The sequence below is a fragment of the Arcicella lustrica genome, from assembly GCF_034930985.1.
Classification (GTDB): Bacteria; Bacteroidota; Bacteroidia; order Cytophagales; family Spirosomataceae; genus Arcicella; species Arcicella lustrica.
In genome coordinates this window covers 115343-230685 of the sequence record NZ_JAYGIM010000006.1, presented here as the reverse complement: position 1 = coordinate 230685, position 115343 = coordinate 115343, and the positions used below count along the sequence as shown (strand labels likewise).

Annotated in this window: 74 protein-coding genes (2 of these 74 running past the window's edge); 49 read left to right on the top strand and 25 right to left on the bottom strand. The window is 35.2% G+C overall.

Going from position 1 to position 115343, the window contains the following annotated elements; genetic code table 11:
- Both VB798_RS08750 and VB798_RS08745 read left to right on the top strand, forming a co-directional pair.
- Nucleotides 1–3581, top strand: partial view of a T9SS type A sorting domain-containing protein gene (locus tag VB798_RS08750; protein ID WP_323258012.1) — the 3' portion only. 727 nt of this gene lie to the left of the window's left edge; only the last 3581 of its 4308 coding nucleotides appear in the window; the start codon falls outside the window, past its left edge; it ends in the stop codon at nucleotides 3579–3581.
- Between the two features lie 170 nt (nucleotides 3582–3751).
- Nucleotides 3752–5524, top strand: coding sequence for a hypothetical protein (locus VB798_RS08745; RefSeq protein WP_323258010.1), 1773 nt, complete (start codon nucleotides 3752–3754; stop codon nucleotides 5522–5524).
- Nucleotides 5525–5594: 70 nt separating this feature from the next.
- Here the strand turns inward: VB798_RS08745 and VB798_RS08740 are convergent, their stop codons facing one another.
- Nucleotides 5595–7421: a sugar phosphate isomerase/epimerase and 4-hydroxyphenylpyruvate domain-containing protein gene (locus VB798_RS08740; protein WP_323258008.1), complete on the bottom strand. Its 1827-nt coding sequence runs from the start codon at nucleotides 7419–7421 to the stop codon at nucleotides 5595–5597.
- Nucleotides 7418–8431, bottom strand: coding sequence for a zinc-dependent alcohol dehydrogenase (locus tag VB798_RS08735; RefSeq protein ID WP_323258005.1), 1014 nt, complete (start codon nucleotides 8429–8431; stop codon nucleotides 7418–7420). Before VB798_RS08735 ends, VB798_RS08740 begins: the two co-directional genes overlap by 4 nt.
- 315 nt (nucleotides 8432–8746) lie before the next feature.
- On the opposite strand from VB798_RS08735, the gene VB798_RS08730 reads away from it, so the two are divergent.
- From VB798_RS08730 to VB798_RS08710, 5 genes are all read left to right on the top strand, one after another.
- The gene (locus VB798_RS08730; RefSeq protein ID WP_323258004.1) at nucleotides 8747–9652 is read left to right on the top strand and encodes an AraC family transcriptional regulator; all 906 of its coding nucleotides are present in this window, start codon (nucleotides 8747–8749) and stop codon (nucleotides 9650–9652) included.
- Nucleotides 9653–9676: 24 nt separating this feature from the next.
- Nucleotides 9677–10972, top strand: coding sequence for an MFS transporter (locus VB798_RS08725; RefSeq protein WP_323258002.1), 1296 nt, complete (start codon nucleotides 9677–9679; stop codon nucleotides 10970–10972).
- 118 nt (nucleotides 10973–11090) lie between these two features.
- The gene (locus VB798_RS08720; protein WP_323258000.1) at nucleotides 11091–11297 is read left to right on the top strand and encodes a helix-turn-helix transcriptional regulator; all 207 of its coding nucleotides are present in this window, start codon (nucleotides 11091–11093) and stop codon (nucleotides 11295–11297) included.
- The gene (locus VB798_RS08715) at nucleotides 11290–11625 is read left to right on the top strand and encodes a HipA N-terminal domain-containing protein (protein ID WP_323257998.1); all 336 of its coding nucleotides are present in this window, start codon (nucleotides 11290–11292) and stop codon (nucleotides 11623–11625) included. Before VB798_RS08720 ends, VB798_RS08715 begins: the two co-directional genes overlap by 8 nt.
- A complete protein-coding gene (locus tag VB798_RS08710) occupies nucleotides 11615–12568 on the top strand; it encodes a HipA domain-containing protein (RefSeq protein WP_323257997.1) in 954 nt (317 codons plus the stop codon). Before VB798_RS08715 ends, VB798_RS08710 begins: the two co-directional genes overlap by 11 nt.
- A gap of 29 nt (nucleotides 12569–12597) precedes the next feature.
- Here the strand turns inward: VB798_RS08710 and VB798_RS08705 are convergent, their stop codons facing one another.
- Nucleotides 12598–16746: a two-component regulator propeller domain-containing protein gene (locus tag VB798_RS08705; protein ID WP_323257995.1), complete on the bottom strand. Its 4149-nt coding sequence runs from the start codon at nucleotides 16744–16746 to the stop codon at nucleotides 12598–12600.
- A gap of 287 nt (nucleotides 16747–17033) precedes the next feature.
- On the opposite strand from VB798_RS08705, the gene VB798_RS08700 reads away from it, so the two are divergent.
- From VB798_RS08700 to galA, 5 genes are all read left to right on the top strand, one after another.
- Nucleotides 17034–20021 (top strand): SusC/RagA family TonB-linked outer membrane protein, encoded by a 2988-nt coding sequence (locus tag VB798_RS08700; protein ID WP_323257993.1) that lies wholly within the window; start codon nucleotides 17034–17036, stop codon nucleotides 20019–20021.
- Between the two features lie 19 nt (nucleotides 20022–20040).
- Nucleotides 20041–21648, top strand: coding sequence for a RagB/SusD family nutrient uptake outer membrane protein (locus VB798_RS08695; protein ID WP_323257991.1), 1608 nt, complete (start codon nucleotides 20041–20043; stop codon nucleotides 21646–21648).
- A gap of 109 nt (nucleotides 21649–21757) precedes the next feature.
- Nucleotides 21758–22813, top strand: coding sequence for a SusE domain-containing protein (locus VB798_RS08690; RefSeq protein WP_323257989.1), 1056 nt, complete (start codon nucleotides 21758–21760; stop codon nucleotides 22811–22813).
- Nucleotides 22814–22815: 2 nt separating this feature from the next.
- Nucleotides 22816–23856, top strand: a complete 1041-nt coding sequence (locus VB798_RS08685; RefSeq protein WP_323257987.1) for a glycoside hydrolase family 53 protein — start codon at nucleotides 22816–22818, stop codon at nucleotides 23854–23856.
- Nucleotides 23857–23986: 130 nt separating this feature from the next.
- Nucleotides 23987–27397: a beta-galactosidase GalA gene (galA, locus tag VB798_RS08680; RefSeq protein ID WP_323257985.1), complete on the top strand. Its 3411-nt coding sequence runs from the start codon at nucleotides 23987–23989 to the stop codon at nucleotides 27395–27397.
- Nucleotides 27398–27490: 93 nt separating this feature from the next.
- Here the strand turns inward: galA and VB798_RS08675 are convergent, their stop codons facing one another.
- The 5 genes from VB798_RS08675 to VB798_RS08655 form a co-directional block, all read right to left on the bottom strand.
- A complete protein-coding gene (locus VB798_RS08675; RefSeq protein ID WP_323257983.1) occupies nucleotides 27491–28189 on the bottom strand; it encodes a DUF2490 domain-containing protein in 699 nt (232 codons plus the stop codon).
- A 7-nt stretch (nucleotides 28190–28196) separates the two neighbouring features.
- Nucleotides 28197–28829 (bottom strand): DUF4956 domain-containing protein, encoded by a 633-nt coding sequence (locus tag VB798_RS08670; RefSeq protein WP_323258204.1) that lies wholly within the window; start codon nucleotides 28827–28829, stop codon nucleotides 28197–28199.
- Nucleotides 28807–29604, bottom strand: coding sequence for a polyphosphate polymerase domain-containing protein (locus VB798_RS08665; RefSeq protein ID WP_323257981.1), 798 nt, complete (start codon nucleotides 29602–29604; stop codon nucleotides 28807–28809). Before VB798_RS08665 ends, VB798_RS08670 begins: the two co-directional genes overlap by 23 nt.
- Nucleotides 29594–30076, bottom strand: coding sequence for a hypothetical protein (locus tag VB798_RS08660; protein WP_323257979.1), 483 nt, complete (start codon nucleotides 30074–30076; stop codon nucleotides 29594–29596). Before VB798_RS08660 ends, VB798_RS08665 begins: the two co-directional genes overlap by 11 nt.
- A 279-nt stretch (nucleotides 30077–30355) precedes the next feature.
- Nucleotides 30356–31180, bottom strand: coding sequence for an SGNH/GDSL hydrolase family protein (locus tag VB798_RS08655; protein WP_323257977.1), 825 nt, complete (start codon nucleotides 31178–31180; stop codon nucleotides 30356–30358).
- Between the two features lie 184 nt (nucleotides 31181–31364).
- On the opposite strand from VB798_RS08655, the gene VB798_RS08650 reads away from it, so the two are divergent.
- The 15 genes from VB798_RS08650 to VB798_RS08580 all read left to right on the top strand — a co-directional run bounded on the left by VB798_RS08650 (nucleotide 31365) and on the right by VB798_RS08580 (nucleotide 57551).
- The gene (locus tag VB798_RS08650) at nucleotides 31365–31868 is read left to right on the top strand and encodes a heme-binding domain-containing protein (protein ID WP_323257975.1); all 504 of its coding nucleotides are present in this window, start codon (nucleotides 31365–31367) and stop codon (nucleotides 31866–31868) included.
- 103 nt (nucleotides 31869–31971) lie between these two features.
- Nucleotides 31972–34017 carry a M48 family metallopeptidase gene (locus tag VB798_RS08645; RefSeq protein WP_323257973.1) on the top strand — a complete coding sequence of 682 codons (2046 nt, stop codon included), beginning with the start codon at nucleotides 31972–31974 and terminating at the stop codon, nucleotides 34015–34017.
- 150 nt (nucleotides 34018–34167) lie between these two features.
- Complete coding sequence (locus tag VB798_RS08640) at nucleotides 34168–36396, top strand: heavy metal translocating P-type ATPase (RefSeq protein ID WP_323257971.1); 2229 nt, start codon at nucleotides 34168–34170, stop codon at nucleotides 36394–36396.
- Nucleotides 36397–36478: 82 nt separating this feature from the next.
- Nucleotides 36479–36691, top strand: coding sequence for a heavy-metal-associated domain-containing protein (locus VB798_RS08635; RefSeq protein ID WP_323257969.1), 213 nt, complete (start codon nucleotides 36479–36481; stop codon nucleotides 36689–36691).
- A gap of 260 nt (nucleotides 36692–36951) precedes the next feature.
- On the top strand, nucleotides 36952–37548 hold the full coding sequence (locus tag VB798_RS08630; RefSeq protein ID WP_323257967.1) for an RNA polymerase sigma factor: 597 nt from the start codon (nucleotides 36952–36954) through the stop codon (nucleotides 37546–37548).
- Nucleotides 37549–37690: 142 nt separating this feature from the next.
- Nucleotides 37691–38896, top strand: a complete 1206-nt coding sequence (locus tag VB798_RS08625; RefSeq protein ID WP_323257965.1) for a FecR family protein — start codon at nucleotides 37691–37693, stop codon at nucleotides 38894–38896.
- 387 nt (nucleotides 38897–39283) lie between these two features.
- Nucleotides 39284–42553, top strand: coding sequence for a TonB-dependent receptor (locus tag VB798_RS08620; RefSeq protein ID WP_323257963.1), 3270 nt, complete (start codon nucleotides 39284–39286; stop codon nucleotides 42551–42553).
- Between the two features lie 19 nt (nucleotides 42554–42572).
- Nucleotides 42573–44189, top strand: coding sequence for a RagB/SusD family nutrient uptake outer membrane protein (locus VB798_RS08615; RefSeq protein ID WP_323257961.1), 1617 nt, complete (start codon nucleotides 42573–42575; stop codon nucleotides 44187–44189).
- A 189-nt stretch (nucleotides 44190–44378) separates the two neighbouring features.
- A complete protein-coding gene (locus VB798_RS08610; protein ID WP_323257959.1) occupies nucleotides 44379–46577 on the top strand; it encodes an alpha-N-acetylglucosaminidase in 2199 nt (732 codons plus the stop codon).
- 183 nt (nucleotides 46578–46760) lie between these two features.
- Nucleotides 46761–47894, top strand: a complete 1134-nt coding sequence (locus VB798_RS08605) for an acyltransferase family protein (protein WP_323257957.1) — start codon at nucleotides 46761–46763, stop codon at nucleotides 47892–47894.
- Between the two features lie 578 nt (nucleotides 47895–48472).
- Nucleotides 48473–49159: an RNA polymerase sigma-70 factor gene (locus tag VB798_RS08600; protein WP_323257956.1), complete on the top strand. Its 687-nt coding sequence runs from the start codon at nucleotides 48473–48475 to the stop codon at nucleotides 49157–49159.
- Nucleotides 49160–49369: 210 nt separating this feature from the next.
- On the top strand, nucleotides 49370–50377 hold the full coding sequence (locus tag VB798_RS08595) for a FecR family protein (RefSeq protein WP_323257954.1): 1008 nt from the start codon (nucleotides 49370–49372) through the stop codon (nucleotides 50375–50377).
- Between the two features lie 71 nt (nucleotides 50378–50448).
- On the top strand, nucleotides 50449–53793 hold the full coding sequence (locus VB798_RS08590; RefSeq protein WP_323257952.1) for a SusC/RagA family TonB-linked outer membrane protein: 3345 nt from the start codon (nucleotides 50449–50451) through the stop codon (nucleotides 53791–53793).
- Nucleotides 53794–53819: 26 nt separating this feature from the next.
- Nucleotides 53820–55499, top strand: a complete 1680-nt coding sequence (locus tag VB798_RS08585; RefSeq protein WP_323257950.1) for a RagB/SusD family nutrient uptake outer membrane protein — start codon at nucleotides 53820–53822, stop codon at nucleotides 55497–55499.
- A 162-nt stretch (nucleotides 55500–55661) separates the two neighbouring features.
- A complete protein-coding gene (locus VB798_RS08580; protein WP_323257948.1) occupies nucleotides 55662–57551 on the top strand; it encodes a pectinesterase family protein in 1890 nt (629 codons plus the stop codon).
- Between the two features lie 90 nt (nucleotides 57552–57641).
- Here VB798_RS08580 and VB798_RS08575 read toward each other — a convergent pair whose 3' ends face one another.
- From VB798_RS08575 to VB798_RS24360, 6 genes are all read right to left on the bottom strand, one after another.
- Complete coding sequence (locus VB798_RS08575; protein ID WP_323257947.1) at nucleotides 57642–58022, bottom strand: hypothetical protein; 381 nt, start codon at nucleotides 58020–58022, stop codon at nucleotides 57642–57644.
- Between the two features lie 84 nt (nucleotides 58023–58106).
- The gene (locus VB798_RS08570) at nucleotides 58107–58862 is read right to left on the bottom strand and encodes a hypothetical protein (protein ID WP_323257945.1); all 756 of its coding nucleotides are present in this window, start codon (nucleotides 58860–58862) and stop codon (nucleotides 58107–58109) included.
- 116 nt (nucleotides 58863–58978) lie between these two features.
- Complete coding sequence (locus VB798_RS08565; RefSeq protein WP_323257943.1) at nucleotides 58979–59566, bottom strand: DUF3347 domain-containing protein; 588 nt, start codon at nucleotides 59564–59566, stop codon at nucleotides 58979–58981.
- A 21-nt stretch (nucleotides 59567–59587) separates the two neighbouring features.
- Nucleotides 59588–61903, bottom strand: a complete 2316-nt coding sequence (locus tag VB798_RS08560) for a multicopper oxidase domain-containing protein (protein ID WP_323257941.1) — start codon at nucleotides 61901–61903, stop codon at nucleotides 59588–59590.
- 77 nt (nucleotides 61904–61980) lie between these two features.
- The gene (locus VB798_RS08555; protein ID WP_323257938.1) at nucleotides 61981–63048 is read right to left on the bottom strand and encodes a YncE family protein; all 1068 of its coding nucleotides are present in this window, start codon (nucleotides 63046–63048) and stop codon (nucleotides 61981–61983) included.
- 134 nt (nucleotides 63049–63182) lie between these two features.
- Nucleotides 63183–63605 carry an HYC_CC_PP family protein gene (locus VB798_RS24360; RefSeq protein ID WP_407654139.1) on the bottom strand — a complete coding sequence of 141 codons (423 nt, stop codon included), beginning with the start codon at nucleotides 63603–63605 and terminating at the stop codon, nucleotides 63183–63185.
- Between the two features lie 182 nt (nucleotides 63606–63787).
- Here VB798_RS24360 and VB798_RS08550 point away from each other — a divergent pair, with 182 nt between their 5' ends.
- Nucleotides 63788–65728: a heavy metal translocating P-type ATPase gene (locus tag VB798_RS08550; protein ID WP_323257936.1), complete on the top strand. Its 1941-nt coding sequence runs from the start codon at nucleotides 63788–63790 to the stop codon at nucleotides 65726–65728.
- A gap of 17 nt (nucleotides 65729–65745) precedes the next feature.
- Here the strand turns inward: VB798_RS08550 and VB798_RS08545 are convergent, their stop codons facing one another.
- The 11 genes from VB798_RS08545 to VB798_RS08495 all read right to left on the bottom strand — a co-directional run bounded on the left by VB798_RS08545 (nucleotide 65746) and on the right by VB798_RS08495 (nucleotide 80776).
- Nucleotides 65746–67392, bottom strand: a complete 1647-nt coding sequence (locus VB798_RS08545) for a hypothetical protein (RefSeq protein WP_323257934.1) — start codon at nucleotides 67390–67392, stop codon at nucleotides 65746–65748.
- 84 nt (nucleotides 67393–67476) lie between these two features.
- Nucleotides 67477–69693: a hypothetical protein gene (locus tag VB798_RS08540; protein ID WP_323257932.1), complete on the bottom strand. Its 2217-nt coding sequence runs from the start codon at nucleotides 69691–69693 to the stop codon at nucleotides 67477–67479.
- Nucleotides 69690–70886: a BatA domain-containing protein gene (locus tag VB798_RS08535; protein WP_323257930.1), complete on the bottom strand. Its 1197-nt coding sequence runs from the start codon at nucleotides 70884–70886 to the stop codon at nucleotides 69690–69692. The genes VB798_RS08540 and VB798_RS08535 overlap by 4 nt, the downstream gene beginning before the upstream one ends.
- A 127-nt stretch (nucleotides 70887–71013) precedes the next feature.
- Entirely contained in the window at nucleotides 71014–71880 is an 867-nt protein-coding gene (locus tag VB798_RS08530; protein WP_323257928.1) for a DUF58 domain-containing protein, read from the bottom strand.
- A 256-nt stretch (nucleotides 71881–72136) separates the two neighbouring features.
- Nucleotides 72137–72598 (bottom strand): IS200/IS605 family transposase, encoded by a 462-nt coding sequence (tnpA, locus tag VB798_RS08525; protein WP_323257926.1) that lies wholly within the window; start codon nucleotides 72596–72598, stop codon nucleotides 72137–72139.
- A 35-nt stretch (nucleotides 72599–72633) separates the two neighbouring features.
- Nucleotides 72634–73608 (bottom strand): AAA family ATPase, encoded by a 975-nt coding sequence (locus tag VB798_RS08520; RefSeq protein ID WP_323257924.1) that lies wholly within the window; start codon nucleotides 73606–73608, stop codon nucleotides 72634–72636.
- Between the two features lie 3 nt (nucleotides 73609–73611).
- Nucleotides 73612–74226: a DUF4159 domain-containing protein gene (locus tag VB798_RS08515; protein WP_323257923.1), complete on the bottom strand. Its 615-nt coding sequence runs from the start codon at nucleotides 74224–74226 to the stop codon at nucleotides 73612–73614.
- 135 nt (nucleotides 74227–74361) lie between these two features.
- Nucleotides 74362–75699, bottom strand: coding sequence for a TldD/PmbA family protein (locus tag VB798_RS08510; RefSeq protein ID WP_323257921.1), 1338 nt, complete (start codon nucleotides 75697–75699; stop codon nucleotides 74362–74364).
- A gap of 119 nt (nucleotides 75700–75818) precedes the next feature.
- A complete protein-coding gene (locus VB798_RS08505) occupies nucleotides 75819–77459 on the bottom strand; it encodes a TldD/PmbA family protein (protein ID WP_323257918.1) in 1641 nt (546 codons plus the stop codon).
- A gap of 254 nt (nucleotides 77460–77713) precedes the next feature.
- Nucleotides 77714–79033: a TldD/PmbA family protein gene (locus tag VB798_RS08500; protein WP_323257916.1), complete on the bottom strand. Its 1320-nt coding sequence runs from the start codon at nucleotides 79031–79033 to the stop codon at nucleotides 77714–77716.
- 99 nt (nucleotides 79034–79132) lie between these two features.
- Nucleotides 79133–80776, bottom strand: a complete 1644-nt coding sequence (locus VB798_RS08495) for a TldD/PmbA family protein (RefSeq protein WP_323257914.1) — start codon at nucleotides 80774–80776, stop codon at nucleotides 79133–79135.
- 284 nt (nucleotides 80777–81060) lie between these two features.
- Between VB798_RS08495 and VB798_RS08490 the strand changes: the two genes are divergently transcribed.
- The 21 genes from VB798_RS08490 to VB798_RS08390 all read left to right on the top strand — a co-directional run.
- On the top strand, nucleotides 81061–81498 hold the full coding sequence (locus tag VB798_RS08490) for an EVE domain-containing protein (protein WP_323257912.1): 438 nt from the start codon (nucleotides 81061–81063) through the stop codon (nucleotides 81496–81498).
- Nucleotides 81491–81946 (top strand): MarR family winged helix-turn-helix transcriptional regulator, encoded by a 456-nt coding sequence (locus VB798_RS08485; protein ID WP_323257910.1) that lies wholly within the window; start codon nucleotides 81491–81493, stop codon nucleotides 81944–81946. Before VB798_RS08490 ends, VB798_RS08485 begins: the two co-directional genes overlap by 8 nt.
- Before the next feature lie 406 nt (nucleotides 81947–82352).
- Complete coding sequence (locus tag VB798_RS08480) at nucleotides 82353–83957, top strand: arylsulfatase (protein ID WP_323257908.1); 1605 nt, start codon at nucleotides 82353–82355, stop codon at nucleotides 83955–83957.
- 66 nt (nucleotides 83958–84023) lie between these two features.
- Nucleotides 84024–85652: an arylsulfatase gene (locus VB798_RS08475; protein ID WP_323257906.1), complete on the top strand. Its 1629-nt coding sequence runs from the start codon at nucleotides 84024–84026 to the stop codon at nucleotides 85650–85652.
- 355 nt (nucleotides 85653–86007) lie between these two features.
- Complete coding sequence (locus tag VB798_RS08470; RefSeq protein ID WP_323258203.1) at nucleotides 86008–86892, top strand: formylglycine-generating enzyme family protein; 885 nt, start codon at nucleotides 86008–86010, stop codon at nucleotides 86890–86892.
- Between the two features lie 419 nt (nucleotides 86893–87311).
- On the top strand, nucleotides 87312–88226 hold the full coding sequence (locus VB798_RS08465; protein ID WP_323257904.1) for a hypothetical protein: 915 nt from the start codon (nucleotides 87312–87314) through the stop codon (nucleotides 88224–88226).
- Between the two features lie 344 nt (nucleotides 88227–88570).
- A complete protein-coding gene (locus VB798_RS08460; protein ID WP_323257902.1) occupies nucleotides 88571–88744 on the top strand; it encodes a hypothetical protein in 174 nt (57 codons plus the stop codon).
- Nucleotides 88745–88897: 153 nt separating this feature from the next.
- The gene (locus tag VB798_RS08455; protein WP_323257900.1) at nucleotides 88898–89803 is read left to right on the top strand and encodes a sterol desaturase family protein; all 906 of its coding nucleotides are present in this window, start codon (nucleotides 88898–88900) and stop codon (nucleotides 89801–89803) included.
- A 29-nt stretch (nucleotides 89804–89832) separates the two neighbouring features.
- Nucleotides 89833–90543 (top strand): thioredoxin domain-containing protein, encoded by a 711-nt coding sequence (locus VB798_RS08450; RefSeq protein ID WP_323257899.1) that lies wholly within the window; start codon nucleotides 89833–89835, stop codon nucleotides 90541–90543.
- 144 nt (nucleotides 90544–90687) lie between these two features.
- Nucleotides 90688–93744, top strand: coding sequence for a SusC/RagA family TonB-linked outer membrane protein (locus VB798_RS08445; RefSeq protein ID WP_323257897.1), 3057 nt, complete (start codon nucleotides 90688–90690; stop codon nucleotides 93742–93744).
- A 94-nt stretch (nucleotides 93745–93838) separates the two neighbouring features.
- On the top strand, nucleotides 93839–95407 hold the full coding sequence (locus VB798_RS08440) for a RagB/SusD family nutrient uptake outer membrane protein (RefSeq protein ID WP_323257895.1): 1569 nt from the start codon (nucleotides 93839–93841) through the stop codon (nucleotides 95405–95407).
- A 169-nt stretch (nucleotides 95408–95576) separates the two neighbouring features.
- The gene (locus VB798_RS08435) at nucleotides 95577–97874 is read left to right on the top strand and encodes a sulfatase-like hydrolase/transferase (RefSeq protein ID WP_323257893.1); all 2298 of its coding nucleotides are present in this window, start codon (nucleotides 95577–95579) and stop codon (nucleotides 97872–97874) included.
- Between the two features lie 242 nt (nucleotides 97875–98116).
- Nucleotides 98117–100552, top strand: coding sequence for a TonB-dependent receptor (locus tag VB798_RS08430; RefSeq protein WP_323257891.1), 2436 nt, complete (start codon nucleotides 98117–98119; stop codon nucleotides 100550–100552).
- 61 nt (nucleotides 100553–100613) lie between these two features.
- Complete coding sequence (locus tag VB798_RS08425; protein WP_323257889.1) at nucleotides 100614–102929, top strand: arylsulfatase; 2316 nt, start codon at nucleotides 100614–100616, stop codon at nucleotides 102927–102929.
- 94 nt (nucleotides 102930–103023) lie between these two features.
- Nucleotides 103024–103188 (top strand): hypothetical protein, encoded by a 165-nt coding sequence (locus VB798_RS08420; protein ID WP_323257888.1) that lies wholly within the window; start codon nucleotides 103024–103026, stop codon nucleotides 103186–103188.
- 36 nt (nucleotides 103189–103224) lie between these two features.
- The gene (locus tag VB798_RS08415) at nucleotides 103225–105084 is read left to right on the top strand and encodes a sulfatase-like hydrolase/transferase (protein ID WP_323257886.1); all 1860 of its coding nucleotides are present in this window, start codon (nucleotides 103225–103227) and stop codon (nucleotides 105082–105084) included.
- A gap of 463 nt (nucleotides 105085–105547) precedes the next feature.
- On the top strand, nucleotides 105548–108115 hold the full coding sequence (locus tag VB798_RS08410; RefSeq protein ID WP_323257884.1) for a TonB-dependent receptor: 2568 nt from the start codon (nucleotides 105548–105550) through the stop codon (nucleotides 108113–108115).
- Between the two features lie 218 nt (nucleotides 108116–108333).
- Complete coding sequence (locus VB798_RS08405) at nucleotides 108334–108753, top strand: rhodanese-like domain-containing protein (protein ID WP_323257882.1); 420 nt, start codon at nucleotides 108334–108336, stop codon at nucleotides 108751–108753.
- A 1-nt stretch (nucleotide 108754) separates the two neighbouring features.
- On the top strand, nucleotides 108755–110326 hold the full coding sequence (locus tag VB798_RS08400) for an arylsulfatase (protein WP_323257880.1): 1572 nt from the start codon (nucleotides 108755–108757) through the stop codon (nucleotides 110324–110326).
- A gap of 626 nt (nucleotides 110327–110952) precedes the next feature.
- Nucleotides 110953–114150 carry a SusC/RagA family TonB-linked outer membrane protein gene (locus VB798_RS08395; protein WP_323257878.1) on the top strand — a complete coding sequence of 1066 codons (3198 nt, stop codon included), beginning with the start codon at nucleotides 110953–110955 and terminating at the stop codon, nucleotides 114148–114150.
- Between the two features lie 24 nt (nucleotides 114151–114174).
- Nucleotides 114175–115343 carry the 5' portion of a RagB/SusD family nutrient uptake outer membrane protein gene (locus tag VB798_RS08390; RefSeq protein WP_323257876.1) on the top strand. Its footprint extends 313 nt past the window's final position, so only the first 1169 of its 1482 coding nucleotides appear in the window; its start codon is at nucleotides 114175–114177; the stop codon falls past the right edge of the window.

Below are 115343 nucleotides of genomic sequence, written 5' to 3'. Positions count from 1 at the left end.
CAGGAAATAACTTTAGAATAAGATTAGTAAAAGAAGACGAACGCTCTAAATTTTATGAATTAGATGCAACTGAGAAAGATGATATTATCACTGCAACAATTGGGACAGATGTATTAAAAGGAAATTATATTATAAAAGTAATAAGCGATAATGGTATTGAATCAGACTATTTTATTAAGCCACTAGCAATTCATGACGAAACAAATGTAGAATTAGTGACAGAAAGCACATCTATGAATTATGGAGAAACACAAATGCTATCAGTTATCGCAAAAGGATATGGTATCCGATCAATAGAATTGAGTGATGGGCAGATTTATGATACTTATTTTTCTAATGATGATAGTCAGACTATCAATTTCTATGTTTCTCCTTCAGTTTCGACGCAGTATTTCATCAAATCATATACTTCTTTATGTGGAAATAGTACGGGTAAGAACAAAATGATTGTAACTATTAAAGAAGGAATTAAGACTGGAACATTGAAATATGGGCAGTATTGTGAAGGGTCTAGTTGTGAAGTAACATTTTCTACTAATGTTTTAATACCAGTAGGAAATACTGTTAAGGTCAGATTGAGAAATAGTTTTTTTGAATACAAAGATGTTGAAGGTAAAGTAGTACGAGAAAATGTTGCATCTTTTATAGTACCTTCAAATTTTGTTGTGAATACAATGACTAATAATGAAGTTTATGCAAGTGTTTCAACCGAAAATTTAACAAGTACAAATTTCAGTCCTAATTATATCAGTATAATACTTATCCCTTCAGCTAGTATTGTTGATGCTTTTAGTAGTTTAAACATCAATATAGAACAGCCTCAAGCTTTGTACCTTCATTCAACATTGACAGGCGGAGCTCCTTATGAAATAGTCTTTAATGATAGTTTAGTGCATCGATTTGAGAGCTTCTCAAATGAAATGGTATCTTACGCAACCTTAGAACCCTTTGTATTGAAATCGGGTAAAGTTTTTATTACTTCTGTGAAAAATATGTGTGGAACAAGTTATCCACCGACATCAGAATATAAAAACATAAAAATGCTAAGTGATGAATATGCTATTCGGATTGATTCAAAAAAACAATTAGCTGTTGAAGTTTGTGCAGGAGCGAAGATAGATTTGTCAGTTTTGATTAAAGGAAAATATAAAGACGATAATCAGTTTTTAGTAGAAATATTTGGAAGAACCGTAAATGGTTATAGTGAATTAGGAACAATTGCAGTAGGTGAAAGGCAAGTCGTAATCCCTGAAAATCTACCAAGTGGTGTATATAATCTTAGAGTTTCGTCAAGTAATCCTGTAACTAAAAGTAATTTATTGATTCTAACTGTTAATGCTTTGCCAACGGCTAAATTATATACTTATAAAACTACTCCAGTGAATTCTGGTGAAACAGTTACGATTATGTTGGAATCTAGCGGTGATGGAACGCAGATAATTACTTACAATGATGGAACCGTAGAAACATCTTATGGAACAAGTTCTGTTAAGTGGAAAAAACTTTTCAACACAACTACGTTCGGTATAAAATCAATTAGTAATGGTTGTGGCGTTGGTACGGTTTTAAGTAAAGATTTTACTATTCAAGTAATGCCGTATGCAATCAATAATAAAATTGCCATCAATAGTGTTGAAAACATTCAATGTTTGACTGATAAAATATTTGTTCCTTTTGAATTAAAAGGCAAAGTACCATTTGGAGAGACATTTTCTGTACAAATATCAAAGAGTATTGATACTGTTTATACAACGTTACAATCGGGTATTACCGTAAGTCCAGCACATGTAAGTTTGCCAAGTAATTTTTCATCTGGGAAATATAATATTCGGATTGTGAACAATGATAAATCTATCAAATCTGAAGAAAGCACGATAAGCTATCATACAGTTCCTAGTATGACTTTGCAGCTATCAGATGGAAAATCAGAGATTGAGATGTCTGAAGGTAAGCCAATCCTTTTGACATCAAAAACTGGTCGAGATTATACCAATACAATGTCAGGGGAATATACAATTGTGGATGATAACAATATAAGAACGTTAGGTTCTTTTTATTATAACTATTTTGAAGAATATAAATACCCTACAGAATCGACGACTTATAGATTGAACTCAGTTGTAAATGATTGTGGGATAGGAACTGCTTCCGGAAGTGTAAAGGTTTTGATTAAACCTATCTTATCAATGAATATTAAGGGCTTTATATATGGAAATAATATTAGTACTTGCATAGGCACTTCAATGGATGTTGACTTAAATTCTAAAGGTACTTTTGGCAATAACAACATTTTTAAGGTGTTTGCAATTGATAAAAATAATACTAAGATAGAATTGCTAAGTGTTCCAAAGAACGATATATACAAAATAACTTTTGGGAATGAATTCAAAAAAGGAGTTTACAGATTACAGTTGGAAAGTACTAATCCTGTCTTGAGTAAAGAAATTTCAATCATTAGCTTAACCACTAAATTAGACATTACTTTAACAGGTTCTGCAACAATTAATCCTGAATTTCAAGGATTATTATTCTTGAGAAAAAATAATGATACTTATTTACCAGAGAATACTTCTTACAACGAAGTTATCAATTATGAAATGACAAATGGACAAATGGGAAGTGTAGAGGTTAATTATGCAAATCCTCTACCTTTAATTTACGTAAAGCCCAATAAAACAGAGATATACACACTAAAGTCTGTTAGTAATGCTTGTGGAGTTGGTAAAGCGAGCGGTTCAGCTACGATTACAGTAAATCCTTATTCAGAGAAACAAGTATATACTTTTAATGTGACAAATTCTACACTTTGTGCAGGTACTGACTTTTATGTTTCCTTCAGTATCCAAGGAACATTTTCTGCTAGTAATAAATTTACAATTCAACTGTCTGACGATATAGGTAATAATTTCAAAAATCTTGAAACAACTGGAACTTTAAGCCCTCTAAAAGCTAAATTACCTGCTGATTTAGTACCAAATATAGGTTATAAAATTAGGGTAGTAGCTAGTGATCCTAATACAACAAATACAACTACAACATTCCCAATAAGAATCTTAGAAGGTATTACCGCACGTTTTGATAGCAGTTCATATTATTTCTCTGAGAGTAAACCTGTTTCAATTGGTATTAAGTTTACAGGAACGCCACCTTTTAATTTTACATTAGGTAGTGATGAAGTAAATGCAAAACTAATTACTTCCACTGTAAATGATTATACGCTAACAATCAATCCAACAGCTAATACTGTTTATCGTCTATTTTCTGTGAATAACAATGTCTGTGGAACAGGAACAGTTTTAAGTCCTTCAACCGTAAGAATTGAACTGATTACTGGAACGGATGAATTGGGTAAAATGGGTATCAATATTTTCCCGAATCCAGCTTCTGATGTATTAAATATTGAATGTAGTGATAAAGAATTGGATGTTCAATTAATAGATTTTGTTGGGAAAGTCATCCAAGAGCAGACATTAAGAGGAGTACAAAAACAAGTAGATTTATCGAAAATACCATCTGGGACATACTTTTTACATATTCAAAAAGATGGCAGAAGGGCTACTTTTAAAGTGCTGAAACAATAATTTTCGTTTAAATACTTTATTCTTATTAATTCTGAGGTCGGTAGAAATACCGACCTCTTTTTTGTTGAAAAGGCTTCTGTCCTGATTCAACCTAACTGTAATCAGTATATATCAAGCTGTCTTCTCTTTTGTAAAAAAGACTAATAAATCATTCATTTTACTTCATAACAATGGGAAATATTACAAGAAAATCCTTTTTACAACAATGCTTTGGTTTGGGTACTTTGGCACTTTTATCGCCAATGATTAGCCATGCTCAATACATAAATATTGCTGAAGAAAACTTTTATCAACAAATCGTTCAAGCTAATAATAAAGAAGTTGCAAGATTATTAACTGTATTTTCAACAGATATTACAGAAATTAAAAGACGTTTAGGCTTTGATTTAGCCAATTTAGCCGCCGCTTATTGTGAAGCAAAATCGGATTATTATCAAAAAGAGGAGTTGGTTGGAGCAATGACAAAAATTATCTGTTTCCTCAAGAAAGCACAGCAAGAAGATGGTACGCTCAACTTGGGGAATTTAGCGTCTCCTCCTGATACAGCTTTTATTTTAGACCCTCTTTGCGTTGCAACTACGCTACTAAAACATAACGCTTCGCCTGTTTTAACAGAATTACTTTCTTTGTTGAAAGAGTTTATTTTAAAAGCAGGAGAATCTTTGAGATTGGGTGGAATTCACACACCAAACCACCGTTGGGTAGTGTCTGCTGCTTTGGCTCAGATTAATGCTTTGTATCCTAATAAAGCCTACGTGGCTCGTATTGATGAATGGCTTTCTGAAAATATTTATATCGATAGCGACGGACATTTCTTGGAAAGAAGTATGATTTATTCGGAAGTAACAGATAGATGTTTGATTACGATGGCTCGTTTACTGAAACGTCCGAAATTATTGGAACCAGTTCGTAAAAATCTTAATTTAACCTATTTTTACATGGAACCGAATGGCGATTTAGTGACGACAGATTCAAGGCGACAAGACCAATTCATGACGATTAATGCCTTGCCTTTTTATCATGACTATCGTTACTTGGCAATTCATGATAATAATGCAGAGTATGCAGCGATTACCAAGTTTATCGAAAAAGTAAAAGGCTTCGATGAAAAAATCATGGTTGATTTACTCCCTTTTTTCTTGGAAGAACCGCTGTATTTAAAGCCACTCCCTGCAATTCAAAATCCTTCTGTGCATTTTGAGAAATTCTTTAAAACAACCAATCTGGTGAGAATTCGCCGAAATGATATGACAAGTACAATTTCTGGTGGAGCAGATTTTCCGATAGTCATTGCTTCTGGAAGATCAACCAATCCGAATTTATTTACTTTTAGAAAAGGTGAAGCCATTCTAAAATATATGCGTTTTTCAACGGATTTTTTCAGTACAGGCTATTTCAGAAGTAATGGAATTACGCATAAAGATGGCAAGTATATTTTGCATCAAAGCATTGAAGCACCTTATTATCAGCCTTTACCGAAGCAATTCAAAAAAGCGAATGGTGATTATAAACATGCGCCAAGTACCGATGGTAGATTTTGGAATAAAATGGATTTTGCACATCGACCTCAAAGTAATGTTAAAACCATTGATACTTCTATCAGCATTGAAGAAAAAAATGGCGTTCATGAATTAACATTTAGTTCAAAAGGAAGTGAAGGCGTATCGGTAACGATTGAATTATGTTTCAAAGAAGGTGGAAAATTGTCTGGTGTAAAAGAAATTGAAAATTCGCCCAATAATTACTTTTTTGAAGGAGAAACAGCAAGCTATGATTTCGGAAAAGACAGTATTCATTTTGACAGTGGAATCAAAAAACATTCAAAAATTAAAGGATTAGAAGGCGAAATGTACAGTTCGCATTTTGGTAGTTTAAAAATGGATGGAATGTTTGTGTATTTAACGGGCATCACGCCATTTGAACATAAAATGACGATTCGTTAAGTTGAAAATCCTACTTACTTTGAAGGGTTTTCCCTTCAAAGTAAGTATTAAAGATGACTAGAATATTGAATTAAATTTTTACTCTATCTCTTTCCTGTGCTGCTAATCTGATTTGAGCATTGATTTCTCCATATCTTTCATACATTCCTTTTCTTTGCACGACTTCAAAAAATAAACCGTTCAATTCTTTAAAGTAAAAATGGAAAAATTCACCGTCGGCTTGTCGGTCATAAAGAATATTGTATTCTTCCATTTGCTTTAGAAGTTCATCGGATAATTGTGTTTTGGCTTTTAAATCTTCATAATAATTGCTTGGAATCGGAAGTATTAACGATTTATCAAGAATTGATTGAGCCGTTTTGAAAATATCGTTACTTTCAAATGCAATTTGTTGAATACCAGCACCTTTTTGTCGAGTGAATTGCTGTGTTGAAGTTCCTTGACTCAGCGTAGAACTCAATGGTATTCTGATATTCCCAGTCTCATTTTTAGCGACACGACTGTAAACAATTCCACGTGGGTCAAGAATTTCGATAGATTCTTCTACTTTTAAACCAAGAAATGCACGATAAAAAAGTGTATTCGATTGATAATATTCTGCTCCAACCGAATGACCTAAATGGTCAATTTTAAGAATACCGTTAGACGCTATACTTTGTTTTTTAATCTCAAATTCTTCCGATAAAAAATCATCATTCCCTTCAATAAAATCATAATTCAAATCACCAATTCCTTTGACAGAAAGTAACGATTTATTTGGCTCTTGCTGATTTCCCCATTGCCATTTGTATCGCAATTCTTCAGCCCATTTTTGAAATAAAGTATTATTACTTGTCTGAAAACCAATAGACCAAATTGAATTAGGAGAAAATTGTTGAACGCTTTCTGTTCGATTAACGATGATATTCACTTTCCCCAATTGATATAAATTAGCATCTTTACTTGTATGTTTTCCAGTTTCAACAAAACCAATTGCTTCAAGAATATGAATCAAAGCTGTCTGTTTTTCAGCAGAAGTAGCAAATTCAATCCATTCTAATTTTTGTAATTGTTGCCTTGACACACTTTCATTTAGCGTATTATTGCTGTTACTTGTCATTTTTTCTAACCAAATCAAAGACCTTTTTCCATCCAAAGCCACTGGCTCGATAAGTGAAGACCGAAATTCATCACTAAAGATTTCGTGTGATAAATAACTATCATAGCCCGTCGCTTTAACGGCATTTAGAAATTCAACAACTGGATACGAACCTTGTCCGGGAAAACAACGATAATGCCTGCCCAAGTGCATAGCACCCATATCGTATTTTGGGGCATCTGCTACTTGTACCATCGTAAATTTCTCTTTGGGAATGGTATAAATATCTTCAAAAGTTGAACCCAAAACTGAGATATGAAAATTATCTAAAATATTACCAAGGTTTGGATGATTAGCCCGACGAACAATTTCTACCGATTGATGATAAGTATTGACAAATCTGCCCCACGAAAGTGCTTCGTAACCAATTTCAAAATCGTGTTGTTTGGCTAATTCTGCAATATCAAAAAGGTCTTCAGCAGCTTTATCAAGATGATTGATAGTATGAATGGAAGTATTAGAACAAATAAATAATTTTTTAGTCCCCAAGCGGTGCATCAACTCAAATTTATGCTTGGCTCTCTCCAAATTCCTCGACTTAAATGGTTCTGGCATGGCTTCATAATCTCTAAAAGGTTGAAGCCCGACAAGTTCTAAGTTCAAGTCTTTCAGCATTTTTCTTAATTCTTCTGGTTTTACATTCGAAGCCAGAAGGTCATTTTCAAAAAGTTCGACGCCGTCATATTGTGCTTTGGCGATAGCTTTTATTTTTTCTGGAAGTGTGCCAGAAAGAGAAACTGTTGCGATGGAATGTTTCATACAGTTATTACAATTTTACTTTCATTTCCCTGTGCTGCTCTTTCCAAAGCTGCACTAATATTTGAAAGTGGCTCATAACTTGAAATAATCATACTCGGTTGAATAATTTTTGAGGCAATCAATTGAATGACTCTTTTAAAATCAAAAGGATGATCGTAAATAATAGAAGGAACAATTGTGATGCCTTCACGGGCAATTTTTAAAGGACGAAAAGTAGCATTTTTTTCAGACAAACCGACCAATACAATCTCAGAACCACGAGGAGCCGCATCCGTTGCCAGAGATGCTGTAAAGGGAGAACCTGCACATTCAAATACAGCACAAACATCATTTTCTAACCAAATTTTTTCTAAAACCTGACTTTGTTCTTCCAGATTACCAGTTGCTACCGCAGGAATAGCACCCATTTCAACTGCTTTATTCAGTTTTTCTTGATTGATTTCTGTAACAAATACTTTATAGCCTAATCTTAATGCCAAATGTGTTAGAAGTAAACCGATAGCCCCTGAACCAAGAATGGCGATAGTATCGCCAGGTTTAGCTTTTGAAGTCATTAAGGCATGATAGGCTACCGCTGTGGGTTCAATGGTTACAGCATCAGCATCTGAAATTTCTGATGGTATTTCCCAACCAAAATTAGCTGGAATCACTACATATTCAGCAAAACAACCCGCTTCATTGATGCCAAGAATTCTTTTATTTATGCAAATATTTCCATGTCCTGACATACAGTGCTTGCATTTAAAACATGGAAAATTAGGTTCAATCACTACTTTTTCTCCGATATTTCTACCTTCAACACCTTCTCCAATTTTATCAATAATACCAACGCCTTCATGACCGATAATGGTTGCTTTGTCTAATTTTCTATGTCCTAAAAAAAGATGAACATCAGAGCCACAAATACCTATTTGATTTAACTTAATGCGTATTTCACCGTATTTTGGTTCTGGAACTTCTTGTTCTAAAAGCCTTATATCATTGGGGTTAACTAAAAAAGCGCCTTTCATGGTCTGTGTTTTTAATGTTTATAAAGAATGTACAAAGCTGAAAATTTTAAAGAATACTCATGATAAAATGGGTGGAAAATGCCATACTATTTCAAAAAAGTACCAATGATATTGTTCGCAAAAAATGCTCAAATCAACCAATGTGATAGTTTTTGTGGTTTTTATAGTACTTTCGAAACTTTTAATGGTACATTCGAACCATTTATTATTATTTTGTCACTCCTCATTTAGCTTTGTGAAGTCCAATAAAATATTCGTAATTTACTATATTTATTTTAAGACAATCAATAAGTTTATTCATGATTGAATACAGCGATGAAATCTGAAATCAAAAATTTTGGCATATATGGCAAAGATGCAGACACTATTTCTGAGGATTTAATCCATTTGGTTTCGATAGATTCAAGTTGTCGAAAACATAATTGGATGATTAATCCGCATTTTCATAGCCAATTATATCAGTTTTTCTTCATAGAATCTGGTTCAGGAGTGTGTTTGTTGAATGATAAATCGAAGACTTTTGAAGGTGTTCATTTGATTATTGTTCCAGAAAATACCTTGCATGGTTTTCAATTCAAAGAAGACATCAAAGGCTATACTTTATCGGTTTCTTCTCGTATCATCGAAAAAATTACTGATAGCGATAAAGAGTTGTTTTTTGAAGTGAACAAAGCTCGGATGATTAACATGAATAATCATTTTGAAGAATTTAATGATGCGATGGATTCTATCAGAAGGATGAATCAAGAGCTTTCGATGAATGCAGCGAAAACACACCTCTTTTTAGAAACTATTCTGCTTTTACTTTTTGTGAAAATTTTTAGGTTCAGAATTGATAAAAGTAAAGACTATTTAGCCGCAACCAAAGAATTGGTGTATTACAGGAATTTCATGAAAATGATAAAATCTGAAATCCCAACCAACAAAAGTATAGAACATTATACCAAAGCGATTGGCATCAGTAAAACGCATTTGAATCGGGTTTGCCAAGCCATTACAGGAAAACCAACGAAGCAAGTCATTTGTGATTTTTTACTCTCAGAATCAATGGTTTTGATGACGCATACTGATAAAACGGTTTCGGAAATTGCTTATCAATTAGAGTTTAAAGATGTAAGTTATTTTTGCCGTTTTTTCAAAAAACAAACTGGTTATACGCCTGCTCAGTTCAGGATTGATAGCCGAAATAATATCAATCAAAAAATACTTTATAACTATTAAGTAGCCCTAAATATCTGTAAAACAATGAATGAAATTAAAAAAGCGATTAATACGAGTGAAATGACAGCCTTTCAAATATTAATGGTTGCTATTTGTTTTATCCTTAATATGAATGACGGAATTGATGTATTAGTCGTATCGTTTTCAGGTTCAGAAATTACCAAAGAATGGGATTTAAGTAAAACCCAAATGGGCTATATTTTTAGTAGCGGATTGGCTGGAATGACTTTAGGGGCATTTTTATTAGCCCCTTTTGCTGATAAAATTGGTAGAAGAAAAGTATTTATTATTTCAATGCTACTGATTACCAGCGGGATGCTATTGGTTTTTATGAGTAAAGAATATTGGCAAATTTTATCTTTGAGATTACTTACAGGCATCGGCATAGGTGGAATTTTACCAACAATGGCTGCAACGGCTTCTGAATTTTCGAATAATAAACACAGAGATTTTAATGTAGGTTTGGTACAAGCTGGTTGGCCGATTGGGGCAATTCTTACGGGTTTCTTTTGTGCTTGGGCAATTCCACAATTTGGTTGGCGATTTGCCTTTCTTTTTGCAGGAATTATTTCTTTTCTGATGTTGATTGGCGTGGTTGTGTTTATGAAAGACAGTCTCGATTTTCTCTTGAATAAACAACCGAAAAATGCTTTAAAAAAAGTGAATATTTTATTGGAAAACATGAATCAATCCACGATTGATTCATTGCCTACAGTAGCAAAAACTAGTTCAAAAGGTTCTGTAATGTCACTTTTTGAACCAGAATATAAACGAGATACTTTTTTACTTTGGCTGGCTATTTCTTTTGGATTTTTAACATTATATACTTTAATGAGCTGGGTTCCACAGATTGCGAAAGATGCTGGATTAGCTTTTCAAATGGCAACGAATGTAGGAATTGCCTTGAATGTTGGTGCAGCTTTAGGAACTGTTTCGATGGGATTTGTCGCCAAGAAATTGGGTTTACAAAAAACAATTTTACTATTTATGATTACTGCTTTTGTAGTGATGGTAATCTACGGAAACTTTAAATTATCAACTTTGCTGATTTTTACCTTTATTTTTCTGATTGGAGTATTCGTACAAGGCGGTTTTAATGGAATGTATCCGACTATTTCAAGAGTGTATCCAGCAGCAGTACGCACGACGGGCGTAGGGTTTGCCATTGGTGTCGGTAGAATTGGAGCGATTTTAGGACCAACCATTTTTGGGATTTTATCGGATGCAGGTTTTTCAAAGTCATCACTCTTTATCATTTTCTCTGTGCCACTTTTAGTTACGGGCTTTGCAGTTTGGAGTTTAAAATCTAAGAATTTATAAATTTTACAAGTATTTTATACCTTTTAGGGTATAATGTCAGGATTAATCGTATTTTTATACCCTAAAAGGTATAATTGTCAAAATTAAATGATAATTATACCTTTTAGGGTATAATTTTATGAAGATAGCGCCATATATTAAAGAAAAACGTAAGCGATTAGGCTTAACGCAAACTGATCTTGCAGAAAAAGCAGGTGTTGGACTTCGTTTTGTGCGAGATTTAGAACAAGGCAAAGCGACTTTGCGACTCGATAAAGTGAATCAAATCTTAGAACTTTTTGGGAGTGAAGTTGGTGTGATTAGAAAGGAGGTAGTCGATGAATAGGACTGGAAATGTTTTTTATCAAGATGATTTAGCAGGAATTATTACTGAAAATGAAGAAGGTTATTACTTTCAGTATGATGATTTGTATCTAAAAAAAGAGAATCCACAAGCTATTTCCTTGACGATGCCAATAAGACAGGAAATCTATTTCAGTAAGACGCTATTCCCTTTTTTTGATGGGCTTATTCCAGAAGGTTGGCTGTTAAACATTGCCGTTGAAAACTGGAAATTGAACCAAAGAGACCGAATGGGTTTACTGTTATCTGTTTGTGGCGATTGCATCGGTGCAGTAAGTGTTAAAGCGCTAAATCTGGGAAATGATGAATAAATGTTTGTATTGCTATCAACCTTTATTGGAGGGAGAAATTGATTTTCATACAAAATGCTCAAAGAAGTTTTTTGGCGTAAATAATCCTCCGACATTGTCTTTTGGTAAAAAAGATTTGAAAGTAATGGCACAGCAAATCATCGTTAAAAGCATTGCTGTGACAGGCGTACAAGCGAAACTTTCTTTAGACATTGAGAAAATCGACAGTAAACACAGTAGATTGACTGTCGTTGGTTTGTGGGGAAATTATATTTTAAAGCCCCCAACAGAAGCTTACGAACAATTGCCAGAAAATGAAGATTTAACCATGAAATTGGCACGTTTATGTGGCATCAAAACCGCAGAACATTCATTAATTCGTTTGGAATCAGGAGAATTGGCGTACTTGACCAAAAGATTTGACAGAACTAAAAAAGAAAAAAGACACGTAGAAGACCTTTGTCAGCTTACAGAAACCCTTACAGAACATAAGTACAGGTCTTCAATGGAAAAAGTTGGTAAGACCATCAAAAAATTTAGTTCAAATGCAGGGTTTGATATTATATCATTTTTTGAATTGAGTATTTTCTGTTTTTTAACAGGTAATGCAGATATGCACTTGAAGAACTTTTCTTTACTTCATACTCAATCAGGAGAAATACAATTTGCCCCAGTTTATGATTTAGTTTCAACAAAATTGGTGATGCCACAAGATTTAGAAGAAATGGCTTTAACAGTAAATGGAAGAAAGAATCGCTTAAAAAGAGAAGATTTTGATGTTTTAGCTTCAACATTAGGAATCAACGAAAAAGTAAAAAACAATGTCTATAAAAGATTTTCCGATAAGATTATACCAATGCAAACACTCATTGATGAAAGTTTCTTGGGCGAAGAAATGAAAGAAACATATAAAACATTGATACAAACCAAAGGCGAACGATTGGATTTCCTAACAAAAGAATAGGGCGATAATCCAATCGTTTTACATTTAAATCACTTCTTCAAATCCTTCAAAAACTGCATCGGGGTTTTGCCAAATTCATTTTTAAAGGCTTTTGTAAAGTACGATTGCGTTTGGATTCCCACATTATACATTACTTCTGCAATCGGCATATTTTCTTGCGTCATTAATTGAACGGCTTTTTTCAAACGAATGGTTCGGATAAAATCACCGATGGCTTGTCCTGTCAATTCTTTTACTTTGGTATATAATTTTGTGCGGCTCATTCCCATTTGCGAACAAATATAATCTATGTTCATTTCAGGGTTACTTAAATGGGCTTCAATCATGCCAATTAATTCCATCAAAAAAGCTTTATCTTTTTGTGAATGAGCTAATTCTACCACTTCGGTCAACTGGTCGTTTCCGTACTTTTCTTTCAGTTTTTGCTTTTGAACGAAGATATTTTTAATCGTCAATTCCAATAATTCTATGCTAATTGGTTTTGAAAAATAGAAATCTGCGCCAGATTCCACGCCCTCAATTTTCGATTCTGTCCCATCTTTCGCCGTTAGCATCAAAAAAGGAATATGACTAATTTCATCATTTTCTTTTACTTTTTGACAAAAAACGTTGCCATTCATCACGGGCATCATTACATCGCTAATAATCAAATCTGGGAAAGTTTCTTTGGCAATGTCATAACCCAATTGCCCGTTAATAGCTTCCAAGATTTTATAGTTTTTACGTAAAGTTTCTTTTAAAAATATTCTTAATTCATCATTGTCATCTACCAGTAAAATCGTTGGTTTGGTTAATTCTTCCGATACTTTTGCTTTTACAGGAATTTCTTCGTCAAGACTTAAAGCCACATCATATTTGGTAGAAATACTTTCAAGTTTTACTAACACTTCTTTGTTTTTAATCCATAATTCTTTTTCGGCATAATCTTCTTTTTTACAAGGAATGCCAATGATGATTTCCGTTCCTTTATCTTTTTCGCTATAGACCCAAATACTGCCTTTATGAAGATTTGTAAGGCTTTTTACAAATGCCAAACCAATGCCCGAACCCAAATGTGTTTCGGTAGTTTTGTAATATCGCTCAAATAAATTGCTGATTGATTCTTTAGAAATCCCGATGCCATCGTCTGCAACTCTGATGTACAAATAATTTGAGCTTTTATGTTCATTCAAAATTTTTAATTCATTGCTAAATTGTGCTTTATAATTTTCGAGTGAATCCAATACTTGTAAAGTGACGTGTTTGCCGTTATCAATGTACTTGAAAGCGTTGCTCAATAAATTGATGATGATTTTCTCTAAAATCTGGCGGTCGAACCAAGTTTCTGTCAATTGATTATCTTGCAATACTTCAAAAGTAATTTTCTTTTCTTGTGCCAAATCTGCAAATTCATCCGAAATTTCTTTCAAGAAAGTATTGATATTTCCTTGCATCACATTCAGTTTCAACACGCCCGATTCTACTTTTCTAAAATCCATTAATTCGTTGATAAGACTTATCAAACGATTAGCATTTCGGTACATCAAATCATAATAAGGATGTGCTGGCGAATTAGGAAATTCCTTTTTGAGTTTTTCTAAAGGCCCTAAGATTAGCGATAATGGCGTGCGGAATTCATGTGAAATATTGGTAAAAAACTGCAATTGTTCTTGATGAATTTCTTCTTTTTTCTGCTCTTCTAATTGCTGAATTTCCAACCTTCTTTTGAAATTATAGAAAGCCACAATGCCACTTACAATAGCGATAACCGTTAAAGCCCTAAACCACCAAGTTGCCCAAAACGGGGGCGTAATATTGATTTCAACCGAATAGGCATTTTCGTTCCAAACGCCATCATTATTGGTTGCTTTTACTAAAAAAGTATAGTTGCCCGGACTCACATTCGTATAAGAAGCCTTTTTTTCTTTGCTCACGTAAACCCAATCTTTATCCCAATTTTCTAATTTATAGGCATATTGATTGTTTTCAGAAGCTGTATAATTCAATGCCGCAAAACCAAAAGAAAAAGTAGATTGCTTGTAAGAAAGGTCGATAGATTTAGCAAAACTAATGTCTTCATCTAAAGGGGAATCTTCTCCGAGATTTACTTTTTTATTGAAAATCTGAAAATCAGTAATATAAACAGGCGGAACAAAAGTATTTGTCGTGATTTTTTGCGGATAAAAAGTATTAAAACCATTTACACCGCCAAAAAATACTTGTCCATCTTTGGTCATCAAAAAAGCATTTGCCTCAAATTCAAGTCCTTGTAAACCATCAACAGTATTGTATTTTTTTACATTTTGCGTTTCAGGATTTAGTTTTGTAATACCGTTTGAAGTAGAAATCCAGAAATTCCCTTCGGCATCTTCTACCATGCCTTTGATAAATTCGGTATCAAGATTTGCCTTTTGATTGAAAATTTTAAAAGTATTTTCGACTTCATCAAACAAGTATAATCCTTTTTGCCCAATCCAAACCCTGCCTTTTTTGTCAATAAAAATGACTCTTAAATCGGGCTTTTTACTGTCGTTATTGAAGTAATGCGTAAAAGTTTTCGAAGCAGTATTATAACGATTCAAACCGCCATCGTCCGTGCCAATCCAGATATTCCCTTTTTTGTCTTCGTTGATAGAAATAATATTATTTCCCAATAATTGAGAACGATTATTTTTTCCATAAATAATACGAGTAAATTGCTTTTTTTCAGCATTCAGAAGATTCAAACCTCCAAAATAGGTAGCCACCCAAAGGTTGTTTTTGCTATCTTCAAATACTTTCTGAATGTAATTTGAGCTAACGCTATTTTTATCGGCAGGATTATTCAAGAAACGAGTAAAAGTATTGTTTGAACGATTGTACAAACTCAATCCACCACCCCAAGTAGCTACCCATAAATTTCCTTTTTTGTCTTCGTTGATGTCTAATACTTCGTTTGAACCAATCGTATTTTTATGGAAAGGACTGTTTTTAAAATGTTTGAAGGAATTGTTTTTTCGGTTGAATAAATTCAAACCGCCACCATCTGTGCCAATCCAAATATTGCCAAAACTGTCTTCACAAAAAGCTTTTACGTCGTTATAGCTTAGACTATTTAAAGTAGGTTCTTGTCGAAATAAAGTAAATTTTTCCGTTTGGGGCATGTATAAATTGATTCCGCCACGGTGCGTTCCTACCCAAAGGTTTCCTTGATTATCTTCAAACAAAGCGGAAACCGTTCTTTGTGAAAGACTTTTTGGTTCTTCAGGACGATACTGATAATTGAAAAAACTCCCAGAAACTGGGTCGAAAAGATTGAGACCGCCATTAATGCAACCCACCCAAATATTCTTTTTATTATCCACCAAAATGGCTTTTACCAAATTATTGCCAAGCGATTTCGCTACTGTTTCTTGGTGACTGTATTGTTTAATAGTGTTGAGTTGATGATTGTAAATGATTAAACCATTTCCGTTTGTTCCGATTAAAAGATTGCCCTGTTTGTCTTCATTAATACAATTTACGGCATAGCCTTTCAGCGAAAAAGGGAGATTTTTCAATACTTCTATTGCTCTGAAAGTACGAGTTGATACTTCAAAAAGTTGAACACCGCTTTCTGTTCCTACCCAAAAATTATGCTCGCTATCTTCAAAAAAACAATTGACACGATTGTTGGCAAGCGTAATATCTGTATTTGATTTTTTCTGAAAAGCAGTAAAAGTATTTTCAGACGGTTCCAAAAGATTAAGTCCACCACGAGTACAAATCCAAAGCCTGTCTTTGCTATCGTTTTTAATACCATTAATATAATTATCACTGATACTTTTCGGATTTTTAGCTTCGTGTTTGAAGCGAATAAAGGAGTTTTTTCGTTCATCAAAACGATTCAATCCGTTAATCGTTCCTACCCACAAAGTTTTGTTTTTGTCTTCCTGAATATGAGTGATATAATTATCGCTAATACTCTTTTCGTCGTTGGGGTCATTCTTAAAAACTACAATTTCATTGCCGTCGTAACGGTTCAATCCATCCCTTGTGCCAAACCAAATAAAACCACGACTATCCTGATAAATATTTTCGATGGTGCTGTTAGAAAGCCCCTGTTCGTTGGTGATATGTTTAAATTTTAAGTTCGGAATTTGTGCAAAAGCACTTACACCTAAGCAAAAGTATAGGAAAGTAAAACGAAGAAGAAAAGTAATTGGCTTTATTGGGAACATTAAATAAGAGTGCTGAAATGTGAATATTGAGCTTTGAAATTTAAAGAAAAAATGATTGACTATAAGTAAGGAATTGTCTTAGGATTACAAATTCACAACCCGCAATTCACAATTCATTACTATTACTTCATCTAAAATAAATCATTTTTTGTGTTGAACCGTTCATTTCCCAAAATTAGAACAATAGCACCAAAATTATGATTGCTGAGATAAAAGTATCCATAATATCCTCTCTAATTTTGATTTTTAAAATAATTAATAGCATTTTATTTATAAACAGAATTGAGATGAGAAAAAAATTACTGTACTATGTCTTGATAGTCATTAGTATTTTAACCCATGTAAATGCCATTGCACAAGACAGAATGATAACAGGAAGAGTCGTAGATTCGGCAGAATCAAGCATTCCTGGGGTAAGTATCACGGTGAAAAATAAGAAGACGGCAGCGATTACAGATGCCAAAGGAGAATTCAAAATAAAGGCTGCTACAGGCGATGTTTTAGTGTTTAGTTCTATCGGTTATACTAAATTAGAAATGCCCGTAAGTACTGCTACAACAATGAATATTGTAATGGCGGTAAACAATACAGCTTTAGATGAAGTAGTGGTAGTTGGTTATGGAACGTCTCGTAAAAAAGACTTGACGGGAGCTGTTACTACAATTACAGCAAAGGATTTTCAGACGGGAGCAATCACTACGCCAGAGCAATTAATTGCTGGAAAAGTACCTGGTGTTTCTATCATTTCAAACAGCGGTCAGCCGGGTGCGGGAAGTACCATTCGTATTCGTGGTGGTTCTTCATTAAGTGCCAGTAACAATCCATTGTTTGTGATTGATGGCGTGCCTTTGGAAGGCGAAGGCGGTATTGCTGGGGCGTCGAATCCATTGAGTTTTATCAATCCAAACGATATTGAAACTTTTACGGTGTTGAAAGATGCGTCTGCATCGGCGATTTATGGAACAAGAGCTTCCAACGGAGTAATTATCATCACGACCAAAAAAGGAAAAAGTGGAGCAATGCGAGTGAATTTTTCTTCGACAAATTCTACTTCTAGTATTACTAAACAAGTAGGTGTTTTGAGTGCTGACGAATTCCGTGCTATTGTGAACGAAAAAGGAACGGCAGCTCAAAAAATGATGCTTGGAAAAGCGAATACAAACTGGCAAGATGCGATTTATCAAACGGCATTTATGACCGACAACAACTTAAGTGTTGGGGGTGAAGTCGCAAAATTACCGTATCGAATTTCATTAGGATTTCAGAATCAAACTGGTGTTTTGAAAACGGATAAATTGCAAAGAACTTCTTTAGCCATTGCTTTGAATCCTACTTTTTTTGAAAATCATTTAAAAGTAGATATTAGCTTGAAAGGAAGTATGCAAAAAGCAAGATTTGCTTCTTTGGGTGCAATTGGTGCAGCAATTAGTTTCGACCCGACTCAACCCGTTTATGCCACAGAAAATCCACAAAGGTTTGGCGGTTACTTCGAATGGTTGGACAAAGCAAGTGCAACGGGCTTGGTAAATTTAGCAGGCAGAAATCCATTAGGACAATTAGAACAACGTTTTGATGAAAGTACACCACAAAGAAGTATCGGTAATATTCAGTTTGATTATAAATTCCATTTTTTGCCAGAATTAAGAGCTAATTTGAACATTGGTTATGATGTTGCAAAAGGGGCAGGAACAGTTTATGTTTCAGACAGCGCAGCCATTGGTTATGTAGCTGGTGGCGTTGGCGGAACGAACAATACTTACAAACAAACTAAACAAAATACCCTTTTAGAGTTTTACCTGAATTATGCTAAAGAATTGAAAGACATCAAAAGTAAATTTGATGTAATGGCGGGTTACTCTTTCAATAATTACAAAACCACTAATTATAATTACGCAAGCTACAATGCAGCTGGTACGAAGTATCCAAATACCGACCCAGCTTTCCCTTTCGATAAGCCAGAAAATACGTTGATTTCCTTCTTCGGTCGTGTGAATTACTCTTTGAATGACCGCTACTTTTTAACAGCAACGCTTCGCCGTGATGGTTCTTCTCGTTTTGCTCCTGCCAACAGATGGGGACTTTTCCCTTCTATCGCTTTGGCTTGGAACATCAAAGACGAAACTTTCTTAGCAAGCAGTAAAGTAATTTCTGCCCTTAAACTTCGTACAAGTTATGGTGTTACAGGTCAGCAAGATGGTATTGGGAACTATGACTATTACTCATATTTTGCTTTGAGTTCAGCCAATGCTTCTTACCAATTTGGAGATACTTTCTATCAGGGTTATCGTCCGGGTGGTTTTTACAGCAATCGTAAATGGGAAGAAACAGCTTCAAAAAACATTGCTTTAGACTATGGTTTCTTTGATAACCGAGTAAAAGGTAGCATTGATTTTTACGTAAAAAACACCAAAGATTTATTGAACAACATTCCACAACCTGCGGGAGCAAACTTTACTGCATTTATCGTTGCAAACGTTGGTTCGATGGAAAACAAAGGCGTTGAATTTAATATCGGAACACAAATTATCAGAACCAATAATTTGACTTGGAATTTAGATTTCAACGCTACTTATAATAAAAATACGATTACCAACTTAACGGTAATTCCTCAAGATAAAAATTATCCTGGCTTCCCTTCTGGCGGCATTGCAGGCGGTGTAGGCGGACAGTTTGCCTTTATCAATGCCGTAGGATTCAGTAGAAATACTTTCAATTTATACAATCAAGTATATAACGAAGCTGGAAAACCAGTGGAAGGCGTTTTTGTTGACCAAAACAGCGATGGCATTATCAACCAAGATGACCTTTACAAAGGAAAAAGCTCTGTACCAAAAGTATTCTTGGGCTTGAGTAGCTCGGTGAATTACAAGAAATGGAATTTAGGTTTTGTGATGCGTGCTTCTTTTGACAATTATGTGTACAACAACAACTTTAGTCAAAGTGGTGTGTTGAATCAAATACTTGGAAACAATGTACTTTATAATACTTCAACCAATTATTTAGAAACGCAATTTAAAGGAAGTAGCCAACAATTATTGAGCGATTATTATATTCAAAATGCTTCGTTTGTAAGAATGGATAATGCAAACCTTAGCTATGATTTGGGCAAATTCTTGAAAAATAGTAATGCCAATTTACGCATCAATGCAAGCGTTCAGAATGTTTTTGTGATTACAAAATACAAAGGTTTAGACCCAGAAGTAGCTTCGGGAATTGATAATAATTTGTATCCACGTCCACGTACAATTGCTTTAGGATTGAATCTTGATTTTTAATAAAAATTCAACAGGAAAAATGAAATTAAACTATATAAAAATAGCCATAGCAAGTGTAATCGTCTTGATGACGAACGCTTGTACAGATAAATTAGATTTATTGCCAACCAACGATATTACTGCCGAAACGGTTTATAAAACGCCACTGGGCTACAAACAAGCTTTAGCAAAAGTATATTCAGCTTTTGCATTGACAGGTAATACAGGCGGAACGGGAAGTCCAGATATTCCTTCACAAATTATTTCAGATGAAGGAAACTCTGATTTCTTGAGATTATACTGGAATTTACAAGAATTAACTACCGACGAAGCGTCTTGGACTTGGCAAAATGATGCGGGCGTAAAAGGCTTAAAAGAAATGAGTTGGTCGGCAATAAATCCAATTATAAACGGAATTTATTATCGTGCTTTCTTCCAAATTACACTTTGTAACGATTTCATTCGTCAATCTTCTGACGAAAATTTAAGCAAAAGAGGTATTTCAGGAACGGATGCCGAAAACATCAGAAAGTACCGAGCAGAAGCAAGATTTATCCGTGCGTACCAATATTGGGTTTTGATGGATTTATTTGGAAACCCGCCTTTTGTTACTGAAAACGATGCCATCGGAGCAACTTTACCAAAACAAATTCAGCGAAAAGAATTGTTTACTTATATCGAAACTGAATTAAAAGCAATTGAAAACGATTTAATTGCACAAGGACAAAACGAATATCCACGTGCTGAAAAACCAGCAGCTTGGGCATTGTTGGCTCGTTTGTATCTGAACGCTGAGGTTTATACGGGAACGGCAAAATATACAGATGCCATTACCTATGCCAACAAAATAAAATCGGCTTCCTTTTCATTGCACCCAAATTATCGTGAATTGACTTTGGCAGATAATCATTTGAATAAAACTGAAAATATTTTCATGATTGCCTACGATGCTACACACACGCAAAACTGGGGCGGAACTACATATTTAACGCATGGACCAGCGGCAGTTCCGGGAGATATTTCAGGAACAAGTGGAAACTGGGGAGGATTGCGCCACACCAATAATTTTGTGGATTTGTTCAGTGATGCTTCTGGTAATACTGACCAAAGAGCGCAGTTTTATACCGTAGGTCAAAACCGTTTGATGGCAGAATTATACACAGGAACAGACGGTTATTCGTCAACTAAGTACAGAAACAAAACTCGTACAGGAGCAAAAGCACCAAATGCTGACCCATCAGGCAACTGGACCGATATTGATTTTCCATTATTTAGATTGGGGGAAATCAATTTGATTTATGCCGAAGCAGTGCTAAGAGGTGGAACTGGTGGCGATTTAGCAACGGCTCTTACTTATATCAACCAATTGCGCACAAGAGCTTATGGTGGCAAAACCACAGGAAATATCACAGCATCGCAATTAACACTTGATTTTATCTTGGATGAAAGAGGTAGAGAATTATACTATGAAGCTCATCGCAGAACAGATTTAATTCGCTACAAAAAATTCACAACCAATGCTTATTTGTGGGTTTGGAAAGGTGGTATCGCCAACGGTAGAGCCGTAGAAGACAAGTACAATCTTTTCCCGATACCTTCCAATGATTTATCGTCGAATCCAAATTTGGTACAAAATCAAGGGTATTAGTTTTATTAATTTGAAAATTTGAGAATTTGAAAATGTTAAAGTTTGGATTTAAGAATTTGGTGAATTATCCCTCATTTTCAAATTACCAAATTCTCCCAAACATACTATCATGAAAAATATATTTAAAATACTTTTATTGTGCCTCGTAAGCATTGGTATTTTTTCTTGTGAAAACGATGAAATAAAAACCGTGATGAGTAGCAAAGGCGAAGCTCCAGCATTGACGGCTTCTAAAACAAGTTATGTACTTACGGCAACCACAGCCAACGATACCACAGTCGCATTTACTTGGAATCGTTCAAATTATGGGTTTCAAGCTGCTGTAAGATATACTTTGCAAATCGCCAAAGCTGGAACTAGCTTTGCAGCACCCAAAGAAATCAGTTTGGGGAATACTGTCCAGTTTAAATATACCACTGCTGATTTTAACCAATTGGCAATTATTTTAGGATTAAAACCCAATGCTGTTGGTCAGTTAGAAGTAAGAGTAAAATCTAACATTGCTGATGCAGTAGCAGATATTTATTCTAATGTTTTATCCGTTTCAGTTACGCCATATATTGTTGTCATAAATTATCCTTCGCTTTGGGTAGCGGGCGATTTTCAAGGTTGGAATCCAGCAACAGCCCCAAAAATTTCTTCAAGAAATTCCAATGGAATTTATGAAGGCTATGTAAATATTGTAGGCGGAACACGTCAGTTTAAATATACTAGTCAGCCAGATTGGAATGGAACAAGCTATGGCTGGGCAAGTAGCACCACCACAGGAAGCGATGTAATTGGTACTTTTAGTAGTTCAGGCGGGAATTTATTTGTGCCAGAAGATGGCTATTATTTATTAAAAGGAAATACCAACAGTAATACTTGGAGTGCTACCAAAACTACTTGGGGAATCATCGGAGATGCAACCGCAAATGGGTGGAATGGAGATGTACCAATGGTTTATGATGCCACCAAAAATGTTTGGAAAGTAATAACAACCTTGAAAGCTGGTGCATTAAAATTCAGAGCTAATGGTGCTTGGACACTTAATTTGGGAGATACTGGTGCAGATTTATCTTTAGAATACGACGGTGATAACATTACAATTCCAGCTAATTTAGCAGGAACACATACCATTACTTTAGATTTAAAAGCAGGAAATTATACTTACACAATTGAATAAATATGAACAAAATCATCAATTTTATTGCCTTTTCGCTTTTGTTATTGTCTTGTAGCAATACTCCAGAAGTAGTTGAACCAGTGATTGAACCACCTGTTTCAAAATTTGCCAAAGGAGCTGATATCAGTTGGATAACAGAAATGGAAGCTGCTGGACGAAAATTCTATGATAAATCGGGCAAAGAAACAGAATGTTTTGCCTTAATGAAAGCTTTAGGCATGAACTCAATTCGTTTAAGAGTTTGGGTAAATCCTTCGCCAGCTTATAATAATACAGCCGATGTGGTGGTGAAAGCACTACGTGCTAAAAGCTTAGGGTTCAGAATCATGATTGATTTTCATTATAGCGATAATTGGGCTGACCCAGGCAAGCAAACTAAGCCTGCTGCTTGGAATAGCTTGGATTTAGCAGGATTAAAATCAGCGATTGGAACGCATACAAGCGAAGTTTTAGCGGAACTCAAGAAAAATGGTGTCACGCCTGAATGGGTTCAAGTTGGCAACGAAACCAACGATGGAATGCTTTGGCCAACAGGGAGAGCGTCAACGAGTATGAGCAATTTTGCCCAAATGATTAACGCTGGCTATGATGCCGTAAAAGCTGTTTTCCCAACAGCAAAAGTAATTGTTCATATTTCTAATGGCTATGATAATCAGTTATTTAGATGGATGTTCGATGGACTAAAAGCTAACGGAGCGAAATATGATGTAATCGGAATGTCATTGTATCCAACTTACGCTCCAGATTTTGCCACTGGCGGTTGGGCGAAAGTAAATCAACAATGTTTGACGAATATGAATGACATGGTGACTCGCTACAACAAAGAAGTAATGATTGTAGAAGTAGGTATGCCGTGGGACAGTGCAGCAGATTGTAAATTGTTTATCAGTGACATTATCACTAAAACCAAATCAATCAGCAATGAAAAAGGTTTGGGTGTATTGTACTGGGAACCTCAGGCTTATAATTGGGTTGGCTATACTTTGGGAGCATTCGATAATTCAGGGAAACCGACCGTAGCGATGGATGCTTTCTTGCCCTAATTGAAAATGTTTTTTTGGTTGAAAATCATTTTTGAAAATCGTAAACGTGTATGCCGAATACTTGTTTGCTTAAATTTCCTCTGAGTATTCAGAGGAAATTTTTTTAACGATTTCTTACTTTTAAATAATTATGCAAAAACATAAATGTACTTTTTTAACAGGATTCTTCCTGTTATGCTTGTCCTCCTTTTTATCGTTTTCACAAGTAGCCCAAAGGCAAAGAATTAATTTTGATAAGGATTGGAAATTTCATTTTGGACATACTTCCAATCCTGAAAAAGATTTTAATTATAGTATTACAAAGGCTTTTGTAAAGTCGGGCATTGCTGAAAATTCTGCCATTGAGCCAAAGTTTAAAGATACTCAATGGGGAAAAATAAATCTTCCACACGATTGGGTAGCTGATTTACCTTTCGCAAAATCAGAAGATTTGAACGTTGAGGCACATGGTTTTAAACCTGTGGGAGGTTTATTTCCAGAAACTTCGGTGGGTTGGTATAGAAAACATTTCAAAGTAGCTCCGTCAGATTCTGGCAGTCGTTTCCAAATTCAATTTGATGGTATTTTCAGAGATGCCAACATTTGGATAAATGGTTTTTACTTAGGAAATAACAAAAGTGGTTATTTGGGCGTCGCTTATGATATTACTGATTTTATCAATTTCAAACGTGAAAATGTCATTGTCGTTCGTGCGGATGCTTCACAATATGAAGGTTGGTTTTATGAAGGTGCGGGTATTTATCGTCACGTTTGGTTGAATAAATATTCAAATCTTCACATCAATACAGATGGAATTTTTGCTCATGCGAAAATTCAAGACAATAAAGCGATAATCAATATTGAAACTTCTGTCAGTAACGAAAATTTTGCCTCAGCCAATTATACACTTACTTCGTACTTAGTTGACAGGTCGGGTAAAATCGTTGGAAAATCTACAGAACAAGCTTTAAGTCAAAATTCATTAGAAGAAAAAACCACAAAGCAGAGCTTTACAATCAACAATCCAAGACTTTGGAATTTGGACGACCCATACTTGTATAACGTTTTGGTTGAATTGAAATCAAATGGTCAGGTTATTGATAAACAGCGTTTTAAATTTGGAATCAGAACGATTGAAGTAAAAAGTAACGGCGTTTTCTTGAATGGAAAATATGTAAAAATTCTGGGTACCAATAATCACCAAGACCATGCGGGCTTGGGAAGTGCTTTGCCTGATTATTTACAATATTACAGAATCAGTTTATTGAAAAACATGGGTTCAAATGCTTATAGAACCAGTCACAATGCACCAACGCCAGAATTATTAGCTGCTTGCGACAGTTTGGGAATGTTGGTAATGGACGAGCAACGTTTACTCAATAGCGGAACTGAATACATGAATCAGTTTGAACGCCTTATCAAACGTGACCGAAACCATGCTTCAATTTTTATGTGGAGTATCGGAAATGAAGAAGGAGGCATACAGACGAATACTTTCGGAAAAAGAATCGCTTTGACACTCATTGAAAAACAAAAGCAATTAGACCCTACTCGTAATTGTACTTATGCCGCCGATTTAGCCAATGTATTTCATGGCGTAAATGAAGTAATTCCTGTAAGAGGTTTTAATTATCGCCAATTTGCCGTGGCGGATTATCATAAAGAACATCCGAATCAGCCAATTATCGGTACAGAAATGGGAAGTACTTTAACGACCAGAGGAATTTATGAAAAAGATAGCATCAGAGCTTATGTGCCAGACCAAGATATTACGGCTCCGTGGTGGGCAAGTACAGCAGAAGAGTGGTGGAAATTAGCAGCGACAAATGATTTTTGGTTAGGCGGTTTTATTTGGACAGGCTTCGATTATCGTGGTGAACCAACGCCTTATCGTTGGCCCAATATCAATTCACATTTTGGCGTAATGGACGTCTGTGGTTTTCCTAAAAACATTTATTACTATTATCAAAGTTGGTGGACTGACAAAGATGTACTTCACATCAGTCCGCATTGGAACTGGCAAGGAAAAGAAGGTCAGCCAATTGATGTTTGGGTAAATAGCAATGCTGATGACGTAGAGTTATTCTTGAATGGTAAAAGTTTAGGCAAAAAAGAAATGCCAAGAAACGGACACTTACAATGGTCAGTAAATTATAAAGCTGGGAAATTGGAAGCCATCGCTTATAAAAAAGGTAGAAAACTAACGGCAAAAGTAGAGACGACTTCAAACCCCATAGAAGTAGTAGTTACGCCATACAAAACCACTACTTTGGCGGATGGAAATGATGTAAGTATTATCAATATCAGCGTGATAGATAAAGATGGGAGGGAAGTACCCAATGCGGATAATTTGATTAAATTTTCAATCAAAGGAGATGCAAAAATTATTGGTGTTGGCAATGGCGATCCAAGTAGCCACGAACCTGATAAATGTGTGGACGGTGCTTGGCAAAGAACTTTATTCAATGGGAAATGTCAGGTAATTATACAGGCAGGAACAAATCCAGATTTGATAAAATTTGAAGCAACAGCCGCAGGACTTTACGCTGGTTCAACGGATATTATTACGGTTTCACCAGAAAATGCGGCTAAAATTACGATTGATAAAACCTACGAATTGAAAGGTGAAGCCGCAAAAGCTCGTCCAGTCGATAAAATGATGGGAGCAGACATTTCATTTTTACCAGCATTAGAAGCTAAAAATATTAAGTTTTCTGATAAAGGAATTGAGAAAGATGCCATTCAGATTTTGAAAGAACATGGGTTTAATTATATCCGTTTGCGTATTTTCCACAATCCTGCTGATGCCGATGGATACTCTCCACAAAAAGGTTTCTGTGATTTGGAACAAACCAAAAAAATGGCAAAAAGAGTAAAAGATGCAGGTTTGAAACTATTGCTCGATTTCCATTATAGCGATACTTGGGCAGATCCGGGCAAGCAATACAAACCAAAAGCTTGGTCTGGTTTAGCCTTTACTGATTTGAAAAAATCTTTGTTTGATTATACTCAGCAAATAATGCAAGCATTGAAAAACCAAGGCACTACGCCAGATATGGTGCAGATTGGCAACGAAATCAATCATGGCATCGTTTGGCCAGATGGCAATGTGAAAAACCCTGACGAATTAGCTCAATTATTAAATGCAGGAACTGCCGCAGTAAAATCTGTTGACCCAACAGTAACGATGATGTTGCATGTAGCTTTGGGCGGACAAAATCATGAATCTGTAAATTTTATTGATGCAATGTTGGCAAGAGGTGTACATTTTGATGTGATTGGCGAATCTTATTATCCAAAATGGCACGGAACAACGGACGATTTAAGAGATAATTTGAGTAATCTTATTCAGCGTTATAACAAAGATGTAATCGTAGTAGAATACTCTCAGTTAAAAGAAGACGTGAATGCTATTGCTTTCAATTTACCAAATGGCAAAGGAAAAGGCACTTGTATTTGGGAACCTCTCAGTACTTGGGAAGCATTCTTTGAAAAAGATGGAAAATCAAACCAATTACTCGGTATTTACGATGAACTCTCTAAGCAGTTTTTAGTGAAATAAGCTTAAAACCTAACCACCAATTATAATTTGAAATTAAAAGCTCCTTGAATGTTTTGGGAATCAATCCTAAAACATTCAAAGAGCTTTTTGTATTTATTCTGAATAATTCCCTCGCTTTTTCTTTTTCCAAGGTTTCAAGGTGAATTCTAAATCTAGTCCAGCCACATGATTGGTTCTTAGCTGTTTATGTGAATAATCTGGTTGCCACAAATAGTACAAATTTACTTTAAAGCCTTTTCTTACTTCATATTTAAAGCCCGCTGAATTTCTAAATCTATCGAAAGCCAAACTATTATCAAGCTCAACAAAAGGTTCTGTAAAAGCATAAACATCCAATTTTCTAGTAAGTTTATACTTTCCATAAAACCTTGTTCTTAAAAAGGCATCCGTATCCGATTGCTCGTCGTCGTCAACAAAATATTGTTGCTGATATTGCACCATTGGTCTTACAGCAAACTTAAATCTGCCTATCTCTTTTTGCGCTTCGATGCCTAAAGCATAACGATGATAAGTGCCTTTATCGACCATAGCAAGGCGATAACTACTCTGAATTTCGAAAGTATTGCTAATGCGTTTGTCAATTTCGCCAAACAAATACGAACCTTGAAAATTACTGGCATCTTGATTATAGCGAAGACGATACTTTCCTGTAATTGACCAATTATGAGTTAAATAAAGCTTAAGTGAAGCACTGTACCAAGCTTGAAAATCATTATAATCTTTTGTGCTTTGTGCCTTTGCTATTGAAGTTATCAAGTAAAAGCAAAGGATATAAATATGTATTTTTTTCATGGATTGTTTAGTCAAAATAGTAAATAATCATACGTGTAGCATCTCTTAAAAAATCAATAGATTCAATCTCTACTCTTTGTACTTTTAGCCCTGTACGATTTTGTAAATCTTTCAAAAGCTCTTGACGTTTGTCGATATGAATCAGTTCGATGCGCTCGTAAATGATAGCCTTTGAATGCTCTTTTTTAACTAGCCATTTACTTTCTAAAATACTGGTCATGATTAACAGAATGGCGTTCAAAGCCGTCAGTTCATCCCAACCGCCTTTGCTCACCGCCGAAAGTAAACCAATGGCAATTACCAAAAAAAGGTAAGTCATATCACGAGTAGAAATACTTTCTGTTCGGTAACGGAGCATCGAAAATACTGCAAACAAACCAAAGGCTGCACCCATCGACATTTCTACATTATTCAACAAATTGGTAATGAGAAAAATGGTGATATTAAAGCTGAAAAAAGTAAAAAATTGCTCTGTTTTATGATAGGTTCTGTAATAAATAAAACGGACTAAAACAGTAGTAGCTATCAAATCAATACATAATCGTAGAAAAAATTTAGGCGATAATTTATCTAATAATTGAAAACCAGATTCTTGAATATTTTGTAAAGTATCGATACTAGATATGTCTTGCAAAAGCATCATGTTGTCTTATTAATTTAGTGATTTTTAGTAAATGTGGTTTGAAATGATTGTACTTTACGCCCTCGAATAAACTGATAATTCCGAAGCAATATTTGCTAATTGAGCCTTTCCGAATATGGTATTTTTTCATAATATCAATGAAATTGGAAGCGCACATTTTTTCTTGTTTTACTTCAGCAATAACAATTTGCGGATAGCCTTTTTCTTTATCAGAACTCTTAAAATTGAGTTCCAAATCTATCGTGAGGCGTTCTAAATTATGTTTGCTTACTAAAGTAATTCGCTTGTAAAAAACCCAAAGTACTCCTTTCAAATCGTCAGGAAGAAAAGGGCTATGTTGTTCCAGAAAATCTCTTTCGTCGGCTTTGATAAATGGCTTATCGAACTCGTGTGTTTTAATTCTTTTCTTGAGTGTTCTGCCTTTATTGTTCTTAAATTTCACTTCAAAGAATTGCAAATCCGATCCAACGTAGTTTCGAGTACGTACTTTGTAGCGATTTAAAAATCCAGCCTGATGTTGATGATAGAGGCTAAGTTGGGTATCATCATCAAAATACTGTGTTTCATAAGGACAAATCCGCTCTTTGTTTATTTCAACAACTTTGTAATGCTGACGAGCTTCATTTAAAACGATTGGGAATAACCAAAGAGGAATCAGAAATTTAACATCTACTCTGTCCATGAGTTTTACTTTGTCCATTTCAGCCAAAGAAATGGCGTCGAACGTCTGTATTTCCTTCGAGATAGTTTCCAGAAAACGACTAATTTCCATAGATGTATTTCTTGATTTGGATGGTTTTTCCTTGTGCGTCTAGGGTTTTTCTTTCAGTTCTGAAACCTTTACCATCAATGGTGTAGATGTACTTACTTTCTAATACATTCAAATCATTGTATTTCCATTCTTCTTTTTTCTCGCCATTTACATCGTATTTATAAACCTCTCGGCTAAGTTGTTTGCCGTTGGCATCTTGCAGAATTTCTTCTACTTTATCTTTTTCTGAATTGTACTTACTGAAGATTTTGTTCTGAATATTCCCCTTTTTATCAAAATTTACTTCTTCAATTACATTACCATTATCGTCTAATTTCTTTTGAACATCATAACGTTTAGTTTCCTTACCTCCGTTGAAGTCAGTAATAATTTCGGTGATAGATTTTACTCTGTATTTTTTTAAGTCTTTTTTGTTTTGTCCTAATAGCTGAAAACTAAAAAAAATACATAAAAATGCCATTGTGTTTTTCATATTGGTATAATTATTTAGTGGGTAAAAAATTAATGTAATAGAAATTCTTTAACATAGACCTTGTATTTGGCATAATAGGTTGCATCAGTTGCGAAATATCTCACTGAATAATCTGTGTTGTGTAGAGGGATTGGATATGATTTGAGGTTCTGTTTAACATAAGCATAATTATACCATAAAACATATGCTAAACTTTTGCGTATAGATTTTATCAAAAAAAATCCTGTCCCCGAATATTTTGAATTCAGCGACAGGATAAAAAATTAGTGTATTTAAAAATTAAAACCTCTTCATCACTTTTACTAATTGCTTAGTAATTACTTCATAACCTTTGTCGGATGGATGCAAGCCATCATAAGTCATATTGATGGATTCTAATGGATATGGATATTCATCAGTGGTTGCATTGAAAGGAACATCAACGAAAGCTGGATAAGTATAATTTTTGTATTCGCTAGTGAGGGTGTCTTTTAAACGTTTAAAATAGACAAGTTTTTCAACTTTCAGTTTTTTCTGATTGTATAAATCAACCACTTTGATATTTTCGTACTTGCCGATGGCTTTAATCGCTTCTGCAAACTGTGATAAAAGTTGACCCTTTTTCTCTCTGTAAGAACCATAAGCATTGTTTTTAGGATTGGCGATATAAACAAAATCAGCTCTTTGCATCGGCGTAATCAAAACAATTTTTGCTTCCGGATTCAACGCCCTAATTTTATTAATAATGATGCGAAAAGCACCATGAGCTGTCGTGCTTCCTGTATTATTTTGATAGTCAGCAAAAGTGCCTAGAGGTTTTCCACCCCACCAATCATTCGTGCCCAAAAAAATAGAATACACATCTGCTTTAACAAGTCCTAGATTTTCAATTTGTTCGGCAATTCGTACGGAAGTCCAACCATTATGTCCTTGATTAATGTATTCAAATTGAGGTAATTTTTCAACAACACCCGTCATATAACCTTTTGTAATTCTATTGCCAGTTTCTTTAGGATGGTCGTTCAGATAAGTAATAGAATCCCCTATTGCTACCCAAGTGATTTTCTTTGGAGCAAAAGAAGTTAATAGTCCAATCAAGACTAAGAGTAATATTTTTTGTTTCATCGTTAATAGTGTTTTTGTGCTACAGATGGTAAAAGAATCTTTGCTTGAAATTATACTTGACATAATAATTTTCCAAATAGAAACATTTTTCAATGATTTATATCGTTGGCGATTTAGTGATTTTTAATTACTATTACATTTTAAATATTCTTTAAAAAACATTACCATTATAAACTTAATTAACATGAAAAATAAAATCTTATTAGGAATTGTCATTTTATTGGGATTAATCCAATTTATTCGCCCAGAAAGAAATCTTTCAGACGATCAAACCTACGATATTTCCACTAAATATGTGGTAACGGGCGAAGTAAAAGAAATTTTGAAAGTAGCTTGTAACGATTGCCACAGTAACAAAACCGAATATCCTTGGTACGCCAATGTTCAGCCTGTGGCTTCGTGGTTGGCACATCATGTAGAAGAAGGAAAAGATGAATTGAATTTATCTACTTTTACAAAATTACCGATTGCCGTTCAAAACCATAAATTAGAAGAGACCATCGAAATGGTAAAAGAAGGTGAAATGCCTTTAGCTTCTTACACCTATTTGGGTTTACACAAAGAAGCAAACTTGACCGAAAATCAAAAGAAAGTATTAATCGACTGGGCAAAAGCTCAAATGGATACTTTAAAAGCCAATTATCCTGCAGATAGTTTGGTTTTGAAAAGAAGAAAAAAACCTGAATGAACAGTAACACGAGTTTCCAACTCGTGAAAATTCGTTTTCGTTGATATTACAAAGCTTTACATTGAAATTAATAAATCTACTTATACATTCCCTCAAATATTCTATGCAACACATCACCGTTTCTGAATCATTCAAAAAAATGACTGTTAAGGCAATTTTGTCCATTTGCCTATTTATTGTTACTTATCTAGCCTTGATGATTTTGGCTCTAATCTTTACTTTTATTAGTGCTTATGCAGGAATTGCTATAATCGTTTATAAACCTACCTTTTTTACGCTTTTGGTAGGAGTCGGTTTGGTTGCGATGGGAATTTTGATTCTCTTCTTCTTGGCAAAATTTATTTTTAAAAAGAACATTGTTGACCGCTCTCATCTTATTGAAATCACAGCTGAACAAGAGCCTAAACTTTTTGCTTTTATTCAAAAAATAGTGGATGAAGTAAAGACAGATTTCCCTAAAAAAAATTATTTATCTTCTGATGTCAATGCTTCAGTATTCTATGATTCAAGTTTCTTGAGCATGTTTTTACCGATTAAGAAAAACTTGCAAATTGGAGTCGGTTTAGTTAACTCAGTTTCTGTAAGTGAATTTGAGGCGATTTTAGCGCATGAGTTTGGGCATTTTTCGCAAAGGTCTATGAAAGTTGGAAGCTATGTGTATAATGTAAATCAAATCATTTATAATCTACTTTACGAGAACGATTCTTTTGAATCTAAAGCGAGCAGTATCGCAAATGTACATAGTTACTTGGCTTTTTTTGTAGCCATTGCTTTAAGAATTATCAAAGGAATTCAATGGATACTTCAAAAGATTTATGACATTGTGAATTTGAGTTACATGAGCTTATCAAGAGAAATGGAATTTCATGCGGATGAAGTAGCGGCAAATGTGGCAGGTTCTGAGCCTTTAATTACTTCGTTGTTACGATTAGATTTAGCAGACCAATCCTATAATGCTGTTATCAATTATTATAGTGAAAAAATTGGGGAAGCGATAAAACCTTCAAATATTTATCCTCAGCATCAATTTGTCATGAATTTCTTGGCGAAAGAGAATAAGCTTCCTAATGAAAATAACCTTCCACAAGTAGATATTTCAAATTTTAACCGCTACAATAAAACCAAATTGGTGATAACAAATCAGTGGGCTTCTCACCCAAATACTGAAGATAGAGTAGCGGCTCTTCAAAAATTGAATATTGGTGTTAAGAATAATAAACCCGAAAAAGCAATAGTGTTATTCAACAATATTGATGTTGTACAAGAGAAAATAACGGATAATTTATTTTCAAGGATTGATTACACGACAGAAATAAAAGATGAAAAGACGGAAGAATTTATCGAAGCTTATACCAAAGATTATCGAGCCAATACTTTCGACTCCATTTTCAACTGTTATTACGACAATAAAAATCCAGTCTATTTCGAGAAAGATTCATTAGAAAGTGCTAAAAATTTAAGTTTCAACGACTTATACAGTGATAATGCAATTGACACCGTTTATACTTCAATAGCCGTAGAAAGAGATATTCAAACCATTACACAGATAAAAAGTGGAGATTTAGTGATAAAATCTTTTGACTACGACGGCGTAAAATACTCTCCAAAACAATGTGATGAATTAATTCCTATTTTAGAAACAGAATTGGCACGTTTGAAGGAAGAAATCGACATAAATGATAAAGCTATTTTTCAATATTTTTTACAATTAGCACAAACTCAAAGTTTGGAAACGGAGTACCTTAATCAATACCAAGCTTATGATGAAATAGATAAAAGCTACGATGAGCAATTTGAAATTTATGCAAAAATGATGAATGCTACGGCATTTATTAATTACAATACTCCTTTTGAGGTAATCGAACAAAATATCAATACTATTTATGAATTAGAAAAATCTTTTAAAGAACAAATAGGTAAACTCTTGAGCGACGAGAGGTATCAGTCGGTCATTACAGATGAAATCAGAGAGAATTTGAACAAATACTTATCAGAAGTATTTGTCTATTTTTCAAGACCAACCTACGACGATAATGCACTCAATATTATGATGATGAGTATTCAACAGTATCAATATATTATCGGGCGAAAATTCTTTGAAAGCAAAAAAGAACTTTTAAATTTTATGGTGAAACTTACAAAACAATAGCACGAGTCTCCAACTCGTAAAAAAAAGCGAAGCTTCATTCACAAAATTGAAACTTCGCTTTCCCAAATTATGTAAACTTTCCCAATAATTATGTAAGCCATTAGCCAATCTTGCAAGCTAATTTTGTGTTATCAAAATATGACACAAAAGATGGAAAGCGAATTAGATAATCAACCCAAAATCAAAACATTGATTGTTCCTGTTACGGGAATGACTTGTGCGGCTTGTGCGAGTAGTGTTGAGAATATTCTTCATAAACAAAATGGAGTATTGGACTCTGCCGTCAATTTTGCGAATGAATCTGCTAAAATTCAATTTGATACCAGTCTTACTTCTCCAGAATTTTTACAAGAAAAATTACAACAAATTGGCTACGGTCTTATTTTAGGAACACCCGAAAAAGCCAAAGAACAGCAGGCAATTCTAAAAGAAAATCAATATCAAAAACTCAAACAAAACCTTATTTGGGCAAGTATTTTAACGATTCCTGTAGTAATTATTGGCATGTTTTTGATGGAAATGCCCTACGCCAATTGGATAGAATTAGCGCTAACCACGCCAGTTTTACTTTGGTTCGGGCGACAATTCTTTGTGAATGCTCTCAAACAAACTCGTGCAGGTACTGCCAATATGGATACTTTGGTGGCTTTGAGTACTGGAATTGCCTTTATATTTAGTTTATACAATACACTTTTCCCTGAATTTTGGCATCACCGAGGTTTACACGCTCATGTGTATTATGAAGCCGCCGCCGTGGTAATTGTTTTTATCATTTTGGGAAAACTGTTAGAAGAGAATGCAAAATCTAATACTTCAACAGCCATCAAAAAATTGATGGGTTTACAACCTAAAACTGTTTGGGTGATTGAAAATGGTGAAGAAAAGGAAATACCCATTGCCGAAGTACAAGTAAGCGACAGAATTCTGATTCGTCCGGGAGATAAAATACCCGTTGATGGTAAAGTTTTATCAGGAAATTCCTTTGTGGATGAAAGTATGATGAGTGGCGAACCGCTTCCTGTGGAGAAAAGTAAAGGTTCAAAAGTGTTTTCTGGTACAGTTAATCAGCAAGGAAGTTTTAAATTTATTGCTGAAAAAGTAGGCGATGAAACTTTTCTGGCTCAGATTATCCAATTGGTTCAAGAAGCGCAAGGAAGTAAAGCACCTGTACAAAAATTAGTCGATAAAATTGCCAGTATTTTTGTGCCAATCGTAATCATCATTGCCGTGTTGACTTTTGTTATTTGGATGATTTTCGGAGGTGAAAATGCTTTGACTCATGCTTTATTAACTTCTGTTTCGGTTTTGGTCATTGCTTGTCCTTGTGCTTTGGGCTTAGCTACGCCTACTGCAATTATGGTTGGAGTCGGTAAAGGAGCTGAAAATGGGATTTTGATAAAAGACGCAGAAAGCTTAGAAATTGCTCATAACGTAAACGCCATTATTTTAGACAAAACGGGTACGATTACCGAAGGGAAACCATCTGTGAGTGATTTTATTTGGATAAGTGAATCGAAGAATGAGACAAACAAAAGTATTTTATTGTCTTTAGAAAGCCTTTCAAGTCATTCTTTGGCAGAAGCTGTTACACAACATTTAAAAGCTGAAGGCGTAAAACCTTTGACCATCAATACTTTTGAAAATGTAGTTGGGAAAGGTATTAGAGCAAATTTTGAAGGTCTGAACTATTTTGTCGGCAGTCCAAAATGGATTGAAAGTATCGTTTTAGGCATTGAAAATCAGTCGATTATTTCGTTAGAAAAACAAGGAAAAACTGTTGTAGTTTTTGCCAATGAAAAAGAAATATTAGCGATAATAGCCATCACGGATAAAATCAAAAGTACTTCTAACATTGCCATTCGAGAATTGCAAGAAGTAGGAATTGAAGTATTTATGCTAACAGGCGATAATATTTTGACCGCTCAAAAAGTAGCAGATGAAGTCGGTATCAAAAATGTAAAAGCGAGTTTGATGCCCAATGATAAAGCTGAATTTATCAAGCAATTACAAAAAGAAGGAAAAGTAGTAGCGATGGTGGGCGACGGCATCAACGATTCACAAGCTTTGGCACAAGCCGACATCAGTATTGCGATGGGAAAAGGTTCGGATATTGCGATGGACGTAGCCAAAATGACTTTAATTTCTTCGGATTTATTAAAAATTCCTCAAGCCTTGAAGCTTTCTCGACAGACGGTTTCTACCATACGTCAGAATTTGTTTTGGGCATTTATCTATAATCTTATCGGAATTCCTTTGGCAGCAGGTTTGTTATTTCCTTTCAATGGCTTTTTGTTAAATCCAATGATTGCAGGGGCTGCGATGGCACTCAGCTCAGTTTCAGTAGTAAGTAATAGTATTCGTTTAAAATATAGAAATTAATCAATTGCGAATTAGTGAGTTGTGAATTATCGAATAAAACATTCCCTTCACAACTCACGAATTCACTCAATCACAATTAAAAATGGAAAAGTTATCATTCAAAACCAATATCAATTGCAACAATTGCATTGCAAAAGTAAAACCATTCTTGAACCAAGTAGAAAATATCGAAAACTGGCAAGTGGACATTAATAATGCTGATAAAATTCTCAGCGTTTCTGGAGAAGAAAAACTTAATGCAGAAGAAGTAATCGAAGCCGTACAGAAGGCTGGATTTAGCATTGAGAAACAGTAGTAGATTTTTTCATCTCATCAGAATAAAGTTTTATCCTTAATATTCAACTATTGAGGATAAAGCTTCTTTGTAAACTCAATTTCAGAGAATATTTAAAAACATAAAATAGACTTTTCAGAGAGTCTATTTTTACTTGATAAATATTCTAAAATTCACTTTTTTTAGAAATCTAGTTTAAAAATCAGCACATTTTGACAAAAAAATAAGTATATTTAAAAATTGAGTTTCTTTATTTATAGAAAATATACTTTTTTGACTAAATGATTACAAAGCTTTTATATGATGAAAATGAACTGCTAGAACTTGCTTCGTCTGGAAACGAACAGGCTTTTGCTACCCTATTTCATACGTACAAAAAGAAGTTATACGGATATTTGTTTCGTTTAACGGAGTCAAATGAGATTACAGAAGATATTATCCAAGAGATTTTTTTGAAGCTTTGGAAAGATAAAAGTGAACTGGTGAATATTGTTAAATTTGATGCTTACTTGTTTAGAATGGCAAAAAATCAAGCGATTAATGCGTTTAAAAATGTTGCTAGACAAACAATGTTGTATGCTGAATATTTTGACACACAAGATATTGAAGTAAATTCCACCGATAACATGATTCAATTTGATGAAACACAAAAACTGTTGAAGCAAATTATCGAAAACCTCCCTCCCCAACAAAAACTTATCTTTAAGCTTAGTCGTGAACAATACTTAAAACACGATGAAATTGCTGAAATGTTAAACCTCTCCCCTTCTACGGTTAAAAATCACATCATTCAAGCCATCAATACCATCAAACACAAACTTAAATATCAGGCAGCCATGTATATTTTTTACATGTTTTGGATTATGCTCAAAAAATAATTTAAAAATAATTTCTTCTTAACTAGTCCTATCCTTTCCGAGAAATGTCTTCTATTTAGTTAAGCACAAAAAACGATACTTTTCGATTGTTTTTGCTTACATAAATTTTATAGTCTTAAAGGTTTAAAAGCCATTGATTAATATGCCTTCAGAAAGAATCAACTTTTTGGTTGGAAAATATTTCAGTAATGATTGTACTGAAGAGGAAAAGTATGAGTTGATGAAATGGGCGAATTCTGCATCGGAAAGCGAGTTAGAAGTAATTTTACATAGTTCGTGGAAAAAGCATGAATCTACACTTGAGATGCCAGAAGAAATGTCGCAAAGAATTTTGTCTTCAATTTTTTCTCAAGAACAAGAAGTAACGGAAGAAGAAAACTTTGAGCAAGAAGTAAAACCTATTTTTGGTAAAATAAGCTATAGCATAGCTGCCTCTGTTGCTTTAATTATATCGCTTGGATTATTCGCTTGGTTTCAATACAATACTGTTGACAAAAGAACAGAAAATAGAATTGTACAAGTAAAAGAATTTGAAAAAAATGATATTTTACCGGGAAGCGATAAAGCGATTTTAACATTTGATGATGGCTCAGAAGTAATATTGGATAATTCCAAAAATGGTACACTCAGCAAACAAGGTGAAACCAGTATTCTAAAGCCAGAAAATGGACAATTGGTTTATGAATCTAAGCAATCGGCTATTGCCCAACCTAGGTATAATACCATTACTACGCCCAAAGGTGGGCAATATCAAGTGGTATTATCGGATGGTACGAAAGTATGGTTGAATGCCGCTTCAAGTTTAAGATTCCCACTGGTTTTTTCTGGCAATGAGCGTAAAGTGGAAATGACTGGGGAAATATATTTTGAAGTTGCCAAAAATGCTAAGAAGCCATTTAAGGTAATTAGCGATGGACAGGTAATTGAAGTATTGGGAACACATTTCAATGTAATGGCTTATCCAAATGAAAAAGCGACGAAAACTACTTTGTTGGAAGGTTCTGTAAAAGTGAGTAAAAACGAACGTTCTACCATTCTTCAACCCGGTCAGCAAGCGAAAGTTGGCTTTAATAATGGTATTTTTAGAACCATTAACGATGTGAGTTTGGACGAAGAATTAGCTTGGAAAAATGGATATTTTCAATTTAATAACGCCAGTTTAGAACTGATTATGCGACAAATTGAAAGATGGTATGATGTTGATATTCAATATATTGGTAAAATTCCTGACGAGCATTTTACGGGTAAACTTCAAAGAAATACAAATCTTTCAAATGTATTGAAAATTCTGTCAATGAGTGAAGTACAATTTAAAATTGAAGGCAAAAAAATTATTATAACGCCTTGAGAAATTGTGAGTTAGTGAATTGTGATTGAGTGATTTTTAATCCTAAAATCTCAAATCCACAGCCTGAAATTGAATTAGTGATTTTAGTTCCGAAATCCCAAATCCACAATCCGAAATAAAAATTACTGAGTATAAAAAACATTTAACATTTTTCAGTGAAAGTGGCACTCATTCCACTAGAAGACATTGAATAACGAAAAAAGCGAAAACGCAGCCACGTTTTCGCCCAAAGTCGGAGTTCGATTAAAATAAATTTTCCAAGTATCTTATTTAAAACCCCAAAACAAAAGTATGAATCGCAATCCTATTTTCCAAATTAGGCTGGGCTTGCCGTGTATTTCGGCTTCCTGTCGTGGACAAAAACTATCCACTAAATTTTTCAGGGTCATGAAACTAACCTTTATTTTATCATTGACGATATATTTACAGGTAAGCGCTGTAGGGTTTTCGCAGAGGTTTAATTTAAACCTTAAAAATACCGCTATCAATAAAGTATTTAAAGAGATAGAAAAGCAAAGCGATTATACTTTTTGGTATAAAACAGATTTGTTATTGAATGCCGACAAGGTATCTATCAATCTAAAAAATGCTAATATTGAAAAAGTACTTGAAGAATGTTTTGCCAATCAACCACTAGATTATTTAATGGTTGATAAAACAATTGTTGTAAAACCTAAAAAAGTAATCCCTAAACTAGAAGCTCCTGTTGAAATAATTGTACAAACTGTTAAAGGAAAAGTAATTTCTTCTACCGATACCAAACCATTGGTAGGTGTAAATATTGCCATTAAAGGCACAAGCAAAGGAACAACAACCGATGCTAATGGTGAATTCTCTTTGAATGCTTCAAAAGATGAAACACTTGTTTTTTCATATATTGGCTATAAATCCAAAGAAGTATTGGTTGGTAGCCAAACATTTATTGCGGTTAGCTTGCAAGAAGTAGCAACTTCTTTGGCAGAAATTGCGGTAGTAGGTTATGGAAAACAATCACGTAAAAATCTTTCGAGTGCAGTAAGTACTGTAAAAACAGAAGAACTTAATAGAGGTGCGATTACAGATGTTGGTCAGCTTTTGCAAGGTAAAGTACCGGGCTTGAATATCACAGCCAGTGGTGACCCGAACAAACCTGCAGCCGTAATTATGCGTGGTGCTTCAACGATTAATAGTGCGCAGAATCCATTTTATGTAATTGATGGCGTGCCTGGTGCTGATATTTCAACGATTGCGCCTGATGATATTGCCTCTATTGATGTGTTGAAAGATGCCGCAGCCACTGCAATCTATGGAAACCGTGCCGCAAATGGCGTAATCATGGTAACAACAAAAAAAGGAAAGCAAGGACAAATGCAGGTTTCTTACAGTTCATTTGTTGGGATGGAAAAAGTATCTAACAAATTAGATATGATGACGGCTGACCAATTGAGAGCATTTTTAACAAAAATCAATGTTGGTTTTTCTCCAAAAGATGATAAAGGAGCTAATACCGATTGGCAATCTGCTATCCAAAAAAGTTCGGCTATTTCTACGAATCATAACTTATCTTTCAACGGCGGTGGCGAACATACTACTTATAGTGCTAGTTTGAACTACGTAAAGAAAGAAGGTATATTATTGAATAGCTCATTAGAAAGAGTAATCGCTCGTTTATCAATTGAACAATTGGCTTTAAAAGATAAATTGAAATTTGGTTTTTCAATCACGAATTCAAGCAGTGATGCTCAGGATATTCCTTACAGAAATACCGTTTTATTACAATCTACGTCGTATTTACCAGTTTCGCCTATCACCAATGAAAATGGTACGTATTTTGAAAATCCAGAAAATTCTGGCTATTACAATCCAGTAGCCATGATTAATAACAGTCAGATGAATACTAAATACAGTAACCTCATCGGAAGTTTTAAAACACAATTAGAATTACCTTTTGGCTTGACGTATAATTTAGATTTATCGTATATGAACTCAAATTCATTACAAGGTTCATATTACAACAAATATTATACAACTACTTATAATAACATGTATGATAATCCAGATCCGGGTTTGGGTTTTCACTACCAACAAGCATTTGGAAAGAATGGACAAGCAACTAGAAGCTCTTACCAAAATACCAATAAAATTTTAGAAACATACTTAACTTGGAACAAGGAATTTGGTGATCATTCAATTAATGCAGTAATTGGATATTCTTGGCAAAACAATAAAATTGGTGAAGGTTTCCAAGTAACAACAAGTAATTTACCTGTAGATAATATTGGTTACAATAACTTAGCCTTGAGTAACCCTTATGGTACTTCTGGTTTTCAAATTAGTTTCGGACCAGATGGCGTATATCAAGAAACACAATTGATTTCTGATTTTGCTAGATTTAACTATAACTTCAAAAGTAAATACTTGTTGCAAGGTTCAATCAGAAGAGATGGTTCGTCGGTATTTGGTGCTAATAATCAATGGGGTTACTTCCCTTCAATTGGTGGAGCTTGGAGAATCAGCCAAGAAGATTTCATGGAAAACCAAACAATATTGAGCGATTTGAAACTAAGAGCAAGTTATGGTGTAACAGGTAATGCTTCGGGTTTCAATGCTTACACAGCACAGTTTATTTCTGGAAGTCTTGGAACATATTATTATAATGGCTCATTAACAGGAGCTTATGGCCCAACAAAAGCTGCTAATCCAAATTTACAATGGGAAAAAACATCGACAACCAACATTGGTTTAGACTTTACTACGGCGAATAACAAAGTAAGTGGTTCATTAGAATTGTATGATAAAACAACAACTGGAATGATTTACTCTTATAGCGTTGACCCGATTCTAGTACCAAATGGAAGCATTGTTGCCAATGGTGGAAGTATTAATAACAAAGGGATTGAATTGAGCTTAAGTGCTAAATTAATTACGAAAAGTAATTTTACTTGGACAAGTAATATGAACCTTGCTCATAATACCAACTTGATTACAAGCTTATCAAATCCATTATTTGCAGGTGGTGACTCTGTATTGTTATCACGCCCAGAAGGTGGTGGACAGTCGGGTAGATCTTTACAAATCTTGAAAGCTGGACGACCACTTGGACAATTCTTTGCATTAGAGTATGCTGGAAAAAATGCAAATGGTGTTTCTCAATTTGTTGGAGCCGACGGTAAATTAACAACAGCGCCACGAGAAGGAACTGATTATCATTACTTAGGTAGCGCACAACCAAAATTATTGTTAGGCTGGAGTAACACATTCAAATATCAAAATTTTGATTTCAATCTTTTCATCAGAGGAGTATTTGGCAACAAAATTTTCAATGCTACACGTGCTGATTTATTCAGACCAAACACAGCGCAATATTCCAATATTTTAGCAGATGCAGCTAATGAATCGGCTTCTGATATCAACGCTTACTTCTATTCTTCACGCTTTATTGAAGATGGAAGCTTTATTAGATTCGATAATGCTACTTTGGGCTATAACTTCAAAAAGTTAGGTTCAGTGATTAAAAACCTAAGAATTTATACTTCTGTCAACAACCTTTTTGTCATAACAAAATATACAGGTGTTGATCCAGAAGTGAATCAGGGCGGTATTGCTCCGGGTGTAGATTATAATAACTTCTACCCTAAAACTCGTACTTTCTTGTTAGGTGTTAATGTATCATTCTAATTTTTAAAATTTTGAAATCATGAAAAAATCATATTTAAATATATTATTTTCAGTGTTACTTTCAAGCATGCTGGTTTCCTGCCACGATTTGTATGTTCCTGTAACAACTGAATTAACAACGGATGTTTTTCCGACTAATACAGAGCAATTTATTTCAGCTTCTGGTCCTGTTTATGTAGCACTAAGAGGGAATTATGCTGTTGAGCATTTCTTCCAACAATCATTTAGTACCGACGAAGGAATTATGCCTGCAAGAGGTGGTAACTGGTTTGATGGCGGACAAAACCAAACGATGCACTACCATACTTGGACTCCCGATAATAGTTATATTAACGGTAACTGGACTTGGTTATCAACTACCATTGGTGTTGCCAATCAATCATTGTCGATTTTGTCAACTACAATGCCCGAAGGAGCAATCAAGAAAACCAATTTGGCTGAAATCAAAATGGTAAGAGCATTCGCTTATTTTATGATGATGGATAACTTCGGAAATGTACCAATTGATACATTATACGGTGATTTTAATCCAAAAACGAATGTTCCAAGAGCAGAAGTTTTCAATTTTATTGAAAAAGAAATTAATGCTGCTTTGCCTTATCTTAGTGATGTATCTGGCGTAAGTACTTATGGAAGAGCCAATAAATGGACTGCTTATGCTTTATTAGCCAAAATGTATTTGAATGCTGAACAATACACAGGCACAAAAAGATATGATGATTGTATTGCGGCTTGTGATAAAATAATGAATTCAGGATTATATGCACTTGAGCCAAAGAATTCATATCTGAACATGTTTTATCCAGCAAATGGACCACAAATGAAGGAATTTATTTTCGCTGTTCCTTACGACCCAGCTGCTGCAAACAGTTTCCCGTTTAGATCTGTAAATATTCATGCTCGTTTTGATGTACCAAGAAGCGAACGTCAAAAGTTTAGTTTGCCATTTACGCCAGCGGGTGCGGCAAGTACTTTACCTGAATACTATGCTTATTTTAATGATGCGAACGATATTCGTAATAAGCAATGGCTTACAGGTTTACAATATATGAATGACGGTGTTACGCCTGTAACGGTTACCACAACCAATATTGGTTATGATCAGTACTATAAAGGAAGTAACCCATCGGCTTCGGTAACTTATCATGTAAACTTAACGCCAGAAGTTACTTTGCGTCAAGATGTTGCTTCATTTGATGTGGGTAACGATGAAATCGCTTGGAATATGGGCTACCGCAATATCAAATTTTATCCTGATGCTACTTCTTTAAACAGAAATCAAAATAACGATAAACCTGTTTTCCGTTATTCAGACATCGTTTTAATGAAAGCAGAAGCTATTTTAAGAGGTGGTGCAGCCACTTTAGGACATACTCCACTTGCTTTGGTAAATCAATTAAGAGCATTAAGAACTACTTCTGCTGCTTTAACAAGTGTTGATTTAGAATTTATTTATGCAGAAAGAACTCGTGAATTTGCTTGGGAAGGCTGGCGCAGAAATGACATGATTCGCTTTGGAAAATACGAAAACAAATGGGGCTATAAAACAAATGCTGAAGCCTATCGTAGAATTTTCCCAATTCCAAGAGTGGCTTTACAGTTAAATCCTGCTTTGAAACAGAATCCTGGCTATTAAAATCTAGTGTTAACCACAGGTTTTGGTAAAATCATTACCTGTGGTTAATGTACACGTATATTGATTGTCGTTCGTATTTTAATCAGTTTTTTTATCAAAAATTTAGAGTAATCATACCCAATTTTTTTTAAAGTTATAAGCTAAACCTTCCGCTAAAGGTTTAGCTTTATAACCCAAACTATACTCCACATGACTAAACTATCTCAGCCCATTGGCTTTCTCGTGGTCATCTTTGTGCTTTTGAGTTGTCATCTGACAAATGCACAGCTTAATAAGCAAGAAGCCCAAGCACTCATTGGCAGGGTGATTCCTCAGAAAGCACAATTTTTTGTGGTCGAATCATTAGAAAGTACTGCACCCAAAGACCTTTTTGAAATAGAAAGCAAGAACCAAAAAATCATTTTAAGAGGAAACAATGGCGTGGCTGTTGCTTCTGCTTTATATTATTACTTAACAGAATATTGCCATTGCCAAATTACTTGGAATGGTGTAAATCTTGATTTACCAGTAAAACTGCCACAAATTCCGACAAAAATTGCTAAAAAAACACCCTATCAATATCGCTACTATTTGAATTACTGTACTTTCAATTACAGTATGTCGTGGTGGAATTGGGAAAGATGGCAAAAAGAAATCGACTGGATGGCGATGCACGGAATCAATATGCCTTTGGCGATTACGGGGGAAGAATATACTTGGCGAGAAGTATATAATGAAATGGGTTTTTCGGATAATGATTTGAAAGATTTTTTCAGTGGACCAGCATATTTTTCTTGGTTTTGGATGGGAAATCTTGATGGTTGGGGCGGTCCATTACCTGTGAGTTGGATGAAATCACATAAAGATTTACAAGTAAAAATTGTGCAAAGAGAACGTGCTTTAGGCATGAAACCTGTTTTGCCTGCTTTTACTGGACACGTGCCTGCGGCGTTCAAAAAGAAATATCCAAATGCAAAATTAAAAGCCACTAACTGGACAAACGGCTTTGGCGATACTTATATTTTGGATTCAGAAGACCCGCTTTTTGCAGAATTAGGCAAAAAGTTTATCAATAAACAAACAAAACTTTTCGGTTCAGACCATTTGTATTCGGCTGATACTTTCAATGAAAATGAACCGCCAACCGACGAACCAGCTTATTTATCGAAACTGAGTGCCAGAATTTATGAAGGAATGCGTCAAGCAGACCCTGATGCCGTTTGGGTGATGCAAGGTTGGTTATTTTACAGTGATAGAAAATTCTGGAAAGCACCACAAATCGAAGCTTTATTAAGTGCTGTTCCTAATGATAAAATGTTATTATTAGATTTAGCAACAGAAATCGAACCCGTTTGGAAACGTACTCATGCTTTTTATGGCAAACCGTGGATTTGGAATATGTTGAATAATTTTGGAGGAAATGTCAATCTTTTTGGTAGAATGGATGGCGTAGCCAGCGGTCCAGCTTTGGCATTGAACGACCCAAATTCTAAAAATTTACAAGGAATAGGTTTAACGATGGAAGCCATCGAACAAAATCCTGTGATTTACGAATTGATGATGCAACATACATGGCAAACTACACCAGTAGATTTGAATGAATGGTTAGTAAAGTACGCAAAGAATCGTTACAAAACGGATGATAAATCTTTAGTGGAAGCTTGGCAAGTACTTCGTCAAACAGTTTATAATGGCAAAGATATTCGTGATGGTGCGGAATCAATTATTACAGGTCGCCCAACTTTTGATTCTACGACGGTTTGGACAAAAACTAAGCTGAATTATAAACCTAAAGACTTGCTCCCTGCTTGGGATTTGTTTGTAGAAGCTTCAAAAAAAGGTATTGATTCTGATGGTTTTCAGTACGATTTGGTAGATATTACTCGACAAGTATTGGCAAATCATGCCCTTGTTTTGCAGAAAAAATGGAAGAATGCTTACAAAGAAAAAAATGAAGTGCAATTCAAAAAAGACGCTCAAGCTTTTATTGATTTGATTGCTGATATGGACGAATTATTAGCAACTCGTAAAGATTTTATGCTTGGTCCGTGGATAAGTTCTGCAAGAAGTTGGGGTAGTACTCCTGCCGAAAAAGCACTTTATGAACAAAATGCTCGTGACCTGATTACACTTTGGGGCGATGCCAACAATCCTTTGCACGAATATTCTAACCGTCAATGGAGTGGATTATTAAATGATTTTTATAAACCAAGATGGCAACAATTTTTTGTAGAACTCAACAAATCTTTGGCAGAAAACCGTGAGCCAAATTTAAAAACATTTGATGCCAACATCCGCACTTGGGAATGGAATTGGGTGAAAACACAAAAGAATTTTCCTACTACAACTAAAGGCAATAGCCATCAAGTAGCCTTGAAAATGTACAAAAAGTACAGAAATGAGTTGTGATTGAGTGAATTGTGAATGAGTGAGTTAGTGATTGTTAAATAAGTTGTGTTTTATTATAAATGTATAATCAGCTCATTAATAAACTCTTATATAAGTATTAATAAGTAACTGAAAAATAATCACTAATTCACAACTCACTAACTCACAATTCACTCAATAAAGAACTCAATAAACAAACACTCTATGAAAGATACAAGACTTATTTCTTTAGATGCTCTGCGTGGCTTCGATATGTTTTGGATAATGAGTGGCGAACACATTATTCACGCTTTGGCAGAAACAACCCATATTCCTTTACTTGAATGGATGTCTGAACAATTGCATCATACCGCTTGGAATGGAATTACTTTTTATGACATGATTTTTCCGCTTTTTCTTTTTATTGCGGGAATGTCAATGCCTTTTTCAATGCAAAAGAAAGTAGCAGAGGCATCTGTTGATAGTCCCAACGAATTGCCAAATGTCATTAAAAAGCCATTGTACTTGGCGATGATAAGACGAACAGTAATTTTAATTTTCCTTGGAGTAGTAGTAAACGGACTTTTCAAATGGAATGCTTATGAACAAACACGTATCGCCAGTGTTTTGGGCAGAATCGGTTTGGCTTGGTTTTTTGCAGGAATCATTTATTTGAATTTCAATACTCAAAAACAGATTTTCTGCTTTGCATTTATTTTGTTAGGTTATTGGCTTATCATGAAATATGTTCCAGTTCCGGGTTTTGGTGCGGGAGTATTAACCAAGGAAGGTTCACTTGAGTCTTACATCGACCGCATTTTATTACCGGGCAGATTACACAGCATCGTTCATGACCCCGAAGGAATTTTATCAACCATTCCAGCCATCGGTACGGCAATGTTGGGTGTATTTACAGCTACTTTTTTAAAAGCTGAGTCTGCATTTTCAGCCTATAAAAAAGTACTCTTAATGACAATCGCAGCTTTTGTACTCATTGGCTTGGGTTTACTTTGGGATATTTCATTTCCCATCAACAAACGCCTTTGGTCGAGCTCATTTGTTTGCTTTGTCGGGGGATGTTGTATCTTGTTTTTTGCTTTATTTCATTTAGTGATAGACTTGTGGAAATTTCAAAAATGGGCATTGCCATTTGTTTGGATTGGCGCAAATTCAATTTTGATTTACATGGCATCCGAAGGCATTGTAAATTTTGGATATACCGCTAATTTTTTCTTTGGCGGACTTATTTCGCATACTCCTGTACTTTGGCAACCTGTTTTTACTGCTTGTTCAGTTACGCTTACGCAGATTATTTTATTGTACATATTTTACAAGAAAAAAGTCTTTTTGAAGATATAAGCATTAGGGCAGAATTAAGAGTAAAAAATATTAATATATCTAAATGTAAGTTTTAAAATAATTTCTTTAGATGATTGAAATTCCTTTTAAAGGAAATTTGTAGTGGCAATCCCTTGCGGTTGCCTTATCCGAAATGGCAACCGCAAGGGATTACCACTACAAAAAATTGGTTTAAGTAACATTTTGAGTGCCTGTTGAATCTTTCCTACGCAAATTAGGAATCTAAAATACCAAACACCAACCACTACTCAGATTTTAAAAACGAAAAATAGACTCCATAAATAGTTCTATACTTATATTTCTTATCAAAAACCTCAAGGCACAAAACTCATCAAGACTCAAATACTTCTTCTAAATCTGAGGTTTTAATACTCAATACTTCTTTTTAAAGCATCCTTCAGTTCTAAAGTCTGGTATCTCACGTCCTGCTTCTTGAATCTAATCTCTTGCTTCTAATATCCCCCAAAAAGTTTTTCAAAAAAAAATCCTCTAACTACTAAGGGGCTTTTTGATAGATTGTGTCTTACCTTTATATACTATAGAATAATTCAAAGAATTTATTGTTAAAATCATAGCTTATGAATACGCTGAAAACGCATGAATCCATTGACGAGTTGAGTGATTCCGCCATTCCTGAAATTAAGGCATTGGTGGAAGAGCAAGAAATGATACTCGAAGAAAAAACGGCTTTCAATGATTCAGAGCTTTTTATTCGTAAAGCTTTTGAAGAATCGCCACAAAAGGGCTGCGAAATGCTGTTTAGGCGTTATCATAAAATTCTTTGTAGCCATGCGGTACGTTTTGTGTATTCAAAAGAACTTGCCGAAGATATTGTGAGTGAAGTATTTTGTAGGTTTTGGAAAACGAAAGCTTATCTGACCGTCACTTCCTCCTATCGGTTTTACTTGTTTAGATGTGTTCGGAATGAAGCTTATAATCATATTCGGTCGGAATTTAAACAATTAGATGAATTGGATTCAGCCATCAATTTTGAATCCTCTTCTGGACAAAGACCCGACAGTATCACACAATTTGAAGAAGTATTTCATCAGGTAGAAGAATTAGTAGAATCGCTTTCACCACAATGTAGAAAAGCATTTTTATTGAATCGTTTTGAAGGAAAAAAATATCAAGAAGTCGCCAACGAATTGAATATTTCTATCAAAACGGTTGAAGTACACATCGGAAAAGCATTGTCAATTATAAGAAAAGGTTTGAAAGAACATTGGTTGATTGGGATTATTTATTTGTTGATTAAAAATTAAGAATCAACAAAAAACAGTAAATATTAAGCGTATTAGTGAAATCAACGATTTTGTTTTGTTATTAAAAACCACAACGGCTGACACAATTCAAAATTCAAAACTCACAATTCATATTTACTAAGGGGTTTTTCAAAAAAATGTGTCTTAATTATATAGACCAAAACCTTTTCCTCAACTATTATCCGATTCTATTAAAAGACTTTAGACACAATGAAATTAGCAATAACATACGAATTAATATTTGACCATTTCGCTCGGAAGACTTCACCTTTGCAACGTAATCTCATTGAAGAATGGTTGAAAGATGAAGCCAATGAAGAATTATATTACCAATGGCTGGAAGAATGGGAGAAAAAACATCCTCAGTATTTAGCCGAAAGCCATGAGGCTTTAGATAATTTCAATGCCTTTATCAAAGGAAATCCTCATGACGAATTACCCGAAGAAGAAGAAGTAATTGAACCATTATCTGAAAATAATAATCGCCGTAAAATGAATTGGCTAATTGCCGCCTCAATTGTATTGCTAATGGGTTTAACGGCATTTATTTTTCAGGATAAAATCATTTACCAAAATTACCAAACTACTTTTGGCGAAACGCAATCCTTGGTGTTGCCCGATGGAAGTAAAGTAACGCTTAATTCAAATTCATCGCTTCGTTTGCTTCGTTGGGGTTTTGGCCAAACTAACAGAGAAGTATTTTTAAGTGGAGAAGCCAATTTTTCTGTAAAACATACTGTTGATAATCAGCAATTTATCGTAAAATCTGCGAACAATTTTGAAGTAGTAGTTTTAGGAACAGAATTTACTGTTTATGCCAGAAAGAGAGGCTCAAAAGTGATTTTGAATAAAGGGAAAGTACAACTATATTATCAAGAAGGAAAACAAAGTAAAAATGTAATGATGAAACCGGGTGAATTGCTAACACTCGACCGCCACAATCATGTACAAATCAAAGAAACTGCCGAACCGCAAGCTTATTCGGCATGGGAAGATCAACGCTTTGTTTTTGAAGAAACAACTTTGGAAGAAGTCGCCTATTTATTAGAAGAAAATTATGGATTGCAAGTAGAAATCAAAGGTTCAGAACTTTCAAAAAGAGTACTGATGGGCTCGTTCAGGGCAGAAAATGTAGATGAACTTTTAAAATCAATCTCAGAATTATTAAACATTAATGTAGTCCGTCAAGGTACGCATGTACAATTGTCGGAATATTAAAAACATTTCCTAAAACATCTCCTCCATTTATTATGAAAAAACGATTACAAAAAGCCTCACAATTGGGGCTTATGGTCACTCTCATGCTTCTTGGTAAGCAAATCGGGCTTTCGCAAGCTCTTGCGATGGTGCAACAAATGCCTCAAAATACTCAGGCAGAAAGAACGCCTTCATCAAGTAAAAAATTGAAAGATGCTTTATCGGAACTAAAAAACCAGTATAAAGTAGAAATCATGTTTGAACTCAAAACTGTAGAACGTTACATGGTTCAAAGCAATACGATTCAGGCTAATACTAGTATCGAAAAAAATCTTGACCGCTTACTTTCTCCTTTTGGACTTACTTATAAAAAGGTAAACAAAACTTCTTATTTGGTGATGGAAGGAAAAAAAGAAAAAGGAAGAGGTGATTTGGGGACGCTCTCTTCCGAAAATAATCAAAATCAGAAAAATATAGAGAGTAATACTGCCAATACCTCCCAATCGGAAATACAATCAAACCTTGTTTCGGAAAACATAACGGTTTTAGAACAAACCGTTTCAGGGAAAGTAATTGACGAAAAAGGACAAGGTTTGCCGGGAGTAAATATTGTATTAAAAGGAACGAACCGAGGGGTAAATTCTGATGCCAATGGAAACTTTAAAATTGCAGTACCAGATGAAAAAGCCATTTTGGTTTTCAGTTTTGTAGGTTATACCAATAAAGAAGTATTGGTTGGCAATCAAAAAACAATCAATATTTCATTACAAATTGATGACAAAACCTTGAATGAAGTAGTCGTAGTTGGTTATGGAACGGTACAAAAGAAGGATTTAACAGGTTCGGTTTCTGTCTTAAAATCTGCTGATATTGTCGCTACTCCAACGAGTAACGCTTTGGAATCTTTACAAGGTAAAATTGCAGGGTTGGATTTGACTAGAAATGATGGACAAGCGGGGTCAAGTTTAAGCTTTACTTTACGTGGAAATCGTTCGTTGAGTGCTTCAAATTCTCCCTTGATTTTGGTGGATGGCGTGCCTTATAGTGCTTCGGCTTTGGAAATAAATCCTTCTGATATTAAAACGATGGTGGTTTTGAAAGATGCTTCTTCCACCGCAATTTATGGTACTCGTGGTGCAAACGGTGTTATTTTGATTACAACCAACAGCGGAGCATCTGGCAAAACCAGAATTTCATTCAGTTCATATTATGGTGTGCAAGATAATGCTGGTTTAGGAGCGATTCAAAACGGAGAAGAATATGCAGCTTTTAAAAGAGAAGCTTTCCGTACAAGGGGCATCACAAACGAGGCATCAATTTTTAATCCAGAAGAATTAGATGCTATCAAAAACCACAAATTTGTAGATTGGAGAGGAGAAATTCTGAAAAAAGGCTCAATCCAAAATCATGAAATTTCATTGAGTGGCGGTTCTGATAAAACTACTTTTAATATTTCATTCGGTGCTTATGGCGAAAAAGGTTTGTTTAAAAATGACCAGTTGACACGTTACAACGGAAGTGTTGGTGTAAATCATCAATTGTTCCAAAATGTAAAAATTGGTTCGAAGATTTTCTATACTTATCGTGACAACGACGTTCGTCAAGATCCTTTGAATCAGGCAAATAAAATCAATCCTTACGGTACGCCTTACGATGCCAATGGAAATATTATCATTTATCCTGTAGCGGGTCAAAGCTTTAATATTACGCCTTTGGCGGACGAAGTACCGGGTGTTTATACCAATAATTTATTGGAAAAAAGAATTTTCAATACTTCATATTTAGATTGGGAAATCATCAAAAATCTGACTTTCAAAACAGCTTTTGGTTTAGATATTCAGAACAGTCGCCGAGGATATTATTATGGTGCGCAAACCATTACCAGAGCTGGGAATATCTCTCAATCGGGCATCGAAAGTGCGAATACTTTAAATTACACTTGGGAAAATACGCTTACTTATCTGAAAACATTGGGCAAGCATGATTTCAATTTCTTGTTAGGAAATAGCTTTTTGAGTCGTTCGACGGAATCATTCTCAGGAACAGGTTTCAATCAAGTTTCAGAAACGACTACTTTCTTTGATTTAGGTGCAAACTCAGCCCAAGTAGCGATTAAAAGCGGTTTGGTAGAAAGTACTTTAGAATCTTTTTTTGGAAGAGTTAACTATCAATATAATAGTAAATACTTGTTAAGTGCGAGTTTAAGAGCAGATGGTTCTTCGGTTTTAGCAGCAGGAAATAAATGGGGATACTTCCCTTCGGTAGCTTTGGGTTGGAGAATTTCTGAAGAATCATTCATGAAAAATACTTCTTTGTTTACTGACTTGAAATTGAGAGCGAGTTATGGTATTTCTGGAAACTCAGCGATTTCGCCTTACCAAACTTTGGGTGGTTTAGGCAAAGTAACGTATTCATTCGGAGAAGTTGCGGCTTATGGATATTATCCTAAAGCGATTTCAAACCCAAATCTTTCTTGGGAAACGACGGCAACGACTAACGTCGGGCTTGATTTTGGAATCTTGAATAATAGAATTAACGGAGCGATTAATTATTACCAAAGTAACACCAGCGATTTGTTGATGCAACGTGTTTTACCGAATACTTCTGGTTATACAAGTGTTTACGAAAACGTTGGAAAAACAGCTAACAAAGGTTTAGAAATCGAAATTTCTACCCTAAATCTTGTTAGTAAATCTCCTCAAGGTTTAAAATGGTCAACGGATTTTACTTTCTCAACGAACAAAGAAGAAATCGTAGCATTGACTGGCGGTGCTGAAAGAGATTTAGGAAATGGGTGGATTGTTGGTCAGCCAACACAAGTATTTTACGATTATAAAAAGATTGGTATTTGGCAATTGGGACAAGAATCTGAAGCGGCAAAATACGGACAAGTACCGGGCGACATCAGAGTTCAAGATGTAAATAATGATGGAAAAATCACTCCAGATGCCGATAGAATGGTGGTAGGAACGCCTCGTCCAAACTTTAATCTTGGCGTAAATAATAATTTTAGCTACAAGAATTTCGACCTTTCAGTTTTCTTCTTTGCTCGTGAAGGACAAATGATTAGAAGCGAAGCCAGCGGAAATTATAAAATTGATGGCAGAGAAAATGGACCAAAAGTAGATTATTGGACACCAGAAAATCCAACGAACGACCATCCTCGTCCAGACATGAACAAAAACCAAAATAGTAGCTACATGAGTACGCTTTATTATGTGGATGGCTCATTCTTGAAAATCAAAAATATTTCTTTAGGCTACGAAATTCCTTCAAAAATCAGTAGCAAATGGGGCGTTTCGAAAATTAGAGTTTACACAACCATGAGAAACTACTTTACATTCAGCAAGTTAGCACCTTACGATCCAGAACGTGGCGGAAGTTTAGCTTTCCCAATGACGAAGCAGTTGATTTTTGGTTTAAATGTTAATTTTTAATTTCTCGATTTTTAAAATATAGAATTATGAAAAAGATATTCACATTCATGATAGGCGCATTTGCTTTCGGGCTGTCGTCATGTTCAGATTTTTTAGATGAAACAAACAAAAGTGGATTAACAGGCGATACTTTTTACGCTACCACCACTGGGATAGAATCTTTAGTAAACAGTACTTATACGCCACTTCGTTTTTGGTACGGAAAAGAAGGCGGAGCCACAATGACGGAATTAGCCACCGACCTTTTCTTGAAAGGTGGCGACTGTCACCATCCAGAAATTGCGGATATGAGTGCGAATTTCAATAGTCAAAGCCCAATTATACAAGTATATTGGAGCAGATTGTATGCGGCAATCAATTACTGTAATACGGCTATCGAAAAAATCCCAGCTTCACCTTTGCCAGAAGCAACAAAAAAATTGCGTTTGGGTGAAGTATATTACCTCAGAGCGATGTACAATTGGCTCATTGTAGAAACTTGGGGCGGCGTACATTTATCGACAAAACCGACAATTGGCGTACAAACTACTTCTACAAAAAGCTCTGTTGATGAGTTTTACAAAGTAATTTTTGCGGATTTAGATTTAGCGATTGCGAACCTTGGCGGAAGAATTAACCACGAAGGCGGAAGAGTAACAAAACCAGCAGCTGAGGCATTTAAAGCAAGAATGTTGTTGACTCGTGGACAAAATGCAGAAGCAGCTGCTCTGGCAAAAAAAGTAATTAGTGATTATAATTTCAAATTATACAGCGATTATAAAGCACTTTGGGACATCAATAATAGCGAAGGTTCGACGAATTCAGAAGTAATTTTTTATGTGAATTATTCAGCTGATAATTTGTTGAATCCTGCGGATTTGGAATTTGATGGAAACTCTACTGCCAACGCTTTCCGTCCAGAAGGTGGAAATCAATTGCACTTGATGTTTACGCCACGCTATGATTTTCATGCAGGAATGATTTTGGATATTCCAAACAGTATTGGTTTCCAACGTTATGCTTGTACCAGAAGATATTTAGAACTTTTCAATAGTGATATTGATCAACGTTACGATGGTACTTTCAAAGAAGTATGGAAAGCAAATGGCGGTAAAATTGGAGCTTATACTAATATGATTCAAGGTGATACCGCTGTTTATTGGAGTCATAAAGCATTGTCTTCAAGCTTCAAAGCAAGTAAAGCCTTGAAATATGAAGTGAAAGACATCAACGATTTGTATAATCCTGACCAATCTTTAGTAGATTTCCGTAATTTCATCGAAATGCACAAACACAACAGTACGACAGATAGAACAGCGATTTTTGAATTTAGAAGTAAAAGAGACGCTTTTGTACAAAGAATTGCCGAAATGTATTTGATTGCTGCTGAGGGAGAAATGAAAGCTGGCAATGCTGCCGAAGCGGTAAAATACATGAATTTATTGAGAACAAATCGTGCAAAAGCTGGTCGTACTGCTGATATGCAAGTAACTGCAAGTCAGATGAATATTGATTTTGTCTTGGAAGAACGTGCCAGAGAATTAGGTGGAGAATTATTACGATGGTTTGATTTGAAAAGAACAGGTAAATTGGTGGAATATGTAAAAGCGTATAATCCAAATGCTAAAAGTAATATCAAGGATTTTCAAGTATTAAGACCAATTCCTCAATCGCATCTTGATGTAATTACCAATAAATCTGAATTCCCACAAAATCCGGGATGGTAAGATAATGGTGAATGAGTGAATTGTGATTTAGTGATTTCTTTTTCCAAAAGAATCTAATGCTTTGTTTACGGTTTGTAAAATTCCGCAAGCAAGGCATTAGATTTTATAGTGTATTTGCCTTTAGAATATGTTTACTCTCAATGATAACTATTTCAAAACTTTATGAAAACAAAACAAAAGTATTTTTTCATCATTGCATTTTTCCTGACTTCTTTCCTAAGTAATAGTCAAGCCCTCAAAATTCAACATGATTTGGTTGTAGCGAAAGACGGTTCTGGCGATTTTCGTTATATTCAAGATGCCATTGATGCTGTTAGGGTTTACCTTCCAAATCAAATTACGATTCGTATTAAAAAAGGGATTTATAAAGAAAAAGTGACGATTCCGAGTACACTGAGTAATATCGCCATCATTGGCGAAGACAGTACTGTTATTTCTTACGATGATTTTTCTGGCAAAGGAAAAATGGAAACCTTTGATTCTTATACGCTAAGAGTTCTGGGGAATGATATTACTTTAGAAAATCTAATCATCGAAAATACAGCTGGAAGAGTTGGACAAGCTGTTGCACTTCACATTGAAGGCGACCGCTGTGTGATTCGTAAATGTCGTTTTTTGGGGAATCAAGATACCATTTTTGCGGCGGGAGATAATGCTCGCCAGCATTTTGTAGATTGTTATATTGAAGGAACAGTCGATTTTATTTTTGGTCCAGCAACAATACTTTTTGAAAACTGTATCATCCACAGCAAAGCCAACGGTTATGTAACGGCGGCTTCAACACCAAAATGGGTGAATTATGGTTATGTGTTCAAAAACTGTAAACTGACTGCTTCTACGGATGTCAACAAAGTTTATTTGGGTCGCCCGTGGAGAAGTTATGCCCAAACGGTGTTCATCAATTGCGAATTAGGAAAGCATATTTTACCAGAAGGTTGGGATCCTTGGGGAAAAGCTGAAAATGAGAAAACTACTTTTTATGCTGAGTACCAAAATACAGGAGAAGGAGCAAAAACTTCATCAAGAGTAAAATGGTCACATCAGCTTTCGGAAGCAGATGCAAGTAATTATACTTTAGAAAATATCTTTTCAGGAAAACCTAATCCCGCTTTCAATACTTTCTGGAATCAAGTATCATATTTGGGCATTACCGGAAAAGTAGATACTTCTTATAATAATTATACAGCTTATCTAAACAGTAAAAAGTCACACCCAGTAACGACGATTGTTCCAGAAAAAACCTTAGCGACAGTTTCAGAAAAGTATGCCATTACTTATGGAAAAATTGGCAATAGAGCATTGTTATTAGATGTTTTTAGTCCGACAAAAACTTACCCAAAACCTTTACCTGCGGTCATGATTATTCATGGTGGTGGCTGGCGAACAGGCAATAGAACACAACATTATCAATTAGCCAGAAGATTGGCTGAATTAGGTTTTGTTTGTTTTACGCCAGAGTATCGTTTATCGACAGAAGCCTTGTATCCAGCAGCTGTTCATGATTTAAAATCGGCATTGCGTTGGATGCGAGCCAATGCAAAAATATATAATATTGACCCTGATAAAATTGCTACTTTAGGTTTTTCTGCAGGCGGAGAATTATCAGCTTTTATGGGTGTAACGGCTGAAAATCCAGTATTTGAAGGGTCAAATGGTAATTTGAATTTCTCTTCAAAAGTTCAAGCTGTTGTGGATATTGATGGAACACTTTCTTTTGTTCATCCAGAATCTGGCGAAGGGAATGATAGCAAAGGTACTTCGGCAGCTACTTATTGGTTTGGGGTTCCTAAAAAAGATAATCCACAACTTTGGGATGAAGCTTCGCCATTGTATCATGTTGGCGCAAAAACGCCCCCAATTTTATTTTTAAATAGTTCGGTGGACAGAATGCACGCTGGAAGAGACGATTTCAGAAAGGTTTTGGACCAACATCACATTTATTCAGAAGTACATACATTTGCCGACGCACCACATTCTTTCTGTTTATTCAATCCTTGGTTTGAACCAACAGTTAAATATGTTGCAGACTTTTTGAAGAAGACTTTGAAGTAATATAGATATTTAAAATGTTTTGTTATCTCATCCTTAATACTCAATAACAGCCTTAAGGATGAGATTTCTGAAAATAGTATTTCATTTTAACTATTTCAACTTTTTCACCATCATGAAAGTATGCCGAGGTTCACCAGTGAACAACGTAGAACCACCTCCAACCGAAGTATAGGCAAGCGAAGCATTTAATAATTCATAGCCTTCTTCATTCAGCTTATTCAGTACCTTTATAACGGGCGTATAGTCATCACGTGTATCTGTATCTAACTTTTTCCATTCTGTTTCAGTACTTGGTTCAGAACCTTTGGTTACTCTAATCACTTTCCTTTTTCCTAATTGAATAACATCTACAATTGCATATTCTTCTGTTCTTCCTTGGGGAATATCGGAAGTTTTACGAATAAACGATGATAGCACAATGAATATCGTAAGCAGTGAAAATACCGCAATGAGCAATGATTTTGTTTTCATATTTGTAAGATTAAAGTACATGTTTTGTTTATAGACGATTTAAGTACTTTATTTATTTTATTGATAACATTTATGCTCGAAATATTAAATAGCCTTTTTCCTCTTCCTTTCGTTAACAGCCTTCGCACTCACCCAGAAAAGTATAAAACCCGACAAAATAGTTAATAACCCAAAAATCGAAAAAGCACGCAATAAGTAATTGGAAATATTATCTCTGCTTTCAAAATCCATCGTGTGCATCATCCATAGAAAATCAAAAATTCTCCATTTTTCATTCCTAAATTTCTGAATCGTTCCTAATTCTGTGGCAACATACACTGTCGTTTTACTCGGATGTTCAAAAGTAACAGCATAAGCGGGTAAAGCTTGTTCTCGGTACTCATGGTGTCCGTTTGTGGATGTTAAGTATTCAACATTTTTAATGGTTGATTCTTCCGAAAAACCTCTTTTTGCTACTTCGATAGCTTCTTCTTTCGATAAAGCGGGTCTGATTTTGCCAGTTTCAGCATCCGCCAATTGGATTTTCTTGCTTCTATCATGTTCCTTTGAATAGGTAATTTGATAAGTAGCTTTCCCTAAAAGCTGAATCAGTTTTATATCAAAAATAAAATTAACGGAATGCTTTTGCTTTATTTGTTGAATAACAGTCTGTGGATTAGCCAATTGAATATTGGCACTGAGCGGATGAATATGGGCTTTTTGATGGTCGCCATGTATTTCGTCCATATCCGACCAACTGAAATACAAACCTCCAATCGTCCAAAATAAAAATTGAATGCCAAGTACTAAACCTAAGTAACGGTGAATTTTACGAATGCGAAAATGGAAAGATTTTTTCAAAGGATTATATTTTTTATGATATCTAAAATAAAGATAAAACAATGTTTTTTATCCGATACTGTTAATAAATTAAAGCCCTATGCTCAAATATAAATTGAGAGCATAGGGCTTTCGAATTATTGGTTGATTAATGTCTCTTTCACAGAACCACATGTCATCATTTTTTTACCAAAATATGGATTAGCAATAGCTTTTTGTTCACTTAACCAAAAACCTCCTTTGTTATCAAATGCCATCGGACAATAGTCGTAATATACAACTGTATCTGTAATTTTAAAAGATTTGACCATTGCAAAAATGTTTTTTGATAAATCTCCAAAATGGTCTCTTTGATGTTCTACACTTTCTGTTTCTGTAATGTGTTCTGCATCAAAAAGAAGATGCTTTGCGAGTTTTTTGAATACTTCATTTTGCGCACTGGTTAATTTCTGACTGTCAACGGCTTTCAATGCGCTTAGTAATGTTTTTGCTTTTTCATTGGCCGTTTTTCCATCTGTCGCTACAAGGGCATTTTTTACTCCATAATAAGCCAATAATACATTATTCATTTGCTTTTTTACGGTTTCGTCTGTTTTTCCAATGTCTGTAACACTCATATCATGGGCTGGAACAGCTTCTTTTTTATGATGGTCGTGTTGACTAAAAGCGGATTTGCTGACTAAGCCAATTACCATAGCTAATAAACTAATTTTTACTGTTTTCATGTTATTTGTATATTAGTTGAGTTAAAAATTTACTGAAAGACCGCCCCCAAATGTTTTGTAACGACTATCATAATTAGAAAATAATGCTATGTTTTTATTCAGCACATAGTCAAGTCCGATATGTAAACGAGTGTAGCCGTTTATCAACCATTGCCCTTCCATTTCTAAGCCTAGTCTTCTAGTTAAACGTTGTTCCCCTGATAGTTGAAAACGTACATTACCCTTAGCGTCTAATTTAATTTCTGAGTCAAGCAGAAAAGGTAGTAAATAGCGAATACCCATTACAGGACGAATAATTTTTTGGTCATTGCTAATCTCTGTGTTAGTTCTTCGGAGAAATAATTCATTGCCAGCATCAAGCCCAGTAAAGACTCTAAAATATTGACTGATGTACCTTTCATAATCAATATCAAACTCATAATCGCCTTTCCAGTTTGCATCACCACCGATGATAATTGCATTTTTATTATTAGAGATATTCAGTTTTAGGTAATTATTGGTGATGCCGATTTCCGTCTTTCCCCAAAAAAAGAACTTATTATCATCCATCGTTTTCAGGTGCTTGTGATGCATACTAGCCATGTTAGTATCTGGTTGGTCATCTCCATAGCTAACAACTCTTGCCATACCACTATCCATGTGATATAGTAAATGACAGTGAAACATCCAGTCTTTTTCATCATCTGCCAAAAACTCAATCACAAGTGTCTCCATTGGTGCAAGGCTTACAGTATGTTTTAAAGGCGAATACTCATTTTGTCCGTTCAGTACTCTAAAAAAATGTCCATGTAAATGAATCGGATGAAACATCATAGTAGTATTAATCAACTTAAAGCGGACTACTTCTCCTCTTTTTATCATGATGTTATCCTCAATAGACATCGGTTTTCCGTTAAATCCCCAAATATACCTTCTCATATCCCCTGTTAATCGGAGAGGAATCTCTCTAACAGGTCTATTTTTATCAAATATGATTGCTTCTGTAGATTTCAGGATTCCATAATCAGATTGATTCAAGGAATCTAAGCCCAGACTCATCATACTCATTTCCATTTCAGATATATTGTGCCCTTCATGTTCATTCTTCATCTCATGGCTATTTATATCCATTTCACCGATGTTTTTCATGTTCATCTTAGCCATTGCCTTGGTCATTCCATACAAATCAGGTTTAGGAATAGTGGGTGCATATACAAGATTTCCTTTACCCAAAAATACAGAAGCATAACCAGAATTATCCTGTGCAGTAGCTCTGAATTCATAAGCACCATTATCAGGAATAGTCAATATAAAATCATAGGTTTCTGCCATTCCCATTAACCGATGATTTACCATTACAGGTTGTACATCTACACCATCAGCCGCAACTAATTGCATATTGCCTCCAGCAAACATCACATGAAAATAAGAAGAAGCCCCAGCATTAATTACCCTAAGGCGGACTTTCTCTCCAGCTTTTAATACTATTGTCTCGCTTGAATCTTTACCATTAATTAAAAAACGATCATAAGCCACGTCTGAAATATCCATTGGGGGCATTCGGGTAAAAGATTGTTTAAGATAAGAACCCAATGCTTTGTGTGCTATGATACGGTCTAAACTTTGAATATTATTTTTGCGAATTGCATACCATTCATTTTTACGTTTTAGGTTTCTTAAAACGTTGTTTGGATTTTCATCTGTCCAATCTGAAAGTACAAGAACGATGTCTTTATCTACTTTATATTTAGGTTTTTTGGGCTGAATTACGATAGAACCAAAAACACCTCTTTGCTCTTGGAAATCGGTATGTGAATGATACCAGTAAGTGCCAGATTGTACAACAGGAAAAGTAAAAGTATGGGTTTCGCCAGCCAAAATAGGGGGAGTATTGAGGTAGGAAACACCATCTTCACGGTTGGGTAACAATATCCCGTGCCAATGAATAGAGGTTTCTGTTTTTAAATGATTATGAACTTTTATTACAGCAGTATCGCCTTCTGTAAAATGAAAAACTGGACCAGGAATTCCTTGATTTAGCGTAACTGCCATAATTGTTTTTCCAGAAAAGTTTACAGCCTTTTCCTCTACAATCAAATCATATTCAACTCGCTTGCCAGTAGGTTTTACTAATTGCTGAGCAACGATTCTTGAAAGAGGTAAAGTATTCTGTTTGCTTGTTGCCATGTGCATTCCATCCATTTCATGCCTTGTATGATTCATGTTAGAATGATCTGTTTGTGAAGAATCTATTTTTCTTTCAGTTTTCTTTGAAGGCATGGAATGACCTTCATGCTGAGCTTTTACACTAAAACTAATTATAGTAAAAGCAAACAATAAGTATTTAATGATATTCATGTTTTCTTGAGTTAAATAATAATAACACTTTGTTGATTTGTCGCAACACTGTTTTAAAGGCATCAACTCTTAACTAACTATAATTTTATAGTAATGCCATTTGGTTTTTGCCCGACGGAAAGGTCTTTTGTTTTTGTATGCGTTTTTACATCAATAATAGAAAGTGATGCCGATTCTTGGTTAGTAATATAGGCTGTCATATTATTAAAAGCGATTGCATGTGCTCCCGATGCCGTTGAGAAACTTCCTCCTTTCATGAACATTCTCATAGCTGTATCATAAGTCCACCAATGAACTTTACCATTCATTGGGTCAGTTACCCATAATTCTTTTGTATCGTTATGAAAAGCGGCAAAGCCTGGCATAAAACCCAAAGTAATTGTTTCAACAACTTTCAATGTTTTTACCTCTATAATACTAATACTTTGTCCATCTTCATTGTCCACATACATTCTATTATCAGAACCAATCCATGCGCCTACTGGATTTTTTCCAACCGGAATAGTCGCTAAAATTGTTTTTGTTTTTGGGTCGATAGCCATTACTGTATTATCCATGCCATTTGCTACAAAAGCTACTGTTCCATCTGCTGAAAATGTTACTTCGGCAGGTTCTTTACCGACAGTAATCGTATTTTTAAGGTTTAAAGTTTGAGCATCATAGACTAAAACTTTACCCATTTCACTCATTTGAGAAGTCCAAATCTCCTTTCCATCCAAAGTATAAATGACATTATGATTGGACATAGGCAAAGCAATTACTTTTTTTACTAAACCTGTTTTTGCATCTACTAAAGCTACTTTGCCTTCCATCGTCATGGTTGTATTATGCGACTCACTTAAATCCATTCCGGGAGCAGCAATTGCTAATGTACTTTTATCAGGGCTTAAATAAACATGATGAGGATATTGTAAGAATTTCCCCATGTTCATTCCATCACTTGACTTTTCGGTCAATTGTACCAAACCCGCTAATTCATTGGTATTGAGATTGATAATAGACATCGTGCTACTTTCCCCGTTAATAACATAAGCTACAGGATAATTAATGTTCAATACAGGAATTGCCGTATTTTCAGAAGAATTACAACTCGTTAGCACTCCGCTAATCAATGCGATTGCAGAAAGCGTTATTATTTTATTCATGATTTCTAATAATTGAAAATTCAAAGACTCTCTTGTGGATTAAATAACTTTTCCTTCTACTTCAGAAGAAGCGACAAAGGTTATTTTGCAGCATAGATTGATTAATCAGCTTTTTAACACTGTGTCTGTGAAAATCAAATAAGGAAAGACTGAATAAAAATTAGGAGATTGATGCCAGCAAGTGGCGGGGATGATTTGAAGAAAGAAAACGTTTCAAAAAAATGTAAATAGGAAGCATTAAAACTCCAAGAGAAGGGTGTGCTAATCGATACAAGTGGATTAATCTTAAAATCAATAGAAGCTCCATGCGAGGAACTTGTTGAAATTTTAATCTTAGAAATATGATCTTCGCAACATTTCTTAGGCTTTATAATCCCACAATTTACTTTTTGGGTAGGTACTATTTTTTGGGCACAACAAGTTTTAGGGCTTGAAAAAAGGAAAATCTGTCTTCCTTTGAATTTACATAAATGTTCCGTTACTGTCAATCCTGTACTGGCAAACAGTACTTGGAAAGACATCATGAAACAAAATATGCGAATTAGCCAGTTTTTCATCTTACTACAAAGATAACCATCATTAAAGCTTTATCTCTTTACATCAATCTTCAATAATGTTACATAATTTTCAGAATTGGGCATTTTCAATTTTTTTCTGTTTTATATTCCATTTTTGTCTCCCTGTTGCACTACATTTTTCCCTAATTTACCATCCAAATCCTTATACTTCATCTAAAATTATGTGCGACCAACATTCAACCATACATCCTCATGAACATTCAGACCATGAAGAACACAATCATACTGAACATAACCACAGTGAAAATAATGATTGGCAGGAGTATTTTCCAGCCATTGTTTCTGGGCTTTTACTTTTGATAGGTATTTTACTCGATAATTACCATGCTCAGTTCTTTAACCAAGAAATTCGTTTAATTGGTTACTTAATTGCTTATTTACCTGTAGGATTTCCTGTTCTTAAAAGTGCGTTCAATAGCATTAAAAGAGGCGATATTTTTAATGAATTTTTCTTGATGGGCTTAGCAACGATTGGAGCATTTGGCATTAGCGAATATCCAGAAGGCGTTGCTGTGATGCTGTTTTATACCATTGGCGAACTGTTTCAAGGAGCAGCCGTAAAACGTGCTAAAGGTTCAATTAAAGCCTTGTTAGATGTTCGTCCAGATAAAGTCTCGGTAAAAAGAGATGGGAAAATTCTGGTTGTCAACCCTGCAAAAGTAACGATTGGAGAAATTATACAAGTGAAATCAGGAGAAAAAGTAGCTTTAGATGGAATTCAAATGACTGAATTTGCTACTTATAACACAGCAGCTTTGACTGGCGAAAGTATGCCAGAAACTAAACAAAAAGGCGAGATGATTTTGGCAGGGATGATTAATTTGGACACACTTACTGAAATCCAAGTTAATACTGCTTTTAAAGACACCAAGCTTTCGAAAATTTTGGAAATGGTACAAAATGCCACTGCTCGAAAATCACAAACGCAATTGTTTATTTCAAAATTTGCCAAAATTTATACGCCAATTGTCTTTGCTTTGGCAGTTTTAATTTCTTTACTTCCTTACTTTTTTATAGAAAATTACCTATTTCAAGATTGGCTTTATCGTGCATTGGTGTTCTTGGTAATTTCTTGCCCTTGTGCTTTGGTGGTTTCTATTCCGCTTGGATATTTTGGAGGAATCGGGGCGGCTTCGCATCATGGAATCTTGTTTAAAGGCGCAAATTTCCTTGATGTGATGACTAAAGTAAATGTCGTGGTGATGGACAAAACCGGGACGCTTACCAAAGGGAATTTCAAAGTTCAGCAAGTTGAAATTGCAGGAAATGAAGAGAAAAAGATATTAGAAAAAGTAGCTTTATTAGAAAGTAAATCAAGCCATCCTGTTGCCAAAGCGATTGTTGATTATGTAAAACATACTCTTTCTGAAAATGCTTTAAGTGAGTTTAAGGAGATTTCTGGGCATGGTTTAATTGGAAAAATATTAGGCGATGAAGTAATGGCAGGGAATTTAAAACTTTTGAAAAAGTATCAAATTCCATATCCGACAGCATTAGAAGAAATCGAAGAAACCATCGTTGTAATAGCCATTAATAAAGTATTTATAGGTTATATTTTAATTGCAGATGAAATAAAAATGGATGCCAAACAGGCTATTGAAAATTTGCAAAAACTCAATATCAAAACTGTAATGCTTTCGGGAGATAAAAATGCTGTTGTAGCAAAAGTTGCAAAAACTTTAAACATGAGTGATGCCTTTGCTGAATTATTACCCGAATACAAAGTACAGCATTTACAGACTTTAAAAGACCAACATTTTACGGTTGCTTTTGTAGGCGATGGCATTAATGATGCCCCTGTCATAGCGCTGTCGGATGTGGGGATTGCGATGGGTGGAATGGGTGCTGACGCAAGTATTGAAACGGCCGATGTGGTGATTCAAAACGACCAACCTTCTAAAATTGTTACGGCAATTCATATTGCTAAAGCGACGAAAATGATTGTCTGGCAAAATATTTCTTTAGCTTTTGGCGTAAAAGTATTGGTGTTAATTCTTGGTGCTGGCGGACTGGCAAATATGTGGGAGGCTGTTTTTGCTGATGTTGGTGTAGCTCTTTTGGCAATATTGAATGCAGTTAGAATTCAGAGAATGAAGTTTTAGATGACGCAGGCTTGAACCTAAAACTTAGGTTCAAGCCATAAAGCTGTTAAGAGTATTACAATCAACATATACCAAAACCATTCAGGCATGGTTGTCGAGAAAACTTCAGTAGCATTTTCAGCATTACTGGTTCCGCTTTCATCCAAATAAGGCTTTATTATTTTTGACTTTGCCAAATTGTCATTGTCTTCTTCCACATAAATTGATAAACTATCCTGAAAAGTATTCCAGCTAGCTTTTCTAAAAGTATATTTTGCCACAGCAGACAATGGATTTATGCCTGACTGTGTTGTAGCAACAGTATCTTTTTCTACAAAAATCAATTCATCTGTACTTTGTTTTGTTTGGATATTGCTTCTAACATCTGTAAAAATCGGAGCATCAACCTTAATATTATCGTTTGAGGATGGATAAAGTGCTTGAAGCGTACTTTGCCAAATTCTTGAATAAGTGATGCTATCACCGCTCAACATCAAAGGAAAACTCTCATTTAAGAGGCTCACTCCTACTTTACCAAATCGTTTTTGAATTGCAATTGGATATTCAAAAATGCTTTTCTGGAAAGCACTAGCTTCAAATTGATAAGGATGCGCCGTTAAATCTTGAGAAATTACTCGATTTTCTTGGTTAGAAATTCTCTTTACTTTCCACTTCGTTCCCAAATTTTGATTGATAGTACGAACATCAATATCTGGATTTTCTATATTGATAAATAACACACTTTTACCATCCGAAAAAGCCTTTTTCACCAAAGTATTTCCAGCATTTGATGGGTCAGTAATGATTATATCTGGAACAAATTTCTTAGCAGTATTGATGGAAAAAGTACTTTGTGTATTCTTCGCAACGGTTGTAATTGTCTCTACTTTATTGCCATTTTTTCCTAACCAATCTGCCAAGGTTTTACTTTCAAAATCGGGATTACTAAGGATAAATAAGAAATTATGAGGCTGATTTTTCAAACTGAAAAAATTGATTTCTTTCACCAACTTCTCTCCTAGTTCTAAATTAATCGCTGTTTTTCCGATAGAAAAATTGGTGAAGTCTAATCTGAAAGTATTAAAACCTTTCTCTAATTTGATACTATCCAATACTTGATTCGCATATTTTAGGCGAAGTATTTGTGACGTTGAAGAGAAAATCTTTCCATCAATTTGCTGAATTTCACCTTGATAAGTAATGCCGTTCCAATGAATTTCTTGTAATTCATCTTCTTGAAAAGATGGAATCCAATGAATAGAATGTTGTTTTATTTTACTGAGTAATTCAGGAGAAGCGTCTTCTCCCAACAGATAAATTTTACCAAGCTGATTAATCAGTTTTGGATTATCAATTACTTGTCTGTTGAATGATTTTTGCGAAAATACTTCTGTGATTTTCAGGCTATCCTTAACTTTTTGAACGATTGATTGAGGAACATTTTCGCTTACCAACAATACTTTATTGCTATCTAATGATTTCTCAATACTTGGGTTAATAAACAGTAAGAGTACTACTGCCCAAAGCAAAATATTTAAAGAAATTTTCAGCCAAAATCTCAGCGTAGAACTAGGGTTGTTCCGTTTTAAAGCAAAAATTTGTACTAGCAATAATATCAACAAGGCTAAAACAATAAGCCAGTCGAAAGTACTGAAAGTATTAATGTTAATAAGATTTAATATCATTGATGAATTTTATTTTATTGGAATAAAATTCAGCGTAAATCAGCGAATTTTATCTCCATAATCAGCGAGTAAAAATTATTCCTTTTATAAAGACGAACTCATATTCTTCCAAAAAGCTTTTTCTAATTTCTTTTCGCCCGTATAATTCAACCCTTTCGGATTATTTTTATTGGGTAGAGTTTTGCCGATTAATTGGTAAAGTTTGTTTTGTAAACCAATGGTTTCTGCTTCGGACAAATTTTTATCATTCATCATTTTCTGCAAAGCAGTCAAAATCGACCAACTATTCAAATTTGTATTCATGATTTTTGAACTCATCAAAGTGCCCAATAAAAGTACTTTCTGTTTGTTCGTCGCTGACAGTTTTTGGTTTTCTGCTTTGGTACTTACAATACCAATTACTTCCGAAATCAAGCTTTCAATTTGTTGTTGAGAATAGCTTTTTTCGAAAGTAAATTTCTCGTTAAACTTTGTCAATTCTCCCGTCAGACGTTTTTCTTTTTCTTTAATCGGTGGTGGGTCAAAACTAGTCTTTTTTACAAAAGTACGAGCTTTGTGTTGTGCCGATTTTAAATACTCTAACGCCTTCTTTTCAAATGGAATCGCCTTTTCTGGTTCGTACATGCGCAAATGCAATTCCGATTGCCACATTTGTTCTAAAGCCATTTTTAGTAAACTTCTGGTCGATTGCTCATAAAAAGTATTGGCTTCACCATCATCGTGCGAGTGTACATAATCTGCCAACAAACTAGCCAAAGGGTCTTTGTTATCTGCTTCAGATTTATTTCCTCCATGCTCGTGTTCCTCATGTTTTTCGCCTGCTTCATGGTCATGTTCACCTTCGTCATGCGCATGGCGAAAACCTTTTAATAAATCTCCTCCAGCTTCATTTTCATTAGGTAAAGCGTTGGCTGAACCGATAGAATTTTCAAATTCTTCGCCTAAATATTGTCCGTAGCGCAATCTAAGGGCTTTTTGGTCGAAACCAATTTCATTTGAAGTACTATTAAATTCTTTGGCAGGAAGCTTTTTCCTTTTGGCTATTAGCTTTTCTGTATCAATGATAATTTGTCGTTGACTTCTAAAATACTCTGGCATAATATTCATTGCCATCGTTGCTAAATCACTTTCTTCTACTTGTGTGGTGTCTTTGTAAACGATAAAATAAGTATCCGATTTAGTATAATTTGGAGTTGGACGTTTATTGTCGAAAGCTGCCCAATAGTAATATAACTCATCGCCTGGGGCGAAATTCAGCGCTTTTAAATCGATGTTTTTTATCACATTACTTTGCTTGAAATTGCTATTTGTAATCGGTATTTTCACTTCTCTAAACTTTACATTTTCGCCAGAACCTCTTGCCAAAGTAGCAACAATAAATGCCTGATTTACCAAAAAATCATCTGATATTTTTGCCGAAATCTGTACATTTTTAGCATCTTTCAAGAAATGTAATTTGTATAATTCTTTAGAACTTGGTTCAATTTTGGGTGCTAAATCAGGAATGGCTTCTAAACGATAATAGTCTGATTGATAAATCAATGAATCTTTCCAATAAGCTTTAAAAGCGTATAAACCCGAACTCAAAAGTTCATCAGTGTATTCAAAAAAAGCTTTATTCTTCTTGAAAGTAATTTCTCCACCTTGGTTATTGGTCAGTTTTACGGTTACATTTTCACTATTTGAAAAAGACAATTGCCATTTCAAGAGCGAACCTGCAATGGCAGAAGCATTCATATTTTGACTTTCAATAACCTTTAGTCCTGTATAAGTTGGAGGCTGAATTGTCAACGTTGCTTTCGTGAAAACAGGAGCTATGATTTTGTTAACATCAGCACTTTTTAATTTATTTTCTTGCTGAAAACTGTCTTCTTTTTTACTTGAAAAATTTGGAAAGAAAGCATACAAAAGCCAAGAAACAGCGAAAATAGCAACATAAAAAATGAGTTTTTTATTAAAAACCCAAGGCGTTTGAAAATGCTCATTGGAAAAAATTCGCTCTAATTGTAATTGTTCCGCCAAATTGGGATTTTCAATGGTTAATAATTCAAGGCTATACTCAGTATTTTCAATTTTTTGGTGAATTAAATGTATGGTTTCTTTACTTTTGTCTTGAAAAAGTTTTGTAAAATAAGCCATCGTCAACGCTGACATCACAAAAGCAATTATGGCAAAAGAACTTGATTGAAGTAGAAACAATACTGCAAAATATGCCGAACCAGCCACCAATAAACACCTCAACCCAGCCATAAAATACAGCTGAAATTTGACTTTCATGATGATTTGTTTAAGTTGATTCATGAGTTTTTATAAATGGCAATCCATCTTTCTAAGGCTAAGAGTAATACAAATAATAATAATAAAGACTTTGAAAACCAGTCGTTTGATATTGCTTTGAAATACTTATGTGCTTTAAATAATGAATTGAGTTGTTGATGACTTAATGATTTGTATTCACTTTGTAAACCAAAATGTTGAATGATTTTTTCGCCTAGAAATTCAGGTAAAAGTCCTTCAAATACTATTTCAGATCCTTGAGCATTTAACAAATTTGGAATAAGTATTTGATTTGATTTTTCTTCCAAAAGTTTCCACTTAGCAGTATTTGAAAAAATGTAAAGTGTATTATCAGACAGTGACTTTTCTGGAAAACGAGAACTAAAAACGATGTCGTAAGCAGTGTTAGGTTTGCTTTTTTCAGTCAAATCAAATGCTAATTGATACGTTTGTGCCAAAGCTTCGAGTGCAGCTTTGATACTTTGCTTTTCGCCAGTATCTTGATTTTCAATCAACACTTTTATTAAACCTGAGTGTTTAGACACACCTTTTTCAATACTTTCAGGTGCTAAAGTCAAGAGTTTGTTTGAACCGATAAGTATTCTTTTATTATTGATGAATCCTAAATATGGTCTGACTTGTTGGTTGGTATCAATTAAACTATGTAGCACAAAAGTATTTGGCACAAAAATATGTGGTAGCGTTTGTAGTGATTCTGAATTGATGAAGTATAAATTAATCTGCTCTTTATCAATCACTTCAGCTAATTGATTCAAGCTTTTTTGAAGCAATCCTCCATCTAGATTTTCATTTTGTGGAGTTTGCTGTAAGTCAGTAATTGGCAATAATTTCTCAGAAATCCAATAACATTTTTCTCCTTTTTTTAAAGCTTCTTGCAGTTCAAATTTATAATTTTCAGTAACAAAAGCTTTTGCTTGTACCAAATGTATTTTCTTATTTGCTTGATGACTCCCGAAAGTATTTAGAAAAGGTTTGCTCAGTAAAAAACAAAGTAGCAGTAATAATAAGCATCTGAGCAAAAGCAACAAAATATTGTCTAATCGAATGCCTCTGGATTGTTGAAGATTTTTTTCGATTAGCCAGTTTGTGGCTGCCCAATATATTACTTTTCCTTTTTTTTGATGCCAAAAATGGATAATAATTGGCACAGCAATCGCCAATGTTCCCCAAAGCATCAAAGGATTTAATGATTCCATTTTATTTGCTTTATGCAATAAGCTTTAGGCTGTATGCAAATCAAAGTATAGTATAATTTTAAAATTTTCCATTTCAGAACAAGATGTTTTAGCATAAAGCCTATAGCTTACAGCCTAAAGCACAATATTACCCTTTCCTTTTTTTCAAAGATTCGCTGATGACATTAGCGATGGGTTCACCCAGATTTGTCTGAAGTAAATACACATAAGGTATTTGCAAAGCAGATGCTAAATTCTTCTGGTAATTCTGGGCGTTTTTAATGACTTCTGCTTTGATACTTTCAGCTTGTAACTCAACTTCTTTACCTGTTTCTAAATCTTTAAAACGATAAAAGCCTTTTAAATCAAAATCTGTTTCTTGCTTGCCAAGTACCTGAAATGCCATTATTTCTCGATGAGGGTTGGCTAAATTTTTTATTAAATTCAACCACTCTTCATTAATTTGTAGAAAGTCAGAAACGAAAATGACAACTTCTTTCTGCTTTTGTTGAAAAACAGGAAATTTTGGATTTTGATTTTGCCAATCTCCACTAGCTTCAGCTTTTTCAAGTTCATACAAAATTCTTTGAAAAGACTGTTTTCCAGAACTGACTAAAGTTTGTACTTCTCCATTTTGCAAAGCGTACAAACTCATCATATCGCCTTGTCGATAGCCCAAATAAGCCAAAGAAGCCAGAAGAATTTTAGCATACTGTAAACGACTGACACCATCTTCAACATAATTCATCGAGCCAGATAAATCTATAATTAGCCTAAGATGATAATTACTTTCTGTGGAAGATTCACGGACTAAATGCTTTTGTGTTCTAGCATAAAGTTTCCAGTCGATTCTTTTAGGGTCGTCACCAGCTTGATAATGCTTGTATTGTTCAAATTCTATTCCGTAGCCAAAGCGTTTACTATGATGAATCCCCAACATTAACTCTTCACTGACTAATCTACCAGCCAGTTGTAGGTTGTTGAGTTTCACTAATTCGTTTGATAATAATGGCATGAATGTTTTATGTCGTCCCTGACGGGACTTTTAAACCGTATATTGTTTTTTCTACCGATATTTAATCCCTAACGGGATTTATTTGTCGAAATATTCTTGTTTTTCTACCGATATTCAATCCTTAACAGGATTTATTTGTTGAAATATTTTTGTTTTACATCTGATATTTTAATTGATTTTATTTGTCTCGTAGAGACATTATATCGGTAGAAAAATATATGATTTCAGTTAAAGAATCCCGTAGGGATGATATATCTTATTGTAGGTCTTTAAATATATATTTTTCATCGAAATCAACTTCAAAAACTTTCAAAAAACCCAAATACTCATCTCTAAAAGTCTTTTTCCTATGATGTTCTTCTTGATTTTCAATGTAAGTAATCACATTCTTTAATTGTGATTTTCCATAAGAAAAAGCTCCGTAACCTTCTTGCCACTCAAATCTACTTTTTATGAATTTCTTTTCATTTATCCATTTAGAAGAGTTCCCTTTTATATCTTGTAACAATTCTGAAATAGATTGCGTGGGTCTCATGCCAATAAGTAAATGAATATGGTCTGGCATACCATTAATAGCAATCATTTTATGTTTATTACTTTGTACAATTCCTGTGATGTATCTATACAATTCATCCTTCCAAGAATCTCTAATAATACTTTCTCTGTATTTAACAGCAAAAATAATATGTAAATGTATTTGCGTATAAGTGTTTGCCATATAGGTATTTATGTAGATTTTGGAATGACTGACTACTATTTCAACAATTCTTTTATCACATCATCCGTGGTAATTCCTTCGGCATCCGCTCGGAAATTAAGGGCAATACGATGTCTTAAAATTGGAAAAGCTAGTGTTTCGATGTCTTCTGGTAACACAGAAAAACGTTCGTTCAAAACGGCTCTGGCTTTGGCACACAGTACTAAAGCTTGCCCAGCACGTGGGCCTGCTCCCCAATCGCACCATTGTTTTACAAAAGTTGAAGAAGTACTTGCTGGACGAGTAGAGCGTACAATTTGATTAATTTTTACGATTAATTCTTCACTAATATGTACCTGACGAGTTAGTTGTTGTAAAGTAATAATGTCTTCATCAGACATCACGGTTTGAAGGTTTTGTTTGCCTACTCCCGTAGTACTTTTTAATACTTGTAATTCTTCTGTTTCAGAAGGATAGCCCAGTTTGATGTATAATAAAAAGCGGTCTAATTGCGCTTCAGGAAGCGGATAAGTACCTGCTTGTTCGATTGGGTTTTGCGTGGCAATAATTAAGAAAGGCTTGGGCAAATCATAATTTGTACCTGCATAAGTTACTTTATATTCTTGCATCGCTTCAAGTAAAGCTGCTTGTGTTTTGGGAGGTGTACGGTTAATTTCATCTGCCAAAACAATATTTGCAAAGATTGGGCCTTTATTGAATTTGAAGAACTTCTTGCCTGTTTCGTGGTCTTCTTCCAAAATTTCAGTTCCTACAATATCGCCCGGCATTAAATCTGGCGTAAATTGCACTCTCTTGAATTTCATTTCCAACGCTTCTGAAATGGTTTTTACCATCAGCGTTTTTGCCAAGCCGGGAACACCTTCCAACAAACAATGTCCACCTGCTAAAAGTGAAATCAAAATTTCATCAATTGCTTCTTCTTGTCCGACAATAACTTTGGCAATTTCTTTTTTGAGTAATGGCAATTTAGCCACCAATGTTTTATAATAAGTAAGGTCTTTATTTTCCAATGTCTATACTGTTAGTGCGTATTGAATGATATTTACTCCAAATTTTGTGTTGTCCTCTGCGAGCCATCGCTTATTTCGGAAGTCATAATCCCATTCACAGCCGTAATCTTTATTACTGTACAAAACGCCAATTCTACCATTGATGGTGATGGCTTTTAAATAATCATGAACAAGGTCATCTCCCCAACCGTTTAGCTCAAAACTGGTTGTTGGCGGGCCTTCAAAATGGAAAAAGCAATTATAAATAGGATGAGTATTCGGGATTTTCTGTAAGGCTTTTTCTCCAAATGTTCTACCCATTTCTTGTTCGAAAGATTTGGCAAAAAGTCCATCAATATCGTGGTTACAATCATCCACAAATACAAAACCTCCGTTTTCTACATATTTGCGAAAATTGTCTCTTTCTTTACTGGAGAATTCTACCAATTTATGACCACTCAAATAGCAGAAAGGACTTTTAAAAAGCTCATTACTGCTTAGTAAAACTACTTTCTCTTTTTCATCAATGGGTATGGTGGTATATTCTACCAAAGAATTAAGTATATTTGAAGGCATTCGTTGGTCAGTATCCCAATCTCCAGAAGTATATTGAATTCTTGTAAAAATAAATGGTTTCATATTTTTGAGTTGGCTTTCGGATGTCAGCCATCGGAAGTCGGTCATCAGATATTAAACGTTAGATTTCTTTTACATTAATCTACATTCTAAAACCCAATGACCGATAGCCGACGACCAAAATCTGAAAGCTAAATATTATACTGCATCCGAAAGTGATGAGAAGGTAAATTCTCTGATTTTCATTGGCGGTACCATGTAATTTTGATTCGACTCTGTGCTGACTACACGCTCTGTTTTTCCTAACATTTCAAGGTTATTGAGCATGATAATCGGACTTTCATTAAATCTGAAATTTTTGATTGGATACTTAATCTTTCCATCTTCAATGTAAAAAGTACCGTCACGAGTAAGACCAGTTTGTAATAATGTTTGTGGATCTACAGAACGGATATACCAAAGTTTTGTAACCAAAATGCCTCTTTGAGTACTTTTAATCATTTCTTCTAAAGTGGCTGTTCCACCCGTCATAATCATGTTATTTGGAAAAGGAACTGGTTTTACACCTTTTTCTTTTGCCCAATATCTTGAATAAGAAAGATTTTTAACCACACCTTTGTCAATCCACATCAATTTTTCTTGTGGTAAACCATCTCCTGACCAAGAAGATGCGGGTAATTCTGGATGAGTTGGGTCAGAGAAAAAAGTCACTCTTTCATCAACAATTTTTTCACCAAGTTTTGTTTTGCCACCCGGTTTACTGAAAAATGAACGACCTTCGTCTGCACTACGGGCATCCATATCGAAGTAGATATTTTCTAATAAAACCACTGCCGCAGTTGGTTCTAAAATCACGGTATATTTACCCGGTTCTAAAGCTCTTGCTCCTTTTGAACCCAATGATTTTTGCATTGCAATTTTAGTCGCAGCCGCAGTGTCTAATTTATTGACGTCGCTATAACCTTTGGCAACATAGCCAGAACCTGTACCATCTTCTGTACGAACTGTCAATGAAAAATTCACATTGGTACTTTTGTAATAAGCAAAAAGTCCTTTGGAATTCATCATGGCAGTATAGCCTTTTTGGTCTTCTAAAAAGCCAGCAGCAACCAATTTTTGTTCTCTGGATAATTTCAAACTTTTACTAACTGCCTCAGCACGAGTATCAGGTGAAACGCTAGCGGTTGAATCAAAATATCCATCAGATTTAATATAAGTTTGCGGTCCTAACAAACCTACATATTCAGGATTTTCTGGAGCTAATTGTGCTAATTCTTCTGAACGACGCACTACTTTTTCCAAAGAAGCCTCATCAAATTCATCAATTGTTGCAACGCCTACTTTTTTCCCAAAGGCAGATTGCACAGATAAATTTTGATTAGTTAAAGCACCACTTGTGGATACTTCGTTACGAGCATAGCGGATATTTCCACGTATTTCGCCCGACAGATTTACTTCACATTCATCTGCCTTTGAATACTTTAAAACCTTTTCTAGCAAGGTTTTAGCTTCACTTTCGGTTAATATGACTGACATTTTGTTTCGAGATTAAAGAGTTTTATAAGCTTTAAGCTGTGAGTTATGAGCTTTAAGCTTTTTATTACTCAGATGCTTTATAAAGAACTCAAAGCTAATGGCTCGTAGCTCATTGCTTCCTATATCTTACGTGCTGTATTAATTACATTTACGCCATTAAAACGAGCTGTTGAACTGCCATGTGAAACAGCACTTGATTGCGAAGGCTGACCTTTTCCATCAAAGAAAGAACCACCCAAACGGTAATCACGCTCATCGCAAACTTGTACGCAAGAATTCCAGAACTCCTGAGTATTTGATTGATAAGCCACATCTTTTAGCATTCCTACAATTTTTCCATCTTTAATCTCATAATACAATTGTCCGCCAAATTGGAAGTTATAACGCTGTTGGTCAATCGAGAATGAACCATCGCCAACAATATAAATTCCTTTTTTAACATCTTTAATCATTTCTTCAACCAACAAAGGTGTTTTGCCTGGAGCAAGCGAAACATTTGCCATGCGTTGAAACTGTACCGACGACCAGCTATCTGCATAACAACAACCATGAGATTCTTTTTCGCCAATAATATGGGCTTGGTCACGAATGGCTTGATAATTCACCAAAGTACCGTCTTTTACTAAATCCCATTGTTTAGTTTTTACTCCTTCGTCATCCCAACCTACAGCACCAAGCGAACCTACTTGTGTTTTATCAGCAAATAGATTTACTTGTTTACTTCCATAGTTGAAGTTTTTACTTTGCCATTTATCTAAAGTCGCAAATGAAGTACCTGCAAAATTGGCTTCATAACCCAAAACACGGTCAAGTTCCAATGGGTGACCAACTGATTCGTGAATGGTTAACCAAAGGTGAGATGGGTCTAGTACTAAATCGTACTTCCCAGCTTCCACAGATTTTGCGGTTAGTTTTTCTTTGGCTTGTTTTGAGGCGGCGATAACGTCTTCCAACATATCGTAACCTTTGTTGTAGCGAGTAGTAATTCCTGTAATTTTATCGCTTGGATTAGTTTGAAGATATTCGTAACCCATTCCCATTGGAGCGCTCAATGTACGGCGAGTTTCAAATTTTCCAGATTTAGGGTCGATAGTCGTTACATTGAAAATCGGCCAAATTCTGTGAATGTCTTGGTCGATATACGAACCATCCGAAGAAGCAAAATACTTTTGTTCGTTCACTAAAAACATTACAGAGTTTACGTAATTAGCCCCATTCTTCATAGCGGCATCATTTACACCCAATAGTAAATCAACTTTTTCTTTAATCGGTACTTCAAAAGCATTTTTTTGAATGGGCGCTTTCCAGCTTACTTCTCCAAAACCTTTTTGAGGAGCCAATTGAACTGGTTGCGTCATCAATTTAGCATTTGCTTTGGCAATCGCAACGGCCTCTTCAGCTGCACGAGCAGTATCGGCTTCAGATTTGGCATCTACCACCGCAGCAAAACCCCAACAACCATTGGCAATTACTCTTACGCCTACACCATAAGATTCGGTGTTGACAATGTTTTGAACTTTGTCTTCACGAGTAACCACGAATTGATTGAGATAACGCCCAATTCTTACATCAGTGTAAGTTGCGCCTTTGGCTTTGGCAGCATTAAGAGCAGCATCAGCTAATCTTTTTTTGATGGCTACATCTACAGTACCATCCAAAAGAGCTTCTGCGGAAACAGGCCTTCCGACTATTGGGATATTTGGTAGCATCATTGCTCCCATTCCCAAGCCTGACATTTGAATAAAATCTCTTCTTTTCAAAGTTTTTTTAGTTTTTAGTTGAAATAGACATAAGAAAAACACCTACAAATAAGCTAAGGAATTATACTTATTAAATCTTTTAAAATGATGCTAAAAGTTAATAATACATTCCTAAAACTCCTTTGGCGAGTTTTTCCAAATACCTAAATATATTGTTTCTGATGAAGTAATAAATACTTTGAAATGATGATTTTGATGAATGGTTAAATAAAGAAGGTGAATGGTCTGAGTTTTCAGCCATTCACCTTCTTCAACTAAACTGCATCAGATAAACTACTGAAGGTAAAGTCTCTTATTTTTAAGGGAGGAACCAAACTACCTCCAATACGCATTGGCGCACCCATTGCTTCTAAATTATTAAGCATAATTACTGGGCTTTCGTTGAAACGGAAATTCTTGATTGGATATTTAATTTGTCCCTTTTCGATATAAAAAGTACCGTCACGAGTAAGTCCAGTGTAAAGTAATGTTTGTGGATCAACCGCACGAATGTACCAGAAACGAGTAACCAAAATACCTTTTTCAGTTCCTTTAATCAAGTCTGCCAACGATTCCGAACCGCCAGCCATGATAAATCCTGATGGTGGTGGTGTAGCTTTTACACCTTTTTTCTCTGCCCAAAATCTTGAATAAGTAAGATTTTTAACGACTCCGTTTTCTATCCAATAGATTTTTTCTTGTGGACGACCATCACCCGAAAAACCAGCTTTAGGAATCTCAGGATTACTTGGGTCTGAATAAATATTGACTCTTTCGTCGAATAGTTTTTCTCCTAAACGAATTCCACCGCCTTTTTTGCTCAAGAAACTTCTACCTTCGTCAGCATTTCTAGCGTCCATGCTTCGCATCATATTTTGCAATAAATCAATCGAAGCGGCTGGTTCAAGAATTACTGTATATTTCCCCGGTTCCAAAGCCTTTGCTGAACTTGAAGCCAATGCCTTTTGCATCGCAATTTCAGTTGCAGATTTAGTATTAAGTTTTGAAGCATCGTTAAAATCACGAATGGCATAGCCTGAACCCAAACCGTCTGCTGTACGCACCGTAATTGAAAAATCAATTGAAGTAGATTTATTATAGGCAAAGAGTCCTTTGCTATTTCCCATGGCATTAAAGCCAGAGGAATCTTCTAAATAACCCGCTGCTGTTAAACCTTTTTTAGAACAAGGGTCGATGCTTTCAAATGCGGCTTTTGCACGATAATCTGGGTCGATTTTAGCCGTACTTTCAGAAAAAGTACTTGTTTCTAAATATGTTTGAGGTCCAAGCATTGGTACATATTCAGGATTTTCTGGGGCTAATTTGGCAATTTCTTCAGCCCTTCTAACGGTTTTTTCTAATGATTTATCATCAAATTCGTTGATGGTTGCTGTACCTGAACGTTTGCCAAATACTGCTGTTACTGCCAAAGAAAGGTCAAGTGATTCCCCACTTGTTGAAACGGAGTTTCTTGCATAACGAATATTTCCTGTGCGGCTACCACTCAGCGACACACTCATTTCGTCTGCTTTTGAAAAGGCTAAAACCTTGTCTATAATTTTTTTAGCTTCTTCTTTTGTTAATATAATTGACATGTTTTTTTGCGAGATTAAGGGTTCTTCGAGCTATCGGATTTCGGCTGTCGGATTTCAATTTATTCCGAATGCCGACGACTGAAAGCTGATAGCTTACAGCTAAATTTTACGTCCTGTGTTAATCACATTTACACCGTTGAAACGTGTTGTCGAACTTCCATGAGAAACAGCACTTACTTGTGAAGGCTGACCTTTTCCATCGAAGAAAGAACCAAAAGTACGATAATCGTCTTTATCACAAATTTGCGCACATGAATTCCAGAATTCTTGTGTATTTGATTGATAAGCGACGTCGTCTAACATTCCAACAATTTCTCCGTTCTTGATTTCATAGAACAACTGACCGCCAAATTGGAAGTTATAACGCTGTTGGTCAATTGAATACGAACCACGACCGATGATGTAAATACCTTTTTCAACACCCTTAATCATGTCAAAAACACTTAACTTTTCTTTACCCGGACGCAAAGACACATTTGGCATTCTTTGGAATTGAACTGAATTCCAGTTGTCGGCATAGCAACAGCCATGCGAAGCATTTTCACCTAAAATATTTACTTGGTCACGAGTAGCTTGGTAATTCACCAAAATACCATCTTTGATTAAATCCCATTCTTTACATGGCACGCCTTCGTCGTCGTAACCAACTGTTCCTAAAGTATGTGGTTGAGTTTTATCAGCAACAATATTTACTTGCTTACTTCCATAGTTGAAAGCTTTCGTTTTCCATTTATCCAAAGTAGCAAAACTTGTTCCTGCATAGTTGGCTTCGTAACCCAACACACGGTCAAGTTCAGTTGGGTGACCAACCGATTCGTGAATCGTTAAACCTAAGTGATTTGGATCTAGAATTAAATCATATTTCCCAGCCATTACCGACTTTGCAGTCATTTTTTCTTTAGCTTGTTTGGCTGCCATGATAGCATCTTCTACCATATCATAAGAATTACGGTAGCCAACTAAACCATTTGGTGCAGCAATTTTTTCGCTTGCCAAGCCGTCGAGATACTCATAGCCCATACCCATTGGCGAGCTGATGGCATCACGAGTTTTGAATTTTCCAGCAGCTTTATCAACCGCCGTTACTGTAAACGTTGGCCAAATACGATGCACATCTTGGTCGATATAAGAACCATCAGAAGAAGCAAAATACTTTTGTTCATTCACTAAAAATAAATTGGAAGTAACAAAACCAGCACCATTTTTCATGGCTTCGCTGTTTACTTTCATCAACAAATCTATTTTTTCTTGAACGGGTACTTCAAAAGCATTTTTTTGGATAGGTGTTTTCCAAGAAACTTCGCCAACACCTTTTTGCGGAGCAAGAATAACTGGTTCTTTCTGAATTTTTGAATTGGCTTTGGCAATTGCTACTGCGGTTTCAGCACATTTAGCAATGCCTTCTGGCGTAACATCACTGGTTGCAGAAAAGCCCCAAGTGCCATTAGCAATTACTCTAATTCCTACACCATACGATTCCGCATTTACAATATTTTGAACCTTGTTTTCACGAGTAAACAAAAATTGTTGTAAATATCTACCGATACGAACGTCGGTATAAGTAGCGCCACGAGATTTAGTAGCATTGAGGGCGATGTCTGCCATTCGTTTTTTGAAAGCTACATCAGCGGCAGGTTCTAGCAAATGTTCTGCCGTAACCATATTTCCCAAAACAGGAATGGACGAACCCATCATGGCTCCTAAGCCCATACCAGATAATTGGATAAAATCCCTTCTATTCATATTGGGGTTTGTTGATTGAAGTTAAAATTAAATGAGGTAAAATCTTGATGAAATGACTTGTTAAATCAAATTGACAAAACAGTATAGTCTAAAAATAGTAAATAAAAACGCAAAAACCATCTCTTTATTCGACAAAAAGCAGAAGTTTATCGACATCTGTTTGCGATTTTATTCAATTTGCCCCAAAAGTGCATACTGAAAATAAAAATCTGCTTTTTAATTTTTGAATATATTAATTATTTGTTGTCGTGTTTACTATATTTGCGACAACAAATAATATCACAATGAATAAGACTAAATATTGGATTATTGTAGCATCGAAAGACCATGTGAAAAATGGTATTGCAGAAGGCATTACACAGGCTTGTCATGGAAAGACATCTCCTCTGAGAAGAATGAAAAAAGGAGATTATATTCTTTATTACTCTGGGAAAATGGTTTTGGGGAAAGATGAAAAATGCCAAGAATTTACAGCTATTGGACAAGTAAAAGACGATGAAGTATATCAGTTTCAAATGTCACCAGACTTTTGTCCAAGTAGAAGAAATATTGAGTTTTTCTCTCATCAAGATCTTTCGATTTTACCATTGATAAACGATTTAGAATTTATCCAAAACAAGAAAAGCTGGGGTTATCCCTTTCGCTTTGGTATTCTTGAAATCAATGAAAAAGATTTTCAACTCATTTCATCTAAAATGCTTATTACAGAAGAATATGTCTAATTCAATTGAATTTCATTTTAATAAAACTGAGGATAGTTCTGGCTATTTACTTTGGCAAGTAACTACGCTTTGGCAACGTAAAATCAAACGTCAATTAGACACTATTGACCTAACTCATACACAATTTGTATTGTTAGCTTCACTTGCTTGGCTTTCGAAGAATCAAGAAATAGTTACCCAAATTGAAATTGCAAATCATAGCAAAACGGACCGCATGATGGTTTCTAAAGTACTAAGAACTTTACAAGAGAAAGGTTTTATTACTCGTAAAGAACATCAAACCGACACCAGAGCGAAAGCAATTACTCTAACTGAAACTGGTGAGAAGATTCTTCAAAAAGCATTAATTATGGTAGAACAAATTGATGTGGATTTCTTTTCAGTATTACAAAATCAAGCGAAAATTTTTAATGTGAATATGCTTACTTTAATTTCGGAAAATCAATAATCGTTTTATAGTCAATACTTTATAATATTATCAAAGAAATTTTCTTAGATAATATTTGGATTTACAAAATCAATAAAACAACTTTGCCTATCGAAATTATAGACTAATAATAATTTTAACGTATTTTACTTGTTAGCCACCAGCGAGTAAATATAATTCAGAGTAAATTTCAACCATGAACTTAAACGAATTACGCATTTTTCAAAAATGTCGGGATGTTATTCCTATGGCGGTTTCTTCCATTTATTCAAATCAACTTTGTTGTTGTTGCTAGTCAACATCAACCACAGAATCTTTTTGTTGAAAATTATCATCCAACCGTAAATTTTGGGAGGATACTCTTTTTCAGCCAATTCAAACATCATTTTAAAAGACTATTTCTATCGTTTAAATAGAATAATATTTCATGAAAATCAAACTTATCCTTTTGCTGAGTCTTTTTTCTGTTGGTTTTTCTGCTTTCAGTCAAAAGAAAAAAAGTAACACGCCCCCAAATATCATTTTAGTCATGGTGGACGACATGGGTTATTCCGATATTGGTGCTTATGGTTCAGAAATCAGCACACCCAATATTGACAAATTAGCTTTTGAAGGCATCAGACTCAAAGAGTTTTACAATAATTCCATCTGTGCTCCTACTCGTGCTTCATTAATTACTGGTCAGTATCCTCATAAAGCTGGTGTTGGCTATTTCAACGTAAATTTAGGTTTGCCAGCGTATCAAGGTTTTTTGAACAAAGAATCTTTAACATTTGGTGAGGTACTAAAAACCGCAGGCTATAATACTTTTCTTTCAGGAAAATGGCATGTTGGCAACGATAGTTTGTATTGGCCGAACCAAAGAGGGTTTGATAAATTCTACGGTTTTATCGGTGGTGCAAGTAATTTTTATGCCGATGCAAAAGATGTTCCTGTAGAGTTAGTCGAAAACAATAAGAGAATTACTTTAAAAGAAGGTGAGTATTTAACCAATACCATTACCGATAAAGCACTTTCATTCATCGAAGAACAGCAGAAAACACAAAAGCCATTTTTCTTATACTTGGCTTACAACGCTCCACATTGGCCTTTACAAGCTTTGCCAGAAGATATTGCGAAATATCGTGGAAAATTTGCTTTAGGTTGGGATTCGCTAAGAACGATTCGTCACAAAAAGCAAATTGAATTAGGTTTGGTTGACCCAAAACACTCCATCGCTACTCGTGATGAAGACGTACCAAAATGGGATTCTTTTACTTATGACGAACAACAATTATGGCAAAGAAAAATGGAAGTTTACGCTGCCATGCTTGATAGAGTTGATCAAAATGTAGGTAGAGTTTTAGCTAAATTGAAAGCATTGAAAAAAGACGAAAATACACTGATTGTATTTATTTCTGATAATGGCGCTCAGGGTGGTTATGCACCTTTAGGCAGAAAACGTTCAAGAAATTCTGGTCCAATTGGTTCATCAGGTTCGTATGAATATCAAGACCAAAGTTGGGCTTCACTCTCAAATACACCGTTTCGTTCTTACAAAAACAATTTCCATGAAGGCGGAATCAGCTCGCCATTTATCGCTTGGTTCCCTAAAAAAATCAAAGCTGGAAGTATCGCTCGTGGAACAGGACATTTAATTGACTTAGCCCCAACTTTTTATGATTTCGCTGGAGCAAAATATCCAGAAAATTATAATAGTTTAAAAACCAATCCATTAGCAGGAGTAAGCTTAAAAAATGTATTACTTGAAGGAACAGAATTAAACCGAGAATTACCTATTTTCTGGGAACGTGGTGGCAATAGAGCCGTAAGAAAAGGTAAATGGAAATTAGTTTCTACATATCCAGAAAAAAGATGGGAGCTTTATGATTTGGACTCAGACCGTGGCGAAACAACAGATTTATCAGGTAAAAATCCAGACGTGGTAAAAGCACTCATTGCCGAGTATGAAACTTGGGCAAAGAAAAATAATGTAGAAAATTACGATAAAATCAAACCAGCAGTTCAAATCGGAAACGGTACGAGATTTTAGGGAGCTTTAAGCTTTAAGCTCTGAGCTTTGAGCCTTTAGCTTTGTTTTAAAAATTGACAAATTCTTATGAAAAATAAATCATTTACTTGGATAAGCCTTTTGCTTGGCTTGAGCTTATCCATTCCAAATACTTTTGCCCAAACCAAAAAGCCCAACATCATTTTAGTAATGGTGGACGACATGGGTTACTCAGACCTCGGTGCGTATGGTTCAGAAATCAACACGCCAAATATTGACAAATTAGCCTTTGAAGGAATCAGATTAAAAGAATTTTATAATAATTCTATTTGTGCGCCTACTCGTGCTTCCTTAATTACAGGTCAGTATCCACACAAAGCTGGTATCGGTTATTTCGATATAGATTTGGGCTTACCGCCCTATCAAGGATTTTTAAACAAAGAATCTTTAACCTTTGGCGAAGTACTTAAAACCGCAGGTTATAATACTTTTCTTTCGGGAAAATGGCACGTAGGAAAAGACAAATCTGTGTGGCCAACCCAAAGAGGCTTCGACCAATTTTATGGAATTTTAGGTGGCGGTGCGAACTATTTTGATGCTGAAGATATTCCACTCGGAAAACCATATCCAGTAGCATTGATTGAAAATAACCAACAAATTCATCCAAAACCGAACTCTTATTATTTCACTGATGAAGTAACAAATCATGCGATTAAATTTATCAGCGAACAAAATCAAAGTGAAAAACCATTCTTTTTGTACTTAGCTTATACTGCTCCGCATTGGCCATTACAAGCTTTGCCAGAAGATATAGCCAAATACAAAGGAAAGTATGATTTAGGCTGGGATGCACTGAGAAAAAATCGTTTAGCTAAATTAAAATCTTTAGGTTTATTAGACGAAAAACAAACCGTTGCAGAAAAAGACACTGAAATTCCAGAATGGGATAATCTTACTTATGACGAAAAAGAACTTTGGAAAGCTAAAATGGAAGTGTATGCCGCCATGCTCGACAGAGTTGACCAAGGAATTGGCAAATTATTAACAAGCTTGAAAGAACTAAAACAAGATGAAAATACTTTAATTGTTTTTATTTCAGACAACGGAGCACCCGCTGAAGACGTAGCACATTGGGGCGATAAAGTTGGTAAAAACTCTGGACCAGTAGGTACTTCTGGTTCTTTTGAATCACAAGGTAAAAACTGGTCATTTTTATCAAATTCACCATTTCGTTCTTTCAAATCTTTTGCCTTCGAAGGCGGAATTAGCTCGCCATTCATCGCTTGGTTTCCTAAAAAAATCAAAGGAGGAAGTATCAACAAAGGAACAGCGCACTTAATCGACTTAGCTCCTACTTTCTACGAATTAGCGGAAGCGAAATATCCTGAGACATTTAATGGATTAAAAACCAATCCATTACCCGGGAAAAGTTTGACCAATTTACTTTTTGAAAACAAAGAATTACAAAGAGAAGAAGGTATTTTCTGGGAAAGAGCAGGCAACAGAGCCGTAAGAAAAGGCAAATGGAAATTAGTTTCTATTTATCCTTCTTACCAATGGCAATTATTTGATATTGATAAAGATAGAGGCGAAACACAAAATGTAGCAGCCAAAAATCCGTTGGTGGTAGATGCACTTTCAAACGATTATTTCAAATGGGCAGTCCAAAACGGTGTGGTTGATTATGATAATATCAAACCTGCTACGCCACTTTTACCTGTAAGAAAAAGTAAATAAATCAAACTAGAGCGTTGAAATAAAATTTAAGGGTATTTTTGCAGGAAAATCTTCAAGCCGATATAATATTAAATCTTTCGGAGAGTCCTAATTCAAAATACGTAACTGTAACTGATACTTAACTCAAAGCTCATGGCTCAAAGCTACTAATATGAAAAAAGTAATTTATACAATTTTGGGCATCAGTGGTTTCGCTTGGTTGATTTCTAATGGAAATGCCCAAACTGTACAGCAAAAACCTACTATTGATGCTAAAATCACAGTTTGTAAGGTAAAAAGTCCAACTTTTGTTAAAAATAAATTTGCTACAGATAAAACAAGTATTGTTGCTAGCAAAGAAGGAAAGCTACAAAACATGGTAGAAATTCCCGGAGGCACTTTTGTAATGGGAAGTGATGAGTATCCAGATGCACAGCCAAAACATGCAGTAACTGTCAAAGCTTTTTTGATGGATGAGCATGAAGTAACAAATGCTGAGTTTGCACAATTCGTAAAAGCAACGGGTTATAAAACAGTTGCCGAACGGCCATTAAATCCAGCAGATTATCCAGGAGTACCTAAAGAAAATTTAGTGCCGGGTTCAGCAGTATTTACTCCACCCGCAGGAAATGTAGGTTTGAACAATCATTTACAATGGTGGAAGTATGTGGCAGGTGCTAATTGGCAACATCCAAAAGGACCAAACAGTACTGTTAAAGGACATGAAAATGAACCCGTCGTACAAGTTTGTTATCAAGATGCTGTGGCTTATGCAAAATGGGCGGGTAAGCGTTTACCTACCGAAGCAGAATGGGAATTTGCTGCAAGAGGTGGAAGAACTTCGGGAAGATATTATTGGGGAAATACTTTAAAGCCTAATAATAAATGGGTTGCGAATATTTATCAAGGTAATTTCCCAAGTGGAAATACTGTTGAAGATGGCTATAAAGAACTTGCTCCTACTAAAACTTTCCCGAAAAATCCTTATGGTTTATTCGATATGGATGGAAATGTTTGGGAATGGTGTAGCGATTTGTATCGTCCTGATTATTACAAAAGTAGTCCGAAGCTTAATCCAAAAGGTCCTAGTTCAAGCTATGACCCTGAAGAACCCAATGTAGAGAAACACGTGCAAAGAGGCGGTTCATTTTTATGTAGCGATCAATACTGTGTGCGTTATGTTGCAGGAAGCCGTGGCAAAGGTGAAACAAGTAGTGCTAGTAATAACTTAGGCTTCAGATGTGTGAAAGATAAAAATTAATTTTTTAGACAACATTGATTTTCAGCAAATTGACAAAAAAATATACAATAATTTGCTGAAAATATTTGGATATTTAAAAACAATAAACCATCTTTGTCTATCGAAATTATAGACTTATAATTTTATCGTAATCATCTTGTTAGCCACCAACAAAGTATGATTACCTAGTTTACCGTAACATTTAATTAAGCGTTAACAAAATGGAATGCTCAAAAAATAATGGTCACGACTTCACACTCAAGGTGGTTCAATCTCTTGCGTCATTTTCTTGCTGTTGCTGTCGATAGCTAAAATCCCAACTCAATTATTAAATCTTATTTAGGCTAGATACTTTTGATGCTTTGTCATGAAGCTTAAAGTGTTGTTATGCTTATTCCTTACAATTATTTACATGTTTTTAAACGTAAACAGATCAAAAAATGAAAGCAAAACTAACAGGTCTTTTCCTTTTATTAGGAGCAGTAGCAAGTAATGCTCAAAACAGCAAAGTAAGTTTAAGTGGCACACGCTTTACTTATCCCCTCATCGAAAAATGGATTACTGAGTATAAAAAAACATATCCTAAAGCGGATGTACAATTAGCAAGCAATGCAGGAGAATCTGTTACCATTCAGATTATTGCCTACCGTGCTGAACCAACTGCTTTTGGAGATGACAAACAAATCACGCCCGTAAGTCGATTTGCATTATTGCCAGTTGGAAACGAAAAAAATCCTTTAGCAGAAAAAGCCATTAAAAAAGGCGTTAAAAAAGAAGAACTAAAAAAGTACTTCTTGGAAGATCCAGAAGATGCCTTGGAACAAGACAAAGACGCTGCAAAATATCAAATTTATACTCGTGCCAGCAAAGTTTGTGCTTCAATCTCATTTGCTAGTTACTTGGGCGATGATGCTGAAAATATTGTTGGAAAAGGAATTACTGGCGATGACAAAAATCTTTTAGAAGCCATCAAACGTGACCCATTAGGAATTACGTATAATAACCTAGGTTACTTGTATAATTTACAAACCAGAGAACCTTTGAAAGACTTTACCATCTTCCCAATTGATATTAACAGTAATGGAAAATTAGATAAAGACGAGCAAATCTATGGTAATTTAGACCAATTGATTTCTTTCTTAGAAAAGAATCCGAACAATAAAGCTATTCCTACAGAAAACGTTTATTTTATCACTAACAAAAATGCTGAAAATGAAGAATTGAAGCGTTTTGTTTCTTGGACTCAACATGAAGGACAGGCTTTTGTAAAAGATTTAGGCTTTGTAGGCTTGGGCGAAGTAAGCGAAAATAAAAGTGCTTATGTAGAATCTAATGCTTTAAAAAATAAAAATTAACCCTTTCCAGCTTACCTGATGCTGTTTCATCAGTCTATAGATTATAGATTGATGAAACGCTTAACCTAAATTTATAATCAATCATGACGCTTCAAGATTTTAGCACAATTGGGAAAAAAGTACTTATCAGTATTCTTGTCTTTATTATTCCTATTTCTATTCTTACAGGAGGAATTCTGTTGGTAGAACATTTATTAAATTAAATTTCCTTTAACGATATCAAGTATCATCTGTTAAAAAAACGGCGTGCTGTCAGAAACAAAGTGCTGTTTATCAATACTTTAAATCGAATCGGTGAACTCAGTTCACAATTCATGACTCATAATTCATAACTCTTATACAAGATGACCTTAGAAAAAAGTCTTGCTCGAAAAATCTCTCGAGACGCATTTGTCAGTCTATTTATTTACGCACTTCCAGTATTTTTGCTTTGGGGATGGTTTTATTATAAAGGTGAAAAACCTTGGCTTAATAAAGTAAAAACCTCTCAAACTACTTCAGCGAAAGCAAGCGAATAATAGCTTTTAATCATACAGATTACGATATTTTTCATAAAAAACATGATGGTCAGTTCCATATTTCTTGTAGCTAGTAAATATTCTCACCTTTTTTAGTCTATTAAAACTATATACATAAAGTACTAATTTATTTACCTTAAACAGAAAATCAAAATGGTGCATTTTATCGAAGAAATCTTTAGAAATTTAAACGGCTGGGGACTCACAGCATTAACTTTTATACTAGGTTTTGCAGAATTTTCATTGGGTCTTTATGGCAAAAAATGGAATACTAATGAAAAACTATTAGATATTGCTTGTTATACTTTACCAAAATTAGTGGTTGGTCCAGTCATTACTTATTTCGGATTAAAAGTATTGCCTTTAATTTTACCACATGCCAAAAACGAATTCACTTGGATTCCCTTTATTTTCGGAGCATTAATCATCGCTATTTATGATGACTTGACCCAATATTGGTATCACCGTTTACATCACCAAGTTCCGTTTATGTGGCGTTTTCATCGTACTCATCACTCGGCACCTTACATGGGTATGGCGATGGCATCAAGACAGAACATTATTTACACACTTTTCTTTTCACAGTCGTATGTAACTACCGTTTTGGTTTACTTAGGTTTGGGTTATCCAGCATTATTTGTAAAAGGCTTGAAATCTTTGATTACAAAATTGGCTCATTCAAGTATTAAATGGGATAAACCTTTTTACGAAAACAAATGGCTACATCCAGTTGCATGGGTTTTAGAACGCACTATTTCAACCCCAGCCACACACCATGCACATCATGCAGATTCTGCGGATGATGGCGTTGGACATTACAAAGGAAACTTTGGAAATATGTTCTTTCTGTGGGATATTATTTTCGGTACCGCTTTGATTACCAGACAGTACCCAGCAGCTTATGGCATTAAAAATTACAAAGGCGAAGAATGGTATGCACAGTTATTGTGGCCAATTTTTAAATCGAAAAAAGAAGGTAGTGAATTATCAGTCAACGGTCCAGAAGTAGCAGACGAGGACGATGAGGTAGAACCTGAAATTGCTTTACAGTACGCTTAACCCTAACAATATTTTAAAAATTTACGAAGATGATTAAGTCATTAAAATTTATCATTGGAGCATTAATATTGAGTACTTCAGTATTTGCTCAGAAAAGTGATGTTGACAAAAAGAACTGGGTTTCGGCAGATATTTTTGCTGAAAAAATTCAGAAACAACAAAAAGCACAAATTATTGATGCAAGAAGTGCTGAAGAGTTTGCTCAAAATCATATTAATGGAGCTGTCAATCTAAATCCTCAAGACGCTTCATTCATTGAAAAACTCAATCCTGCACAACCAGTTTTTGTGTATTCTATCGCAAATGGTAGAAGCGTTGCTTTTGCAAAAGAATTAGCCACTAAAGGTTTCAACGAAGTATATGTACTTGATGGTGGAATCGGCACATGGGTTGGACATGGAAAAGCACTTTTTACAACTGCTAAAAAAGGCTTGAACATTAATGATTTCAACAATATTGTTGCTTCAAATAAATTGGTATTAGTAGATGTAGGTTCTAAATATTGTGGTTCTTGTAAAAAAGTAAAACCCATTTTAGAAAGCCTAAAGAAAGAACATAGTGATGCTTTAAAAGTGGTAGAAATCGAATTAGAAGAAAGTCCACAATTAATTGCATCCTTGAAAAGAGTTACTTCATTTCCTTATTTGATTCTTTACAAAGACGGAAAAGTGACTTTTGAGAGAAGTGGAATTGCTGAATTGAAAGGTGTTTTGGATACTGCTCTGGCACAAGCCTTGTAGTATTTTATCAATCATCGAATAGAATGAGACTGTTCTATTCGATGATTATTCTAATCACAAAAAAATCCCCATAATCCTTACTGTTTACTTCCATTCTGAGTGTTAGAATGAAGCCTTATAGTATATATAATCCATAGAATAAACATGAATAATAAATTACTAAAATTAATCTTTATGTTGGTTTTGGCATTCGTTTCTCTGAAAACCAGTGCCCAACAACTTACAGGAAAAATCATTGATTCAAGAACAAAAGAGCCGATTATCGGTGCTGCCATTGCCATAAAAGGAACTTCTACAGGTGTAACAACAGATGTAAACGGAAAATTTACGTTGAAAACTAGTCAGAAACCTCCTTTTACAATTCTTGCAACTTTTGTTGGTTATAAAAAGAAAGAAATTGAAATCGTAGAATTTGAAAACCTTAGTATTTCATTAATTGAATCAAAAGGTCAACGTTTGGATGAAGTAATCGTAGTTGGTTATGGAACTCAAAAAAGAAGTGACATCACAGGTTCAATTGCATCAGTTCCTTTAGAAATCAAAGCACAACCTGTTGCTTCGGTTGAACGTCTTTTACAAGGTTCAGTAGCAGGTGCAATTGTTACACAAACTTCTGGTCAGCCTGGCGGTGGAGTAAGTGTACAGATTCGTGGGAATAACTCAATTACAGCAGGTTCAGATCCATTGTATGTAATCGACGGATTTCCAATCAATAACGATTACTCTTTAAATGATGCTGGAGTAACGAATGGTTCAAAAATCAACCCGTTGTCAACCATCAATACTGCTGATATTGAATCAATTGATGTATTGAAAGATGCTTCTGCTACAGCAATTTACGGCTCTCGTGGTGCTAACGGTGTTGTAATTGTAACGACTAAAAACGGAACAAAAGGAAAATCTTCGATTAATTATGATGCCTATTATGGCGTGCAAGAAGTAATTAGAACTTTACCAGTTTTGAATGCAAAAGAGTGGTGGGCATTAAGAAAAGACGCTGCTAAAAACTCAGGGAAAACAACTTCACTTCCTTCTGTTTCGGGTTATTCTTTAGATACTTCTGGTGTGGGAACAGACTGGCAAGCGGCTGCTTTTAGAAAGGCGGCTATTCAAAGCCATAGCTTATCTATCCTTTCAGGTTCTGATAAAACAAGATTGTCAATTTCTGGAAACTATTTTAAACAAGATGGTGTCCTTCAAAATACCGATTTCATTCGTTATTCAGGTAGATTTGGTTTAGACCATGACTACAGCAAAAACTTTAAAATCACTTCAAATATTTCGGTTAGTAATATTAAATCACAAGTAGCACCTGCGGCAATTGTTGCTAACTTATTATTAACGCCTCCTGCTTTACCAGTTTATAAAGATGATGGTACTTTCGTAGTAAACAGCCCTTTTGAATCAGGTTTACAAAACCCAATAAACTCTTTATACAATCAATTAAACGAAACAATTACGAACCGTATTTTAGGAAACGTTGCAGGAGAATACACTTTGGCTGATGGTTTAAAAGCAAAAGTATTATTCGGTATTGATATTGTTGATAATAAGCAAAACCGTTATTTACCAAGTAGTACTGCTGAAGGTTTAGCACTTTCTGGCAATGCAATTGTTGGTACTGTATTTACAAGTAACTGGCTGAATGAAAACACATTAAGCTACGACAAAGAACTTGATGCTAAAAATAAAATCAATGCTGTAGTCGGATTTACTGCACAACAATCAAAAGCGAAAGGTACTGTTGCTGAAGCTGCTGGTTTTGCTACTGATGCTTTTTCTTATAATAATTTAGGAACTGGTATTACAGCAAGAACACCAAGTTCATTGGCTAGTGCGTGGTCTTTAGCTTCTTATTTAGGAAGAGTAAACTATGTTCATGACGATAAATATTTATTGACTTTGACATTGCGTGCAGATGGTTCTTCAAGATTTGGCGATGGCAATAAATGGGGATATTTCCCTTCGGCAGCCTTTGGTTGGAATGTAAGTAATGAAAAATTCTTCCAAGATATTAAAAATGTAAGTAGTCTTAAATTACGTTTGAGTGCAGGTTCAACGGGTAACCAAAATATTCCTTCATATCAATCATTATCACAATTAAGCTATTTTAGATATAATTTCTCGAATACAACCGTTTCGGGTTATGCACCTAATTCAGTACCAAATCCGAATTTAGGTTGGGAAAAAACTTTCCAAATCGACGGTGGAATTGACGTTGGTCTTTTCAATAATAGAATCACTCTTGTGGCAGATTATTACTACAAAAAAACGACTGATTTATTGTTGACAAGAACGGTTCCTGGTACTTCTGGTTTATCAGATTTTTACAATGGACAAGCCTCTGTCGTTTACCAAAACATCGGTGCAGTAGCCAATCAAGGCTTTGAATTATACGTAAATTCGCATAACATCGATAGCGATTTGAAATGGAATACTACTTTGGTGTATTCAAACAACAGCAATAAAATTTTAGATTTAGGTGCGGGCGTAGATCAAATTATTCCTTCAATTTCTTCGCCTTCTATTGCTAAAGTAGGTTATCCGTTGGGTTCATTTATTGTTTATCAAACAGATGGTATTATTCAATCTGGCGATGCAGCACTTACTCCGCAAGCGAACAAAAGCCCGGGTGGACAAAAATACAAAGACATCAACGGAGATGGTGTAATTACGCAAGCAGGTGATAGAGTTGTGATTTCAAATCAGCCAGCTTTTACAGCAGGTTTAACCAACACTTTCAATTACAAAGGATTCGATTTAGCGATTTTCTTCCAAGCTTCAATTGGCGGTAAAATTTACAATGCCAACCGTGCCAACTTAGAATTAGGAACAGGTTATGTGAATGCTTCAACCGTATTATTGGATAGATGGACAACAACTAATACAAACACAGATGTGAAAGCGGCGTATCAAGATCCTGCCATCACAATTTCTGACCGTTTTATTGAAGATGCTACTTACTATCGTTTGAAAAACGTTTCTTTAGGATATACCATTCCTTCGAAAATTGTGAAGAAAGCAAATATCAAAAGCTTGAGAATCTATGTTTCGGCACAAAATGCTCTTACTTGGACAAACTACACTGGTTATGATCCAGAGGTAAGTTTGAACGGACAATCTTTAATCAATAAAGGTATCGACCAAGGTGTATATCCAAACAGCAAATCGTATCAATTAGGATTGTCGTTGTCGTTTTAGCTTTCGGTCATCAGCTATCAGCTTTCGATAGAAAACTACCGATGCCCGAAAGCTGATGACTGATACCCAATTATCATTTTAAATTTAGAATCCCATGAAATTATTAAAATATATCGCCCTTGCAAGTATTGGCTTTTCAGCTACTTCTTGCAAGTCATTCTTAAAAGAAAACCCTGAATCAATTATTTCAGAAGAACAATTTTACAAAACTCAGACAGATGCTATCAATGCTGTAAACGCTGTTTATTTCTTATTAAACTCTGGAGGAAGTACTGTGCAAACGCCTTACAATACTCTGTTCAATACAGGAATGAACTTTGCTGGCGATGATGAAGATCCAGGACCAGGAGCAACCAATCCAGATGTGCGTTCTTTGGCAGTATTGGCACATTCATCAGCTAATCTCCGTATTTATGAACTATGGCAACAGCACTATGCAGCCATAAAAAAAGCAAACGTTGCTTTAGAGAAAATTCCAACGATTGAATTTGATGCGACACTCAAAAACAGATTATTAGGCGAAACCAAATTTCTGAGAGCTTTATATTATTTCAATTTAGTACGTTTATACGGCGACGTTCCTTTGATTACAAGCTACCAAAAGTATGTTAATGCGAACGATTATGCTGTTGCGAAATCTCCTTCAACTGCTGTATATCAACAAATTGAAAAAGATTTAACAGAAGCCGCTAGCGTTTTGCCTAATACTTATGCTTCGCCAGATGCTGGACGTGCTACTTCTGGCGCAGCCAAAGCACTTTTAGCGAAAGTATATTTAACAAAAGCTTCTTTTCCGTTGAATCTTACACAACATTATGCAGATGTTGTTAAAAAGGCAGAAGAAGTATTATCGCCAGCCGATGGTGGAACAGGTGCTTATGGCTATGATTTATTTGCAAATTATGCCGATGTATTTTTGCCAGCTACCAAAAATGGTAAAGAACATATTTTCTCAGCGCAATTTAAATCAAATTCAGTTGGACAAGGGAATAACCAAAATCCACGTTCTATCTTAACGGCAATTCCGGGATTAACGGGTTCTTATGCCGATATGGTTCGTTTTTATACAGTTGGTGCTGATAAATTCTTCAGCGTTTATAAATTGTACCAACCAACTGACAAAAGAAAAAGAGTAACGTTTGTAACAAATTTCACCAGTCCTTCAAATGGTAGAAAGTACGCTTTACCGATTGTCAATACAGCTGTTCCAAATGATTCAACGCCATTTTTCAATAAAACTTGGGACCCAAATTCATTATCGCCAACCAACGAATCGGCTGCCAATGTTGCCATTATTCGTTATGCTGAATTGTTGTTAATTCATGCAGAAGCAGAAAATGAATTAAATGGTCCAACGACAAAAGCCTACAAATCGTTGAACAAAGTAAGAAACAGAGCAGGCTTGCCCAACCTTGCGGAAGGTCTAAGCAAAGATCAATTTCGTGAAGCATTATATCTTGACCGTCGTTTAGAATTAGTATTTGAATACCAACGTTGGTTCGACTTAATTCGTCAAAAAGATGCTACAGGAAAGAGTTCTTTCGTAGCGAATTTGCACAAAGTAGGCAAAACCAATGCAGCCGACAAACATAGATTATACCCAATTCCTCAATCTGAAATTGACAATAATCCATTGTTAGAACAGAATACTCTTTGGAAGTAAACTTTAATGAGTGATTGAGTGAGTTAGTGAATTGTGAATGAGCGATTTGTGAGAATAGAACATAAAAATCGTATCGTATAACAAATTCCTACGAACAACTCAAAAATTTACATTTTCCTACAATCACTAAATCACTCATTCACTAACTCACAATTATAAAAGCATTATCATGATTCACAAAAACCCAAAACAGTTTTCAAAACTAACTGCTTCGCTGGCATTAACTGGACTTTTATCTAGTTCAAGTATTTTTGCACAGCACGATCCAACCCAACCTTTTCAAGGAAAATTAGGAAAAACTTTAGGCGAAACACAACAATCATGGCAAGAACGTTATACCAAAGCACCTAAAAATGCCCCAAACGTGGTTTGGATTTTATTAGATGATATTGGTTTCGGCGCTGTCAGCACCTACGGCGGTTTAATCAAAACGCCTACTTTAGATAGTCTGGCGTCCAATGGTTTGCGTTATACCAATTTTCACACCACAGCCATTTGTTCACCAACTCGTGCTGCTTTGTTGACGGGTCGTAATTCTCATTCAGTTCACATGGGTTTATTTCCAAATACTGGTGGTGGAACACCAGGCTATGATGGCTACATGCCTTTTGAAAAAGCAACCATCGCCGAAATCCTTCGTGAAAATGGTTATAATACTTATGCCGTTGGTAAATGGCATTTAACACCACCAAGCGACGCAACGGCTATTGGGCCTTTTTCTCGCTGGCCAACGGGTAGAGGTTTCGACCATTATTATGGATTTTTGAGCGGTTCAACCGACCAATATAATCCTGTAGTTTGGGAAGATACCAAGAAAGTAATTCCAGAAAAAGGTAAATTATTTAGTACACAAATGGCGGATAAAGCCATTAATTTGATTGCCGAACAAAAATCACTTGCTCCCGAAAAACCATTTTTCTTGTACTTCACGCCGGGTGCTGGGCACGAACCACACCAAGTAGATAAATACTGGAGTGACCAATACAAAGGAAAATTTGATTTCGGTTGGGATAGATACCGTGAAATCGTCATCGAAAATCAAAAGCGTTTGGGTGTAATTCCTAAAGATGCCGTTTTGCCAGAACGTGGACCGGGCTTAAAAGCTTGGGATGCTTTATCGCCTGATGAAAAGAAATTATATGCTAAGTTTTTTGAAGTATATGCAGGTTTCTTAACGCATATCGACTTTGAAATTGGTAGAGTTGTTAATTTCTTGAAAGAAAGTGGTCAATTAGAAAATACCCTTGTAATTGTTTCTGTAGGTGATAATGGTGCTAGTAAAGAAGGGACTTTTGAAGGAAGAGCGCATCGTAATTTTGATCCAGATTTGACGCCTGAACAACGTTTGAAGAAAAACCTTACTTTAATTGACCAAATCGGAACAGAAAACTCAAGTCCAAATTATCCATTAGGCTGGGCTCAGGCTACGAATACTCCTTTCAAACATTGGAAACAAGATGCCAATTCAGAAGGTGGAACACATAATCCTTTGATTATTTTCTGGCCAAAAGGTATTAAAGAAAAAGGCGGTATTCGTAATCAATACACACATTTGATTGATATTTTACCGACAACAGTTGAATTGACTGGTGTAAAAGTTCCGACAGTTATTAATGGTTATCCGCAAGAGCCGATTGAAGGAACAAGTTTAGCGTATAGCATTGATAATGCGAAAGCGCCTTCTCGCCATACGGTTCAGCATTACGAAATCATGGGTTCTCGTTCAATTTATAAAGACGGCTGGAAAGCAGGTACTTTGCATGTAAAAAAACAAGATTTCGACAAAGACGTTTGGGAGTTGTACAACCTCAACGAAGACTTTAACGAGCGTAATAATTTGGCAGAAAAGCATCCAGAAAAATTACAGGAACTTAAAGAATTGTTTGATGCACAAGCTTGGAAATACAATATCTATCCATTGAAAGACGGCACGATTCCATTGGCGGCTCCAACTATTTTTGATAATCGTAAACAATTGGTTTTATATCCACAAACTTCACAGCTATTTGAAGGCTCTGCACCAAAATTGAGCGGTCGTTCTTTGAGCATCACTGCCGATGTAGTTGTACCAGAAAAAGGTGCTGATGGCGTATTATTGGCTGTTGGCGGTAAAGCAGGCGGATTAAGTCTTTATGTACAGAAAAATCAACTTTGGTTTACTTATAATAATGGCGACGAAAAAGTTTATGCTACTTCAAGCGATGTGATAAAAGCTGGTAAGAATTCATTAAAAGTAGATTTCAACTACGAAGGGACTGAAAGCGTCAACAACGCTCCTGCCACAGCTATTTTATACATCAATGATAAAAAAGTAAGCGAAGTAAAAGTAAAAAGAAGCTTGCCAGCCGTAGGTTTTTACGAGAGTATCGAAGTCGGAAAAGACCAAGTAACTGCTGTAACTGAGAAATACAATATCCCTTTTACTTATACGGGTAAGATTAACAATGTAACGATAGATTTGAAATAAGCTCGATTCTTTATTTCAATCAATTGAATCAAAATTTGCTTCGGAGTATTTTTTGAATACTCGCATGAATGAAATCAATACTCCGAAGCATCATTTGAATACTCGCATGAATCAAAATGATGCTCGTGAGTATCTTTTGAATACTCGCTAAACTGTCAGCCATTTATAAATTCCATAAAAGCTCTTCAAAATATTTTTTGCCGTTAATCCATCAATGGCAAAAAAATATACTCAAGAAACAAATGAAACAACTTTACAAATTTTATTACTTGGTATTCCTAAGCTTTGCTGTGTTTTCGACCAAAATACAGGCCCAAAACTTGGTTTTGGAAGGAAAGGTAATTGATAATCAAACTTCTCAACCTGTTTCTTTTGCCAATGTCGAAATCTGGACAGATGATAAGAAAGCTGTGGCAGGAACAGTGACAGATGAAAAAGGAAGCTTTACTTTTAAAAGCCTGATTCTGGAAAAAGGCATTATCAAAGTTCGTTTTGTTGGTTATGAAACTTTTCAACAAGCATTTTATGCAGATAATAAAAAGAGCATTTCTTTTCCCACTTTTCGCCTAAAACAACAAAATAGTGTATTGAACGAAGTAATTGTTTCGGGACAAAAAAGTACAACTGCTATTGCTTTAGACAAGCAAATTATTGACCCTAAAAAGTTTCAATTAGCTGCCAATGGAACTGGACTTGATTTATTGCAAAAACTTCCGTCGGTAACCGTTACCAGCGAAGGTGATATTTCACTTCGTGGCAGTGCGGGTTTTATTGTATTGATTAATGGAAAGCCATCCAACCGCACACCAGCGGATATTTTATCGCAATTACCAGCGAATACCATTCAAAATATTGAAATTCTTACTTCGCCTTCCGCCAAATATGATGCCGACGGGAAGACGGGAATCATCAATATTATCACTTTACAAAACGTCAACAAAGGTTGGAGTTTAACTAGTAATGGAATGTTTGGGGGTGGAAATCCTTCAAGATTTGGAGGAGATTTAACACTCAATTACGGTAGCAAAAAATGGGATTTTTATGCCTCAGCAGATTACAGACGCTATGACATTAACGGCAGACGCATCGGAGAAGTACGAACCATTTACAAAGATACTTTGACGTACTTACCTTCTGATGGACTGAGAGATTATAAAGATTATCAGTATTCTTTCAGAACGGGTTTTGCTTATAATCCAAATGCCAATAATTCATTTTCTTTCAATTTATACAAAGCTTATAAAGAAACGACTCGTCAGGCAGATTTGCATTATCAAGAATACTTTGCGGCTGGTTCTACCAATTTGTTTCAAACACAGTTTGCCACAGCTCCAGCACTTACTTTCAACGAAAATACTTTCGTGCGTTCGGGTGATTTCAGTTCGGTAAATTTAGACTATAATCATACTTTTTCTAATAAAGCAAAATTGGCTTTAGTCGGAATTTATGAGCATTCCGTTTTGAGTGGTCCGCTCAGTAATTCTGATAAATACGAAAGTAATTTATCAGTTTTCTTGTTAGAAAAAACCAATGAAAACTCGCCTCTGAATGCCCTACGATTACAAGCAGATTATACTTTGCCTATTGGAAAAACAGGAAAATTTGGTGCAGGAGCAGTTTTGAGAAGTTTTAAGCAAAATGGAACATTTAATTATTATAGAAAGACTGCGATTGATGCTCCCGCCTATTTCGATCCACTTTTCAATGATGCTATCGACGTAAATCAGCAAATCAGAGCGGGTTACGTACAGTTTGAAAATGTTTATAGAGCATTAAGTTATAATGTGGGTTTGCGTGTGGAAGATATGGACAGAAGTTTGAAAGACCAACAACAGGCTAAAACCTATCAATATCAACAAGTTAATTTATTCCCGTCGGCTCAATTTTTATGGAAAGTAAACAATAGTCAGGATTTACGTTTGGGTTATAATCGAAGAATTGATTGGCCAACCATCAAGTCACTTTCTCCATTCTTGAATCACCGCCACAAAGAAACTATTGAAAATGGTGATCCGAATTTAAAACCAGAAATCGCCGATATTATCGAGCTTTCTTACAGCAAAACATGGTCAAATTTAAAATTGGTGACGACTGCTTTCCGCAGCTTTGTCCAGAATAAAGTATTCAGAACCAATTATATAGACAATCGAATTATTCTGGGCAGGTCTTACACCAACGGAGGCGATGCTACTTCTACAGGTTTAGAAATTTCAGCAGATATTAAAGCGACAAATTGGTGGCGATTTTATGTAGGTACAAGTGTGTATGATTTTAGGGTTTCAAATATTTTGAACGATGCCAACGCAAGTAAAAATAGTTTGAATTATACCATCAATGCCAATACAAGTATTACGATTAACCCAACGCTTCGCTTGCAATGGGATTTGAATTATGTTTCTGCCACTATTACTTCACAAGGAAATGACGGTGGAATTTTACTGTCAAACATCGGTTTGAAACAAAATATTTGGAAAAATAAAGGAACAATTGGTTTACAGTTGAACAATATTTTTCAATCGAACAGTCAAAAAATCACAACGCAATCAGCCACTTTTTACTCCTATACCGATTACATCAAATACGACCGAGTATTGCAGTTGAGCTTGGGTATTCGCTTGAATGAGTCAAGCAAGAAAGTAAAATCAACGAAGACGGAATATGGTGAGAAGGAATTTTAATAGTATTGAAAAAGGGAAAAGCGTCATTATTTTTTTGCTCTTTAATAATAAAAACTTAAATATGAAATTCATACAAGTACATACAAAAAAAATGTTTGTTTTTGCTGTAAGTGTATTTTTTACGCAGACAACATTTAGCCAAAATACACAAGAAGTATTTCAAGGAAAAATTGGTAAAACACTTGCCGACTCCAAAGAATGGTGGCCAGCAAAACCACAAGCTCCAAAGAATGCACCAAATATTGTTTATCTCTTAATTGATGATGCTGGTTTTGGTACTTCAAGTGCTTTTGGCGGTTTGATGCACACACCAACTTTGGATAGTTTGGCAAACAACGGTTTACGTTATACCAATTTTCATACAACAGGAATTTGCTCGCCAACTAGAGCGGCATTATTGACAGGTCGAAATTCTCATTCAGTTCACATGGGACTTTTTCCTGTTACTGCAACGGGTTTTCCGGGTTATGACGGACGTTTGCCCGACGATAAAGCGACCATAGCACAAATCTTGAAAGCCAACAATTACAGCACTTTTGCTGTTGGGAAATATCATTTAACGCCTATCAATGAAGTTTCGGCTGTTGGTCCTTTTGATAGATGGCCATCAGGAAAAGGCTTTGAACATTTTTATGGTTGGCACTTGGGACATACAGAACAGTATCATCCTAATTTGTATGAAGACAATAGTGTTATTGATATTGAACCAAACACCAAACATTTAAGTACACTTTTGGCAGATAAAGCGATTAAGTACATCGCTAACCAAAAATCGCTTGCTCCAGAAAAACCTTTCTTTTTGTACTTTGCCACTGGAGCGATTCATTCACCACACCAAGTAGATGCCAAATGGAGTGATTTGTACAAAGGGAAATTTGACAAAGGTTGGGATTGGTACAGAGAAGAAGTATTAGCTCGTCAAAAGAAATTAGGCGTTGTACCTGCTAATGCCGTTTTACCAGCTCGTGATGCAAAAGTACCAGCTTGGGAAAGTCTTTCAGATGGAGAAAAAAAACTGTACGCTCGCTACATGGAAATTTACGCAGGATTCCTAACGCACGCCGACTATGAATTTGGTAGAGTAGTGAATTATTTGAAAGAAATCGGGCAATTGGATAATACCGTAATTGTTGCCATTATCGGTGATAATGGTTCTAGTCCGAGTACAAAGCATGGTACAATCAATGGTTATATCAGTAGCCTCGAAAACAAAAAGCAGATTGAAGAAGCCATTAAAAATATCGAAAAATTAGGAACTGAACACGCTTTTCAAGATGCTCCTTATGGTTGGACACAAGCGACAAACACGCCATTCCGTCAATGGAAAGTTGATGGAAATTCAGAAGGAGGAACACATAATCCCTTGATTATTTTCTATCCAAAAGGCATCAAAGAAAAAGGTGGCATCCGCAATCAGTACAGTTATGTTAATGATATTGCTCCGACAACCTTGGAATTGATTAAAGGAGAATTTCCTCAAACCATCAATGGTGTAGCTCAAAAACCATTTGAAGGTAAAAGCCTTGTGTATTCCTTTGAAAATGCGCAAGCCAAAAGCACTCATACAGTTCAGCATAATGAAATCAAAGGGAAACGTTCAATATATAAAGATGGTTGGAAAGCAGCTGTTTATCATGAGCCAGGAACAGATTTCAAAAACGACGTTTGGGAATTATACAATCAAAATAAAGACTTCAACGACCGTATTGATTTAGCGAAAAAATATCCAGAAAAACTAAAGGAATTACAAGATTTGTTCGATCAAGAAGCCTACAAATACAATGTATATCCTTTGCAAGATACGACACCAAGTGGTGAGAGAAAACGAAGTATTTTCGGCAATAGCGATAAGATTGTATTATACCAAGGAATCGACCAGATTCTAAATTTTAGCGGGCCACAATTCATTCAAACTTCTTTTAAAATCTCTACAGAAGTAGATTATGTAAAAGGGAACGAAGGCGTTTTGTTCTCAACAGGTGGTTCATTTGAAGGCTTAAGTCTATTTATCAAAGATGGTAAATTTGAGGTAGCCAATAATACAGGTACAATTATCAGACATTTAGAAACGGAGAAAGTACTGCCAGCGGGTAAAGTAAAACTTTCTTATCAATTTAATTATCAACCACCTACCAATGCTAAAAGTTTAATTGCTCAAAACATTGATCCAGAATCGGGAAATGCTGAATTGTATATTAATGGGCAATTAGTCGCTAAAAGAACTATTTATTATTCAGAAGCCAAGTATATAGCTTTCTATAAAGATGGTGTTGATGTTGGTGCAGATTTGAACAGTCCCGTTTCAAATCGTTATGAAACACCGTTCAAATACAATGGGAAATTTGATAAGATAACGATTGAATATCTTTCTAAATAATCAAGAAACCTTAAAAAATCTCTTGCTAAGTTTTACAAGAGATTTTTTAAAACCTATTTAATATACTTATTCCATAGACTAAAATTTAATTACTATGAAAACACAAATTACATCATCCACAACCAGATTTATCGCATTAATTCCACCATTAGCCATTCTACTAATTACAGCGATTGGTAATCCTGATTTATTCAAGAAAAAACAACAAAGTAAAAACCAGAAAATTATTCCCCCTTCAAGTATTCAAAAGAAAATTTAAACGATACTAATATTTCAACTCATTTAATTAAAGAAGATGAAACAAAAAAGAAATCCTTACTTACCATTACTCGCTGGCGCAGTTTTAATGACTTCAGCTAATAATTTATTCGCTCAAGCGGAACAAGAATGGAAAGGGAAAATCACAAAATCACACAAAACATCAACGCCTTATAAAGTTGATTATTTAAAGAAAGCCAAAGCTGGTTCTCCCAATGTTGTTGTGATTTTATTAGACGATGTTGGCTATGGCGCAACTGGTACTTTTGGTGGATTAATTAATACGCCAACTTTTGATGCCCTCGCAAATAACGGACTTCGTTATACTAATTTTCATACCGCAGGAATTTGTTCTCCTACTCGTGCGGCATTACTGACTGGTCGCAATCATCATTCTGTTGGCATGGGACTTTTCCCTCATTTTTACTTATCAGCAGATTATCCCGGTTATGATGGTCATATCAAACCAAACAAAGGAACAATTGCCGAAGTACTTCGTGAAAATGGTTATAGTACTTATCAGTTAGGAAAATGGCATTTAACGCCAGATGATGAAAGTACCGATTTAGGTCCTTTCGAACGTTGGCCTTCTGGCAAAGGTTTCGACCATAACTTTAGTTTCTTGGGCGGTGCAACCGACCAGTACAAACCAGATTTAGTTGAAGATAACCAACATATCAAACCTGATGGCAGACATTTAACAGCACAATTGACCGACAAAGCCATTAGTTATATCAGCAAACAAAAAAGTATCGCTCCCAACAAACCTTTCTTTTTATACTTTGCTCCTGGAGCTACACACGCACCACATCAAGTTTCAAAAGAATGGAGCGATAAATACAAAGGCAAATTTGATGAAGGTTGGGATGTTTTCAGAGAAAAAGTATTTGCGAACCAAAAGAAATTGGGCGTAATTCCTGCCAATGCAGTTTTACCAGAAAGAAACGATTTTATCAAAGCTTGGAAAGATTTACCTGCTGAAGAACAACATTTGTACGCTCGTTTCATGGAAGTATATGCTGGCTTTTTAGAATATACCGATTACGAAATTGGTCGTTTGGTCAATCATTTGAAGGAAAGCAAACAATTGGATAATACTGCAATTTTCGTCATTATTGGTGATAATGGAGGCAGTAAAGAAGGTTTAGAATATGGAGTAACTAATAAAACCATTCGTTTTGGAGCAGATAATATTACTCGTGAAGAATACAAAAAGTATATTTTGAGCGAATACGATAAAATCGGTACTCCAGATGTAAAATCAGTAGCCAATTATCCTTTAGGCTGGGCTCAAGCAACCAATACGCCTTTCAAATTCTGGAAAAGTGATGCCAATGCTGAAGGAGCAACACACAATCCATTGATTGTACATTATCCAAATGGTATCAAAGAAAAAGGCGAAGTCCGTACTCAGTTTGGGCACGTAACTGATATTTTGCCAACTATCGAAGAAATCGTTGGTGTTCAACAGCCAGAAGTATTGCGAGGCATCAAACAAGATCCAATTCATGGCAAAAGTTTAGCGTATTCTTTTGGTGATGCGAAAGCTCCTGAACAGCATACGCAACAATACTTTACCATTTTTGGAAACAGAGCTATTTATAAAGATGGTTGGAAAGCAGGGGCTGCACATCATCCGAATACTTTAGAAACATTTGGTTTTAGTGGTGAAAAACTCCCTGTCATTGAAAACAATCCTGATAAGGAAGAATGGGAATTGTACAACCTAAACGAAGATTTCAACGAAAGAGTAAATTTGGCGAAGAAATATCCTGAGAAACTCAAAGAATTAAAAGCACTCTTCGATTCAGAAGCAGCCAAGTATAATATCTATCCATTAATTGATGTTGAACATGCCGCTGAACGCTATAAAGTTCAGTTTAGTGGTGGTAAGTAAATCAATAGAGCATTAGAATGATCGTCTTTTATTATTCTAATGCTCATACTATTCTTTAATAAAGTTAAACCTATCAAAACTATGAAAAATTTAATCCCACGCTTTAACTCTGGTACTGGTGTTGGCGGTCTTATCTCATGCAATCGACATGCTAATTACAGAATTTCGTGATTGTTACTCAAAGTATTTCTCTCATTTTTCATCCAATAAGCTACATTACAAGTCATTTTTTAATATTATTTCAATAACAAATTATAAATATTAATGAATTTTAGCATTAGTATATAAAAATGATATACTATATAGAATAAAATACTTAACTTGCACTCATTATCGAATATGATTACAATTGGAAGTCTTAGAAATACCATTCTAGGATTTTTTTAAAGGAAATTAGTCTATAAAACTCATAGAGTTAATTCCTGAAATAAACATAATAACAACATAAAATATCTATCACTCGATGAAACAAATTTTCAAATCAACCTTGCTAATCTTGGCAATAATATTACCTCTTTTAACATCAGCTCAAGATAAGCCAATTATCAATGCAACTATTTCAGGTAAAGTAGTTGATTCAAGAACAAATGACTTAATCATCGGAGCATCAGTAGTGATTAAAGGAACAACTAACGGTGCTTCTACAGATGCTAATGGAGAATTTTCGTTAATTACAGGACAAAAATTGCCATTTACTTTAGTGATATCTTATGTAGGTTATCAGAAAAAAGAAGTCGTAATCAATACCAATAAAGTAGAAATCTCTATCGAAGAAAGCACTAATGAACTTTCTGATGTAGTAGTTACTTCAAGACGTCGCCAAGAGTCGATACAAGATATTCCAATTCCAATTGCTGTGATTAGTGGTGCAAAAGCAGAAGATGCAGGAGCGTTTAACCCCAACCGTTTGAAGGAATTAATTCCATCAGTACAATTATATTCTTCAAATGGTAGAAATACAACATTGAATATTCGTGGATTAGGTTCGTCGTTTGGGCTTACTAACGATGGTATTGATCCTGGTGTTGGATTTTATGTAGATGGAGTATATTATGCAAGACCAGCGGCAACAGCTATCGACTTTGTTGATGTTGACCGTATCGAAGTACTTCGTGGTCCACAAGGAACGCTTTTCGGTAAAAACACTACTGCTGGTGCTTTTAACATCACAACAAGAGCCCCAAGTTTTACGCCAGGAGCAACCTTTGAAACAAGTTATGGTAACTTAAATTATATTCAAGCAAAAGCTTCTATCACAGGACCAATCAGCAAAACATTAGCAGCAAGAGTTTCATTCTCTGGTACACAAAGAGACGGAACAATTTTTAATACAACTACTTTAAAACCAACAAACTCGTTAAATAACTTAGGTTTTAGAGCACAATTACTTTATACGCCATCTGAAAATGTAAATATTACTTTTGCAGGAGATAATGCTCGTCAAAGACCAGATGGAAATGCAACAGTTGTGGCTGGTGTAGTAACGACAAAACGTGCGGCTTATCGTCAATTCAATGCAATTATTGCTGACTTGGGTTATAAATTACCAACAACAAATCCTTTCGATAGAATTACAGATGCGGATTCTCCGTGGAGAGTAAACAACGATTTCGGTGGTGCGTCTATCAATGTTGATGCTAAAATTGGAAAAGGAACACTTACTTCAACAACTGCATGGCGTTACTGGATTTGGGATCCATCAAATGATAGAGATTTTATTGGCTTACCAGTATTAACTAAATCGCAAGGAAACTCAAGACATGACCAATGGACACAAGAGATTCGTTATGCAGGACAATTTTCTGAAAGATTGAGCGGTGTTTTTGGCGTATTTTTGATTGACCAACTTTTAACATCTGACCCAGTTCAAACAGAAGAATCAGGTTCAGCACAGTGGAGATTCTCACAAAGTTCAACTTCTGCATTATGGAAAACTCCAGGTTTATTTGATGGTTTTGGAACAAAAACTACTTCAAGACTTAAAACTTTAGGTGCTGCTGTATTTAGCCAAGTTGACTGGTCAATCACTGAAAAATTACATTTATTACCGGGTCTTCGTTTCAACTACGATAAAAAAGATGTGGATTACAAACGTGAAACTTACGGCGGTTTACAAACAACTGACCCAGCTTTATTGGCTTTGAAAAATGGTGTTTATACAAATCAAGCTTTTAATTTTAGTGTAAACGAAAATAATTTATCTGGACAAGTAACATTGGCATACAAACCAACTAAATCTTTAAATGTTTTTGCTACTTATGCAAATAGTTATAAGCCAGTTGGCGTAAACCTTGGAGGACTTCCAACTGCTAATGGAGCCGTTTTAATTGATTTAGCTAAAGTAAAACCTGAATTTGTAACACATTATGAAATTGGCGTAAAAACAAGACCAACCTCTCAGACTTCTTTGAATGTAACTATTTATAATACTGAAATTAAAGATTACCAAACGCAAGTTCAAACGGCTGAAGTTGGTGTAAATAGAGGTTATTTAGCAAATGCTGAAAAAGTAAGAGTAAAAGGAGTTGAAGTTGACGGAAGTATCAGAGTGGGTAGTCATTTCACATTCAACGGAGCGGTTTCATATACTGATGGAAAATATGTTTCATTTAAAAATGCACCAGTTCCATTAGAAGAAACAGGTGGAGAGTCAGCATTCAAAGATGTTTCTGGCGGTGATTTACCGGGAATTTCAAAATGGGCAGGTTCATTAGGTGGAGAATTCAGTACTGCTGGAAAATTCATGACTTTGAAAGGAAATTATTTCATCGCACTTGATTCTTATGCTCGTACAACGTTCTCTTCAAGTGCTTCACCATCTAAATTTTTGAATATTGAAGGTTACAATATCGTAAATGGTAGAATTGGTTTCCGTGCTTCAAATGGACTTTCAGTGTTAATTTGGGGTAGAAATATCTTAAACAAAGATTATTTCGAACAATTATTACCAGCAGCAGGAAATGCAGGACATTACGCTGCTGTATTAGGTGACCCAGCTACTTATGGTGTAACGCTTCGTTTCACTTTCTAAAATCATCGAATAAATTTTAAAGCCTATGAATTTGAAGCTGAATTGCTGAAAAATTCATAGGCTTTTTTATGATAAATCATCAAATTTTTGAGCTTTCAGCCATTGGCTATCGGTCATCGGATTTGGGATGTCAGATTTCAGATGTTATTTCTTAAAAAGTTAAAATGATAACTGAAAGCCAACATCCGAAAGCCCTAATAAAAAAACCAATAATCAACATGAAAAAATACCTCTTCACATTCGCCCTTTTACTTTCAGCAGTTTTGAGCAATGCGCAAACTACAAGTCACCAAGTTTATACTCAAAAAACAGCCAATAAAATCACTGTTGACACAAAATTGAGTAAGAAAATTTTGAAAGAAATTCAGAAAGGGAAGGCTTATTTAGTAGATGTCCGCACGCCCGAAGAGTACAGTACAAAACATTTAAAGTATGCTCAAAATATCAATATTCGTTCCGAAAAATTTTCTGAAGAAATTCAAAAGTTAGATAAGTCAAAGAAGATTTATTTGTATTGTCGTTCGGGAAATAGAAGCGGAAAAGCCGCTGATACTTTACAAACTTTTGGCTATCAATTGGGCTATAATATTGGAGGTTTAGACAGTCTTCTCACAAAAGGTTTACCCGCAGAAAAATAAAATGCTCGAGAAAATTCTAAGCGTAGGGCTTTTATTGACCTCTACTTTTCAGCCATTGTTGGCTCAAAAAAAACAGCCAAATATTGTTGTTATCCTAGCTGATGATTTGGGGTTTTCGGATATTGGAGCTTTTGGCTCTGAAATCAAAACTCCTAATTTAGATAAATTAGCCCAGAACGGCCTCATTATCAAACAGTTTTACAATGCAGGTCGTTGCTGTCCTTCACGGGCTTCTTTGCTTACAGGTTTGTATTCGCACCAAGCTGGTATTGGCGATATGGTACAAGACAAGGGTTTTCCAGCCTATCAAGGTTATCTCAACGAAAATTGTATCACCATCGGGCAAGCTCTCAAACAAGCTGGCTATTCTACCATTGTTTCAGGAAAATGGCATGTTGGTTTAGTGCCTTCGGCTTGGGCTGTGAATCGAGGTTTTGACGAATCTTTTACTTTGCAAAATAACGGAAGTAGCTACTATAATTCTCAACCACTGTATAACGATGGTAGAACGGTTACTTTTTTGGAAGGAAATAAAGAAATTATTCGGAACGATACTTCTAAATATCTCACGCAAGCCATTACCGATTTTGCCATCAATGCTTTAGACAAACAGCATAAAAATAAAAAGCCATTTTTTCTGTATTTGGCTTATAATGCTCCGCATTGGCCAATTCAAGCTTTGCCCGAAGACATTGCTAAATACAAAGGAAAATACTTGAAGGGTTGGGATGAATTAAGAGCCACTAGATTAAAAAAATTACAAGCTTTGGGTATTATTGATAAAAATTGGGAACTCTCCAATCGTTTTGAAAATGTGCCTGATTGGCATAAACTCAGTGATGAAGAAAAAGAAAAATGGGATACACGCATGGCAATTTATGCCGCTATGATTGACCGAATGGACGCAGGAATCGGGGAAGTTTTACAGAAAATCAAAGCACTTGGCGAAGAAAATAATACCATCATCTTTTTTCTTTCTGACAATGGAGGAAGTGCCGACGATGTGAAAAATTGGAATTATGTAACCCAGAAAAATGGAAAAGCGGGTTCGGTTACTTCGATAGATAGTTACGAAAGTCCTTGGGGAAATGCCAGCAACACGCCTTTTAAATTATTCAAGAAGAATACTCACGAAGGCGGAATTGCTTCACCCTTTATTGCTTATTTCCCAAATCATATCAAAGCAGGAAGTAAAAGTAATCGTCCAAGTCATTTGATTGATATTTTTCCAACGGTGTTGGATTATGCAGGTGTTCAATACCCAAGTACTTTTAACGGAAAAAAACTTACGCCATTAGAAGGATTCAGTCTGAAAAATGAATTGGAAGGCAAACAAAGTAAACCCCACGAAGCACTCTTTTGGGAACATGAAGGCAGTCGGGCGATTAGAAAAGGAAATTGGAAAGCCGTTGCCGAAAATAACCAAGCTTGGGAATTATACAATCTTGCAGAAGACAGAACAGAAACCAAAAATTTGGCAGAAAACCATCCTAAAATATTACAAGAACTCATCACAGCACACGAGGCTTGGTCAAAAAAAGTAGGTGTTCAGGATTGGAATAAAATCAAGTAAATAATTGTCCTTTATGATTTATTGGGTTATAAAGGACGATTTATTTTAAAGCTATTTAAATTGTATTTATAAACCCATAACCTTCACTATTTACAGTATCGACATAAAATTTTAATTAAATACTCTCCTTCCAAGCTGAATCTTCCAGCTTATATTTTCAAAAAACATCTTTAAAAGTTTTCTGAAAATTAAAATAAAACTCCTTCAATTTAATAGACTAAAGGTAAATCCCCTTCAAATCCCACACTATTTATTCAATAAAATATTTGAATTACACAATTAAAAATGAATTAATAAAGTATTTTAAAAAGTACTTGTCTGAAAAATTTACAGATTATACATTTGTCCCATAAGTTTTGTAGAGTAATTACAAATGTGTCAATATTACACTTTACGAAACTTATATTTCCTTACATATTTAATATCATAATACCCATGAAGACTTAGTGCTTTTTAGTGCTAACAAACCTAAACATTTGGCAAATCGACGCAACATCACAAAAAATGATGGGAGAAAAAGTATTTGTCAAATTTAAAATTTAAACAAAAAAGTTATGGATCAACACAAACAATGGAAACAAAATTTACGGAAACTTCAAGTCCTTTTTTCCATCCTTTTAGTCTCAATGAGTACATGCTCACAGAGTTTTGCTCAAAAGCCTACAAAATCTAGCGAACAAGTAATATCAGGAATCATTAGAGATGAAAAAGGCGATATTTTACCCGGAGTAAACGTAATCATTAAAGGAACACAAAAAGGTGTTTCTTCTAATCAAGATGGGAAATATTCGATTTCTGTCAGTGCAAAAGATGCTTCTTTGATTTATTCTTTCGTCGGATATTTACCACAAGAAGTAAAAATCAATAACCAATCTACAATTAATATTTCACTACAACCCGAAGCAAAATCTTTAGATGAAGTAGTTGTAATTGGTTATGGTACACAAAAAGCAAGTGATATTACAGGTTCAGTAGTATCTTTTGATGCAAAACATTTAGAAGAAAAACCGATTGGTAGAATCGAACAAGCACTTGTCGGACAAATGGCTGGTGTGCAAGTAAAACAACAAACAGGTTTACCCGGAACAGGTTTAAGTATTGTAGTGCGTGGAACGGGTTCTATCAATGCAGGTTCTGAACCACTTTATGTAGTGGATGGATTTCCTTTGGATATTGCTGGACAAAGCTCCGATGGAAGTATCGGAACGAGTCCACTCGCAAATTTAAGTGCTAATGATATTGAGAGTATTCAAGTACTAAAAGATGCTGCTGCGGGTGCAATCTATGGTTCTCGTGCTGCCAATGGTGTTGTGTTGATTACGACTAAAAGAGGAAAATCTGGTAAATTAAAAATCAGTTTAAACACCAATACTGGTATTAGCAGTGTTGCTAAAAAATTGGATATTTTAAGTGCAGAAGAATGGGTTGGCGTAGCCACAGAAGTAGCAAATACAAACTGGATTCGTTCGGGAACTGGACGCACAGCCGATCAAACGAATGACCAACGTAGAGTAATTTTAGGTTTAAAAGCTGGTGAGTACAATACTTCATATATGCCAGACGAACGTTGGTCGCAAGCGGGGCATCCGGGTTTAACTTATGTTGATTGGCAAGATGCTATTTACAGAAAAGCGGCTTTCCAAAACTATCAATTATCAGCAACTGGCGGTACTGAAAATGTGAGTTATTTCTTTTCTGGGAATTACTTGAATCAACAAGCTACTTTGGTCAATACAGATTTTAAAAGTTATGGTGTACGTGCTAATATCGAAGCAAAAGCCAATAAAAAATTGAAATTTGGCATCAATCTAGCACCAACTTATTCTGAAAATAATACTCCACAAGGCGATGGAAAAGATAGTCCAATTATGAATATCGCCGCTATTTCACCAGTAGTAGAAGCAAATGCAGGTTTGAATACAGGTGCTGGTGAGTTTTCAACTTATACTTGGAGTAGTCCTCGATTGGTAAGTCCTTATGCGATTTTGAATAATTCAATCGGATTGACAAAAAATACTCGTCTCTTAACTTCGGTTTATGCTGAATATTACATTTTGCCAAGTTTGTTTGCTAAAACAACCATCAATTATGACGACATAAATCAGCAAACAAAAAAATATGTTTCTGATTATGTAGCCGTTGGTGGCGCTGCTGAACGAATTACCAATCCTGGAAAAAATGCAAGTGGTTCGTATGGAGGTTACAGAAAACAAAACTTTGTAAACGAAAACACCTTGAATTTTATCAAGACTTTCGATAAAGTACATAATGTTTCGGCAGTGGCTGGGGTTTCATTCAATTCGGTTCATGGAGAATCTTTCAACATCAATACTGCTGGTGGTTTTGCGAACAATATCGTTAATACAATTAGTAATGCCATTCCAAACGCTGCTGGAGTAACGGTTACAGGTTCAACGAGTGAAAACAACAATACTCTTTTTTCATATTATGGAAGAATTCAATACGATTATGCTAGCAAGTATTTGATTACGGGAAGTATTCGTCGTGATGCTTCTTCAAAATTTGGTATCAATAATCAATGGGGAACTTTCCCATCGGCATCAATCGGTTGGAGAATTTCACAAGAATCATTCTTGAAAGACATAAAAGAAATTAGCGATTTGAAATTGCGTTTTAGCTGGGGGAAATCGGGTAATAATAATATCGGAAATTATAGTGCAATTCCTACTTTGTCTGGTACTTCTTATAATTTCGGTGGAAATACGCCTACTGTTGCAAGCGGACAAGTATCAGCAGGTTTGGCGAATCCGAACTTGAAATGGGAAACTTCTAATACTTATGATTTAGGCTTTGATGCAGCTTTCTTCAACAATCGCCTTAATCTTTCTTTTGATGCTTATACCAAAAAAAGTACAGATTTGTTGTTGAATCTCCCTGTTTTGGCAGCAAGTGGTTTCTCGACTAGCTTACAAAATATTGGTTCTGTAAAAAACCAAGGAATTGAATTAGGCATTACTTCAAGAAATATCGTAACGCCTGATTTCCAATGGAGTACAAATGCTAACATTGCTTTCAATAAAAACGAAGTAATTTCTTTGAATGCAGATGGCTCTCCTATTTATATTCCTTCGGCATATAGCGGAAGTAATGCGCCTTATATTTTACAGCCGGGTTTACCAATGTTTAGTTATTATGTAACAAAATCAATTGGAGTCTTAACGCAAGCTGATTTGGACGACCCGAAAGTTGCTAAAATCAGAAACCAAACCGTTGGTGATACAAAGTATTTTGATGCAAATGGTGATGGCGTAATTAATGCAAACGACCGAGTAGTTTATGGACAACCCAATCCAAAATATACTTGGGGTGTCACTAACAATTTCAAATACAAAAACTTTGATTTGAGCGTACAAGTATATGGACAAGTTGGCGGTTCAATTCTTTCATATTTTGGTCGTGCCATTGATTTCAGCGGAAGTACAACCGCTAATATTTTAGGAATTTGGAGAGAAAGATGGACACCAGAAAATCAAAATTATGATGCTCCTCGTGGAAAACTAGCAAGTACTTATACCGTTCCACAAGTAACATCCGACTGGGTTTATTCAACTGATTTTATCCGTATTCAAAATATTACTTTCGGTTATAACCTCAGAGATTTAGCAAAATCTGGCGTTTTCTCTTCTGCTCGTGTTTATGTGGCTTTACAAAACTGGTTCAACCACGATAATTACCGTGGTGGCGTAAACCCAGAAGCCCAAAATACCAATGTAAGTGGCAATGGGAGTTATCCGATTCCGGGTGATTACGGTGCAATGCCATTGAGCAAAACTGCTTCTGTAGGTATTAATCTTACTTTTTAATTCACGTAATTACGTTTTATAGTCATGAAAAAAACAATTTATATAGCACTTAGCGCTGTCATCTTGGGGCTTACTTCCTGCGAAGATCAGCTCGACCAGAAACCAGTTTCAAGTACCACAGCAGAAAGTTTTTATACAAATACCAATGATTTTACACAAGCCGTCAATGGTGTTTATAGTAAATTAACTTCTTATCCAAGTCAAGTACTTTGGTTAGGTGAAATGCGTAGCGATAACCTAAATGTATTACACGATGGTAACCGTGACTGGCAAGGAATCAACGATTTCTCTCCAAATATTACCACAACAGGTTTTATTGCTAGTGCTTGGAATGATAATTTCAATGGAATTTTCAATGCCAATTCAGTTTTACAGGCATTAGAAACCAAAGGAAGTATTATTACAGATGCTACTTTACGTTCAAGATTTACAGCCGAAACACGTTTTCTGAGAGCTTTCTATTACTTCCAATTAGTGCGTACTTTCGGAAAAGTGCCTTTGGTTGAAAAACCTTTAACAGCCGCAGAAGTAGAATCTGTACCTAGAAGTGCTGTAGCAGATATTTATAAATTGATTATTGCAGATTTAGAATTTGCGGTACAAAATCTTCCTGCATCTTACACAGGTGTTAATATTGGTCGTGCTACAAACAATGCGGCAAAAGGTTTATTAGGTTTAGTTTATTTAACTCGCTCAGGAACAACGTATAATATTGAAGGTGCAGGCTTAAATAGCAACGAATACGATAAAGCACTTACGCTTTTTAATGAAGTAATTGCGAGTAATCAATATCAATTATTACCAAATTATTCTTCGGTTTTTGCTTATGACAACGAAAATAATAAAGAAGTAATTTTTGATGTACAGTTTATGAGTTCTTCGAATGGTGCTGGTTTTCCAAGTCATCTCGCTCCAGTAGCATTTTGGACGGGACAAGGAATTTCAAATGCTTATGGTAATGGTTATGGTGCAAGTAACTTTAATATTTCTAAAGAACTTAAAGCTTTGTACTTAACGAATGCGTCGGATGTAAGAAATGCTTTCAATATACAATTATCTTACTCTCAGCCTTTTATCAAGAAATATATTGATGTGGCAAAAAGAGGTACAAATGGAAGAGATTGGTCTATCAATTTTATCGTTTTACGTTATGCAGATATTCTTTTGTTGAAAGCAGAAGCCATTTTAAAAGG

Excerpts from the sequence above, each read along its gene's own strand:
- VB798_RS08745 (WP_323258010.1), top strand. The coding sequence starts at position 3,752 with ATGGGAAATATTACAAGAAAATCCTTTTTACAACAATGCTTTGGTTTG.
- VB798_RS08740 (WP_323258008.1), bottom strand. The coding sequence starts at position 7,421 with ATGAAACATTCCATCGCAACAGTTTCTCTTTCTGGCACACTTCCAGAA.
- VB798_RS08735 (WP_323258005.1), bottom strand. The coding sequence starts at position 8,431 with ATGAAAGGCGCTTTTTTAGTTAACCCCAATGATATAAGGCTTTTAGAA.
- VB798_RS08730 (WP_323258004.1), top strand. The coding sequence starts at position 8,747 with ATGAAATCTGAAATCAAAAATTTTGGCATATATGGCAAAGATGCAGAC.
- VB798_RS08725 (WP_323258002.1), top strand. The coding sequence starts at position 9,677 with ATGAATGAAATTAAAAAAGCGATTAATACGAGTGAAATGACAGCCTTT.
- VB798_RS08720 (WP_323258000.1), top strand. The coding sequence starts at position 11,091 with ATGAAGATAGCGCCATATATTAAAGAAAAACGTAAGCGATTAGGCTTA.
- VB798_RS08715 (WP_323257998.1), top strand. The coding sequence starts at position 11,290 with ATGAATAGGACTGGAAATGTTTTTTATCAAGATGATTTAGCAGGAATT.
- VB798_RS08710 (WP_323257997.1), top strand. The coding sequence starts at position 11,615 with ATGATGAATAAATGTTTGTATTGCTATCAACCTTTATTGGAGGGAGAA.
- VB798_RS08705 (WP_323257995.1), bottom strand. The coding sequence starts at position 16,746 with ATGTTCCCAATAAAGCCAATTACTTTTCTTCTTCGTTTTACTTTCCTA.
- VB798_RS08700 (WP_323257993.1), top strand. The coding sequence starts at position 17,034 with ATGAGAAAAAAATTACTGTACTATGTCTTGATAGTCATTAGTATTTTA.
- VB798_RS08695 (WP_323257991.1), top strand. The coding sequence starts at position 20,041 with ATGAAATTAAACTATATAAAAATAGCCATAGCAAGTGTAATCGTCTTG.
- VB798_RS08690 (WP_323257989.1), top strand. The coding sequence starts at position 21,758 with ATGAAAAATATATTTAAAATACTTTTATTGTGCCTCGTAAGCATTGGT.
- VB798_RS08685 (WP_323257987.1), top strand. The coding sequence starts at position 22,816 with ATGAACAAAATCATCAATTTTATTGCCTTTTCGCTTTTGTTATTGTCT.
- galA (WP_323257985.1), top strand. The coding sequence starts at position 23,987 with ATGCAAAAACATAAATGTACTTTTTTAACAGGATTCTTCCTGTTATGC.
- VB798_RS08675 (WP_323257983.1), bottom strand. The coding sequence starts at position 28,189 with ATGAAAAAAATACATATTTATATCCTTTGCTTTTACTTGATAACTTCA.
- VB798_RS08670 (WP_323258204.1), bottom strand. The coding sequence starts at position 28,829 with ATGCTTTTGCAAGACATATCTAGTATCGATACTTTACAAAATATTCAA.
- VB798_RS08665 (WP_323257981.1), bottom strand. The coding sequence starts at position 29,604 with ATGGAAATTAGTCGTTTTCTGGAAACTATCTCGAAGGAAATACAGACG.
- VB798_RS08660 (WP_323257979.1), bottom strand. The coding sequence starts at position 30,076 with ATGAAAAACACAATGGCATTTTTATGTATTTTTTTTAGTTTTCAGCTA.
- VB798_RS08655 (WP_323257977.1), bottom strand. The coding sequence starts at position 31,180 with ATGAAACAAAAAATATTACTCTTAGTCTTGATTGGACTATTAACTTCT.
- VB798_RS08650 (WP_323257975.1), top strand. The coding sequence starts at position 31,365 with ATGAAAAATAAAATCTTATTAGGAATTGTCATTTTATTGGGATTAATC.
- VB798_RS08645 (WP_323257973.1), top strand. The coding sequence starts at position 31,972 with ATGCAACACATCACCGTTTCTGAATCATTCAAAAAAATGACTGTTAAG.
- VB798_RS08640 (WP_323257971.1), top strand. The coding sequence starts at position 34,168 with ATGGAAAGCGAATTAGATAATCAACCCAAAATCAAAACATTGATTGTT.
- VB798_RS08635 (WP_323257969.1), top strand. The coding sequence starts at position 36,479 with ATGGAAAAGTTATCATTCAAAACCAATATCAATTGCAACAATTGCATT.
- VB798_RS08630 (WP_323257967.1), top strand. The coding sequence starts at position 36,952 with ATGATTACAAAGCTTTTATATGATGAAAATGAACTGCTAGAACTTGCT.
- VB798_RS08625 (WP_323257965.1), top strand. The coding sequence starts at position 37,691 with ATGCCTTCAGAAAGAATCAACTTTTTGGTTGGAAAATATTTCAGTAAT.
- VB798_RS08620 (WP_323257963.1), top strand. The coding sequence starts at position 39,284 with ATGAAACTAACCTTTATTTTATCATTGACGATATATTTACAGGTAAGC.
- VB798_RS08615 (WP_323257961.1), top strand. The coding sequence starts at position 42,573 with ATGAAAAAATCATATTTAAATATATTATTTTCAGTGTTACTTTCAAGC.
- VB798_RS08610 (WP_323257959.1), top strand. The coding sequence starts at position 44,379 with ATGACTAAACTATCTCAGCCCATTGGCTTTCTCGTGGTCATCTTTGTG.
- VB798_RS08605 (WP_323257957.1), top strand. The coding sequence starts at position 46,761 with ATGAAAGATACAAGACTTATTTCTTTAGATGCTCTGCGTGGCTTCGAT.
- VB798_RS08600 (WP_323257956.1), top strand. The coding sequence starts at position 48,473 with ATGAATACGCTGAAAACGCATGAATCCATTGACGAGTTGAGTGATTCC.
- VB798_RS08595 (WP_323257954.1), top strand. The coding sequence starts at position 49,370 with ATGAAATTAGCAATAACATACGAATTAATATTTGACCATTTCGCTCGG.
- VB798_RS08590 (WP_323257952.1), top strand. The coding sequence starts at position 50,449 with ATGGTCACTCTCATGCTTCTTGGTAAGCAAATCGGGCTTTCGCAAGCT.
- VB798_RS08585 (WP_323257950.1), top strand. The coding sequence starts at position 53,820 with ATGAAAAAGATATTCACATTCATGATAGGCGCATTTGCTTTCGGGCTG.
- VB798_RS08580 (WP_323257948.1), top strand. The coding sequence starts at position 55,662 with ATGAAAACAAAACAAAAGTATTTTTTCATCATTGCATTTTTCCTGACT.
- VB798_RS08575 (WP_323257947.1), bottom strand. The coding sequence starts at position 58,022 with ATGAAAACAAAATCATTGCTCATTGCGGTATTTTCACTGCTTACGATA.
- VB798_RS08565 (WP_323257943.1), bottom strand. The coding sequence starts at position 59,566 with ATGAAAACAGTAAAAATTAGTTTATTAGCTATGGTAATTGGCTTAGTC.
- VB798_RS08560 (WP_323257941.1), bottom strand. The coding sequence starts at position 61,903 with ATGAATATCATTAAATACTTATTGTTTGCTTTTACTATAATTAGTTTT.
- VB798_RS08555 (WP_323257938.1), bottom strand. The coding sequence starts at position 63,048 with ATGAATAAAATAATAACGCTTTCTGCAATCGCATTGATTAGCGGAGTG.
- VB798_RS24360 (WP_407654139.1), bottom strand. The coding sequence starts at position 63,605 with ATGAAAAACTGGCTAATTCGCATATTTTGTTTCATGATGTCTTTCCAA.
- VB798_RS08550 (WP_323257936.1), top strand. The coding sequence starts at position 63,788 with ATGTGCGACCAACATTCAACCATACATCCTCATGAACATTCAGACCAT.
- VB798_RS08545 (WP_323257934.1), bottom strand. The coding sequence starts at position 67,392 with ATGATATTAAATCTTATTAACATTAATACTTTCAGTACTTTCGACTGG.
- VB798_RS08540 (WP_323257932.1), bottom strand. The coding sequence starts at position 69,693 with ATGAATCAACTTAAACAAATCATCATGAAAGTCAAATTTCAGCTGTAT.
- VB798_RS08535 (WP_323257930.1), bottom strand. The coding sequence starts at position 70,886 with ATGGAATCATTAAATCCTTTGATGCTTTGGGGAACATTGGCGATTGCT.
- VB798_RS08530 (WP_323257928.1), bottom strand. The coding sequence starts at position 71,880 with ATGCCATTATTATCAAACGAATTAGTGAAACTCAACAACCTACAACTG.
- tnpA (WP_323257926.1), bottom strand. The coding sequence starts at position 72,598 with ATGGCAAACACTTATACGCAAATACATTTACATATTATTTTTGCTGTT.
- VB798_RS08515 (WP_323257923.1), bottom strand. The coding sequence starts at position 74,226 with ATGAAACCATTTATTTTTACAAGAATTCAATATACTTCTGGAGATTGG.
- VB798_RS08510 (WP_323257921.1), bottom strand. The coding sequence starts at position 75,699 with ATGTCAGTCATATTAACCGAAAGTGAAGCTAAAACCTTGCTAGAAAAG.
- VB798_RS08500 (WP_323257916.1), bottom strand. The coding sequence starts at position 79,033 with ATGTCAATTATATTAACAAAAGAAGAAGCTAAAAAAATTATAGACAAG.
- VB798_RS08495 (WP_323257914.1), bottom strand. The coding sequence starts at position 80,776 with ATGAATAGAAGGGATTTTATCCAATTATCTGGTATGGGCTTAGGAGCC.
- VB798_RS08490 (WP_323257912.1), top strand. The coding sequence starts at position 81,061 with ATGAATAAGACTAAATATTGGATTATTGTAGCATCGAAAGACCATGTG.
- VB798_RS08485 (WP_323257910.1), top strand. The coding sequence starts at position 81,491 with ATGTCTAATTCAATTGAATTTCATTTTAATAAAACTGAGGATAGTTCT.
- VB798_RS08480 (WP_323257908.1), top strand. The coding sequence starts at position 82,353 with ATGAAAATCAAACTTATCCTTTTGCTGAGTCTTTTTTCTGTTGGTTTT.
- VB798_RS08475 (WP_323257906.1), top strand. The coding sequence starts at position 84,024 with ATGAAAAATAAATCATTTACTTGGATAAGCCTTTTGCTTGGCTTGAGC.
- VB798_RS08470 (WP_323258203.1), top strand. The coding sequence starts at position 86,008 with ATGGTAGAAATTCCCGGAGGCACTTTTGTAATGGGAAGTGATGAGTAT.
- VB798_RS08465 (WP_323257904.1), top strand. The coding sequence starts at position 87,312 with ATGAAAGCAAAACTAACAGGTCTTTTCCTTTTATTAGGAGCAGTAGCA.
- VB798_RS08460 (WP_323257902.1), top strand. The coding sequence starts at position 88,571 with ATGACCTTAGAAAAAAGTCTTGCTCGAAAAATCTCTCGAGACGCATTT.
- VB798_RS08455 (WP_323257900.1), top strand. The coding sequence starts at position 88,898 with ATGGTGCATTTTATCGAAGAAATCTTTAGAAATTTAAACGGCTGGGGA.
- VB798_RS08450 (WP_323257899.1), top strand. The coding sequence starts at position 89,833 with ATGATTAAGTCATTAAAATTTATCATTGGAGCATTAATATTGAGTACT.
- VB798_RS08445 (WP_323257897.1), top strand. The coding sequence starts at position 90,688 with ATGAATAATAAATTACTAAAATTAATCTTTATGTTGGTTTTGGCATTC.
- VB798_RS08440 (WP_323257895.1), top strand. The coding sequence starts at position 93,839 with ATGAAATTATTAAAATATATCGCCCTTGCAAGTATTGGCTTTTCAGCT.
- VB798_RS08435 (WP_323257893.1), top strand. The coding sequence starts at position 95,577 with ATGATTCACAAAAACCCAAAACAGTTTTCAAAACTAACTGCTTCGCTG.
- VB798_RS08430 (WP_323257891.1), top strand. The coding sequence starts at position 98,117 with ATGAAACAACTTTACAAATTTTATTACTTGGTATTCCTAAGCTTTGCT.
- VB798_RS08425 (WP_323257889.1), top strand. The coding sequence starts at position 100,614 with ATGAAATTCATACAAGTACATACAAAAAAAATGTTTGTTTTTGCTGTA.
- VB798_RS08420 (WP_323257888.1), top strand. The coding sequence starts at position 103,024 with ATGAAAACACAAATTACATCATCCACAACCAGATTTATCGCATTAATT.
- VB798_RS08415 (WP_323257886.1), top strand. The coding sequence starts at position 103,225 with ATGAAACAAAAAAGAAATCCTTACTTACCATTACTCGCTGGCGCAGTT.
- VB798_RS08410 (WP_323257884.1), top strand. The coding sequence starts at position 105,548 with ATGAAACAAATTTTCAAATCAACCTTGCTAATCTTGGCAATAATATTA.
- VB798_RS08405 (WP_323257882.1), top strand. The coding sequence starts at position 108,334 with ATGAAAAAATACCTCTTCACATTCGCCCTTTTACTTTCAGCAGTTTTG.
- VB798_RS08400 (WP_323257880.1), top strand. The coding sequence starts at position 108,755 with ATGCTCGAGAAAATTCTAAGCGTAGGGCTTTTATTGACCTCTACTTTT.
- VB798_RS08395 (WP_323257878.1), top strand. The coding sequence starts at position 110,953 with ATGAGTACATGCTCACAGAGTTTTGCTCAAAAGCCTACAAAATCTAGC.